86 protein-coding genes and 3 tRNA genes (2 of these 89 cut by a window edge) are annotated in these 115343 nt (G+C 72.9%); 38 read left to right on the top strand and 51 right to left on the bottom strand.

The features are described 5' to 3' along the window. From MOV08_RS27370 to MOV08_RS27355, 4 genes are all read right to left on the bottom strand, one after another. A protein-coding gene (locus MOV08_RS27370) for an Rne/Rng family ribonuclease (protein WP_275309245.1) crosses the window boundary here: on the bottom strand, positions 1-2019 show its 5' portion. 1746 nt of this gene lie to the left of the window's left edge; 2019 of the gene's 3765 nt are visible here — the first part of the coding sequence; its start codon is at positions 2017-2019; the stop codon falls past the left edge of the window. A 215-nt stretch (positions 2020-2234) separates the two neighbouring features. Further along, positions 2235-3038 carry a TIGR03936 family radical SAM-associated protein gene (locus MOV08_RS27365; RefSeq protein WP_039636438.1) on the bottom strand — a complete coding sequence of 268 codons (804 nt, stop codon included), beginning with the start codon at positions 3036-3038 and terminating at the stop codon, positions 2235-2237. A gap of 412 nt (positions 3039-3450) precedes the next feature. After that, complete coding sequence (locus MOV08_RS27360) at positions 3451-5373, bottom strand: TIGR03960 family B12-binding radical SAM protein (protein ID WP_275309243.1); 1923 nt, start codon at positions 5371-5373, stop codon at positions 3451-3453. Positions 5374-5501: 128 nt separating this feature from the next. Continuing rightward, complete coding sequence (locus MOV08_RS27355; RefSeq protein WP_275309241.1) at positions 5502-7139, bottom strand: CYTH and CHAD domain-containing protein; 1638 nt, start codon at positions 7137-7139, stop codon at positions 5502-5504. Positions 7140-7293: 154 nt separating this feature from the next. Between MOV08_RS27355 and MOV08_RS27350 the strand changes: the two genes are divergently transcribed. Next, positions 7294-7818: an ATP-binding protein gene (locus MOV08_RS27350; RefSeq protein ID WP_275309239.1), complete on the top strand. Its 525-nt coding sequence runs from the start codon at positions 7294-7296 to the stop codon at positions 7816-7818. A 21-nt stretch (positions 7819-7839) separates the two neighbouring features. Here the strand turns inward: MOV08_RS27350 and MOV08_RS27345 are convergent, their stop codons facing one another. The 9 genes from MOV08_RS27345 to MOV08_RS27305 all read right to left on the bottom strand — a co-directional run bounded on the left by MOV08_RS27345 (position 7840) and on the right by MOV08_RS27305 (position 18563). Next, positions 7840-9054 (bottom strand): FtsW/RodA/SpoVE family cell cycle protein, encoded by a 1215-nt coding sequence (locus MOV08_RS27345; RefSeq protein ID WP_039636431.1) that lies wholly within the window; start codon positions 9052-9054, stop codon positions 7840-7842. Continuing rightward, entirely contained in the window at positions 9051-11192 is a 2142-nt protein-coding gene (gene mrdA, locus MOV08_RS27340) for a penicillin-binding protein 2 (RefSeq protein WP_039636428.1), read from the bottom strand. The genes MOV08_RS27345 and mrdA overlap by 4 nt, the downstream gene beginning before the upstream one ends. Then, a complete protein-coding gene (mreD, locus tag MOV08_RS27335; RefSeq protein ID WP_039636426.1) occupies positions 11189-11929 on the bottom strand; it encodes a rod shape-determining protein MreD in 741 nt (246 codons plus the stop codon). Before mreD ends, mrdA begins: the two co-directional genes overlap by 4 nt. A 3-nt stretch (positions 11930-11932) precedes the next feature. Beyond that, positions 11933-12862, bottom strand: a complete 930-nt coding sequence (gene mreC / locus MOV08_RS27330) for a rod shape-determining protein MreC (protein WP_275309238.1) — start codon at positions 12860-12862, stop codon at positions 11933-11935. A 238-nt stretch (positions 12863-13100) separates the two neighbouring features. Then, the gene (locus MOV08_RS27325) at positions 13101-14120 is read right to left on the bottom strand and encodes a rod shape-determining protein (RefSeq protein ID WP_003985182.1); all 1020 of its coding nucleotides are present in this window, start codon (positions 14118-14120) and stop codon (positions 13101-13103) included. Between the two features lie 297 nt (positions 14121-14417). Next, positions 14418-14831 carry a nucleoside-diphosphate kinase gene (ndk, locus tag MOV08_RS27320; protein ID WP_275309237.1) on the bottom strand — a complete coding sequence of 138 codons (414 nt, stop codon included), beginning with the start codon at positions 14829-14831 and terminating at the stop codon, positions 14418-14420. 262 nt (positions 14832-15093) lie between these two features. Continuing rightward, positions 15094-15456 carry a DUF4233 domain-containing protein gene (locus tag MOV08_RS27315; RefSeq protein WP_275309235.1) on the bottom strand — a complete coding sequence of 121 codons (363 nt, stop codon included), beginning with the start codon at positions 15454-15456 and terminating at the stop codon, positions 15094-15096. A 2-nt stretch (positions 15457-15458) separates the two neighbouring features. Continuing rightward, positions 15459-17024, bottom strand: a complete 1566-nt coding sequence (gene folC / locus MOV08_RS27310) for a bifunctional tetrahydrofolate synthase/dihydrofolate synthase (RefSeq protein ID WP_275309233.1) — start codon at positions 17022-17024, stop codon at positions 15459-15461. 90 nt (positions 17025-17114) lie between these two features. Beyond that, positions 17115-18563 (bottom strand): peptidoglycan D,D-transpeptidase FtsI family protein, encoded by a 1449-nt coding sequence (locus MOV08_RS27305; RefSeq protein ID WP_039636417.1) that lies wholly within the window; start codon positions 18561-18563, stop codon positions 17115-17117. 276 nt (positions 18564-18839) lie between these two features. Here MOV08_RS27305 and MOV08_RS27300 point away from each other — a divergent pair, with 276 nt between their 5' ends. Next, entirely contained in the window at positions 18840-20051 is a 1212-nt protein-coding gene (locus MOV08_RS27300) for a hypothetical protein (protein WP_275311914.1), read from the top strand. On the opposite strand, the gene MOV08_RS27295 is transcribed toward MOV08_RS27300, so the two are convergent. Continuing rightward, positions 20017-22635: a valine--tRNA ligase gene (locus MOV08_RS27295; RefSeq protein ID WP_039636413.1), complete on the bottom strand. Its 2619-nt coding sequence runs from the start codon at positions 22633-22635 to the stop codon at positions 20017-20019. The genes MOV08_RS27300 and MOV08_RS27295 overlap by 35 nt on opposite strands. A 170-nt stretch (positions 22636-22805) precedes the next feature. Here MOV08_RS27295 and MOV08_RS27290 point away from each other — a divergent pair, with 170 nt between their 5' ends. After that, on the top strand, positions 22806-23795 hold the full coding sequence (locus MOV08_RS27290; RefSeq protein WP_275309232.1) for a hypothetical protein: 990 nt from the start codon (positions 22806-22808) through the stop codon (positions 23793-23795). Positions 23796-23937: 142 nt separating this feature from the next. Here MOV08_RS27290 and clpX read toward each other — a convergent pair whose 3' ends face one another. From clpX to MOV08_RS27265, 5 genes are all read right to left on the bottom strand, one after another. After that, a complete protein-coding gene (clpX, locus tag MOV08_RS27285) occupies positions 23938-25221 on the bottom strand; it encodes an ATP-dependent Clp protease ATP-binding subunit ClpX (RefSeq protein ID WP_016574019.1) in 1284 nt (427 codons plus the stop codon). Positions 25222-25382: 161 nt separating this feature from the next. Next, on the bottom strand, positions 25383-26057 hold the full coding sequence (locus tag MOV08_RS27280) for an ATP-dependent Clp protease proteolytic subunit (RefSeq protein WP_039636408.1): 675 nt from the start codon (positions 26055-26057) through the stop codon (positions 25383-25385). Positions 26058-26122: 65 nt separating this feature from the next. Next, positions 26123-26725 carry an ATP-dependent Clp protease proteolytic subunit gene (locus MOV08_RS27275; protein ID WP_174717975.1) on the bottom strand — a complete coding sequence of 201 codons (603 nt, stop codon included), beginning with the start codon at positions 26723-26725 and terminating at the stop codon, positions 26123-26125. Positions 26726-27024: 299 nt separating this feature from the next. Continuing rightward, on the bottom strand, positions 27025-28422 hold the full coding sequence (gene tig / locus MOV08_RS27270; RefSeq protein WP_275309230.1) for a trigger factor: 1398 nt from the start codon (positions 28420-28422) through the stop codon (positions 27025-27027). A 200-nt stretch (positions 28423-28622) separates the two neighbouring features. Further along, positions 28623-28699, bottom strand: a tRNA-Pro gene (locus MOV08_RS27265). Positions 28700-28834: 135 nt separating this feature from the next. Between MOV08_RS27265 and MOV08_RS27260 the strand changes: the two genes are divergently transcribed. Together MOV08_RS27260 and MOV08_RS27255 are read left to right on the top strand one after the other, a co-directional pair. Further along, positions 28835-28905, top strand: a tRNA-Gly gene (locus MOV08_RS27260). A 609-nt stretch (positions 28906-29514) separates the two neighbouring features. Further along, positions 29515-29895, top strand: a complete 381-nt coding sequence (locus tag MOV08_RS27255) for an arsenate reductase family protein (RefSeq protein WP_039636402.1) — start codon at positions 29515-29517, stop codon at positions 29893-29895. A gap of 77 nt (positions 29896-29972) precedes the next feature. Here MOV08_RS27255 and MOV08_RS27250 read toward each other — a convergent pair whose 3' ends face one another. Then, on the bottom strand, positions 29973-30167 hold the full coding sequence (locus tag MOV08_RS27250) for a hypothetical protein (RefSeq protein WP_039636401.1): 195 nt from the start codon (positions 30165-30167) through the stop codon (positions 29973-29975). A 383-nt stretch (positions 30168-30550) separates the two neighbouring features. On the opposite strand from MOV08_RS27250, the gene MOV08_RS27245 reads away from it, so the two are divergent. Beyond that, a complete protein-coding gene (locus MOV08_RS27245; RefSeq protein ID WP_039636399.1) occupies positions 30551-31753 on the top strand; it encodes a cation:proton antiporter in 1203 nt (400 codons plus the stop codon). On the opposite strand, the gene MOV08_RS27240 is transcribed toward MOV08_RS27245, so the two are convergent. Next, positions 31737-32882, bottom strand: coding sequence for a PP2C family protein-serine/threonine phosphatase (locus MOV08_RS27240; RefSeq protein WP_067351581.1), 1146 nt, complete (start codon positions 32880-32882; stop codon positions 31737-31739). The two genes, MOV08_RS27245 and MOV08_RS27240, sit on opposite strands and share 17 nt — an antisense overlap. A gap of 127 nt (positions 32883-33009) precedes the next feature. Here MOV08_RS27240 and MOV08_RS27235 point away from each other — a divergent pair, with 127 nt between their 5' ends. Further along, positions 33010-34239, top strand: a complete 1230-nt coding sequence (locus MOV08_RS27235; protein ID WP_275309229.1) for a GNAT family N-acetyltransferase — start codon at positions 33010-33012, stop codon at positions 34237-34239. A gap of 28 nt (positions 34240-34267) precedes the next feature. Here the strand turns inward: MOV08_RS27235 and MOV08_RS27230 are convergent, their stop codons facing one another. Both MOV08_RS27230 and MOV08_RS27225 read right to left on the bottom strand, forming a co-directional pair. Then, positions 34268-35089, bottom strand: a complete 822-nt coding sequence (locus tag MOV08_RS27230) for an Fpg/Nei family DNA glycosylase (RefSeq protein WP_275309228.1) — start codon at positions 35087-35089, stop codon at positions 34268-34270. Between the two features lie 70 nt (positions 35090-35159). Then, positions 35160-35648 (bottom strand): ribose-5-phosphate isomerase, encoded by a 489-nt coding sequence (locus MOV08_RS27225; RefSeq protein ID WP_039636392.1) that lies wholly within the window; start codon positions 35646-35648, stop codon positions 35160-35162. Between the two features lie 187 nt (positions 35649-35835). Between MOV08_RS27225 and MOV08_RS27220 the strand changes: the two genes are divergently transcribed. Next, positions 35836-37332, top strand: a complete 1497-nt coding sequence (locus MOV08_RS27220; RefSeq protein ID WP_275311913.1) for an amino acid permease — start codon at positions 35836-35838, stop codon at positions 37330-37332. 78 nt (positions 37333-37410) lie between these two features. On the opposite strand, the gene MOV08_RS27215 is transcribed toward MOV08_RS27220, so the two are convergent. Beyond that, a complete protein-coding gene (locus tag MOV08_RS27215) occupies positions 37411-38010 on the bottom strand; it encodes a biotin transporter BioY (RefSeq protein ID WP_039636388.1) in 600 nt (199 codons plus the stop codon). Between the two features lie 340 nt (positions 38011-38350). On the opposite strand from MOV08_RS27215, the gene MOV08_RS27210 reads away from it, so the two are divergent. From MOV08_RS27210 to MOV08_RS27200, 3 genes are all read left to right on the top strand, one after another. Then, positions 38351-39760 (top strand): amino acid permease, encoded by a 1410-nt coding sequence (locus MOV08_RS27210; protein WP_039636386.1) that lies wholly within the window; start codon positions 38351-38353, stop codon positions 39758-39760. A gap of 288 nt (positions 39761-40048) precedes the next feature. Beyond that, on the top strand, positions 40049-41461 hold the full coding sequence (locus MOV08_RS27205; protein WP_039636384.1) for an amino acid permease: 1413 nt from the start codon (positions 40049-40051) through the stop codon (positions 41459-41461). Positions 41462-41638: 177 nt separating this feature from the next. Continuing rightward, on the top strand, positions 41639-42280 hold the full coding sequence (locus MOV08_RS27200; RefSeq protein ID WP_039636382.1) for a superoxide dismutase: 642 nt from the start codon (positions 41639-41641) through the stop codon (positions 42278-42280). 137 nt (positions 42281-42417) lie between these two features. On the opposite strand, the gene MOV08_RS27195 is transcribed toward MOV08_RS27200, so the two are convergent. Next, positions 42418-43062 (bottom strand): DsbA family protein, encoded by a 645-nt coding sequence (locus MOV08_RS27195; RefSeq protein WP_039636380.1) that lies wholly within the window; start codon positions 43060-43062, stop codon positions 42418-42420. Positions 43063-43176: 114 nt separating this feature from the next. Between MOV08_RS27195 and pepN (MOV08_RS27190) the strand changes: the two genes are divergently transcribed. From pepN (MOV08_RS27190) to MOV08_RS27180, 3 genes are all read left to right on the top strand, one after another. Next, entirely contained in the window at positions 43177-45801 is a 2625-nt protein-coding gene (gene pepN, locus MOV08_RS27190; protein WP_039636378.1) for an aminopeptidase N, read from the top strand. A 124-nt stretch (positions 45802-45925) separates the two neighbouring features. Next, positions 45926-46951 carry a hypothetical protein gene (locus MOV08_RS27185; RefSeq protein WP_275309227.1) on the top strand — a complete coding sequence of 342 codons (1026 nt, stop codon included), beginning with the start codon at positions 45926-45928 and terminating at the stop codon, positions 46949-46951. Between the two features lie 200 nt (positions 46952-47151). Continuing rightward, positions 47152-48183, top strand: coding sequence for an aspartate-semialdehyde dehydrogenase (locus tag MOV08_RS27180; protein WP_039636374.1), 1032 nt, complete (start codon positions 47152-47154; stop codon positions 48181-48183). 87 nt (positions 48184-48270) lie between these two features. On the opposite strand, the gene MOV08_RS27175 is transcribed toward MOV08_RS27180, so the two are convergent. Further along, the gene (locus MOV08_RS27175; RefSeq protein ID WP_073442273.1) at positions 48271-48786 is read right to left on the bottom strand and encodes a DUF1203 domain-containing protein; all 516 of its coding nucleotides are present in this window, start codon (positions 48784-48786) and stop codon (positions 48271-48273) included. A gap of 122 nt (positions 48787-48908) precedes the next feature. On the opposite strand from MOV08_RS27175, the gene pepN (MOV08_RS27170) reads away from it, so the two are divergent. Further along, entirely contained in the window at positions 48909-51482 is a 2574-nt protein-coding gene (pepN, locus tag MOV08_RS27170; protein ID WP_275309226.1) for an aminopeptidase N, read from the top strand. 247 nt (positions 51483-51729) lie between these two features. Here pepN (MOV08_RS27170) and alc read toward each other — a convergent pair whose 3' ends face one another. The 7 genes from alc to MOV08_RS27135 form a co-directional block, all read right to left on the bottom strand. Then, entirely contained in the window at positions 51730-52875 is a 1146-nt protein-coding gene (gene alc, locus MOV08_RS27165) for an allantoicase (protein WP_275309224.1), read from the bottom strand. Positions 52876-52971: 96 nt separating this feature from the next. Beyond that, positions 52972-53946: a LysR family transcriptional regulator gene (locus MOV08_RS27160; protein WP_039636366.1), complete on the bottom strand. Its 975-nt coding sequence runs from the start codon at positions 53944-53946 to the stop codon at positions 52972-52974. Between the two features lie 35 nt (positions 53947-53981). Next, on the bottom strand, positions 53982-54920 hold the full coding sequence (locus MOV08_RS27155; protein ID WP_275309223.1) for a DMT family transporter: 939 nt from the start codon (positions 54918-54920) through the stop codon (positions 53982-53984). Positions 54921-55034: 114 nt separating this feature from the next. Next, a complete protein-coding gene (locus tag MOV08_RS27150) occupies positions 55035-56009 on the bottom strand; it encodes an acyl-ACP desaturase (RefSeq protein WP_039636364.1) in 975 nt (324 codons plus the stop codon). Between the two features lie 314 nt (positions 56010-56323). Continuing rightward, the gene (locus tag MOV08_RS27145; protein ID WP_039636362.1) at positions 56324-56572 is read right to left on the bottom strand and encodes a hypothetical protein; all 249 of its coding nucleotides are present in this window, start codon (positions 56570-56572) and stop codon (positions 56324-56326) included. A 261-nt stretch (positions 56573-56833) separates the two neighbouring features. Next, positions 56834-59014, bottom strand: coding sequence for a 4-alpha-glucanotransferase (gene malQ / locus MOV08_RS27140; protein ID WP_275309221.1), 2181 nt, complete (start codon positions 59012-59014; stop codon positions 56834-56836). Positions 59015-59020: 6 nt separating this feature from the next. Further along, the gene (locus MOV08_RS27135) at positions 59021-59320 is read right to left on the bottom strand and encodes a hypothetical protein (RefSeq protein WP_275309219.1); all 300 of its coding nucleotides are present in this window, start codon (positions 59318-59320) and stop codon (positions 59021-59023) included. A gap of 569 nt (positions 59321-59889) precedes the next feature. On the opposite strand from MOV08_RS27135, the gene MOV08_RS27130 reads away from it, so the two are divergent. After that, positions 59890-62850, top strand: coding sequence for a glycoside hydrolase family 84 protein (locus MOV08_RS27130; RefSeq protein ID WP_275311911.1), 2961 nt, complete (start codon positions 59890-59892; stop codon positions 62848-62850). A 127-nt stretch (positions 62851-62977) separates the two neighbouring features. Here MOV08_RS27130 and MOV08_RS27125 read toward each other — a convergent pair whose 3' ends face one another. Beyond that, entirely contained in the window at positions 62978-63514 is a 537-nt protein-coding gene (locus tag MOV08_RS27125; RefSeq protein ID WP_016575977.1) for an HNH endonuclease, read from the bottom strand. A gap of 290 nt (positions 63515-63804) precedes the next feature. On the opposite strand from MOV08_RS27125, the gene MOV08_RS27120 reads away from it, so the two are divergent. The 8 genes from MOV08_RS27120 to MOV08_RS27085 all read left to right on the top strand — a co-directional run bounded on the left by MOV08_RS27120 (position 63805) and on the right by MOV08_RS27085 (position 72494). Continuing rightward, positions 63805-64893: a mechanosensitive ion channel family protein gene (locus MOV08_RS27120; protein WP_039636354.1), complete on the top strand. Its 1089-nt coding sequence runs from the start codon at positions 63805-63807 to the stop codon at positions 64891-64893. Between the two features lie 145 nt (positions 64894-65038). Then, positions 65039-65377, top strand: a complete 339-nt coding sequence (locus tag MOV08_RS27115) for a hypothetical protein (protein WP_275309218.1) — start codon at positions 65039-65041, stop codon at positions 65375-65377. 355 nt (positions 65378-65732) lie between these two features. After that, positions 65733-66869 carry an ROK family transcriptional regulator gene (locus tag MOV08_RS27110; protein WP_275311910.1) on the top strand — a complete coding sequence of 379 codons (1137 nt, stop codon included), beginning with the start codon at positions 65733-65735 and terminating at the stop codon, positions 66867-66869. A gap of 69 nt (positions 66870-66938) precedes the next feature. After that, positions 66939-68315 carry an ABC transporter substrate-binding protein gene (locus MOV08_RS27105; RefSeq protein ID WP_275309216.1) on the top strand — a complete coding sequence of 459 codons (1377 nt, stop codon included), beginning with the start codon at positions 66939-66941 and terminating at the stop codon, positions 68313-68315. A gap of 11 nt (positions 68316-68326) precedes the next feature. Then, complete coding sequence (locus tag MOV08_RS27100; protein WP_039636349.1) at positions 68327-69283, top strand: carbohydrate ABC transporter permease; 957 nt, start codon at positions 68327-68329, stop codon at positions 69281-69283. Positions 69284-69308: 25 nt separating this feature from the next. Further along, on the top strand, positions 69309-70205 hold the full coding sequence (locus MOV08_RS27095; protein WP_039636347.1) for a carbohydrate ABC transporter permease: 897 nt from the start codon (positions 69309-69311) through the stop codon (positions 70203-70205). A gap of 7 nt (positions 70206-70212) precedes the next feature. Continuing rightward, positions 70213-71511 carry a 6-phospho-beta-glucosidase gene (locus MOV08_RS27090; protein ID WP_275309214.1) on the top strand — a complete coding sequence of 433 codons (1299 nt, stop codon included), beginning with the start codon at positions 70213-70215 and terminating at the stop codon, positions 71509-71511. Continuing rightward, positions 71502-72494, top strand: a complete 993-nt coding sequence (locus tag MOV08_RS27085) for an N-acetylglucosamine kinase (protein WP_275309213.1) — start codon at positions 71502-71504, stop codon at positions 72492-72494. Before MOV08_RS27090 ends, MOV08_RS27085 begins: the two co-directional genes overlap by 10 nt. A gap of 10 nt (positions 72495-72504) precedes the next feature. Here the strand turns inward: MOV08_RS27085 and MOV08_RS27080 are convergent, their stop codons facing one another. Together MOV08_RS27080 and MOV08_RS27075 are read right to left on the bottom strand one after the other, a co-directional pair. Further along, positions 72505-72810 carry a hypothetical protein gene (locus MOV08_RS27080; protein ID WP_275309212.1) on the bottom strand — a complete coding sequence of 102 codons (306 nt, stop codon included), beginning with the start codon at positions 72808-72810 and terminating at the stop codon, positions 72505-72507. Between the two features lie 245 nt (positions 72811-73055). Further along, positions 73056-73748 (bottom strand): FadR/GntR family transcriptional regulator, encoded by a 693-nt coding sequence (locus MOV08_RS27075; RefSeq protein ID WP_039636340.1) that lies wholly within the window; start codon positions 73746-73748, stop codon positions 73056-73058. A 458-nt stretch (positions 73749-74206) separates the two neighbouring features. Here MOV08_RS27075 and MOV08_RS27070 point away from each other — a divergent pair, with 458 nt between their 5' ends. The 12 genes from MOV08_RS27070 to MOV08_RS27020 all read left to right on the top strand — a co-directional run bounded on the left by MOV08_RS27070 (position 74207) and on the right by MOV08_RS27020 (position 92774). After that, on the top strand, positions 74207-75664 hold the full coding sequence (locus MOV08_RS27070) for a hypothetical protein (RefSeq protein WP_420834220.1): 1458 nt from the start codon (positions 74207-74209) through the stop codon (positions 75662-75664). A gap of 14 nt (positions 75665-75678) precedes the next feature. Further along, the gene (locus tag MOV08_RS27065) at positions 75679-76686 is read left to right on the top strand and encodes a glutamate ABC transporter substrate-binding protein (RefSeq protein ID WP_275309210.1); all 1008 of its coding nucleotides are present in this window, start codon (positions 75679-75681) and stop codon (positions 76684-76686) included. A gap of 148 nt (positions 76687-76834) precedes the next feature. Further along, positions 76835-78157: a coiled-coil domain-containing protein gene (locus MOV08_RS27060; protein WP_275309209.1), complete on the top strand. Its 1323-nt coding sequence runs from the start codon at positions 76835-76837 to the stop codon at positions 78155-78157. Then, complete coding sequence (locus MOV08_RS27055) at positions 78154-80736, top strand: serine/threonine-protein kinase (protein ID WP_275309208.1); 2583 nt, start codon at positions 78154-78156, stop codon at positions 80734-80736. Before MOV08_RS27060 ends, MOV08_RS27055 begins: the two co-directional genes overlap by 4 nt. A 1-nt stretch (position 80737) precedes the next feature. After that, complete coding sequence (locus MOV08_RS27050) at positions 80738-82114, top strand: protein phosphatase 2C domain-containing protein (protein ID WP_275309207.1); 1377 nt, start codon at positions 80738-80740, stop codon at positions 82112-82114. Positions 82115-82200: 86 nt separating this feature from the next. After that, complete coding sequence (locus MOV08_RS27045) at positions 82201-83055, top strand: hypothetical protein (RefSeq protein ID WP_275309205.1); 855 nt, start codon at positions 82201-82203, stop codon at positions 83053-83055. A gap of 44 nt (positions 83056-83099) precedes the next feature. Beyond that, positions 83100-84668, top strand: a complete 1569-nt coding sequence (locus MOV08_RS27040) for an FHA domain-containing protein (RefSeq protein ID WP_275309204.1) — start codon at positions 83100-83102, stop codon at positions 84666-84668. Positions 84669-84790: 122 nt separating this feature from the next. After that, positions 84791-85195 carry a globin gene (locus tag MOV08_RS27035; protein ID WP_039636329.1) on the top strand — a complete coding sequence of 135 codons (405 nt, stop codon included), beginning with the start codon at positions 84791-84793 and terminating at the stop codon, positions 85193-85195. A 197-nt stretch (positions 85196-85392) separates the two neighbouring features. Then, on the top strand, positions 85393-87702 hold the full coding sequence (locus MOV08_RS27030; RefSeq protein ID WP_338057199.1) for an FtsX-like permease family protein: 2310 nt from the start codon (positions 85393-85395) through the stop codon (positions 87700-87702). A gap of 17 nt (positions 87703-87719) precedes the next feature. After that, on the top strand, positions 87720-88808 hold the full coding sequence (locus MOV08_RS43870; protein ID WP_338057198.1) for an ABC transporter permease: 1089 nt from the start codon (positions 87720-87722) through the stop codon (positions 88806-88808). A gap of 19 nt (positions 88809-88827) precedes the next feature. After that, positions 88828-91593: an FtsX-like permease family protein gene (locus tag MOV08_RS27025; protein ID WP_275309203.1), complete on the top strand. Its 2766-nt coding sequence runs from the start codon at positions 88828-88830 to the stop codon at positions 91591-91593. A 119-nt stretch (positions 91594-91712) separates the two neighbouring features. Next, positions 91713-92774, top strand: coding sequence for an ABC transporter ATP-binding protein (locus MOV08_RS27020; protein WP_275309202.1), 1062 nt, complete (start codon positions 91713-91715; stop codon positions 92772-92774). A 40-nt stretch (positions 92775-92814) separates the two neighbouring features. On the opposite strand, the gene MOV08_RS27015 is transcribed toward MOV08_RS27020, so the two are convergent. From MOV08_RS27015 to MOV08_RS26985, 7 genes are all read right to left on the bottom strand, one after another. After that, positions 92815-93687: a DUF8010 domain-containing protein gene (locus tag MOV08_RS27015; RefSeq protein WP_275309201.1), complete on the bottom strand. Its 873-nt coding sequence runs from the start codon at positions 93685-93687 to the stop codon at positions 92815-92817. Continuing rightward, complete coding sequence (locus MOV08_RS27010; RefSeq protein WP_039636325.1) at positions 93684-94118, bottom strand: acyl-CoA thioesterase; 435 nt, start codon at positions 94116-94118, stop codon at positions 93684-93686. The genes MOV08_RS27015 and MOV08_RS27010 overlap by 4 nt, the downstream gene beginning before the upstream one ends. A gap of 5 nt (positions 94119-94123) precedes the next feature. Beyond that, a complete protein-coding gene (gene ettA, locus MOV08_RS27005; protein WP_039636323.1) occupies positions 94124-95788 on the bottom strand; it encodes an energy-dependent translational throttle protein EttA in 1665 nt (554 codons plus the stop codon). A gap of 287 nt (positions 95789-96075) precedes the next feature. Continuing rightward, positions 96076-97479, bottom strand: a complete 1404-nt coding sequence (locus MOV08_RS27000) for a Cys-Gln thioester bond-forming surface protein (protein WP_052286892.1) — start codon at positions 97477-97479, stop codon at positions 96076-96078. A 232-nt stretch (positions 97480-97711) separates the two neighbouring features. After that, complete coding sequence (locus MOV08_RS26995; RefSeq protein ID WP_275309199.1) at positions 97712-98257, bottom strand: single-stranded DNA-binding protein; 546 nt, start codon at positions 98255-98257, stop codon at positions 97712-97714. A gap of 564 nt (positions 98258-98821) precedes the next feature. Continuing rightward, positions 98822-100594 (bottom strand): YfjP family GTPase, encoded by a 1773-nt coding sequence (locus MOV08_RS26990; protein ID WP_275309196.1) that lies wholly within the window; start codon positions 100592-100594, stop codon positions 98822-98824. Positions 100595-101082: 488 nt separating this feature from the next. Further along, a complete protein-coding gene (locus tag MOV08_RS26985; RefSeq protein ID WP_239010143.1) occupies positions 101083-102864 on the bottom strand; it encodes a dynamin family protein in 1782 nt (593 codons plus the stop codon). 311 nt (positions 102865-103175) lie between these two features. On the opposite strand from MOV08_RS26985, the gene MOV08_RS26980 reads away from it, so the two are divergent. Then, a tRNA-Arg gene (locus MOV08_RS26980) sits at positions 103176-103251 on the top strand. Positions 103252-104592: 1341 nt separating this feature from the next. Beyond that, on the top strand, positions 104593-105756 hold the full coding sequence (locus MOV08_RS26975) for a sensor histidine kinase (RefSeq protein ID WP_275309195.1): 1164 nt from the start codon (positions 104593-104595) through the stop codon (positions 105754-105756). Here the strand turns inward: MOV08_RS26975 and MOV08_RS26970 are convergent. The 8 genes from MOV08_RS26970 to MOV08_RS26935 all read right to left on the bottom strand — a co-directional run. Next, positions 105711-106475 (bottom strand): class I SAM-dependent methyltransferase, encoded by a 765-nt coding sequence (locus MOV08_RS26970; protein ID WP_275309194.1) that lies wholly within the window; start codon positions 106473-106475, stop codon positions 105711-105713. The two genes, MOV08_RS26975 and MOV08_RS26970, sit on opposite strands and share 46 nt — an antisense overlap. Positions 106476-106553: 78 nt before the next feature. Then, entirely contained in the window at positions 106554-107231 is a 678-nt protein-coding gene (locus tag MOV08_RS26965) for a response regulator (protein WP_039636315.1), read from the bottom strand. A gap of 133 nt (positions 107232-107364) precedes the next feature. Continuing rightward, on the bottom strand, positions 107365-107766 hold the full coding sequence (locus MOV08_RS26960; RefSeq protein ID WP_159030889.1) for a hypothetical protein: 402 nt from the start codon (positions 107764-107766) through the stop codon (positions 107365-107367). A gap of 11 nt (positions 107767-107777) precedes the next feature. Further along, positions 107778-108812: an LLM class flavin-dependent oxidoreductase gene (locus MOV08_RS26955; protein WP_275309193.1), complete on the bottom strand. Its 1035-nt coding sequence runs from the start codon at positions 108810-108812 to the stop codon at positions 107778-107780. Positions 108813-108835: 23 nt separating this feature from the next. After that, positions 108836-110683 (bottom strand): ABC transporter ATP-binding protein, encoded by a 1848-nt coding sequence (locus MOV08_RS26950; protein ID WP_275309192.1) that lies wholly within the window; start codon positions 110681-110683, stop codon positions 108836-108838. Beyond that, positions 110676-113909 (bottom strand): lantibiotic dehydratase, encoded by a 3234-nt coding sequence (locus MOV08_RS26945; RefSeq protein WP_275309191.1) that lies wholly within the window; start codon positions 113907-113909, stop codon positions 110676-110678. Before MOV08_RS26945 ends, MOV08_RS26950 begins: the two co-directional genes overlap by 8 nt. Then, positions 113906-115159, bottom strand: coding sequence for a lanthionine synthetase LanC family protein (locus MOV08_RS26940; RefSeq protein WP_275309189.1), 1254 nt, complete (start codon positions 115157-115159; stop codon positions 113906-113908). The genes MOV08_RS26945 and MOV08_RS26940 overlap by 4 nt, the downstream gene beginning before the upstream one ends. A gap of 89 nt (positions 115160-115248) precedes the next feature. Next, positions 115249-115343: the 3' portion of a hypothetical protein gene (locus tag MOV08_RS26935; protein ID WP_159030887.1), read on the bottom strand. The gene runs 88 nt beyond the window's last position; the window shows 95 of its 183 coding nt (coding positions 89-183); the start codon falls outside the window, past its right edge — the gene reads right to left on this strand; it ends in the stop codon at positions 115249-115251.

Below are 115343 nucleotides of genomic sequence, written 5' to 3'. Positions count from 1 at the left end.
GACGGACTGGCCGGACTTCAGCGCGGTCTCGATGCGGCGCGGCCCGTTGGCCATGCCCAGCGCCTCGAAGTTGACCTCGCCGGCGTACAGCACGGCGTTGCGGCCCTTGCCGATGTCGACGAAGGCGGCCTCCATCGACGGCAGGACGTTCTGGACCTTGCCCAGGTAGACGTTGCCGACGTACGAGGTGGCCTGCTCCTTGTTGACGAAGTGCTCCACGAGCACGTTGTCCTCAAGAACGCCGATCTGGGTGCGCTCGCCGCTCTGGCGGACCACCATCACCCGCTCGACGGCCTCCCGGCGCGCCAGGAACTCCGCCTCGGTGATGATCGGCACCCGGCGGCGGCCCTGCTCGCGCCCCTCGCGGCGGCGCTGCTTCTTGGCCTCCAGGCGCGTCGAGCCCTTGATGGACTGGACCTCGTCGGCGCCGGTGCCCTCGTCCTTCTTGCGGGGCTCGCGGACCTTGACGACGGTGCGCTCCGGGTCGTCGGCGTGCGTGGTCTCGCCCTCGGCGGGCTCGCCGCTGCGCCGGCGGCGACGCCGACGACGACGGCTGCTGCTGGTGCTGGCAGCGCCCTCGGACTGCTCCTCGGCGGTCAGCTCCTCGTCCTCGGCGACCTCCTCGGCCTCCTCGGCGCCCGGCTCCTCGGCCGCGCCGCCCTCGGCGGGCTGCTCCTCCGCGCCCTCGGCCAGGTCACCGCGGCGACGACGACGGCCGCCGCGACGGCGACGGCGCGAGGGACGCTCGCCCTCCTCGGCCTCGGCGTGCTCCTCCTCGGCCGCCTCGGCCTCCTCGATCTCGGCGACCTCCTCGGCAGCGGGCGCTGCGGCGGGGCCGGCGCTCGCACCGGACGGCTCCTCGGCCGGCACGGCGGCCGTCGGCTCGGCCTCGGCGGGCTCGCCGCGACGACGGCGACGGCGACGCGCGGCACCCGCCGGCGCCTCCTCGGGCGTCTCCACGGTCGGCTCCGCCTCCTGGCGGGCGGCGGCGTGCTCGGCGGCGGCGCTCTCGGGGGTCTGGAACATCGGCTCGGCGAAGACCGGGGCCTGGAAGACGGCCGTCGGCGGCCGCTGCGCCCGGCGGCGACCGCGCGCCGGCGCCTCGGTCGAGGGCTCCTCCTCGGTACGGGCCGCGGGCGCAGCAGCGCGCGCGGCGTCAGCCGCTCCGGTGGAGCCGGCGCTTGCGACGGCAGCCTCCGCGGGCCGCTCGGCACGGCGGCGCGACCGACGGCGCGGGGCCTCGGCGGCCTCCTCGGCAGCGGGCGCCTCGGCCACCGGCTCCGGGGTGGCGGCCGGCGCCGTCGCCTTACGGGTGGCACGACGACGCGCACGCGCCGGACGCACCTCCTCCTCGACAGCGGCGGCCGGAGCCTCTTCCGCTTCCTCTTCCTCGGCGGGCAGCTCGGTGGCCGGCGCCTCGACGACCGGCTCCGGGATGGCGGCCGGCGCCGTCGCCTTACGGGTGGCACGACGACGCGCACGCGCCGGACGCACCTCCTCCTCGACAGCGGCCGCGGGAGCCTCGACGGCAGCGGCGGGCGCCTCCGCGGCGGGGCTCTCCTCGACGACCGGCTCCGGGGTGGCGGCCGGTGCCGTCGCCTTACGGGTGGCACGACGACGCGCACGCGCCGGACGCGCCTCCTCCTCGACAGCGGCGGCCGGAGCCTCCTCGACGGCAGCGGCGGGCGCCTCGACGGATTCGGGCGCGGGCCCGGCCGGAGCGGTCGCCTTGCGGGTCGCCCGGCGGCGCGGGCGGGCCGGCCGCTCCTCTTCGGCGGCGGGCTGCGCAGCGGCGGCGGGTGCGGTGTCGGGCGCTCCGGCGGGGGTCGTGCTCGACGCCGGCGGGGCGTCGGTCACGACCGCGGCCTTCTCGGCGGCGGCAGCGGCCGGCGGGCCGGCCGGCCGGGAGGCCGCGCGGCGCCGGCGGCGCGGCGGCAGCGTGTCGCTGGGCGAATTGTTGTTGTCACCCTCACGGTCCGCGGACCGCGTGGATTCGGTGGGCTCAATAGATTCGAGCATGCGGGCGGTTCTCCCGTCACGCTCCCGGGCGCCGCGCCTGGTTCCGGCCGCGGTCCGCGCGCTGGGCGCGGTTCCGCTGTCCGGGGCGCGGGCGCCGCACGGGAGCTGTCGTCTCGCTCGCCGGGCCCGTGGACCGGGCCGGCGAAAGTCTCCTGGTCAGTGCGTCCGCCGGACCGGGGTGGCACCCTGGTTGATCGGCGACGCGACGACGCGTCCTACGCAGTGCCGTCCCCGGAAGTGGCCGGGGAGGCCCCGCCCTGCACCGTCGCGGTACTCAGCTCAGCGGCCGTGGATGGAGCGGCCGTGGCAGCGTCGCGGTCGGGCGCCAGCGGGTCGGTCACCGTGCCGGTCTCCTCATCGAGCAGCCCCTGCGCCAGCCTGGTCACCGCTGCGGGGACCGGCGGCGCCAGGTCGGCCGTAACCCGGAGGCCGGACAGGACGTCGTCGGGTCGAACGGCAGGTGTCAGATGCCGAACAACCAGCCGCAGTATCGCACAGGCATTGCCGTCGGGCCTATCGCCCGGGACCGGGACGGTCTCCAGGTGCGCGACCGCACCCCGGGCGTCGAAGCTCCGCATGCCGTTCTTGGTGCGGCGCTCGACCGGCACCTCGTCGGCGGCGAGGAACGCCTCGACGGCGCGCCCGGCCTCCTCGGCGGCGACCCCGTCGAGCCGGATCTCCCACACCGACGCCTGCAGCCGATCGGCGAGACCGCTGGTGTGCGCCTCCACCGCGTCGGTCACATCGAGGCCGTCGGGCAGGGACGCGTCGAGCAGCGCGCGGACGGTCTCCGGCTCGCGGCGCTCGGTGAGCTGGATCTCCAGGTACTCGGCCTCACTGCCGGTACCGGTCGGCGCCGCGTTGGCGTACGACACCTTGGGGTGCGGGGTGAAGCCCGCCGAATAGGCCATGGGGACCTCGGCGCGGCGCAGCGCCCGCTCGAAAGCGCGCTGGAAGTCGCGGTGGCTGGTGAACCGGAGGCGGCCGCGCTTGGTGTAGCGCAGTCGGATGCGCTGCACCGCCGGTGCGGGCGGCGGGCCTTCGGGCTGTCGCTTGCCCAGTGTTACTTCTCCTTGGTGTCAGGGCGCGGCTGGTGCCGCCCCGTCCGGGCCACCCCCGCGTGGCGAGGACATGTCGTGCCCGGACGTCTTTACCTAGAGTACGTGCCACGCCCGCTGCCGGTTCCCGCCGGGGCGCCCGGCGGCCTCACCGGCGGCCCCGCCACCCGGTGAAATCCATTCGGACGGGTGGGCCGACAACGGCCCGGGACACCACCCGCACGCGGAGGTCCGATACCGAAGCTTCTCCGCTCGGCGGACGCGGAAAACCCCGCCGCGCTCCTCGATCGCCCGGCACGTACGGCTCCGGCCCGGCCCCGCACGACGGCGGGGACCGGGCCGGAGGCGCACACCGCGGCGCGCGCGGCGACGGCTACTTGACGACGGTCAGCGGCAGCAGCTTCTTGCCGGTCGGGCCGATCTGGATGTGGGTGTCCATCTGCGGGCACACGCCGCAGTCGAAGCACGGCGTCCAGCGGCAGTCCTCGACCTCGGTCTCGTCGAGGGCGTCCTGCCAGTCCTCCCAGAGCCAGTCCTTGTCGAGGCCGGAGTCGAGGTGGTCCCAGGGCAGGACCTCCTCGTAGGTGCGCTCGCGGGTGGTGTACCAGTCGACGTCCACGCCGAAGTCGGGCAGCGTCTTCTCGGCGCACTCCATCCAGCGGTCGTAGGAGAAGTGCTCGCGCCAGCCGTCGAAGCGGCCGCCGTCGTCGTACACCGCGCGGATGACCGCGCCGATCCGGCGGTCGCCGCGGGAGAGCAGGCCCTCGACGATGCCGGGCTTGCCGTCGTGGTAGCGGAAGCCGATGGAGCGGCCGTACTTCTTGTCGCCGCGGATCTTGTCGCGGAGCTTGGCCAGGCGGGCGTCGGTCTCCTCGGCGGAGAGCTGCGGGGCCCACTGGAAGGGGGTGTGCGGCTTGGGGACGAAACCGCCGATGGAGACCGTGCAGCGGATGTCGTTCTGACCGGAGACCCTGCGGCCCTCGGCGATGACGTTGACCGCCATGTCGCCGATCTGGAGCACGTCCTCGTCGGTCTCGGTGGGCAGGCCGCACATGAAGTAGAGCTTCACCTGCCGCCAGCCGTTTCCGTAGGCCGTGGAGACCGTACGGATCAGGTCCTCTTCGGAGACCATCTTGTTGATGACCTTGCGGATCCGCTCGCTGCCGCCCTCGGGGGCGAAGGTCAGACCGGAGCGGCGGCCGTTGCGGGTCAGCTCGTTGGCAAGATCGATGTTGAAGGCGTCGACCCGGGTCGACGGCAGCGACAGGCCGATCTTGTCTTCCTCGTACCGGTCGGCGAGGCCCTTGGCCACGTCGCCGATCTCGGTGTGGTCCGCGGAGGACAGCGACAGCAGGCCGACCTCCTCGAATCCCGTGGCCTTCAGGCCCTTTTCCACCATCTCGCCGATGCCGGTGATGCTTCGCTCCCGTACGGGGCGCGTGATCATGCCGGCCTGGCAGAAACGGCAGCCGCGGGTGCAGCCACGGAAGATCTCGACCGACATCCGCTCGTGGACGGTCTCGGCCAGGGGGACGAGCGGCTGCTTGGGGTAGGGCCACTCGTCGAGGTCCATGACGGTGTGCTTGGAGACCCGCCACGGGACGCCGGAGCGGTTCGGCACGACGCGCGCGATGCGGCCGTCGCCGAGGTACTCGACGTCGTAGAACTTGGGGACGTAGACGTTGCCGGTCCTGGCGAGGCGGAAGAGCAGCTCGTCGCGGCCGCCGGGGCGGCCCTCGTCCTTCCACGCCCGGATGATCCTGGTGATGTCCAGGACCGCCTGCTCGCCGTCGCCGATGACCGCGCAGTCGAGGAAGTCGGCGATCGGCTCGGGGTTGAACGCGGCGTGGCCGCCGGCCAGGACCACCGGGTGGTCCTCGGTGCGGTCCTTGGCCTCCAGCGGGATGCCGGCGAGGTCCAGGGCGGTGAGCATGTTGGTGTAGCCGAGCTCCGTGGAGAAGCTCAGGCCGAACACGTCGAAGTCGCCGACGGGCCGGTGGCTGTCCACGGTGAACTGGGGCACCTCGTGCTCGCGCATCAGCGCTTCGAGGTCCGGCCAGACGCTGTAGGTGCGCTCGGCGAGGACGCCCTCCTGCTCGTTGAGGACCTCGTAGAGGATCATGACGCCCTGGTTGGGCAGCCCGACCTCGTAGGCGTCGGGGTACATGAGTGCCCAGCGGACGTCGCACTCCGCCCATTCCTTGACGGTGGAGTTCAGCTCACCACCGACGTACTGGATGGGCTTCTGCACGTGCGGGAGCAGAGCTTCGAGCTGCGGGAAAACCGACTCGGACATCTCGAACCTTCGTGGACGGACAAGGGGGCGACTCATAAGCGTAACCCGCTCGGAGTCACCCCTCGGCACGGCGATCTTGCTGCCGGCGCTCCGGCCTGCGCCGTCGAGCGGGCGGCGCGGGCCCCTGTTCAGGCCCGCAGTGCCGCCCGGTGCCGGGGACGGGAGACCTTCGCCCACAGCTCGGGCAGCTCCCGCTCGCTGCGGGCCGCGAGGGCCTCCTCCCGGCCGTAGAGCAGGCCGAAGGTGAATCCGCTCTCGCCGGCCCGGCGGGCCTGGGTCGCCAGCTCGCGCAGCGCGGCGCGGGCGACCACGCTGTCCTGGTGGTCGCCGAGCAGCTGCTGCACCTGCTTGGTGCGCCGGACGAACGCGCGGGCCGGGCGTCCGAGCGCCGGGCTGGCCGCCTCGGCCGCGTACCGGATGCGCTTGGCGGCCTTGCGGGCGCTGTGCAGCGCCTCGTCGCGGGCCGGTCCTGCGGGGGTGTCCAGGGCGGCCTCGATGCGGTGGGCCAGCCGTCGGTAGTCCTTAAGGACGGCGCCGGCGACGACGGGGGGCGCGGGGCGGGCCGCGGGGCGACGTAGCGGCGGGGCGCCGAGCAGGGCGTGCAGGTTCTCCAGGAGGGCGAGGTAGCGCGGGCCGTCGAGGGCGGCGAGCAGCCGTTCGCGGGCCCCTGCCCGGCGCCGGGCCGACCAGCTGCGCAACCGGGCCGACACCGGCCCCAGCCGCAGCGTGCGGGGCACCTCGGCCAGGGCGGTGGTGAGCCGGTCGGCGAGCACCTCCTGATCCCGACCCGCCCCCAACTCCGTTGCCAGCCATTTGAGTTCGACGCCCAGCGGGTCGGTGGCGGCCCGGTCGAGGACCGTGGCGTACGAGCGGAAGGCGCTGCGCAGCCGGCGGGTGGCGACCCGCATCTGGTGCACCGCGTCGGGCAGGTCGCGCCGGACCGCCGGGTCCAGCTCGACGATCGCCCGCACCTGGGCGCGGACGTAGCGGAGCACGACGTCGCCGGCGGTACGGCCGGGGCGGTCGGCGTCCGCGGCGGGGGCGGGGCGCGCGGCGCCCTCTCGCGCGGTCTCGGGTGCGGTCTCGGGTGTGGTCTCCGGCGAGGTCTGCGGTGCGGTCTCCGCCAGGGCGCGGGCCAGTTTCGACGGGGCGGCGGCGGGGCGCGCGCCGGCCCCGGTCAGCACCCGCTCGACCTCGTCCAGCAGCTTCTGCCCCGCGCCGCGCCCGGTCCCGGGGGCCAGCTCGACCTCGATCTCCCGCCAGCGGGCCGTGCGCGCCGCCCCTTCCGGGTGCAGCCGACGGGCCCGTACGTCGTCCACCGCGACCTCGGCGAGCGGACGGCCGGCGGCATCTTCGAGGGCGTGGACCGTGCGCCGGGTCCGCAGCCGGACGAGGGGGACCAGCGGGGCGTCGCGGGTCCGGGAGCGGACCAGCGCGGTCAGCTCGCGGGGCGGGGCGTCGGAGAGCGGGGCGCGGATCTCGTCGCGCACCGCGCCGGTGACCTCGGGGAGCGCGAGGGGGAGTTTGAGGTGCCAGCCCGCGTCGGGGCCGCCGGTGCGCCGGCGCAGGGTGATGCCGTCCGCGGCGAGGCGCTGGTCCGCGGTGTCGTAGTAGACGGCGTCCAGGGCCAGGGTGCCGCGCTCCGCCACGGTCGCGACCCGGCCGGCGCGGGTCAGGTCGGGCAGGTGGTCGGCGTCGATCCGGGCGGCCGCGCCCGTCGCGGCTGTCTCGTATTTCCGCTCGATCTCCCGCACGGTGTCCGCCATGCATCGAATCTAGTCAGCCACCACGACCCCGACCAGCCGTCCGACGCCGGTCCGCGCCCGGGACGGGTGGCATCGCCGACACACGGTGTCTTACGGTGTGTGACAGGACGTCCACACAGCGTGGTAACCGTCTCGATCGACACCGGGAGAAACCGTGCACCCCGACACCGCAGCCCTCGCCCGGCCGCCCCTCCGCGTCGCGGCCGGCGCCCGCCCGTACCTGCTCACCGCGGCGAGCCGGCCCAGCGCCCCGAAGACCGCCCGCGACTTCGTCCGGGCGCTGCTGCGGCACGGCCCGCTCGCCGCCCTCCGGGACACCGCCGTCCTGCTCACCTCGGAGGCGGTCACCAGGGCCCATCTGCGCACCCCCGGCTCCGCGGACATCCTGCTGCGGGTGCTGACCGCGGCGCACGGCCTGCGGGTCAGCGTGCACGACGAGGGCGCGGCGGTGATCCCCGCGCCGTCCCCCGAGGTCCTCCGGCGGTCCCCCGGTCTCGGCTCCGCTCGACCGGGTGGACCCCCATGGGTCCGGGGAGGAGCCCCCTGGGTGCCCGGCGACCGGGACCCCGCGCACGGACTGCTGCTGATCAGCCGGCTCGCCGACGACTGGGGGACGACCCCGTTCGAGGGGCCGCCGCACACCACGTCCCTGTGGTTCGAACTGCGCACCGGGCGCTGAGACCGCGGCGGTGCCGCGCGGTCAGCGGGACGCGGAGACCGGGCGCTGGACGCGGATCGACTGCAGCAGACCGATGGCGATCCACACCGCGAACATCGAGGTGCCGCCGTAGGAGACGAACGGCAGCGGCAGGCCGGTGACGGGCATGATGCCCAGGGTCATCCCGATGTTCTCGAATGCCTGGAAGGCGAACCACGCGATGATGCCGGCGGCCACGATCGTGCCGTAGAGCTCGCCGGTCTCGCGGGCGATCCGGCAGGCCCGCCACAGCACCACGCCGAGCAGGAAGATGATCAGGCCCGCGCCGAGGAAGCCGAGCTCCTCGCCGGCGACGGTGAAGATGAAGTCGGTCTGCTGCTCGGGGACGAACTGGCCGGTGGTCTGGCTGCCGTGGAAGAGGCCGGAGCCGGTCAACCCGCCACCGCCGATGGCGATCCGGGCCTGGTTGGTGTTGTAGCCGACGCCGGCCGGGTCCAGGCTCGGGTTGGCGAACGCGGCGAACCGGGCGATCTGGTAGGCGTCCAGCAGCCCGAGCTGCCAGATGGCCACGCAGCCGACGACACCGGTGCCCAGCAGGCCCAGGATCCAGCGGTTGGAGCAGCCGCTGGCGAGCAGCACGCCGAGGATGATGGCGCCGAGCACCATCACCGAGCCGAGGTCGGGCATCAGGAGGATCACGCCCACCGGGACGGCGGCCAGCCCCAGGGCCTGGACGACGGTGCGGTGGTCGGGGTGCGGGCGGTCGCCGGCGTCGACCCGGGCCGCCAGGATCATGGCCATGCCCAGGGTGATGGTGATCTTGGTGAACTCGGCGGGCTGGAGCGAGAAGCCGCCCGGGATCGCGAGCCACGAACGGGAGCCGTTGATGGTGGCGCCCAGCGGCGTCAGCACCAGCACCGCCAGCACCACCGAGACGCCGAACAGCACCGGGACGGCGCCGCGCAGGGTGCGGTGGCCCAGCCAGATGGTGCCGGCGGCCAGCGCGATGCCGATGGAGGTGTTCAGCAGGTGGTGGACGAAGAAGAAGTACTCGTCGCCCCTGTTGAGTTCGGTGCGGTTGCGGGTCGCCGAGAAGACCAGGATCGAGCCCATCAGGGACAGCACCAGGCAGGACAGCAGCAGTATCCAGTCCAGTCTGCGCACCACGGAGTCACGCGCCGTCAGCCGGCCCCAGACGCCTTGGTCCGGGGCGTAGCGGCGGACGGAGAAGGTCCGGGAGAAGAGCGGCGTGGTCACTGCTGGGGGCTCCCGGAGGGGGACGGCGACGGGTCGGCCGGCGGCTTGATGGGCGGCGAGAGGATGGTGCCGTCGCTCTCGATCTTGGGCAGCTTGCTCTCCGGCCTGGGGAGCAGCGCGGCCTTGTCGTCGATCTCGCCCTTGTCGTTGACGCCGTAGAGCGCGTTGTAGATGTTGCGGACGGCCGGGCCGGAGGCGCCGGATCCGGTACCACCCTGGGAGATGGTCATCACGATCGCGTAGTCCTTGGTGTACGTCGCGAACCACGAGGTGGTCTGCTTGCCGTAGACCTCGGCGGTACCGGTCTTGGCGTGCATCGGGATCTTGTCCTGCGGCCAGCCCTGGAAGCGCCAGGCGGCGGTGCCCCGCTCGGTCACGCCCTGGAGTGCGGCGTCGATCTGCCGGAGGGTCTGCGGGGTGTCCGGCAGATGGCCGTGCGACTTCGGCCGGATCGTCTCCACCGACTTGCCGTCGGGGCTGACGACGGCCTTGCCGACGGTGGGGTTGTAGAGGGTGCCGCCGTTGGAGAGCGCCGCGTAGATCGTCGCCATCTGGATCGGGGTGACGAGGGTGTCGCCCTGGCCGATGGCGTAGTTGATCGAGTCGTAGGCGTGCAGCTTCATGCCTTCGAGGCAGTTCTCCCGGGCGAGCTTGGAGACGTAGTCATTGGCGTCCTTGGGGTGCGCGCACCAGCTGTCCTTGTTGGCCTTCCAGAAGGCGGTCTTCCACTGGCGGTCGGGGACCCGGCCCCTGACCTCGTTGGGGAGGTCGACGCCGGTCTCCTTGCCGAGGCCGAACTGGTGGGCGGTCCGGTAGAACCAGTCGCGAGGGTCCTGGACCGGCTTGTCGCCGCCGTCCTTCTTCCACTCGTCGTGCCCGATCCGGTAGAAGACGGTGTCGCAGGAGACCTCCAGCGCCTGGCCCAGGGTGATGTCGCCCTTCGACTCGCCCTCGAAGTTCCGGAAGACCTGGCCGCCGATGCTGTACGAGCTGGTGCAGGGGTAGTGGCCGTCGAAGGGGTAGCCGGCGTTGACCGCGGCCGAGGTCGAGATGACCTTGAAGATCGAGCCGGGGGCGGCCTGTCCCTGGATGGCGCGGTTGAGCAGCGGGTAGTTGGAGTCCTTGCCGGTCAGCTTGGCGTAGTCCTTGCCGGAGATCCCGCCGACCCAGGCGTTGGGGTCGTAGGTGGGGTTGGAGGCCATCGCCACCACCCGGCCGGTCTTCGCCTCCAGGACGACCACGGCACCCGAGTCGGCCTTGTAGTTGGTGCCGGTGTTCCGGTCCATCTGGGTGCGGGCGTCCTTCATGGCCTTGTCGAGCTGCTGTTCCGCTATGGCCTGGACGCGGGCGTCGATGCTGGTGACCAGGGTCGAACCGGCCTGGCCCTTGTCGCTGTTGGCCTGCCCGATGACCCGGCCGAGGTTGTCGACCTCGTAGCGGGTGACGGCGGCCTTGCCGCGCAGGAAGGTGTCGTACTGCCGCTCCAGACCGGACCGGCCGACCTGGTCCGAGCGCAGCAGCGGCGAGGGACCGTTCTTGGCCCGCTGGATCTCCTCGTCGGTGACCGGCGAGAGGTAGCCGAGGACCTGGGCGGTGTTGGACTTGCCGAGCGCCGGGTAGCGGCGGACGGCGGTGGGCTGGGCGCTGATGCCGGGGAAGTCCTCGGAGCGCTCGCGGATCTGGAGGGCCTGCTGGGTGGTGGCCTTGTCGGTGATCGGGATCGGCTGGAAGGGCGAGCCGTTCCAGCAGGGCTGCGGGGTCTTGGCGTCGCACAGCCGGACCTTGTTGCGGATCTCCTGCGCGGGCATGCCCAGCACCTTGGCCAGCCGGGCGAGCACGGCCTTGCCGTCGTCCTTCATCTTCAGCAGGTCGGTGCGGCTGGCGGAGACCACGAGCCGGGTCTGGTTGTCGGCCAGCGGCACGCCGCGGGCGTCGAGGATGGAGCCGCGGGTGGCGGGCTCGATGACCTGCTGGACGTGGTTGGACCTGGCCTTGGCCGCGTACTCCTGGCCGTTGCGGATCTGGAGATACCACAGCCGGCCGCCGAGCGTCGCCAGCAGTGAGAAGACCAGGATCTGGATGGCTACCAGCCGGATGGTGACGCGGGAGGTCCTCCCCGTCTCCGGAATGTTGCTCACAGGCGCTTGACCCCCTTGATGCCCTTGACCCCCTTGGTGCGTCCGCCACGGGCCGGCTTGGGAACCCGGCCGGTGCGGATCGCCTTCATCGCGTTGCGGCTGGCCTTGAGGCCGGTGCCGGTCGTGAGCCAGCCCCCGGCCCACGTACCGGCTCCGCCGGAGCGGCTGTCGCCGCGCCCCCAGCCGTGCCGACCGAGGCCGCCGGCGGTGCCGCCGGCGTCGGTGGCCAGCGGGTCGTGCTCCGTCCTGCGCGCCAGCGCCATCACCAGCGGAACGGTGAAGGGGGCGAGCAACAGGTCGTAGAGCGTGGCGCTGAGCAGCAGCCCGACCAGGCCGACGTGCCGGGCGGCGGTGTCGCCGACCAGGGAGCCGACCCCGGCGTACATCAGCGTCGAGCCGATGGCCGCGCCGATCACGACCACCAGCGGCAGGGTCGCCGAGCGGTGCTGGCCGTTGTCCGGCTTGGTCAGGCCCGCGACGTAGCCGATGACGCACAGGACCAGGGCGTAGCGGCCGATGGCGTGGTCGGCGGGCGGGGCGAGGTCGGCCAGCAGCCCGGCGCCGAAGCCGATGAGCGAGCCGCCGACATGGCCGTAGACCAGGGCCAGGCCGACCACGACCAGCAGCAGCAGATCCGGTACGGCGCCCGGCAGTTGGAGTCTGGCGAGGATGCTGACCTGGATGATCAGGGCGACCACCACCAGCGGGGTGGCGAGCAGGATCCGGTTGATGCGCATCGGTCAGCTCCTGGGTGAAGCGCTCTCGGAGGGGGTGGCCGTGACGGTGACCGTCGGTGTCGGCCTGGGCTTGACCGGGGGCGGTAGGACGGTGTCCCGCGGGTCCTTGCGGGGCGGCTGGACGACGACGCCGACGACGTCGAGCGACGAGAAGGAAACGAACGGCCGGACCTGGAGGGTGCGGGTCAGATCGCCGTTGAGCGGCTCGACCTTGGTGACCGTGCCGACCGGCACCCCGGGCACGAACGGCTTGTCCTTGCTGGAGCCGAAGGTGACCAGCCGGTCGCCCTTCTTGACGTCGGCCCGGCCGTTGAGCAGCTCGACGCGGAGCGAGCGGACGCCCTGGCCGTTGGCGAAGCCGATCTCGTTGGTCTTCTCCATCCGGGTGCCGACGGTGAACTCCGGGTCGGCGGCGAGCAGCACGGTGGAGCTGTGCGGGGTGACGGTGGTGATCCGACCGACCAGCCCGTCGCCGTTGAGGACGGTCATGTCGCGGGCGATGCCGTCACTGCTGCCGGCGTCGATGGTGACGGTCCAGGAGAAGCCCTGCGCGGACCCGATGGCGATGACCTCGGCGCCCTTGATCGCGTACTGGCCGGTGGCCGCGGTCTTGAGGATCTTGTCGAGTTCGGCGGCGCGGTTGCGGTTGCGGTCCGGGGAGCCGAGCTTGAGCTTCAGTGCGGCGTTCTGGTGTTCCAGCTCGCTGATGCGGTTGTGGCGGTCGCCGGAGTCGCGTACCGCGCTGACGGCGTTGCCGACCGGGTTGACGACCCGGGCCACGCCGCGCTCCACCGGGCCGAAGGCGGAGGCGGCGGCTTTCCGGGCACCGTCGAGCGGGGACTGTTCGCCGCCTCGGATATCGACCGTGATCAGCGCGAACGCGATCGCGACCAGCAGCACCAGCAGCAGCCGGCTCTCTCGTGTGTCCCTCACGTGCGGCGGCCGTGTCCTTCCTCGTAGGACCGGCCGGCTGCGGGCCCCGCCGGTCTCGTTCGGGGGTTGAGCGTTGTGCCTTGCTGTGACGGCGCGGTGGTGAAGCGTCAGTGCGCCGTGTCTGTGGGGGCGTTGCGTATGGGCCGGCGATCCGCCGGACGGAGCGGCCGTTTCTCTATGCTGCCCGGCCCGCGCGAACGTCGTGTGACGTCCGCGCGACGGGCCGGGACCGGGTGGGTCAGCGGCGCGGCTGGGAGTCCAGGACCTGCTGGAGCGCCTCGAACTCCTCGACGCACTTGCCGGAACCGAGCGCGACGGAGTCGAGCGGGTCCTCGGCGATGTGGATGGGCATGCCCGTCTCGCGGCGCAGCCGCTCGTCGAGGCCACGCAGCAGTGCACCGCCACCCGTCAGAACGATGCCGCGGTCCATCACGTCACCGGAAAGCTCCGGCGGGCACTTGTCGAGGGTCGTCTTGACCGCGTCGACGATGGAGTTGACCGGCTCTTCGATGGCCTTGCGGACCTCGGCGGCGGAGATGACGACGGTCTTCGGCAGGCCGGAGACCAGGTCGCGGCCGCGGATCTCGGTGTGCTCGTCCTGCTCCAGGTCGTACGCCGAACCGATGGTGATCTTGATGGACTCGGCGGTGCGCTCGCCCAGCAGGAGGCTGTACTCCTTCTTGATGTGCTGGATGATCGCGTTGTCCAGCTCGTCGCCGGCGACCCGGATGGACTGGGCGGTGACGATGCCGCCGAGCGAGATGACCGCGACCTCGGTGGTGCCGCCGCCGATGTCCACGACCATGTTGCCGGTGGCCTCGTGGACGGGCAGGCCCGAGCCGATCGCGGCGGCCATCGGCTCCTCGATGATGTGCACCTGGCGGGCACCGGCCTGGGTGGACGCCTCGATGACCGCGCGGCGCTCAACTCCCGTAATACCGGAGGGAACGCAGACCACGACCCGCGGGCGGGCCAGATAGCGCCGCTTGTGGATCTTGAGGATGAAGTAGCGGAGCATCCGCTCGGTGATCTCGAAGTCCGCGATCACACCGTCCTTCAGGGGCCGTACGGCGACGATGTTGCCGGGGGTCCGGCCGATCATCTTCTTCGCCTCGGCGCCGACCGCGAGGATGCCGCCGGTGTTGGTGTTGATGGCCACGACCGACGGTTCGTTGAGGACGATGCCCCGGCCCCTGACGTACACCAGCGTGTTGGCGGTCCCGAGGTCGACAGCCATGTCACGGCCGATGAACGACATGTTGTTCCCCATGAGGATACGTCTGGCCTTCCCAACTGGAGCGAATGCTTACTTTGAGGTCGGCAGGAGGTGATGCGCTGTGAGGCGCGGAAGCCCCCATCGTAGTTCGTAGTGATACCCACTCGAACACGGCGGGAGGTCGTTCCGCCATTGTCAGCCGTACACGCACCCGCCCCCCTTAATGGTGACGTCGTGTCGCGGGAACGCGTTCCCCCGCTCGCGGCGAATACACCGAGGGGCGACCGATGATTTCACCGGTCGCCCCTGGTCACAAGGGGGTTGGCCGTTGAGTTCGGATCAAGAAATCCCGGGGAAGAAAATCTTGATCTCGCGCTCGGCGGACTCTTCGGAATCCGAGGCGTGGATGAGATTTTCTCGGGTGATCGTTCCGAAGTCCCCACGAATGGACCCACTCGGCGCGGCAATCGGGTCAGTGGGACCGGCCAGCGCGCGGACGCCCTCGATGACCCGCTCGCCCTCGACGACCAGCGAGACGACCGGCCCGGAGGACATGAAGTCCACCAGCGGCTCGTAGAAGGGCTTGCCGACGTGCTCGGCGTAGTGCTGCTCCAGCACCCCGCGGTCGAGGGTGCGCAGTTCCAGCGCGGTGATCGTCCAGTTGGCCTTGCGCTCGATGCGACGGACGATCTCGCCGATCAGACCGCGCTTGACGGCGTCGGGCTTGAGGAGGACGAGGGTGCGCTGGCTCACGAAGGGACTCCCTGTATCTGAACGACGATCAGCGGTGCCAGGCTATCGCCTGGGTACGGGGTATCCCTTGCCGGCTTCCCCGCCGTAGGAGTTCGCCGCATTTGCGCCTGCGGCGCGGATCCGCTGCGCGGGGCTGGTCGGCAGCGGTGCCGGGGCTGTGGGGTGGGGTTGTCCGGACTGCTGCGCTTTACGTCCGGACAACCCCACCCCACAGCCCCGGCACCTCCCGTGAGTGGGTGGGGAAAGAAAGGGTGTGTGAGGGTCAGCCCGCGTTCGCCGGTTCGGCCGTGGCATCCGCCTGCGCCGCGAACCGTGCCTTTGCGTCGTCCACCTTGCGGCCGAAGTGGACCGAGGTCCACCACAGGGCGGCGAAGACCGCGCCGAGGAAGAACATCGTGGGCACGACCAGGCCGCTGGCGATCAGCGCGATCTGCAGCGCCCAGCCGAGCTGTACCCCGCCGGGGCGGGTCAGCATCCCGCACAGCAGCAGGCTCAGCAGCATCGCGATGCCGCTGACGATCCAGATGGTGGCCCGGGAGATGTCGGTGAGCTGCATCGCGACCAGACCGGCGAAGCCGATCACGAAGAACTCGCCTATCAGGGTGCTGGCACACAGCGTGCGCATGGTCAGTTCCTTCCCAGGAGCAGCCGGGCCTCGCCGACCGTGATCACCGAGCCGGTCACCAGCACACCGGCGCCGGAAAACTCGCCCTCCTCCTCGGCGAGGGTGATCGCCGCCTCCAGGGCGTCGTCCAGCCGCGGCTCGACCTGGACCCGCTCGGAGCCGAAAACCTCCACGGCGATGGCGGCCAGCTCGTCCGGATCCATCGCACGCTGGCTGGAATTCCGCGTCACCACGACCTCGGCGAAGATCGGCTCGAAGGCCTCCAGGAAGCCCCGGACGTCCTTGTCGTCGCTGGCGCCGACGACACCGATCAGCCGGCTGAAGCCGAACGCCTCGCTGACCGCGTCGGCCGCCGCCCGGGCGCCGCCCGGGTTGTGCGCGGCGTCCAGCACCACGGTGGGGCTGCGCCGGACGACCTCCATCCGGCCGGGCGAGCTGACCGCGGCGAACGCGGAGCGGATGGTGTCGATGTCGAGGGTGCGGGCGTGGTCGGAGCCGACGCCGAAGAACGCCTCGACGGCGGCGAGCGCGACCGCGGCGTTGTGCGCCTGGTGGGCACCGTGCAGCGGGAGGAAGACCTCCGGGTACTCGCCGCCGAGCCCGCGCAGGGTCAGCATCTGGCCGCCGACCGCCACCTCGCGGGAGAGCACCCCGAACTCCATGCCCTCGCGAGCCACCGTGGCGTCCACCTCCACCGCGCGCTTGAGCATCACCGCGGCGGCGTCCACCGGCTGCTGGGCCAGGACGACCGTCGCGTCCTTCTTGATGATCCCGGACTTCTCGCCGGCGATCTGCTCGGGCGTCTCGCCCAGCCGGTCGGTGTGGTCCAGCGAGATGGGGGTGATCACGGCGACGTCGCCGTCGATGACGTTGGTCGCGTCCCAGGTGCCGCCCATGCCGACCTCGACGACCGCGACATCCACCGGGGCGTCGGCGAACGCGGCGAACGCCATCGCGGTCAGCACCTCGAAGAAGGAGAGGCGGTACTCCTGCTGCCCGTCGATCATCTCCACGTACGGCGCGATGTCGCGGTAGGTCTCGATGAAGCGCTCGGCGGAGATGGGGCTGCCGTCCAGGCTGATCCGCTCGGTGACGGACTGGACGTGCGGGCTGGTGTAGCGGCCGGTGCGCAGCTCGAAGGCGCCGAGCAGGGCCTCGATCATGCGGGCCGTGCTGGTCTTGCCGTTGGTCCCCGTGATGTGGATGGAGGGGTAGGCGCGCTGCGGCGAGCCCAGGACGTCCAGCAGCGCGGCGATGCGCTCGATCGACGGGTCGAGTTTGGTCTCGCCCCAGCGGCCGCCCAGCTCCTCCTCGACGGCGCGCAGCGCGCGGTCGGTCTCCGGGTCGGCGGGGCGGGCCGGGACCTGCTCCCCCTGCGGCGGCCCGGCCTGCGCGCGCAGGGTCCGGCTGCCGGCCTCGATCACGGCGAGATCGGGGGTTGGGGTCTCCCCTGGCCGATCGGAGCTGAGAGCTTGGGGAAGTTGCGTCTCGGCCTCGACCGTCTCTTCGAAGGCTTCGGTCGGGTCGGGAGTCGGGTCGGGATCGTCGTTCTGGGGGCGCTCGCTCACGACGACAAGTCTACGAGGCACCACCGACAACGGGCCTGCGCCGCCCCCGCGCCGCTCACCGCCCGGCCCGCGCCCGGGTCGCCGCCCCGGTCAGGACAGCGCCGCCTGCATCATCGCCTTGGCGATCGGGGCGGCCAGACCGTTGCCGGAGACCTCGTTGCGGGCCGCGTGCCCGTCCTCGACCATCACGGCCACCGCGACCTGGTGGCCCTTGCCGTCGTCCGCGTACGAGACGAACCAGGCGTAGGGGGTGCCGCTGTTGTCGACGCCGTGCTGGGCGGTGCCGGTCTTGCCGCCGACGGTCACCCCGTCGATCTTCGCGTTGGACCCGGTGCCCTTGTCCACCACCGTCTCCATCGCCGAGCGCAGCTGGGCGGCGGTCCGGCTCGACATCGCCGTGCGGTAGGTCTTGGGGTCGTTCTGCTGGACGGTGTTGCCGCCGCCGTCGGTGAGCTTGTCGACCAGCTGCGGGGCCTTCAGATCGCCCCCGTTGGCGATCGCCGAGGCGACCATCGCCATCTGGAGCGGGGTGGCCTGGTCGTCGAACTGGCCGATGCCGGAGAGCGCGGTCTGCGCCTGGTCCATGTCCTTGGGGTAGACGCTCTTGGTGGCGCGCACCGGGACGTCCATCGTGGCGTCGTTGAAGCCGAACTTCTCGGCCTGCGCCCGCACCTTGTCCTTGCCCAGGTCGACGGCCATCTTCGCGAAGACGGTGTTGCAGGAGTACTGGAGCGCGGTGCGGATGGTGGCGTTCTCGCAGGGCGCCGAGGCGCTCTCGTTGGTCAGCTGGGTGCGGGTGTTGGGGAGGGTGTACGGGTCGGGGCTGGTGGTGGGCTGGTCGACCGAGGAGTACAGGCCGTTCTCCAGCGCGGCGGCGGCGACCACCAGCTTGAAGGTGGAGCCGGGCGGCAGCGGCTGGCGCAGCGCGCGGTTGAGGTTCGGCTGGCCGGCGTCGTTCGTCAGGGACTGCCACGCCTTCTGGTCGGCGGTGGAGGAGCCGGCGAACTTCCCCGGGTCGTACGACGGGGTGCTGACCATGCCCAGGATCCGCCCGGTCGCCGGGTCCAGCGCGATGGCCGCACCGGTCTTGTCGCCGAGCGCCTCGTAACCGGCCTTCTGCACCTTGGCGTCGATGGTGGTGGCCACGTCGCCGCCCTTGGGGCGCTCGTGCAGCAGGGTGTCGGCGGGGTTCTGGAGTCGGCTGTCGCTGCCGCCGAGCAGGTCGCCGTAGAGGCTCTCCAGCTGGGTGCTGCCGAAGATCTGCGAGGAGAAGCCGGTGACCGGGGCGTAGAGCGGGCCGTCCTTGTAGGTCCGCTTGTAGGTGAGCGAGGAGGAGGTGGCGGCGGAGCCGGTGATCGGCTGACCATCGACGAGGATGTTGCCCAGCGGCGCGGAGTACTTGGCGATGTTCACCCGGGGGTTGTGCGGGTCCTCCCGGTAGTCGCTGGCCTTGGCGCCCTGGATCCAGGTGGCCCAGACCATCAGCACCAGGACCAGCGCGAGGCAGAATGCCGAGACCCGTCGCAGGGGCTTGTTCATGGGCGCGGCTCCTCGGGGCTGGGGACGGGACCGGACATGCGTTTCCGCCGGAACTCCGGCATTCCGGTCCACGGTGCCTCGCCTTCATGAGAGCGTCATGAGAACCGCGTACCACCAGGATGTGAGCGATCGGACCGTCGGACGGGACAACCTTTCCGCCGCTGGATGCCCTCTTGCACGGCGGGGTCTGGAATGGCCATGGCCCGTGTGGCCACGGTGTACGTGAAGAGTCGGGAAAGCAGGAGCTGAAGAGGCGTGCCGGCAATCAGTCAGCGGATGCATTTGGTGTTGCTCACCGGGTGGACCGTGCTGTGGTTCTTGATCGTGGAGCCGCACGGCGGCTTCTCCTGGCACTACCTGCGCACCGGCGGCGAGCTGATATACCAGGGCAGCTCCGGCGACGGCACCGGCGGCCTCAACCTCTACGCGCACCACCCCGAGCTCCAGATGGGGCCGATCAGCTTCCTGACGGCCGGGCTGTTCAACCCGTTCCCCGAGGCCACCGGCCAGTTCCTCGCCGCGGCCCTGATGTCCGCGCTGGGCCTGGTGATCCTGGTGCTGGCCGGCCGCAGCGCCGCCCACCACTTCCTGGGCACCGGCACCAACCACCAGCGGTTGCGGCAGCGGGTGCTGATCGCCGGGCTGGCCTTCATCCCCATGTGGATCGAGGTCGCGGTCCGCTTCGGGCATCTCGACGACGTCCTGGCGCTGTTCTTCACCGCCCTCGCGGTCCGCGCCGTCACCCGCGGCAACGCCGCCCTGACCGGTGCCTTCCTGGCGCTGGCGATGGACTCCAAGCCGACCACGCTGGCCTTCGTCCCGCTGCTGCTGGCGCTCCCCCGGGACAAGTGGCTCAAGGCCGGCCTGTGGTGCGCCGGGCTGGTCGCCGTCGCCTGGTTGCCGTTCTTCCTCGGCGACGCCCAGTCCTTCGCCGCCGCCAAGTTCGCCATCCCCAACCAGCCGGCGTCCGCGCTGCGCTGGCTGGGCGCCGACGACCCCCAGACGCCCGGCTGGGTCCGTCCCGCGCAGTTCGGCCTCGGGCTGGTGCTGGGCGGGCTCGCGGTCTGGCGGGGCCGCTGGGCGGCGGTGGTGCTGCTGGGCGCCAACGCCCGGATCGTGCTGGACCCCAGCGTCTACACGTACTACACCGCCTCGGTGCTGCTCGGCACCCTGCTGTGGGACGTCATCGGGCAGCGTCGCCTGGTGCCCTGGTGGAGCTGGCTGGCGCTGCTCGTCCTCTACGGCAGCGTCTTCGCCGTCCCGGACGACTCCGCGCGGGGCCTGATCCGGCTGGCGTTCGTGGCGGTCTCCACGGCGTACGTGCTGCTGTGGCCGGTCCGGGAGCGGGGCGACCGCGGCGGGCGGCGGGGACGCCGCAGGCCCCCCGCCCATACGGACGAGGGGCCTGCGGAGGAGGCCACGGGCCCCGGCGGGTGGCCGGGGCCGGCGCCGACTACGCCGTGGGCAGGGCCGCCAGCTGCGCGGTGATCCGCTCGATGTCGGCCTCGGCGGCCGCCAGCCGACCACGGATCTTCTCCACCACCGGCTCCGGCGCCTTGGCAAGGAACGCGTCGTTGCCCAGCTTGGCGGTGGCCTGCTTCTTCTCCTTCTCGGCTGCGAGCAGATCCTTCGTCAGCCGCTTGCGCTCCGCCTCGACGTCGATCGCACCGGACAGGTCCAGGGCGACGGTGGCGCCGGCGACCGGCAGGGACGCGGTGGCGGTGAAGTCCTCGCCGGCCGGCTGCAGGCGCAGCAGCGACCGCATGGCGGCCTCGTGCGGCGCCAGCGCCGTACCGGTCAGGTCCAGCCGCGCGGGGACCTTCTGGCCCGGCTGCAGGCCCTGGTCGGAGCGGAACCGGCGGACCTCGGTGACGACCTGCTGGACGGTCTCGATCTCCCGCTCGGCCGCCGCGTCCCGGAAGCCCGAGTCTCCGGGCCACTCGGCGATGACCACCGACTCGCCGCCGGTCAGGGTCGTCCACAGCGTCTCGGTGACGAACGGCACGACCGGGTGCAGCAGCCGCAGGGTGACGTCCAGGACCTCGCCCAGCACGCGGCGGGAGGCGTCGGCGGCCGGGCCGCCGGCCATGAACGTCGTCTTGGACAGCTCCACGTACCAGTCGAAGACCTCGTCCCAGGCGAAGTGGAAGAGGGTGTCCGACAGCTTGGCGAACTGGTAGTCGTCGTAGTACGCGTCGACCTCGGCGACGACCGAGTTGAGCCGGGAGAGGATCCACCGGTCGGTCGCCGACAGCTGCTCGGCGGGCGGCAGTTCGCCCTCGACCGTCGCGCCGTTCATCAGCGCGAAGCGGGTGGCGTTCCAGATCTTGTTGGCGAAGTTACGGGAGCCCTGCACCCAGTCCTCGCCGATCGGGACGTCGACGCCGGGGTTGGCTCCGCGGGCGAGCGTGAACCGCACCGCGTCCGAGCCGTAGGTGTCCATCCAGTCCAGCGGGTTGACCGCGTTCCCGAAGGACTTGGACATCTTCTTGCCGAACTGGTCGCGGACCATGCCGTGCAGCGCGATGGTGTGGAACGGCGGGGTGCCGTCCATCGCGTACAGCCCGAACATCATCATCCGGGCGACCCAGAAGAAGAGGATGTCGTAGCCGGTGACCAGGACGGAGTTCGGGTAGAACTTCGTCACGCTCGGGGTCTGCTCGGGCCAGCCCAGCGTGGAGAACGGCCACAGACCGGACGAGAACCAGGTGTCGAGGACGTCGGTGTCCTGGTGCCACCCCTCGCCGGTGGGCGCCTCCTCGTCGGGTCCGACGCAGACGACCTCGCCGTTCGGCCCGTACCAGACCGGGATGCGGTGGCCCCACCACAGCTGCCGCGAGATGCACCAGTCGTGGAGGTTGTCGACCCAGCCGAAGTACCGGGACTCCATCTCCTTGGGGTGGATCGCGACCTTGCCGTCGCGGACCGCGTCACCGGCGGCCTTCGCCAGCGGGCCGACCTTGACCCACCACTGCATCGACAGCCGCGGCTCGATGGTGGTCTTGCAGCGCGAGCAGTGCCCGACGGAGTGGGTGTACGGGCGCTTCTCGGCGACGATCCGGCCCTCCGCGCGCAGCGCGCCGACGATCGCCGACCGGGCCTCGAAGCGGTCCAGCCCCTGGAACGGGCCGTGCGCGGTGATCACGCCACGCTCGTCGAGGACGGCCAGGTTGGCCAGGCCGTGCCGGCGGCCGATCTCGAAGTCGTTCGGGTCGTGCGCCGGCGTGACCTTGACCGCACCGGTGCCGAACTCCGGGTCGACGTGCTCGTCCGCGACGACCGGGATCCGCCGGCCCGTCAACGGCAGCTCGATCTCGGTACCCACGAGGTGGGCGTACCGCTCGTCCTCGGGGTGGACGGCCACGGCCGTGTCGCCGAGCATCGTCTCGGCGCGGGTGGTGGCGACGACGATCGAGGTGTCGCCCTCCCCGTACCGGATCGAGACCAGCTCGCCGTCGTCGTCCTGGTACTCCACCTCGATGTCGGAGATGGCGGTCAGGCAGCGCGGGCACCAGTTGATGATGCGCTCGGCGCGGTAGATCAGCTCGTCGTCGTAGAGCCGCTTGAAGATCGTCTGGACGGCCTTGGAGAGGCCCTCGTCCATGGTGAAGCGCTCACGGGACCAGGCGACGCCGTCGCCCAGCCGCCGCATCTGCCCGGAGATCTGGCCGCCGGACTCGCCCTTCCACTGCCAGACGCGCTCGACGAACGCCTCGCGCCCCAGGTCGTGCCGCGACACGCCCTCCTTGGCGAGTTCACGCTCGACCACGTTCTGGGTAGCGATACCGGCGTGGTCCATGCCCGGCTGCCAGAGCGTCTCGTATCCCTGCATCCGCTTGCGGCGGGTGAGCGCGTCGATGAGCGTGTGCTCGAAGGCGTGCCCCAGGTGCAGGGAGCCGGTGACGTTCGGCGGGGGGATGACGACGGTGTACGGCGGCTTGTCGCTCTTCTCGTCCGCCTCGAAGTAGCCCCGCTCTACCCAGCGCTCGTACAACGGCCCCTCTACATCGGCCGGCGTGTACTGAGTCGGCAGTTCGGGGACGCTGTGCTGCTGCTGAGTGTTCTCGGTCACGACCGACAGTGTACGGGCGCCCGTGTAGCAGCTTCGAATCGGTTTCGCCCCCGGGGCCACGGCTGTCGGCGGCGTCGTACAGGATGTCGGCAGCGCATAAACATCACGCCGACGCCCGGACGCCGCGCGCAGCACTCCGGCGTCACCGCAGTCACGAGGGGATCCGCTCCATGAGCTACAACCAGCCGCCTCCGGGCCCGTACGGTCAGCAGCCCCAGCAGCCCGGCCCGTACGGACAGCCGCAGCCGCCCGCCCCGCAGCCCGGCTACGGCTACCCGCAGCAGGGCGGCCAGGTGCCTCCTCAGCAGGGCTACGGATACCCGCAGCAGGCCCCCCAGCAGGCGCCCCAGCAGTTCCCCCAGCAGGCGCCCCAACAGTTCCCGCAGCAGCAGCCCCCCTACGGCCAGCCCGCGCAGCCCAACTACGGCCAGCAGGCGCCCTACGGCGGCCAGCAGACCCCCTACGGGATGATCCCCCAGGAGCCGGAGTCCGGCGGCGGCAACGGCAAGAAGATCGGCCTGATCATCGGCGCGGTCGCGGTGGTCGCGGCGATCGGCGTCGGCGCGTACTTCGTCTTCGGCTCGGGCGGCCAGGTCAAGCCGTACACGATCGCGCTGCCGGACAGCTTGCTGAGCGGACAGTTCAGCAAGGTGCAGGCGCCCGGGCAGAGCGGCGGCGGTACCGAGAACTTCTCGAACGACAAGGACGCCAAGGCGCTTGGCATCACCAACGGCAAGGGCGTCCAGGGCAGTTACAAGGACACCAGCGGGCTGATGATGCAGGTGGTCGGCATGTACGGGACCATCGGCGACCCTCAGGGCACCGTGACCCAGATGTTCGCCAAGATCGACGACAACGTGAAGAAGACCGCCGGCAGCGCCAAGATCGAGGACGTCACACCGGTCACCGAGTACTCGCCGAGCGGCTTCGACGGCGAGGTCATGAAGTGCCGGACGCAGAAGATCACTGTCTCGGCGGGCGGGATGACCGTACCGGTCACCGCCTCCACCTGCATCTGGGGCGACAACAGCGCCGTCGGCGTCGTGCAGCAGAGGGCCGTGCCCAACCCCAACGGCGGCGGCTCGGCCACCACCCCGAGCGCCGAGCAGCTCGCGGACACGACCGCCAAGGTCCGCAACGAGGTCCGCAAGGAGAAGTAAAGGGCGCCGGCCGGGCCTGGCCCACATAGCATGCCGAGTCGGCCAGGAGTGAACCCCTAGCCGCAGTCCCCAGAGTTCAGAACCGCCCGGCAGCAACTGCGCTGCCGGGCGGTTCTGTTGACGGGGGGGAGGCGCGGAGGCGCTACGCGCTCTTCTCCTGGGGTTCGCCCGAGTCGCCGCGGGTGCGGGGGACGAGGGTCGGGTTGACGTTGGAGTGGACCACGTCGGCGGTGATGACGACGCGGGCGACGTCCTTGCGGGACGGGATCTCGTACATCACCGCCTGGAGGACCTCCTCCATGATCGCGCGCAGGCCACGGGCGCCGGTGCCGCGGAGGATGGCCTGGTCGGCGATGGCCTCCAGGGCCGGGCGGTCGAAGTCCAGCTCCACGCCGTCGAGTTCGAAGAGCCGCTGGTACTGCTTGACCAGGGCGTTGCGCGGCTCGACGAGGATCTGGAGCAGCGCCTCGCGGTCGAGGTTGTGGACCGAGGTGAGGACGGGGAGGCGGCCGATGAACTCCGGGATCATCCCGAACTTCACCAGGTCCTCCGGCATCACGTCCTGGAGCTGGTCCTTGGACTCGATCTCGCGCTTGGAGCGGATCGTGGCGCCGAAGCCGATGCCCTTGGCGCCGGACCGGGCCTCGATGATCTTCTCCAGACCGGCGAAGGCACCGCCGACGATGAAGAGGACGTTGGTGGTGTCGATCTGGATGAATTCCTGGTGGGGGTGCTTGCGGCCCCCCTGGGGCGGCACGGAGGCCGTGGTGCCCTCCAGGATCTTCAGCAGGGCCTGCTGGACGCCCTCGCCGGAGACGTCCCGGGTGATCGACGGGTTTTCGCTCTTCCGGGCGACCTTGTCGATCTCGTCGATGTAGATGATGCCGGTCTCGGCCTTCTTGATGTCGAAGTCCGCGGCCTGGATCAGCTTCAGGAGGATGTTCTCGACGTCCTCACCGACGTAGCCGGCCTCGGTCAGCGCCGTGGCATCGGCAAAGGCGAAGGGGACGTTGAGCATCCGGGCGAGGGTCTGCGCGAGCAGCGTCTTGCCCGAGCCGGTGGGGCCGAGCAACAGGATGTTGGACTTGGCCAGCTCGATGCCCTCGTCGCCGCGGCCCGGGCCGTTCTCGCCCGCCTGGACGCGCTTGTAGTGGTTGTACACGGCCACCGAGAGCGCCTTCTTGGCGGGCTCCTGGCCGACGACGTAGCCGTTGAGGAACTCGTAGATCTCGCGGGGCTTGGGGAGTTCTTCCCAGCGCACCTCGGAGGTCTCGGCGAGCTCTTCCTCGATGATCTCGTTGCAGAGATCGATGCACTCGTCGCAGATGTACACACCAGGTCCCGCGATGAGCTTCTTCACCTGCTTCTGGCTCTTTCCACAGAACGAGCACTTGAGCAGGTCGCCGCCGTCACCGATGCGTGCCACGAGGTGAATCCCCTTCGCCTGGGATCCGCATTGTTCCGCGGACCCGGGAGCTTGCCTATCGACGGTACCTTGCCGGGCCCCCCGTACGGGCCCCCCTTGGACCGACTCGGTTCACTCGGTCCAAGGGGGCAACACTCCGGCGCATTTCGCGAAGATCGCGATCAGACCGAGACGGAGGTCTTCCGCGTCGAGACGATCTGGTCGACCAGACCGTACGCCAGGGACTCCTCGGCGGTCAGGATCTTGTCGCGCTCGATGTCCTCGCGGATCTTCTCGATCGGCGTGGACGAGTGCTTGGCCAGCATCTCCTCCAGCTGCGTGCGCATCCGCTGGATCTCGCGGGCGGCGATCTCCAGGTCGGAGACCTGGCCGCGGCCGGTCTCGCTGAAGGGCTGGTGGATCAGGACCCGGGCGTTGGGCAGCGCCATGCGCTTGCCCGGGGTGCCGGCCGCCAGCAGCACGGCAGCGGCGGAGGCCGCCTGGCCCATGCAGACCGTCTGGATGTCGGGCTTGACGAACTGCATGGTGTCGTAGATCGCCGTCAGCGCCGTGAACGAGCCGCCGGGGCTGTTGATGTAGACCGAGATGTCGCGGTCCGGGTCCATCGACTCCAGGCACAGCAGCTGCGCCATGACGTCGTTGGCGGAGGCGTCATCGATCTGCACCCCGAGGAAGATCACCCGCTCCTCGAAGAGCTTCGCGTACGGGTCGTACTCGCGCACGCCCTGCGAGGTGCGCTCGACGAAGCGCGGGACGATATAGCGGGACTCGGCGGTCATGCCGGAGAACTCGGCCTGAGGGCGCTCGTAGAGGCCGCTTCCGGGGAAGTTGTTCATCTGGAGGTTCACCGTCCTGGTGGCGAAATGGGGCTGGGGGTCGACTGCGGGACGTGGGCCGGGGCTCAGGCCCCGGTGCCGCCCCCGCCCGGAACGCCGGCAGCGGAGGGCATGACGTCGTCGATGAGGCCGTACGCCTTGGCCTCCTCGGCACTGAACCAGCGGTCGCGGTCGGCGTCCTTGGTCCACTGCTCCAGCGTCTGGCCGGTGTGCATGGCGGAGAGCTCGCCCAGGCGCTTCTTCGTGCGCAGCAGCTGCTCGGCGTGGATCTTGATGTCCGAGGCCGAACCCGCCAGGCCGGCGGAGGGCTGGTGGATGAGGATCTCGGCGTTCGGCAGCGCGAAGCGCTTGCCCGGGGTGCCTGCGCTCAGCAGGAACTGGCCCATCGAAGCGGCGAGGCCCATGGCGATGGTGACCACGTCGTTCTTGATGTACTGCATGGTGTCGTAGATCGCCATGCCCGCCGTGACCGAGCCGCCTGGGGAGTTGATGTAGAGGAAGATGTCCTTTTCCGGGTCAGCGGCGAGGAGCAGCAGCTGCGCCGTGATCTTGTTGGCGATGTCGTCGTCGACCGGCTGGCCGAGGAAGATGATCCGCTCGCCGAGCAGCCGGTTGTAGACCTGGTCGCCGAGGCCACCGGAGGTCGGCTCAGCGGCGGCGGAAGGCATCGGGATCGTCACGTGTCCACCTGCTCGTTGTCGGACGGCTCGCGACCGTCTCAGCGTCGTCTTCTGGGGCGCGGGGACCTGCGCCGTGTGGTGCATCCGGCGCGTTCGGAAACTTCCCTGCCCTCGTATCTACGGACCCTAACGCGCAGGTCGGACAACGCCATCCCACAGCGAGAACTGTTCGCTGTGAGCGCAGGCTCACGGACCGGGATGACGTACGGGCCCGAACACGCTCACGTGCGTGTTCGGGCCCGTACTCACAGCTCGAAGAGCCCGGGGAACCCCCGGACGGCCGGGGCTCAGCCCTCGGTCTTCGGGGCCTCCTCGGCCTTCGCCTCGGTGCCCTCGGCCTCGGCGACGACGGCCTCGGCGGCCTCCGCCTCCTCCTCGTCCTCCAGGTCGACGACCTCACCGTTGGTGTCCTTGACCGTGGCGGCCTCGACGACCACCGCGAGGGCCTTGCCGCGGGCGACCTCGCCCACCAGCATCGGCACCTGGCCACCCTCGACGACCGCCTGGGCGAACTGGTCGGGGCTCATGCCGGAGGACTGCGCACGCCGCATGAGGTGCTCGGTGAGCTCCTCCTGGCTGACGTTGAGCTTCTCCTTGTTGACCAGCTCGTCGAGGACGAACTGGGTCTTGATGCCCTTCTCGGCCTGCTCCTTGGTCTCGGCGTCGAACTCTTCCTCGGTCTTGCCCTGGATCTCCAGGTACTTCGCGAGGTCGAGGCCCATCTGGCCGAGCTGGTGGTGCTCCAGGTTGTGCTTGCGGGTGCGGATCTCGTCCTCGAGGAGCTTCTCGGGGATCGGGACCTCGATCAGGCCGAGCAGCGCCTCCAGGACCTTCTCCTGAGCCTGGGTGGCCTGGTCGAACTTCTTCATCCGCTCCAGGCGCTTGCGGCTGTCCGCCTTGAGCTCGTCGAGGGTGTCGAACTCGCTGGCCAGCTGCGCGAAGTCGTCGTCCAGCTCGGGCAGTTCGCGGGCCTTGACCTCGGTGACGTCGACCTTGACCTCGGCCTCCTTGCCCTGGGCGGAGCCGCCCTTGAGCTCGGAGGTGAAGGTGGCGCTGCCGCCGGCCTCCAGGCCCTTGACGGCCTCGTCGATGCCGTCGAGGAGCTCACCGGAGCCGATGGTGTAGCTGACGCCGTTGGCGATGCCGTCGGCCAGCACCTCGCCGTCGACCTTGGCCTCCAGGTCCACGGTCACCACGTCGCCGTCCTGGGCGGCGCGCTCGACCGGGCTGGTCGAGGCGAAGCGCTCACGCAGCTGCTCCACGGACTTCTCGACGTCCTCGTCCGACACCTCGACGGCGTCGACCTCGACCTCGATGCCGGAGTAGTCCGGGATCTCCAGCTCGGGGCGGATGTCGACCTCGGCGGTGAAGGCCAGCAGCTCGTTGTCCTTGAGCTCGGTGATGTCCACCTCGGGCTGGCCGAGGACGTTCAGCTCGGCCTCGTTGACCGCGTTGGTGTAGAACTTCGGGAGCGCGTCGTTGACGGCCTCCTCCAGCACGGCGCCACGACCGAACCGCTGGTCGATGACGCGGGCCGGGATCTTGCCCTTGCGGAAGCCCTTCACCGTGACCTGCTGGTTGATCTTCTTGTACGCCGCGTCGAGGCTGTCCTTGAGCTCCTCGAAGGGCACCTCGACAGTGAGCCGAACCCGGGTCGGGTTCAGGGTCTCCACGGCGCTCTTCACGGTTCGGTCTCCTTGGGCTGACTTGGGGTTTTGCCTGAGATCCGCCGGCGTCCGGCATGTCCCGGCCCGGCCGATCGCGCCCGGTACAGAGACATACGGGCACGCAGCTTGCATAGTAACCGCAAGGAGGAGGGCACCCACAACGCGATCTTGAACGGTCGCTTATGCCCGCTTTGCGTCATGCGGACGGGTACCTGAAATGGTCGGGGTGGCCGGATTCGAACCGACGACCTTCCGCTCCCAAAGCGGACGCGCTACCAAGCTGCGCCACACCCCGTCGGTGCGACACGTAGGGTACATGGCCCAGGACGGTGTGGCCGCCCGTTATTCAAGAGCGCGATGCAGTGTGCGCGGCACGGCCTCCACCCGCTACGATGCTCTGCGTGCCGGGGTCCCACCGACCGTGGCGCTCGCGGGCGTAGCTCAATGGTAGAGCCCCAGTCTTCCAAACTGGCTACGCGGGTTCGATTCCCGTCGCCCGCTCCGAATCGGCCCGGGGCCGGATCGCGGACTTTCCCGATCCGGCCCCGGGCCGCTTTTGTCACCAGGCCCGGCGGGGCCCGTCGCCCGCACCGCCACCTTCCCTGCCCCCCGAATTCCGGATTCTCGGCAATTCCGGCGACAGTGCGCCCCGGTGACCCTCTTTCAGGCATCGAGGGAGGAGCGTCGGGCCGGCCTTGTGCGGTCGCGCCGGTGCCGGGCGACACCCCCGCCGGTCGCCGTCGGGCCCGCGCCCATCGCCTGTGCGCACCCGGAGCGGGGCTTTGCCGTGCGTCCAGCGCCGCGGCACCGCGCTGAGCGCCGGAGGAAGCCTGGAGGCGGTCATCACCACCGTTTCCGGCGTTCCGCACGACCGGGGTTCAGCGGATATCGCACTGCCGGAGAGCGATAGGGAACGGGCCGAGCCGGATGCGGTGAAGGGAATTCGCGTGGCGCATTTCCGGGAGATCGCGCACCGGTGTGGATTCGCTTTCGAGGGCCGGCGCGGGCCACAACTGGCGGACAGCGGGCGGCGTCGGCCCGCCGGACCCCCGCTTTCCCCTGTGCCGGCAGGGCGTCTGCCCGGAGTGCACGGTTGACTAGGGTGCAGCCATGGAGATCTGGATCAACCCCGCCTGTTCCAAGTGCCGTTCCGCCGTGTCCCTCCTCGACGCGGAGGGTGCGGAGTACACCGTGCGGCGCTATCTCGAAGAGCCGCCGAGCGCCCAGGAGCTGCGGGAGGTGCTGGAGCGGCTGGCGCTGGAGCCGTGGGACATCACCCGCACCCAGGAGGCCGAGGCGAAGGAGCTCGGCCTCAAGGACTGGGGGCGTACGGCGGACGACCGCGAGCGGTGGATCGAGGCGCTGGCGGCGCACCCGCGGCTGATCCAGCGCCCGATCATCACCGCCGACGACGGATCGGCGCTGGTGGGGCGCAGCGAGGATGCCGTGCGTGACGCGCTGGCGCGGACCGGGGGTGGACGGACCCCCTGACGGTCCGGCCCGCGAAGCGTGAACCGTTCGGGGCGCGTGCCCTAGGGCCTGTCCGATGGGTCAGGGTCGGACAGGCCCTAGAACGAGATGTGGTTGATCGTGCTCGCGATGGAGTTCAGGAATCTGTTGATCGACGGCGCCATGCCGGTCGAGGCGAGGAAGAAGCCGAAGAGTATGGCGACGAACGCCGGCCCGGCCTTGATCGCCTTCTGCCTGATCAGTACGACGAGGATGATCCCCAGCATCAGGACAACTGACAGCGAAAGAGCCACAACTGATCACACCCTCGGTCGGAACGCCTCACCGGCCCTGGGGCATGCCGCGCACACCCCCGGCACCCATCGTGCCATCAACTCCCTGCCCATCGCAGGCGGGTGACGAATCATCGGCCAACGCTTTGCTCGTTCCCGATCGTTCATTCCGCGTCGCTTCCGGTCGGTCCGGCGAACCCTCGCACCCCACCGGACCGGCCCGCAAAAGCCCCGCAGCGCCGCACAACGGGCCCTTCGTTAATGATTTGGTAATCTAAGTATTGACCACTTCTTGACGCTGTCTTGACCTGGCGTGCGCTCCAGTACGTGCTTGGGCTCACATCGGCGGCGCGTTGACGACCAGGAGGAACGGGCCCATCGGACACGCAGACACCCTGATCGCCATGGGCGGCGCCTTTCTCGCCGCCGCCGTCCTCGCCCGCCTCGGCGGCCGCATCGGACTCCCCACCATCCCCCTGTTCATCCTGGCCGGAATCCTGCTCGGCCCGCACACCCCCGGCATCGTCCTGGTCGCCGACCCGCACGACCTGGAGATGCTCTCCCTGCTCGGTCTGGTGCTGCTGCTCTTCTACCTGGGCCTGGAATTCCACGTCGACGACCTCAAGGCGGGCGGCCGTCGGATGGCGCTGGCCGGCGGCGCCTATCTGACGCTGAACGTGGGCGCCGGGCTCGGCTTCGGCTTCGCGCTCGGCTGGGGCACCTCCGAGGCGCTGGTGCTCGCCGGGGTGCTCGGCATCTCCTCGTCCGCGATCGTCACCAAGGTCCTGGTCGACACCGGGCGGCTGGGCAATCCGGAGACCAAGCCGATCCTCGGCATCATCGTCGTCGAGGACATCTTCCTGGCCCTGTATCTGGCCGCGTTGCAGCCGGTGCTCTCCGGGGCCGACTCGCTGGCCGCGGCGGCGCCGGCGGCCGGGAAGGCGTTCGGCTTCCTGCTGCTGCTCGCCGCGGCGGCCCGCTGGGGCACGCGACTGGTCGGGCGGCTGATCGCCACCAAGGACAGCGAACTGCTGGTGATCTCCTTCCTGGGCGCCGCGGTGCTGGTCGCCGGGGTCTCCGAGTGGTTCGGGGTCGCGGACGCCATCGGCGCGTTCATGGTGGGGCTGATGCTCGGCGGGACGAGTTCGGGGCCGCGGATCCGCAAGCTGGTGCATCCGCTGCGGGACGCGTTCGGGGCGATCTTCTTCTTCGCGTTCGGGCTCTCCATCGACCCCGGCGACCTGCCGAGCGTCGTGTGGCCGGTGCTGATCGCGGTGGCGCTGACGCTGCTGATGAACGTGCTCGCGGGGATGACCGCGGCGCGGATCTACGGCTTCGGGCCGGGCCCGGCCGCGAACATCGCCACCGCGCTGCTGGCCCGCGGCGAGTTCGCGCTGATCCTGGCCACGATGGCGGCGGGCGCCGGACTCGACGAGCGGCTGGCCCCGTTCATCGCCGGCTATGTGCTGATCCTGGCCGTGCTGGGCCCGTTGGCGGCCGGCCGCTCCGGGCTGCTGGCCCGGGTGCTGCCCGGCGGTGGTGCGGGGCGGGGGGCGCCGCCGGGGACCGCCCCGGAGGCCGAGCCGGCGGTCAGCCGTCCCGGGTGATCAGCAGCAGCGCCCGGTCGTCGTTGACGTCCTTGGCGACGGCCTCGATCAGATGCCAGGCGGCGCCGGCGAAGCCGCTGTGCACATAGCGCTCGGCCTCGCCGGTCAGCCGGTCCATGCCCTCGGCGATGTCGCGGTCGGCGGCCTCCACCAGGCCGTCGGTGAACAGCATCAGCACGTCGCCGGGGCGCAGCGTCCCCTTGACCGGGTCGAACTGGGCGCCGTCGTAGACCCCGAGCAGCGGGCCCTCCCCCGTCTTCTCCTCCCAGCGGCCGGTGCCCGCGCTGAGTTGGAGGCCGGGGAGGTGGCCCGCGGAGAACAGCTCGTAGTCGCCGGACTCCAGGTCGAGGACGAGGTGGACGGAGGTGGCGAAGCCCTCGTCCCAGTCCTGGCGCAGCAGATAGCCGTTGGCGGCCGTGAGGAAGCCGTGCGGCGGCAGTGAGCCGAGCAGGCCGCCGAAGGCGCCGGACAGCAGCAGCGCCCGGGACGCCGCGTCCATGCCCTTGCCGGAGACGTCGGTGAGCACGACCTCCAGGATGTTGCCGCCCTGGGTGCGGGAGGCGACCACGAAGTCGCCGGAGAAGGACTGGCCGCCGGCCGGGCGGAGCGCCATCTCGTGGTGCCAGCCCTTGGGGAGCTTGGGCAGCGTGCTCTGCACCCGGATCCGTTCGCGCAGGTCGAAGAGCATGGTGCCGCCGCGCCGCCAGGGCACGCCGACCCGGCTGCGGAACTGCGCGACCAGCAGCCCGGAGAGCCCGACCGCGGCGACGACCAGGACCGTGCCCGGGGTGATCCGGTCCCGCCCCTGGTCGTACGGGCCGAACAGCGCCGCCTCGACGATCAGCGCGGCGGCGGAGGCGGCGTACAGGACCAGGAGGTTGGCCGGCCGCAGCAGCAGTCCGCCGGCGATGATCGGGAGGACCAGCGCGGTCGGCGCGATCCACTCCGGGTGCCAGAGGGTGCCGCCGGCGATGGCCGGGACGGCGACGAGGAGGGCGGCCAGCGCGACCCAGTCGGAGCCGTCGCCGCGGAAGTAGTCGACGCCGGCCTTGCGCATGCCGATGCGGGTCCGGTGCAGCCGTTTGTGCATCCGGGCCCTCAGGCTTTCCGCTCCCGCGCCGCGTGTCATTGTTCTGGGACCTTATCCACCCGTTCGGCGGCGCGTCGATTCGCCGCACGTCACCCCGGGGAATTGCCGGGAATTCGCGTTCGAAATGCGGTCGCGCGGCCGGAGGGCGGGCTGCTAGGGATGCCTCATGACGACAGAGTTGCAGCCGTTGCGGGATGCCGACTGGGATGCCTGGTACGACAAGCTGGACGTGGCGTTCGGCGGGGTCCCCGAGGGGCCGGAGAGGCGTGCGTGGTGGCGTGCCGTCACCGAGGTCGAGCGGGCTTTCGCGGTCCGGGACGGCGGCGAGATCGTCGGCACCGGCGGATCGTTCTCGTTCGGACTAACCGTGCCGGGCGGCGCGGAGCTGCCCGTGGCCGGGGTCACGCTGATCAGCGTGCAGCCCACCCACCGGCGGCGCGGGGTGCTGCGCTCGATGATGCGCCACCAGCTGACGGACGTCCACGCGCGCGGCGAGGCGCTGGCGGTGCTGACCGCCACGGAGCCGGCGATCTACGGGCGGTTCGGGTACGGCCCGGCCACCCAGGAGATGCGGATGACCGTGGACACGGTGCGGCTGGCCGCCCCGGACCTGCCGGGCGTGGCCGACGTCCGGCTGCGGCTGGTGGACCCGGCGGCCGCGGTGGCCGCGTGCGAGCGGGTCTATGCGCAACTGGTGCCGACCCGGCCGGGGATGCTGGCGCGCCGCCCCCACTGGGAGCGGCTGCCGGTGCTCGACCCGGAGAGCGAGCGGAACGGGGCCGGCCAACTCCAGTGCGTGCTGGCCGAGGTGGACGGCGAGGTGCGGGGGTACGCCCGGTACGCCGTCAAGCCCGACTGGGACCACACCGGGCCGCGCGGGGCGGTGCTGGTGCGCCACCTCGACGCGCTGGACCCGGTGGCCTACGCGGCGCTGTGGCGCTATCTGTTCGGGATCGACCTGACCGCGTCGGTGGTGGCGCGCGGCCGGCCGGTGGACGATCCGCTGCTGCACCTGGTGGCCGACCACCGGCGGTGCGACCTCGGGGTGCGCGAGGCGCTGTTCGTCCGGCCGGTGGACGTCGGGGCGGCGCTGGCGGCCCGCACGTACCGGCGGCCGGTGGACGTGGTGCTGGAGGTCGCGGACGACCTCTGCCCGTGGAACGCGGGGCGCTGGCGGCTGTCCGGCGACGAGCGGGGGGCGGTGTGCGAGCGGACCACCGACCCGGCCGAACTCGCGCTGTCCGTGAGGGAGTTGGGCTCGGCCTATCTGGGCGGGTTCACGCTGTCGGCGCTGGCCGGGGCCGGCCGGGTGCGGGAGCTGCGGCCGGGGGCGCTGGCGGCGGTGTCGCCGGCGTTCGGGTCCGACCTGGCGCCGTGGCTGCCGCACGCGTTCTGACCGGTTGCGGCCGGGCCCGCCGGCGCCCTCAGGGGCGGGCGGCGGCGGGCTGGCACACGGGGCACCAGAAGAGGTTGCGGGCGGCCAGGCCGGCGGTGCGGATCTCGCTGCCGCAGAGGTGGCAGGCGGCGCCGGTGCGGCGGTAGACGTAGACCTCGCCGCCGTGGTCGTCGACCCGGGGCTGGCGGCCCATGGCCTCCGGGGTGTGCTCGGGGCGGACGGTGTCGATCCGGTTGTTCCTCACGCCGTCCCGCATCAGGTCCACCAGGTCGGCCCAGACCGCGTCCCACTGGTCGCGGCGCAGGTCGCGGCCGGGGAGGTAGGGGTCGATGCCGTGCCGGAAGAGGACCTCGGCGCGATAGACGTTGCCGACGCCGGCGATCACCTTCTGGTCGAGCAGCAGCGCCGCGACGGTGGTGCGGCTGCGGGAGATCCGCCGCCACGCGCCGGTGCCGTCGTCGTCCGGCCGCAGCGGGTCGGGGCCCAGCCGGTCGTGTATCGCCTGCTTCTCGGCGTCGGTGATCAGCGCGCAGGCGGTGGGGCCGCGCAGGTCGGCGTGGTGGTCGGCGCCGACCAGTCGCAGCCGGACGGTGTCGGTGGGCGGCGGGGGCGGGGTGGCGCCGAAGCCGAGCTTGCCGAAGAGGCCGAGGTGGATGTGGACCCAGCGGTCCACACCGAAGCCGAGGAAGAGGTGTTTGCCGTGCGCCTCGGCGCTCTCCATGACCTGGCCGTCGATGAGCGCCGCGCCCTCGGCGAACTTGCCCTGCGGGCTGCTCGCCCGGACCGGGGCGCCCTCGAAGCGGTCCCGGTGGTCCAGCGCGAGGCGGTGGATGGTGTGCCCCTCGGGCATCGGGCGTCCTCCAGTGGGCGCGCCCGCTCCCCCTGGGCACAGGGCAGCGGGCAGCGCGGCGTCAGCGGGGTCAGTCCTGCTGCGGGTGGTGGGCCGGGATCGGGGGGAGCTCGCCGGTGGTCTCGTAGCGGGAGAGCATCTCGATGCGGCGGGTGTGCCGTTCCTCACCCGAGTACGGGGTGGCGAGGAAGACCTCGACGAAGCGGGTGGCCTCGTCCACGGTGTGCATCCGGCCGCCGACGGAGATGACGTTGGCGTCGTTGTGCTCGCGGCCGAGCTTGGCGGTCTCCTCGCTCCACGCCAGCGCGGCGCGGACGCCCTTGACCTTGTTGGCGGCGATCTGCTCGCCGTTGCCGGAGCCGCCGATCACGATGCCCAGGCTGTCCGGGTCGGCGGCGGTCCGCTCCGCGGCGCGCAGGCAGAACGGCGGGTAGTCGTCCTGGGCGTCGTAGATGTGGGGGCCGCAGTCGACGGGCTCGTGGCCATGGGCCTTGAGCCAGTCCACGAGGTGGTTCTTGAGGTCGAAGCCGGCATGATCGGAGCCGATGTACACGCGCATGGCATGAGTGTGGCATGCCGTTCTCGGGGTAGAGGCCACCGGGGCGCGGCCCGTCCTGTCGCCGTGGCGCGGCACTTCAGGCAACTCGCCAGTAACGACAACGATCCGGATTCGGCTCTTCCAAACGGTCGTTAACAACGTTCTAATGCCTGGGTTCGACACCGAGAACCACCGAAGGACGGTGCACATGGGCGCGCACCCGCCCCCAAGCTCTCAAGGAGCAGGGGGGACCCCCGTCTCCCCCGCGGTCCCCGCTGCCGGTGAACCCGGCAACGGCTCCGCGAACCGGCCGCCCGAAGGGCTCCAGGCCGGCCTCAAGAACCGCCATCTGTCCATGATCGCCATTGGCGGGGTCATCGGCGCCGGCCTGTTCGTCGGATCCGGAGCCGGCATCAACGCCGCCGGCCCGGGGATCCTCCTCTCGTACGCGCTGACCGGTCTGCTGGTCGTGCTGGTGATGCGGATGCTGGGCGAGATGGCCGCGGCCTCCCCCACCTCCGGTTCGTTCTCCGCGTACGCGGACCGGGCGCTGGGCCGCTGGGCGGGCTTCACCATCGGCTGGCTGTACTGGTTCTTCTGGTCGGTGGTGCTGGCGGTCGAGGCGACCGCCGCGGCGTCGATCCTGACCGGCTGGATACCGGCGGTGCCCCAGTGGGCCTGGGCGCTGCTGGTGATGATCGTGCTGACCGGCACCAACCTGGTGTCGGTGGGCTCGTTCGGCGAGTTCGAGTTCTGGTTCGCCGGGATCAAGGTCGTGGCGATCGTGATCTTCATCGTGGTCGGCGCGCTGGCGATCTTCGGGCTGCCCCCGGGTCACGACGCGGTGGGCACCGCGAACCTGGTCGGACACGGCGGCTTCCTGCCGAAGGGACCGGGCGCGATCCTCTCCGGGATGCTGCTGGTGGTCTTCTCCTTCATGGGCAGCGAGATCGTCACGCTGGCGGCGAGCGAGTCGCCGAACCCGGTGGTCGCCGTCCGCAAGGCCGTCAACAGCGTGATCTGGCGGATCGCGCTGTTCTACATCGGGTCGATCGCGGTGATCGTGACGCTGCTGCCGTGGGACTCCCCGGAGGTGGCCAAGAGCCCGTACGTGGCGGTGCTGAAGTCGCTGCACATCCCGTACGTGGACGTGGTGATGGACGTGGTCGTGCTGACCGCGGTGCTGTCCTGTCTGAACTCCGGGCTCTACACGGCGTCCCGGATGGCGTTCTCGCTCGGTGAGCGCGGCGACGCGCCGAAGTCGTTCGCGACGGTCAACAAGGGCGGCGTCCCGGCGGTGGCGATCTGGGCGTCGGTGGCCTTCGGGTTCATCGCGACGATCTTCAGCTACACCTCGAAGGACACCATCTTCCAGTTCCTGCTGAACTCCTCGGGCGCGGTGGCGCTCTTCGTCTGGCTGGTGATCTGCGTCTCGCAGCTGCGGATGCGCCGGACCATCGAGCGGGAGACGCCGGAGCGGCTGACGGTGCGGATGTGGCTGTACCCGTGGCTGACCTACGCCACCATCGCGCTGATCGTCTTCGTCGTGGGCTACATGTTCTACGACAAGAACGGCCGGGAGCAGATGGTGCTGTCGGTGGTGGCGGCCGTGGTGGTGCTGGTGGCCGGGCTGGTGCTGCAGAAGCGGCGGCCCCGTGAGGTAACGGAGCCGGCGGCGGCCGCGAAGGCGCCGGAGAACGCGTAGCCGTCCCGGGCGCACGACGCGCACGACGGGGCCCGCACCCTCGGTGGGTGCGGGCCCCGTCGGCGTTCTCCCGGGTGCTCAGCCGCGGCGACCGGCCAGCTTCCAGGCGGTGGGCAGCGCGCCCATGGCCAGGGCGATCTTGAGGGCGTCGCCGATCAGGAACGGCACCATGCCGACGGCGACGGCCCGGTCGAGGGGCATCCCCATGCTGAACGCGAGGTAGGGGACGCCGATCGCGTAGATCACGGCGTTGCCGGCGAGCATCGTGGCGGCGGTGCGGAGCATCCCGCGGTCGCCGCCGCGGCGGGCCAGCGCGCCCACGGCGGTGGCGGCGAGCAGCATGCCGAGGACGTAGCCGAAGGTGGCCCCGCCGGCGCCGGCGGCGCCGCCGGCGAACCACGGCACGCCGGCGATGCCCGCCAGGGCGTAGAGCGCCAGCGACAGCAGCCCGCGGCGGGCGCCGAGCGAGGCGCCCACGAGGAGGGCGGCGAAGGTCTGGCCGGTGACCGGGACCGGGGAGCCGGGGACCGGGAGCGCGATCTGGGCCGCGATGCCGGTGATCACGGCGCCGCCGGCGACCAGCGCGGCGTCGCGGACGCGGGCGCGGGTGGCGGTGGCGGCCGGCAGCAGGTCGGCGAGGACCGCTCCAGGACGGAGGGTGGGGGCGACTGTGCTCATCAGGGGACTCCGCTGGTGTGTGGCGGATCCGGGGGTGGATCCGGCGGGACGTGATGACGTTAGTTCAGGGGGGCGGCGGCGATCATCATGTGGCGGTGACAAAGCCGTGCCGGCCCGCTTGGGGAGTTCCGGACAACCGCCACCCTGCCGGAGCCCGCCGGGCCGTGGGGTGTCTTCGCAGGTCACGTGATGCTCGTCACGGAGCGGACGGCCGTATGGGGCCGGTTTTGTGCTAGTCGGGGCCGGCCGGGGACACTGGGACGGCTCCGTGGTGACCTGTGGAGTTCCCCCAAACCGGGCGGCGATCCCGCCCTTGCGCCCCTTGCGAGAGTACGAGCCCATGCACGACGCACTGCCGCCCCTGGCCGAGAAGGTCGAGAAAGAGCCGTTGTCCGGGGGGCTCAAGCAGCGCCATCTGACGATGCTGGGGCTGGGCGGGGTGATCGGTGCGGGGCTGTTCGTCGGCTCCGGGGCGGGCATCGCGGTGGCCGGGCCGGGGATCGTGCTGTCCTATCTGATCGCCGGTGCGCTGGCGATGCTGGTCATGCGGATGCTCGGGGAGATGTCGGCGGCGATGCCGGCCTCCGGGGCGTTCTCGGTGCACGCCGAGCGGGCGCTGGGGCGCTGGGCCGGCTTCAGCGTGGGGTGGCTGTACTGGTTCCTGCTCGTGGTGGTGCTGGCGGTGGAGGCCACCGGGGCGGCGCAGATCGCACACGGCTGGGCGCCGGCGGTGCCGCAGTGGGGCTGGGTGCTGATCTTCATGGTCGTCTTCACCGTCGCGAATCTGGCCGCGGTGAAGAACTTCGGCGAGTTCGAGTTCTGGTTCGCCGCCCTGAAGGTCACCGCGATCGTGCTGTTCCTGGCGCTGACGCTGCTGGCGGTCTTCGGGGTGCTGCCCGCCGCATCGACCTACTCGGGCCAGCCGGTCGGGCTGACCAACCTCACCGGGCACGGCGGGTTCCTGCCGCACGGCTGGTCCGGGGTGGTCTCGGGGGTGCTGGCCGTGGTGTTCGCGTTCGGCGGGCTGGAGGTGGTCACCATCGCGGCGGCCGAGTCGGACGACCCGGCGCGGGCGGTGGGCCGGGCGGTGCGCAGCGCGGTGTGGCGGATCCTCTTCTTCTACGTGGGCTCGATGCTGGTCATCGTCACCGTGCTGCCCTGGTCGTCGATGCAGCCGGGCAAGAGCCCGTATGTGATGGTGCTGGACCACATCGGGGTGCCGGGCGCCGGGCAGATCATGAACATCGTGGTGTTCGTGGCGCTGCTGTCGGCGCTGAACGCCAATCTCTACGGTTCGTCGCGGATGGTGTTCTCGCTGGCCGAGCGCGGCGAGGCGCCGCGCGGGCTGCTGAAGGTGTCGGGTGGAGGGGTGCCGCGCCGGGCGGTGCTGGCCTCGGTGGCGTTCGGCTTCGTCTCGGTGCTGCTCAATCTCAAGTGGCCGGATTCGGTCTTCCTCTACTTGCTCAACGCGGTCGGTGCGGTGCTGCTGTTCGTCTGGGGGTTGATCGCCGTCTCCCAGCTGCGGCTGCGGCCCCGGATCGAACGGGAGGCGCCGGAGCGGCTGATCCTGCGGATGTGGGCGTTCCCCTATCTGACATGGCTGGCGCTGGCGGCGATGGGCGCGGTGATCGTGCTGATGCTGACCGATGCCACGGCCCGGCCGCAGCTGCTGTGGTCGGCCGGCGCGACCGCGTTGGTGCTGGTGGTGGCCGGTGCGCGGGAGCTGAGGGCGCGTCGGGCGCGGGCCTGAGGAGCGCCGTCGCGCAGCGGTGCGGCCGGGGCCGCCGGGGCAACTCCCGGGCCCACCGGCCATATTGAGACGTACCTCACATCTCGTCGCATTCGACGATCTATCAGGCACGCTCGGTCACGATCGCGTCTGAATACCGAACAATCGCTGCACGACTGTTGCCCTGAGCGGACAGCGACGCTCAGACTGAGCCAGCTTTGCCGAGGACACCGGAGTTGAGCCGTCCTGCGGCCCCGGGAGACCGCAGTATCGCCCCGCCCGCATCTCACCCACTGGGACAGGTACGACATGAATCGGACACCCCCGTCCGCCGGTGCGCAGACCGCCGCGGCCCCGGGTACTGGCCAGGACGGCGGCGCGCTGTCACACGGCCTCAAGCAACGCCACCTCTCGATGATCGCCCTCGGCGGGGTGATCGGCGCGGGGCTGTTCGTCGGTTCCCGCGAGGGCATCGCGGCGGCCGGCCCGTCGATCGTGCTGGCCTATGCCGTCTCCGGTGCGCTGGTCATGCTGATCATGCGGATGCTCGGCGAGATGTCCGCGGCCCGGCCGTCCTCCGGCTCCTTCTCGGTGCACGCCGAGCGGTCCATCGGCTCCTGGGCCGGCTTCACCGTGGGCTGGATGTTCACCGCGCTGCTGTGCGTGGCGGTGGCGGCCGAGGCGCTGGGCGCCGCGGACGTGCTGCACCAGTGGTTCCCCTCCACCGAGCCGTGGATGTGGGTACTGCTGATCATGATCGTCTTCACCGCGACCAACCTGACCGCGGTCGGCAACTTCGGTGAGTTCGAGTTCTGGTTCGCCGCCCTGAAGGTCGCCGCGATCGCCCTGTTCCTGATCCTGGGTGTGCTGGCCATCTTCGGCCTGCTGCCCGGCACCTCGGCGCCCGGCACCGCGCACCTGACCGGCGACGGCGGCTTCCTGCCCAAGGGCGTGGACGGCCTGATGGTCGGTCTGCTGGCGTCGGTGTTCGCGTACGGCGGTCTGGAGACGGTGACCATCGCGGCGGCCGAGTCCAAGGACCCGGCCCGCGGCGTGGCCCGCGCGGTGCGCACCGCGATGTGGCGGATCGCGCTGTTCTACGTCGGCTCGATGGCGATCATCGTCACCGTCATCCCCTGGAGCGCGCCGTCGATCGCCAAGAGCGGCCCGTACGTGGCGGTGCTGGACTACCTCAAGATCCCGGCGGCCGGCCAGATCATGAACGTGGTCATCCTGGTCGCCCTGCTCTCCGCGGTGAACGCCAACATCTACGGCTCCTCGCGGATGGCCTACTCGCTGATCGCCCGCGGCCAGGGCCCGGCCGTCCTGGGCAAGGTGAGCGGCGGGGTACCGCGCCGGACGGTGCTGCTGTGCGCCGCGTTCGGGTTCCTCGCGGTGCTCTTCAGCTTCTGGTGGCCGACCACCGTCTTCCAGTGGCTGCTGAACATGGTCGGCGCCGCGGTCCTGGTGGTCTGGGGCTTCATCGCCGTCGCCCAGCTGCGCACCCGGCGGCAGTTGGAGCGCGAGGCGCCCGAGAAGCTGATCGTGAAGATGTGGGCCTTCCCGTACCTCACGTGGGTGGCGCTGGCCGGGATCGCCGCGGTGCTGGTGCTGATGCTGCGCGACGACAACCAGCGGATCCAGCTGCTGTTCACCGGCGGCTTCGGCGTGGTGCTGACGATCGTCGCGCTCATCCGGCAGCGGTCGCTGAGCAACCGGTAGTCCTCCTCACGGACCCCTTTCAGGCGGGGCGGGACCTCCTTCCGAGGTCCCGCCCCGCCTCCTTCTTTGGGACCAGGAACCCCCGCCGGTACGGGTCCGTGATCACTGCTGCTGATAGCGTGCTCTTGCACATTGATTGCAACTACGGCGATTACGCAGCTTGGAGGCGGGGTCGGCATGGCGACCTACACACTTCCGGAACTCCCCTACGACTACTCGGCGCTGGCGCCGGTCATCAGCCCCGAGATCATCGAGCTGCACCACGACAAGCACCACGCGGCCTACGTCAAGGGCGCCAACGACACCCTTGAGCAGCTCGCCGAGGCCCGCGACAAGGACCAGTGGGGCAGCATCAACGGCCTCCAGAAGAACCTCGCGTTCCACCTCTCCGGCCACATCCTGCACAGCATCTACTGGCACAACATGACCGGCGACGGCGGCGGCGAGCCGCTGGAGGCGGACGGCGTGGGCGAGCTGGCCGACGCCCTCGCCGAGAGCTTCGGCTCGTTCGCCAAGTTCAAGGCGCAGCTGACCAAGGCGTCGGCCACCACCCAGGGCTCCGGCTGGGGCGTCCTGGCCTACGAGCCGGTGACCGGCCGCCTCATCGTCGAGCAGGTCTACGACCACCAGGGCAACGTCGGCCAGGGCTCGGTCCCGATCCTGGTCTTCGACGCCTGGGAGCACGCCTTCTACCTCCAGTACAAGAACCAGAAGGTCGACTTCATCGAGGCCATGTGGCAGGTCGTCAACTGGCAGGACGTCGCCAAGCGCTACGCCGCCGCCAAGGAGCGCGCCGACAGCCTGCTGCTGGCGCCGTGACCCGGTAGCCGCCCGGTGCGTCCTGCCTCGTGATCGTCTTCTCACCTTTCACTTGGCAGGCGGAAGAGAGCGAAGCCCCCACGAGGACCTGACTCGTGGGGGCTTCGTGGGTACCGGCCGGGGCGGCGGGCCGACGGTCAGTCGAACTGCGGGGCCTGCGTCCTGGTCCGCTTGATCTCGAAGAACCCGGGGATGGACGCGACCATCAGCGTGCCGTCCCACAGCTTGGCGGCCTGCTCGCCCTTGGGCGCCGGGGTGACGACCGGGCCGAAGAAGGCGATCTGGTCACCGTCCGGCCCGGGAACCGCGATCACCGGGGTGCCGACCTCCTGGCCGACCAGGTCGATGCCCTCCTTGTGGGAGGCGCGCAGCTCGGCGTCGTAGGTGTCCTTGTCGGCGTAGTCGATCAGGTCGGCGGGGAGGCCGGCGTCGGCCAGGGCGGCCGCGATGGCCTCCCGGGTGACGCCCTCACCGGCGTTGTGGAAGCGGGTGCCGAGCGCGGTGTAGAGCTTGCCGACGACCTCGTCGCCGTGCAGCTGCTGGGCGGCGATCACCACCCGGACCGGGCCCCACGCCTTGCCGCCCGGGCGCATGTTCTCCGCGTACTGCGCGGGCAGTTCGTCGAGTTTGTTCTCGTTCAGCACGGCCAGGCTCATCACGTGCCAGCGCACCTGGACCGGGCGGACCTTCTCCACCTCCAGCATCCAGCGGGAGGTCAGCCACGCCCAGGGGCACAGCGGGTCGAACCAGAAGTCGGCTGGGGTCTTCACGGGCTCGGACACGGGGTCTCCTCTTGAGAGCTTCGACGACGTCGTTCCGTGCACGCTTCAACCGACGGCATGCGTGCCATGATTCCCCGTGTTCGATATCCGAGACGAGGGCGAGGGAGGCACACGGTGCCAGGTGAGAATCTGTCCCGGGAAGAGGCACGTGAGCGGGGCCGGCTGCTGACGGTCGACGGTTACGACGTGGCGCTGGACGTCCGCTCAGCGGTCGCCGGGGGCGCGGACGCGGCCACCTTCCGCTCCCGGACGACGATCCGCTTCCGGTGCGCCGAACCCGGCGCGACGAGCTTCGCGGACCTCCTGGCCCCCTCGGTCGGCGCGGTCACCCTCAACGGCCGCGCGCTGGACCCGGCCGAGGTCTTCGACGGCACCCGGATCGCGCTGGCCGACCTGGCCGCCGAGAACACCCTCGTCGTCGACGCGCAGTGCGCCTACAGCCGCACCGGCGAGGGCCTGCACCGCTTCGTCGACCCCGAGGACGGCGAGGTCTACCTCTACACCCAGTACGAGCCCGCCGACTCCCGCCGGGTCTTCGCCAACTTCGAACAGCCCGACCTGAAGGCCCCGTTCACCTTCGAGGTCACCGCGCCCGAGGGCTGGCTGGTGCTCAGCAACGGCGCCCAGGAGGGCCCCGCCGAGGCAGGCCGGCACCGCTTCGCCACCACCCAGCCGATCTCCACGTACATCACCGCCGTGGTCGCCGGGCCGTACCACTACGTCACCGACACCTACCGCCGCGCCTTCGATGGGGGTACCTCCCCATCGAGCGCAGCCGAGAGTGGGGGAGGCAGCGAGCTGGAGATCCCGCTCGGCGCGCTGTGCCGCAAGGGGCTGGCCCGGCACTTCGACGCGGACGACATCTTCACCGTCACCAAGCAGGGCCTGGACTTCTTCCACGACCACTTCGACTTCCCCTACCCGTTCGGGAAGTACGACCAGGCGTTCGTGCCGGAGTACAACCTCGGCGCGATGGAGAACCCCGGCTGCGTCACCTTCCGCGAGGAGTTCATCTTCCGCGGCAAGGTCACCGAGGCGTCCTACGAGCGCCGGGCCAACGTCATCCTGCACGAGATGGCGCACATGTGGTTCGGCGACCTGGTCACCATGCACTGGTGGGACGACCTGTGGCTCAAGGAGTCCTACGCCGACTTCATGGGCAGCTTCGCGCAGGTCGGCGCGACCCGCTTCACGGACGGCTGGATCACCTTCGCCAACCGCCGCAAGTCCTGGGCGTACCGGGCCGACCAACTTCCCTCCACCCACCCGATCACCGCCGACATCCGCGACCTGGAGGACGCCAAGCTCAACTTCGACGGCATCACCTACGCCAAGGGCGCCAGCGTCCTCAAGCAGCTGGTGGCGTACGTCGGCCAGGACGCGTTCCTGGAGGGCGCCCGGCGCTACTTCAAGCGGCACGCCTACGGCAACACCCGGCTCGCGGACCTGCTGGCGGTGCTGGAGGAGACCTCCGGGCGGGACCTGGCGGCCTGGTCGCGCGCCTGGCTGGAGACGGCCGGCGTCAACTCCCTCACCCCGCAGGTCACTTACGACGCCCAGGACCGGATCACCGAGCTGAGCATCCTCCAGGAGGCGTCGCCCGAACAGCCCGAGCTGCGCCCGCACCGGGTCGCGGTGGGCCTGTACCGCCGCCTCGACGCGGACTCCGCGCTGGTCCGCTACGCCCGCGCCGAGGTGGACGTGGCCGGGCCGCGGACGGCGGTGCCGGAGCTGGCCGGTGTCGAGCGGCCGGAGTTGGTCCTGGTCAACGACGAGGATCTGACGTACTGCAAGACCCGCTTCGACGAGGGCTCGCTGGCCACCCTGCGGGCCCGGCTCGGCGATCTGACCGACCCCCTGGCGCGGGCGCTGTGCTGGGCCGCGGTGTGGGGGCTGACCCGGGACGGGCTGATGCCGGCCCGGGACTTCCTGGCGCTGGTGCGGCAGTTCGCCGGCGCGGAGACCGTGGTCGGGGTGCTCCAGTCGGTGCTCGGCCAGGCGGAGGCGGCGCTGGAGCACTACGTGGCGCCGGAGTACCGCGAGCGGGCCGCCCGCGAGCTGGCCGAGGGCGCGCTGCGCGAGCTGCGGCTGGCCGAGCCGGGCAGCGGCCACCAGCTGAGCTGGGCCCGGCACTTCGCCGCGGTGGCCACCACCGCGGCCGACCTCCAGCTGCTCCAGGGGCTGCTGAACGGCACCGCGAAGATCGACGGACTGGCCGTGGACCAGGAGCTGCGCTGGGCGTTCCTGGTGCCGCTGGCCACCCACGGGGTCGCCGACGAGGCGGCGATCGGCGCCGAACTGGCCCGCGACGACACCGCGTCCGGCAAGCGGCACCAGGTCCGCTGCCTGGCCGCCCGCCCCGCCGCCGAGGTCAAGGCGGCGGCCTGGGCCGACGTGGTGGAGTCCGACGCGCTCTCCAACGCCCTGGTGGAGGCGACCCTCAGCGGCTTCGCGCAGCCCTCGCAGCGGGAGCTGCTGGCGCCGTACACGCCGCGCTACTTCACCGTGATCGAGCGGATCTGGCGGGAGCGCTCCATCGAGATCGGGATGTCGGTGGTGCGCGGGCTGTTCCCGTCCTGGCAGGTGGACCGGGCCACGCTGGACGCCGCGGACGCCTGGCTGGCGGAGCGCCCCGAGGCGGCGCCCGCGCTGCGCCGCCTGGTGCTGGAGAAGCGGGACGACCTGGGGCGGGCGCTGCGCGCACAGGCTTGTGACGAGGCGGCCGGCCCCAGGCCGTAACCCGGGTCTCGACCAGCTTTAATCGGCCGTCGAACGCCCGTACTTGAGGGCGGGATTGTCCCGCTTGTGACACAGGCGGGTAACAGCGGTTAGGGGGCGGAGCGGGGCCGGGAATCTGCCGGGCATGAACCACGACACCCCGCTCTCCCCGCTCCCCCTCCACCACCTCGCCGACGGCCGCTGCCCGGTGCTGACGACCCAGCAGCTCCGGGAGCACGGCGTGCCGCCGGCCGAGATCGCCGAGCGCTGCCGGCCGGGCGGCCCCTGGCAGCAGCTGCTGCCCGGCGTCCACCTGCTGCACCAGGGGCCGCCCACCAGCGAGGAGCGGCTGCACGCCGCGCTGCTCTACGCCCGGCACCGCGGCCCGTCCGTGCCCGCCCAGCCCCGGTCCGCCGAGGCCGCCCGGGAACCGATGATCACCGGGCTGGCCGCACTCGCCCTGCACGGCTTCGCCGCCGCTCCCCCGCTGCTCTCCCTGGACCGCATCGAGGTCCTGGTGGCGCGCACCCGGCGGCTGCGCTCGGCCGGTTTCGCGGGGATCGTCCGGGGCGCGGACCTGCCGACCCCGCAGGAGGTCACCGGCGTGCCCACCGCCCCCGTCCCGCGGGCGCTGGCGGACGCGGTGGCCGGGCTCACCGACGGTGTCACGGTCCGCCGGCTGCTGACCGAGGCGGTGCGCGGCGGGCACTGCGAGGCCGCCTCGGTGGTCCGCGAGCTGAGCCGGGCCCGGCTGCTGACCCGGCCGCACGTGGTGGACGCGGTGGACGCCCTGATGGCCGAGGGCCGGGCGCTGGCGGAGCAGCGGCTCTACGAGACGTTGCGCACCCACGGGCTGCCCGACCCGCTGTGGAACGTCGATCTGCGCCTGCCGGGCGGCCCGTACCTGGGCGGGGTGGACGCGTACTGGCCCGAGTACGGGGTGGCCGTGGCGATCGAGACCCGCAGCCCGCGCCCGTCCGACTGCAACCGCGCCGACGCGCCCCGCGACGAGCTCCGGGAGCGCCTGGAGCGGCTCGGCATCACCCTCGTCCGCTGCCGGCCGCGCACCCTGCGGGAGGCACCCGAGCAGCAGGCGACGGTGGTCCGGACGGCGCTGATGGCGGCGGTGGACCGGGAGCCCACCGCGTACGTCGTCGTGCTCCCGCACTGACCGCGGCCGCCGCCCGGAGAGTGACCGACAGCGAGCGTCGGACACGTTCCGTGGGCAACCTCGCGGCCCGCTCCTCCATCTATTGGAATGGATTGGACAAGGCGACGGGTCTCACACACATGATGGGAGCGCCACTGAGCAGGTGTTCCAGCAGACACCCGGAGCCGGCCCAGCGGGCCTGGTCAGAAAGAAGGAGTCCCATGAGGATCGGAATCGTCGGAGCGACCGGACAGGTCGGCGGCGTGATGCGGCGCATTCTCGCCGAGCGCAACTTCCCGGTCGAGCAGCTGCGGCTGTTCGCTTCGGCCCGGTCCGCCGGACGGACGCTGCCCTGGCAGGACACCGAGATCACCGTCGAGGACGCCGCCACCGCGGACTACTCCGGCCTGGACATCGTGCTCTTCTCGGCCGGCGGCGCCACCTCCAGGGCGCTGGCGGAGAAGGTCGCCGACGCCGGCCCGGTCGTGATCGACAACTCCTCGGCCTGGCGCCGCGACCCGCAGGTCCCGCTGGTCGTCGCCGAGGTCAACCCGCAGGCCATCGCCGACCGGCCCAAGGGCATCATCGCCAACCCGAACTGCACCACCATGGCCGCCATGCCGGTGCTGCGCCCGCTGCACGAGGAGGCCGAGCTGGTCTCCCTGGTCGTCGCCACCTACCAGGCGGTGTCCGGCAGCGGTCTGGCCGGCGTCGCCGAGCTGGACGGGCAGACCCGCAAGGTCATCGAGCAGGACGCCACCAAGCTGACGCACGACGGCGCGGCGGTGGAGTTCCCCGCCCCCGAGAACTACGTCCGCCCCATCGCCTTCAACGTCCTGCCGATGGCCGGCTCGCTCGTCGACGACGGGCTGAACGAGACCGACGAGGAGCAGAAGCTCCGCCACGAGAGCCGCAAGATCCTGGACATCCCGGAGCTGAAGGTGTCCGGCACCTGCGTCCGCGTCCCGGTCTTCACCGGCCACTCCCTCCAGGTCAACGCCCGCTTCGCGCGCCCCCTGTCCCCCGAGCGCGCCCAGGAGCTGCTGGCCGCCGCCCCCGGCGTGGCGCTCTCCGACGTCCCCACCCCGCTCCAGGCCGCCGGCCAGGACGCCTCCTTCGTGGGCCGGATCCGCCGCGACGAGACCGCCGACAACGGCCTCGCGCTGTTCGTCTCCAACGACAACCTCCGCAAGGGCGCGGCGCTCAACGCCGTCCAGATCGCCGAGCTGGTCGCCGCCGAGCTGCGCGGCTGACCCGCCCCGCACCCGACGCACCGCGGCCGGTGCCGGTACGGACCCCCGTACCGGCACCGGCCGTCGGCGTACTCGCCCCCACCCCCGTCAGGGGCGACGCACCTCGTAGAGGAAACAGCCGTACTCCAGCGCCCGGACGTGCACCAGGGCCACCGCCGGATCGGCGAACGCCTCATCGAACGCCGCCTCGAAGCCGCCCGCGACGTCCTCGGGGATCTCGAAGTACCGCCCGCCGACGATCCGGCCCCGGTCGTCGTAGCGCCGCAGTGTCCGCAACGCCCCGGCGCGGGCGGCCGGATGGCCGCCGGCCACCGGCCCCGGACAGTCCCCGGCGTGGATGAAGACCGGCCCCTGCTCGTCGTAGGCCCCCGGCGCGGCCCCGGTCTCCGCCGCCCACCGGCGCAGCGGCGCATAGGACACCAGGGCCACCTCCTCGCCCTCCTCGGCGTCCCGCAGACAGCAGCGCAGCAGGCTGCCGACACAGTTCACCGGTATCCCGTCCGCCCGGGCGGTGAACGGCTCCATGGGACGTCCGGCGTCGTCGGTGCCGCGCAGCTCCTTCAGAGCGGCGGCCGGAATCGCATGTGTGGGGTACTTGTTCATGCGACCAGCCTCGGCGAACCGCGGCCGGGGCGCTGGCGGTATCCGGACGTCGTCCTGCGCGCGGCGGTGCCGTGGAAGGATGGCCGGACGAGGCGATGACGACTTGTGAAGGAGAGGGACGGGTGCCTGGTACGAATCTGACCCGGGAAGAGGCCCAGGAGCGGGCACGTCTGCTGACCGTGGACGCGTACGACATCGAGCTGGACCTGAGCGGGGCGCAGGATGGGGGCACGTTCCGTTCGGTGACGACGGTGCGGTTCGACGCCGTCGAGGACGGCGCGGCATCGTTCATCGACCTGGTGGCGCCGACCGTGCACGAGGTGCTGCTCAACGGCACGGCGCTCGACGCGGCGGCGGTGTTCCAGGACTCGCGGATCGCGCTGTCCGGGCTGCGGGCGGGCCGCAACGAGCTGACGGTCGTCGCCGACTGCGCGTACACCAACAGCGGTGAGGGGCTGCACCGGTTCGTCGACCCGGTGGACCAGCAGGCGTACCTCTACACGCAGTTCGAGGTGCCGGACGCCCGGCGGGTGTTCGCCAGCTTCGAGCAGCCGGACCTGAAGGCCACGTTCCGGTTCACCGTGACGGCGCCGCAGGGCTGGACGGTGATCTCGAACTCGCCGACGCCGGAGCCGACCGACAACGTCTGGCGGTTCGCGCCCACGCCGCGGATCTCCACCTACGTCACCGCGCTGATCGCCGGCCCGTACCACAGCGTGCACAGCACCTGGGAGGGCGCCGACGGGCGGTCGGTGCCGCTGGGGATCTACTGCCGGCCGTCGCTGGCCGAGCACCTGGACGCGGAGGAGATCTTCGCGGTCACCCGGCAGGGCTTCGACTGGTTCGAGGAGAAGTTCGACTACCCGTACCCGTTCGCCAAGTACGACCAGCTCTTCGTGCCGGAGTTCAACGCCGGCGCGATGGAGAACGCCGGCGCGGTCACCATCCGCGACCAGTACGTCTTCCGCTCGAAGGTGACGGACGCGGCCTACGAGGTGCGCGCCGAGACGATCCTGCACGAGCTGGCGCACATGTGGTTCGGCGACCTGGTCACCATGGAGTGGTGGAACGACCTGTGGCTGAACGAGTCGTTCGCCACCTACACCTCCATCGCCTGCCAGGCGTACGCGCCGGGCAGCAAGTGGCCGCACTCCTGGACCACGTTCGCCAACTCCATGAAGACCTGGGCCTACCGGCAGGACCAACTGCCGTCCACCCACCCGATCATGGCGGAGATCCGGGACCTCGACGACGTCCTGGTCAACTTCGACGGCATCACCTACGCCAAGGGCGCCAGCGTCCTCAAGCAGCTGGTGGCCTACGTCGGCATGGACGAGTTCTTCCAGGGCGTCCAGGCGTACTTCAAGGCGCACGCCTACGGCAACACCCGGCTGACCGACCTGCTCGGGGCGCTGGAGAAGACCAGCGGCCGGGACCTGAAGACCTGGTCGAAGAAGTGGCTGGAGACGGCCGGCATCAACGTCCTGCGGCCGGAGATCGAGGTGGCCGCCGACGGCACCGTCACCGCCTTCGCGGTGCGGCAGGAGGCGCCGGCGCTGCCGGCCGGGGCGACCGGCGAGCCGGTGCTGCGCCCGCACCGGATCGCGATCGGCTACTACGACCTCCAGGACGGCAAGCTGGTCCGCACCGGCGGGGTCGAGCTGGACGTGGACGGCGAGCGCACCGAGGTGCCGTTCCCCGAGGGCTTCCGCCGGCCGGACGTGATCCTGCTCAACGACGGCGACCTGTCGTACGCCAAGGTGCGGCTGGACGAGCAGTCGCTGAAGGTCGTCACCGAGCACCTCGGGGACTTCACCGAGTCGCTGCCGCGGGCCCTGTCGTGGGCCTCGTCCTGGGACATGACCCGGGACGCCGAACTCCCCACCCGCGACTACCTGTCGCTGGCGCTCTCCGGCATCGGCAAGGAGTCCGACATCGGCGTCGTCCAGTCGCTGCACCGCCAGGTGAAGCTGGCGCAGGACCTGTACGCGGCACCGGAGCGGCGCGCGGCGGGCCTGGCCGCCTGGACCGAGGCGGCGCTGGCCCACCTGCGGGCCGCCGAGCCGGGCAGCGACCACCAGCTGGCATGGGCCCGGGCGTTCGCCGCTTCGGCCCGCACCGACGAGCAGCTGGACCTGCTCCAGGGCCTGCTGGACGGCACGCAGGAGGTCCCCGGCCTGGCCGTGGACACCGAGCTGCGCTGGGCGCTGCTGGAGCGGCTGGCGGCCACCGGCCGGGCCGACGAGCCGGAGATCGCCGCGGAGTTGAAGCGGGACGCGACCTCGGCGGGCGAGCGGCACGCGGTGACGGCGCGCGCCGCCCGGCCCACCGCGGCGGCCAAGGCGGAGGCATGGGCCTCGATCGTGGAGTCCGACGCCCTCCCCAACGCCGTGCAGGAGGCCGTCATCGGCGGCTTCGTCCAGCCCGACCAGCAGGAGCTGCTGGCGCCCTACACCGCGAAGTACTTCGAGGCGATCAAGGACGTCTGGGACAACCGCAGCCACGAGATGGCCCAGCAGATCGTGGTGGGCCTGTACCCGGCCCTCCAGATCTCCCAGGAGACCCTGGACGCCACCGACGCCTGGCTGGCGCAGGCCGACCCGAGCCCGGCCCTGCGCCGCCTGGTGACGGAGTCCCGGGCCGGCGTCGAGCGGGCGCTGAAGGCCCGGGCGGCGGACGCAGCCGCCGGGGCCTGACCGGCCGGCGGCAACACCAAGGGCGTGCCCCGGAACCCGCTCGGTTCCGGGGCACGCCCCTTTTCCGCTGCCGCGGGCTGCCGGATCGCAGGGGGCCGGCACCCGTGGTGGAGTCGCCCGGCGGACGGGCGTCAGGAGCGTGGCCGTCCGCCGGGCGGGTCGGGGGTCCCCGCTCGTCGACCTCGTGACGTGTGCGGGGGTCGCCGGGCCCCGTCCCCCTCTCACGGGGCCCGGCGGGACGCGCGGCTCAGCCGCTCAGCTCGTCGAAGCGGCGGACCAGTTCGGCCCGGCCGGCGTCGGTGAGGTCGCCGTGCACCCGCATCCGGGCCAGGCCGCCGTCGGGGTAGACGTCCAGGCGGACGTGGGTGGCGGTCACCCGGCGGGGCAGCACGAAGCGGTGCGGGGTGTCGGGCTGGAGCTTGGTCCTGGGCAGGATCTCGAACCACGCGGACGCGTCGTCCGGGTTCCCGTCGCAGCCCGAAAGCCGGGCCCAGCCGGCCGAGTTGCCCTTGAGGTAGGCGGTGTCGATCTCGACGGCGCGGATCTCGCCCTGCGCGGCGAGCCTGAACCGCACCCAGTCGTTGGTGCCCCGGACCCGGCGGCGGCGGTTCTCCCAGCCGTCGTCCATCTTGCGCGAGAGGTCGGGCTGGATGATCTGGGTGGGCGAGGAGTAGAAGCGGTCGGAGGCGTCCTCGACGGCGCCGCCGTGCATCACCGAGGCCAGGTCCAGGGTGCCCAGCACGTCCAGCCACTCCGGGTCGGGGACCACTTCGCCGTGGACCCGGAGGCGGGCTATGCCACCGTCGGGGTGCTGCTTGAGGCGGAGGTGGGTGAAGCGGCGCTCGGCGGTGACCTCGAAGCCGTTGGCGGCGTGGCCGCGTACGGGCGTGCGGGGGACGAGCTCCTCCCACTTCACGTCGTCGGCGAGCAGGTCCTCGGGGCCGGGGCTGCCGGGCAGCGCGGTGGCCTCGACGGTGACCTGCTGCGGGTAGTTGCCGCGGAAGTGGGCGGTGTCGACGATGACGCCGCGGATCACGCCGGGCGCGGCGAGGCGGATCAGCGCCCAGTCGTGCTCGTCCTCGGTGGGGAAGGGGTGGTCGCCGTCGGCGCCGCGTCGGCGCCGGGTCTCCCAGCCGTCCATGATCTTGCCCTTGTGGCCGAAGTGCTCGGGGTCGAAGACCGCCGGGGTCGGCTTCAGCAGGTTCTCCCGCTCGGCGAAGAACTCGTCGTTGGCGGCGATCACACCGGCACCGAAGCGGCGGTCGGCCAGGTCGACGAGCGAGGTGAAGGCGAAGTCACCGCCGCGGTAGTCGGCGTACGGGTCGCCGCCGGAGTACGGCTGGGCGTCGTTGGCGTGCGGATCGGTGGAATCGGCGGCCGGGGTGGCGGACATGCGTTTCCCTTCTGCTCCTGCGGACGGTGCTGGGGACCGATCCACCGTCGCAGCGCACCACCCGACAGGTCCATCGAAAGTTCGTGAGGAATATCTTCAGTCGGACTGAAAGGTCGCCGGGCCGCCGTCGCCGCCGGACCGGCCCACGGTGGCCTGGCGGGCGGCGGCCTGGCGGAGCGCGGCCAGCACCCGGGCCAGGCCCGGCGCGCCCTCGGAGCCGCGCCGGGCGGCGGCGACCACATGGCGGCGCGGCTGGTCGGCGTGGAGCACCCGCAGTGCGACCCCGCTGCCGTGCCCGGGGGCCCGCAGACCGCCCGCCATCGCCATCCGCGGCACCAGCGCCACCCCCATCCCGGCCGCGACCATCGCCCAGATCGCGCTCCAGTCGGCGGCCGCGTGCGCCTGCTCGGGGACGAACCCGGCGTTCTCGCACGCGGTGGTGGTGATCTGCGACCACGGGCCGCTGCTGCCGAAGATCCACGGTTCGCCGGCCAGGTCGGCCAGCCGCAACCCCGGCTCGGCGGCGAGCGGATGGCCGGCCGGCAGCGCCACGTCCAACGGGTCGGCGAGCAGCGAGACCCGGCTGAACTTCGGGTCGCGCGGGGTGGGCGCGTGCGCCGCCAGCGACAGCGCCAGATCGACGCTGCCCTCGGCCAGCAGCTCGTAGGCCGCCTCCGCCTCGGCCTCCCGCACGGCCACGGCCAGGCTCGGGTGGGTGCGGCGCAGCTCCTGGACGGCGGGGACCACCAGTGCCGGGATGGCGGTGGAGAAGGCGCCGACCCGGACCGTGCCGGCCTCGCCCTGGAGATAGCCCAGGAGGTCCGCGTCGGCCCGCTCCAGCTGCGCGAAGACCGCCTCGGCATGCCGCAGCACCAGGTGGGCGGCGCCGGTCAGCCGGACCCGCCGGCCGTGCGCCTCCAGCAGCGTCACCCCGAGGGACTTGGCGAGCCCCGTCAGCTGCTGCGAAACCGCCGAGGGCGTCATGTGCAGCGCCTCGGCGGTCGCGGTGACCGTGCCCAGATCCCGGAGGGTGCGCAGGATCCGCAGCTTCTTGATGTCCCAGTCGGCCATGCGGGCAGCGTACGCACCCGGCTCGGCCGGTCCGCTCACCGTGGGGTGCCCGCCGCCCCCAGGGCCACCCCGGCGACGATCAGCGCCATGCAGAGCACCTGCACCGCGCCGATCCCCTCGCCCAGCACGGCCAGCGAGAGCAGCGCCACGCACACCGGCTGGAGGTAGTAGACGACCCCGGCGCGGGCGGCGCCCACCAGGGCGATCGCCTTGTTCCAGGTGAAGTAGGCGACGGCGGAGGAGCACACCCCGATGTAGAGCAGCGGTCCGACCGTCCCCGCGGTGAGCGGGAAACCGCCCTCCGCGGCGAGGCTGACGGCGTAGGCGGGCACCAGCATCGCGGCGCCCAACGCGAACGTCATGAACAGGAACGAGCGTCCGCCGATCCCCTCGGGGCGGCGGCGCAGCAGCGCGCTGTACCCGGCGAAGGTGGCGGTGGCCGCCAGCATCCACAGGTCGCCGACGGCGAAGTCCAGGTGCAGCACCGCGGTCGGCGAGCCCTTGCCGACCAGGGTGAGCACGCCCAGCAGCGCGATCACCATGCCCGCGACGCGGCGGGCGCCCAGCGGCTCGCGCCCGCCGCGTCGGGCGCCGACCAGGTCGAACAGGGCGATCATCATCGGCGAAGCCGCCGCGATCATCGCCATGTTGGTGGCCGAGGTGGTCTTCCCGGCCGTGTAGATCAGGGTGTTGAAGAGGGTGACGCCCAACAGGGCCGCCAGCGCCAGGAATCCGAGGTGCCGGCGGATCACCGGCCACTCCCCGCGGACCTGCCCCCAGGCGAACGGGGCGACCGCCAGCAGCGCGACGATCCAGCGCCAGAACGCGGTCTGGACGGGCGGCACGGCCCCGTGCAGGGCGCGGGCGATGACGAAGTTGCCGGACCAGACGACGGTCGCCGTCAGGGCCAGGGCCAGCCCCACGGCCTGAGTGGACGGTGTGCGATAGCTGCGGACCCGCTCCAGGACTGCCACGGTTTCCTCTCCCTCGATGGTGGATACGGATCCACCGTGGCAGCCCCTCATCCATCAGGTCCATCGAATACTTCGGACACATTCTTTCAGCGGAACTGAAAGATTGGCGGTGTCTCAGCCCCGGGCCGCCCGCCGGGCGAGGATCGCGGCCTGCCGCTCGTCGAAGCGGCGCGCCTGCCCGTCCAGGCCCTCCAGGTACGCCCCCAGCTCGTCCTGGGCGGCGAGCCCCTCCGGGCCCAGCCCGCCGCGCTCCAGCACCTTCAGGTAGCGCAGCACCGGCTGGAGCACCTCGTCGTGGTGGATCCGCAGGTTGTAGATGCCGCCGAGGGCCATCTGGACGGCGGCCCGCTCGAAGCCGGGCATGCCGTGGCCGGGCATCCGGAAGCCGGTGACCACGTCCCGCACGGCGCACATCGTGCGGTCGGGGGCCAGCTCGAAGGCCGCGCCGAGGAGGTTGCGGTAGAAGACCATGTGGAGGTTCTCGTCGGTGGCGATCCGGGCCAGCATCTGGTCGCACACCGGGTCGCCGGAGTGCCGGCCGGTGTTGCGGTGCGAGATCCGGGTGGCCAGCTCCTGGAAGGCGACGTACGCCACCGAGTGCAGCATGCTGTGCGCGTTGTCGGACTCGAAGCCGGCGGACATGTGGGCCATCCGGAACCGCTCCAGCTCGACCGGGTCCACGGCGCGGCTGGTGAGCAGGTAGTCGCGCATCACGATGCCGTGCCGGCCCTCCTCCGCGGTCCAGCGGTGCACCCAGGTGCCCCAGGCGCCGTCCCGGCCGAAGAGGCTGGCGATCTCGTGGTGGTAGCTGGGGAGGTTGTCCTCGGTGAGGAGGTTGACCACCAGCGCCGTCCGACCGATGGAGGTGACCTTGGACTGGTCGGGCGCCCAGGGCTCGCCGTCCAGCACCCCGTCGAAGTTCCGCCCGTCGCTCCACGGCACGTACTCGTGCGGCATCCACTCCTTGGCGACCTTCAGGTGCCGGTTGAGCTCGTTCTCGACGACCTCCTCCAGGGCGTACAGCAGTCGGGTGTCGGTCCAGGCGGCCTGGCCGCGCGCTCCGTCGAGGCGGTCGGGGGCGATGGTCACGGGGGCACTCCTGGGGACGACGGACCTACGGATCCGTAGGTTTGACTTACGGCCCCGTAGGTTACGCCATCGTAGGTACGCGTCGGTTAAGCACCTTCCCAAGGGCACCCCCAGGCGCACCCAAGGAAGATCCACAGGGAAAACCCTTGGGGGAATTGCCCGGAAAGATGCGTAACTACCGCTCTGTAGCTGTTTTTCGGCTGCGCGTTCGCGCCTACGCAAAAGGGGCGCCCCTCGGTCCGGGAAGAACCGAGGGGCGCCCCTTGTGAAGGCGTCATGGGCGCGGGCGGGCGGCCCGCGCAGGGCTGTGCGGGTCAGCCCTTGGACTTGGCCTGCTTGCGGGACTTGTCGGTCGCCATGACCAGTCCGGCGATGACCAGGAAGAGCACGATGGGCGCGACGACGTAGAGGCCGAGCGTCTGGATCACGCTCAGGCCCGGACCCGGGTCGTCACCGTCGTCGCGGGTGAGCGCAAACGCGGGGGACGACATCAGCAGCATCAGCGCGGTGCCGGCGGTGATGGTTCCGGCGCGCAGGGCGGTGTTCTTGACCTTGTTGCTCACCCGTTCAACGTAGCGGACGGCGGTCCGCCCCGCGCGTCCGGGGTGGGGCAAGCGGCATACCGGCAGGCCGGACGGCCCGGCGGTGGGCATCGGGGGCGGGGCGGCGCGGTCACCGGCGGCGCCCCTGGGGGCCTCCCCCGGACGGTCGCGCCCCGACCGCCCTGGCCGGGTGCGCCGCAGGCACCGGAGGGGCCCGCCCCGTGGCGGTCGGCCGGCGCGGGCCGCCGAGCGCGGTCGACGGGGGCGCGCCGCGGGGCCCGGTCAGCGGTCGAGGAGCGCCAACTCCCGCATCAGCGCGTGGAGTCGGGGCGAGGCGGCGAGCTCTTCGAGGGTGTGCGGGCGGCCGTCGGGGCCGGCGATGGGCAGGCGCCAGTTGGGGTACTCGTCCCAGGTGCCGGGGAGGTTCTGCGGCCGGCGGTCGCCCACCGCGTCGGGGAGCCAGACGCCGATCATCCGCGCCGGGGTGCGCAGCAGGAAGCGGTGCACGGCCTTGACCACCGCCTCCTCGTCGCCGGCGCCCTCGGGCAGCAGGCCGTGGTGGGACAACGCGCCGAGCCATGCCCGCAGTTCGTGGCCGGCCCGGGAGCGCTCGCGCTCCGGCGGCCCGGCGAGCAGGCCGAGGCGCGCCCGCAGCGCGACGTCCGCGCCGGTGAGCCGGGCGGCGGTGGGCGGCAGGTCGTGGGTGGTGACGGTGGCCAGGCAGCCGGCGCGCCACTCGTCGGGGGCGAGGATGCGGGCCTCGGCGGCGGTGCCCTCCGGGGCCCGGGCGTCCCCGTCGGCCTGGGTGTCCCCGTCGCCGCCGTCGGCCCCGGCGTCCCCGTCGGCCGCGGCGCCGTTGCCGTAGTCCCGTTCGAACCACAGGACGGAGGTGCCCAGGACGCCGCGGTCGGCCAGGGCCTCCCGCACGCCCGGTTCGACCGTGCCGAGGTCCTCGCCGATCACGGCGGCGCCGGCGCGACGGGCCTCCAGGGCCAGCACCGAGAGCATCGCCTCGCCGTCGTAGCGGACGTAGGCGCCCTCGGTCGGCGGTCGACCTTGGGGGACCCACCACAGCCGGAACAGGCCCATCACGTGGTCGATGCGCAGTGCGCCGGCGTGCCGGAGCAGACCGCGCAGCAGGGCGCGGTAGGGGGCGTAACCGGCGGCGGCCAGGGCGTCCGGGCGCCAGGGCGGCAGGCCCCAGTCCTGGCCGCGGGAGTTGAAGGCGTCCGGCGGCGCCCCGATGGACATCCCGGCGGCGAAGGCGTCCTGCTGGGCCCAGGTGTCGGCGCCGGAGGGGTGGACGCCGACGGCGAGGTCGTGGACGAGCCCGATGGCCATGCCGGCGTCGCGGGCGGCCCGCTGGGCGGCGGCCAGCTGCTCGTCGGTGAACCAGGCGAGCCGGGAGTGGAAGTCGACGCGGTCCAGCAGCCCGTGGCGGATCCGGGCGGTCTCCGGTGAGCGGGGGTCGCGCAGACCGGCCGGCCAGCCGCGCCAGTCGGGGCCGTGCCGTTCGGCGAGCGCGCACCAGGTGGCGTGGTCGTCCAGGGCCTGGCCCTGTGCGGCGAGGAAGTCGCAGTACGCGGCGCGCCGTCCGGGGCCAAGCGGGACGGCGCACAGGAGTTCCAGGGCCTGGCGCTTGAGGGCCCAGACCGCGTCCCGGTCGATGAGTCCGCCGCGTTCGAGGACGTCGTCGCGCAGCGCGCCGGCGCGGGCGGCCAGTTCGTCGGCCCGCCGGCGGTCGGGGCCGGTCAGGTGGGCGTACTCGGGGATCTGCTCGATCCGCAGGTGGACGGGGTCGGGGAAGCGGCGCGAGGAGGGGCGGTAGGGGGAGGGGTCGGTGGGCGGGCCGGGCACCGCCGCGTGCAGGGGGTTGAGCTGGACGAAGCCGGTGCCCAGGGTGCGTCCGGACCAGGCGGCGAGGTCGGCGAGGTCGCCGAGGTCGCCCATGCCCCAGGAGTGGCGGGAGAGCAGGGAGTAGAGCTGGACGAGGAAGCCGTGGTTGCGGCCGGGCGGGGCGGGCACGGTGTCGGGGGCGACGACCAGGTGGGCGCGGGCGGTGCGGCCGTCGGGGGCGTCGGCGCGGAGGTCGTGGACGCCCAGCGGGAGCGCGGCGAGCGCCGCGGGGTCCTGGGTGCCGGTGCGCGCGGTGCCGTCCCGTACTTCCGCGCCGATGAGCGCGCCGTCCTCGGTGCGGACGCTCAGGACGGTGTCCTCGGGGAGGTCCGGCAGGCGCGGCGGGCGGCCGGCGCGGGCGGTGACGGTGGGCGGCAGGAGGGCCCGGCCCATGGTCTCGTCGTGGGCGGCCAGGGCGGCGCGGACGGCCTGCGGGGTGGAGGCGTCGACGCCCAGTGCGGCGAGCACGGCGACGACGGTGTCGTCGGTGAGGTGGAGCGTGCGGCCCGGTGCGGGTTCGTAGGACGTGGCGATGCCGTGGAGCCGGGCGAGTCGGGCGCGGCTCATGGCTGCTCAGACCTCCATCGACTCCGTGCCCAGACCGGTGGCGGTCGGTTCGCTGGTCAGCGGGAGTTCGGCGGCGATGGGGACCTCGCTGGTGAGCGGGGCGCTGTCGGCGAGCGGGGGCTCGCTGGTGAGCGGCGGCTCGGTGAAGCTGTACGAGCCGGAGCCCTCCAGGCCGGAGTCGGGGCCGGACACCCCGTCGAAGAGCCCGGGCTCGCCGCCGGGTGATGGGGGTCCCTCCTGCTCGAACGGAGTTGAGAGCTTGGGGGCCGACAGGGCGTCGAGGAGCAACTGAGCGGATGCGGCCACGAGGGCCTCCCGTTCGTCGGTAGTGGGACACGTCTGCCCTACCCAGTCGACACGACGGCAGACGTCTTCACCCAGCAAACGTGACTCACGTCACAGTACGACGCCGACCGGCGATTTCGCGGCGGGGAGCGCCGTGCGGCGCACAGAACGCCGGACGGCGGCGCCCGGGAACGCAATTCCTGCGGAACGAGACGTGTCATGGCCTGGTCGCACATGGGAAGAAAGCGGGCGATCCGGTGGCCGCCCGGGAACCACCCCGAGGCCCGGTTGACACCCTCACCGCGACAATGGTGGGCTCACCGCCGAAGGTCTGTCCGAACAGGACCGAAGGGTGGCGACACCCCCGGTCCCGCGCCCCGCGCACCACGACCACCAGGCCCGCACCGCGGCACCCGTCCGCAGGTCGGGCCCCTGGCGCGCGAGCGGTGCCGCGACGGCCGGACGGCGGGACACAGGGGGAACCGGCGGAAGCCGGTGAGCACGAGATACGGGGACGAGGAGCGACCGTGCGAGTCCGAGGCGTATGGGGCGGCAGAGCCGGTACGGGCAGGGGCAGCAGCCGGGCGCGGGTGGCGGGGACCACCGCGCTGGCCGCCGCCGTCATAGGGGGGCTGCTCGGCGGCGTCCCGGCGGCCCAGGCGGCGCCTGTCGGGCCCGCCGCCGGCACCCCCGACCAGCCCGGCCGGCCCACCGACGCCGGCACCCTGCCGGCGGTCTGGCCGCGCCCCCAGTCGATGCGGCAGCTCGGCGCGGCGGTCCCGCTCGGCCCGACGGCGACGCTGGTGGCCCCGCCGGGCACCGACCCGTACGCCCTCGACGTGCTGCGCGGCCTGCTGCGGGACGCCGGGGTGCGCACCGTGCGGCAGGCCGCGCCCGGCGACCGGCTGCCCGCTGACGGGCCGGTGCTGCTGGTCGGCGGGGCGCCCGCCGACGACGCCCTGCGGACCCTGCGGGTGCCGGCCCGCGGCGACCTGCCGTCCGGGGGCTACCGCCTCGCCGTGGGCCAGGTCGCCGGCCGGGACACCGTCGCGCTGGACGGCGTCGGCCCGGACGGTCTCTTCCACGCCGCGCAGACCCTGCGCCAGCTGGTCGCCGACGGCCCCGACGGGACGCGACAGCTGGCCTCGGTGACCGTCCGGGACTGGCCGGCCACCGGTGTCCGCGGCACCACCGAGGGCTTCTACGGGCAGCCGTGGAGCCGGGCGCAGCGGCTGGCCCAGCTGGACTTCATGGGCCGCACCAAGCAGAACCAGTACCTCTACGCCCCCGGGGACGACCCCTACCGGCAGGCGCGGTGGCGCGACCCGTACCCGGCCGAGCAGCGCGCCGACTTCCGGGCGCTGGCCGAGCGGGCCCGCGCCAACCACGTCACCCTCGGCTGGGCGGTGGCGCCCGGAGCGGCGATGTGCCTGTCCTCGGAGGACGACCTGCGGGCGCTGCGCCGCAAGGTGGACGCGATGTGGGCGCTGGGGGTGCGCTCCTTCCAGCTCCAGTTCCAGGACGTCAGCTACAGCGAGTGGCACTGCGCCGCCGACGAGGAGACGTTCGGGACCGGGCCGCAGGCCGCCGCCAAGGCCCAGGCCGGGGTCGCCAACGCGCTGGCCCGGCACCTCGCCGAGCGGCACCCCGGCGCGGCCCCGCTGTCCTTGATGCCGACCGAGTACTACCAGGACGGCGCGACCGCCTACCGCGGCGCGCTGGCGTCGGCGCTCAACGACCGCGTGGAGGTGGCCTGGACGGGCGTCGGGGTGGTCCCGCGGACCATCACCGGCGGCGAACTGTCCGCCGCCCGCGAGGCGTTCGGCCACCCCCTGGTCACCATGGACAACTACCCGGTCAACGACTACGCCCAGGACCGGATCTTCCTCGGCCCCTACACCGGTCGCGAACCGGCCGTCGCCACCGGCTCGGCGGCACTGCTCGCCAACGCCATGGAGCAGCCGCTGGCGTCCCGGATCCCGCTGTTCACCGCCGCCGACTACGCCTGGAACCCGCGCGACTACCGGCCCGCGCAGTCCTGGGAGGCGGCCATCGACGACCTGGCCGGCGGCGACCCCAAGGCCCGCACGGCGCTCCGCGCGCTGGCCGGGAACGCCGCTTCGTCCCTGCTCGACCGCGAGGAGTCGGGCTACCTCCAGCCGCTCATCGACCGGTTCTGGAAGGCCCGTGCGGCGGCCGTCGACACCGGCCGGCCCGGGGACGACCCGGGCTTCGCCAAGGCCGCGACGGCGCTGCGGGCCGCCTTCCGCACCATGAGCGGCACGCCCCGGGACCTGGCCTCCGACCTGCGGACCGAAGTCGCGCCGTGGGCCGAGCAGTTGGGCCGCTTCGGGGACGCCGGGGCGCAGGCCGTGGACACCCTGGTGGCGCAGGCCCGGGACGACGGCGACGCCGCCTGGGCGGCGCAGCGCACGGTGCTGCGGCTGCGGACGGAGATCGGCCGGAGTCCGGCGACGGTCGGCAAGGGCGTCCTGGCGCCGTTCCTGGAGCGGGCGATGACCGAGGCGGACGCCTGGACGGGGGCCCGCGGCGGCGCCCCGGCACCGGACCGCGGCGACGGCCGCACCGCGCTGACCGTCCCCTTCCCCCGCGTACGGCCGCTGGCCGCGGTGAGCGCGCTCACCGAGCCGGGGCCGGCCGCCGGCGCGGTCTCCCTGGAGGCGCACGTGCCGGGGGCCGGCTGGCAGCGCCTGGGGCCGCTGTCCGCGACCGGCTGGACGGAGGCCCGCACGGCCGGGTTGCGCGCCGACGCGGTCCGGTTGACCTGGGGCGGCGACACCCCGGCACCGAACGTGCACGCGCTCACCCCGTGGTTCGACGACACCCCGCGGGCCGGACTCGAACTCTCCCGCACCGAGGGCGACGCCCAGACCGGCGGCCCGTTCACGGTGCAGGCCCGGGTCTCCTCCCGCCGCCCCGGCGACGTGCGCGGCCCGCTGACGGTCACCGCGCCCAAGGGCTTCACCGTCCACGCGCCGCGGGAGCTGACCGCGCCGCGGGGCGGCACCGCGCTGGTCCCGCTCACCGTGGACATCCCCAAGGACGCCGCGTCCGGGACGTACCAGGTCACCGTCGCCTTCGCCGGGCAGGAGCAGCGGCTGACCCTCCGGGTCTACCCGGCCACCGGCGGGCCCGATCTGGCGCGCGGCGCGCAGACCACCTCCTCCGGCGACGAGACGGACGACTTCCCGGCGTCCGCGGCCACCGACGGCGATCCGAGGACCCGCTGGTCCTCCCCCGCCGAGGACGACTCCTGGCTCCAGTTCGCCCTGCCCGCCCCGACCCGGCTGGGTCTGGTCGTCCTGCACTGGCAGGACGCCTACGCCGCCGCGTACCGCATCCAGGTCTCCGCCGACGGCCGCACCTGGCGCACCGCGGCCACCGTCCGCGACGGCAAGGGCGGCCGGGAGGCGGTGCGGATGGACGCCAAGGACGCCCGCTACGTCCGCATCCAGGGCGACAAGCGGGCGACGCGGTTCGGGTACTCGCTGTGGGGCGTCGAGGCGTACGCGGTGACGGACGCTCCCTAGGGCGCTTCTGACGGATCTCCGCGGCGTCGCGGAGATCCGTCAGAAGCGCCCTAGCCCGGCGGGGCGGGGGCCGCGAAGAGCCCCCGCCCCGCCGGAACCGCCGGCTCACCGACGCAAAAACCCGGATCTACGCCGATACGGCATCGATCCGGGCCAAGGCGTCATCCGCGCCGTACGGCTGCAAGTAGGGCAGCCAGCGCGGGTCCCTATGCCCCGTGCCGATGATGCGCCAGGCCAGTCCTGACGGCGGGGCGGGCTGATGGCGCAGCCGCCAGCCGATCTCGGCGACATGACGGTCGGCCTTGACGTGGTTGCAGCGCCGGCACGCGGCGACGACGTTCTCCCAGGTGTGCTGGCCGCCACGGCTGCGCGGGATGACGTGGTCGACGCTGGTTGCGACGCCACCGCAATACATACAACGCCCGCCGTCCCGGGCGAACAGCGCCCGTCGGGTCAGCGGGACGGGGCCCCGAAAGGGCACTCTCACAAACCGCTTCAAGCGGACCACGCTCGGAGCCGGTATGACATGGGTCGCGCTGTGCATCAGGGCGCCGGATTCCTCAAGGCTGACGGCCTTCTCATTGAGGACGAGGACGAGCGCGCGGCGGAGCGGTACGACGCCGAGCGGCTCGTACGACGCATTGAGGACCAGGACATGCGGCACGGGTGCCTCCTTGTACGCCGGCGGCGCGTGGCTCGCGCCGGGACGATCTCCCCACAGTGTCCCCCGGTGCCTGGTCGGCGCGCCACCATGACCAGGTAACGGGCCGGAGGTGTTTTCCACCACAGCGCCGCGGATCCGTCCAGATCCGGCTCATTCCGGCCTTCCCGGACCCTCCATGATCGAACACAGGGGCGGTCCGCCCGCGTTGCCCCGTTAGTGTGGTAGGTCTGCCCGGCTTTCTCGGGTCCCTGAGCGGGCCGGGCCTGCTGTCCCTCACGGAAGGTTCCGCTGTGTACTGGTCCGCCCCGCCGGCCGCCGCCGCGCCGCTGCGCACCGCCGCGTCCGGTTCAACCGGTCCTACCTCCCTCGACGAGGCCACCCAGAAGGCCACCAACGCCGCCGACTGGATACAGGCGAACTGGGGGACGTGGCTCACGTCCGCCCTCCAGATCATCCTGATCATCGTGATCGCGGTGGTCCTGCGGCATGTGATACGCCGCACCATCACCAAGCTCATCGAGCGGATGAACCGCACCGCGGCCGCGGCCCAGCACACCGCGCTGGGCGGGCTGCTGGTCAACGCCGAGCGTCGGCGGCAGCGCTCGGAGGCGATCGGCTCGGTGCTGCGCAGCGTCGCCTCGTTCGTGATCATGGGTACGGCCGCGCTGACCGTGCTCTCGGTACTCCAGATCAACCTGGCGCCGCTGCTGGCCAGCGCGGGTGTGGCCGGTGTCGCGATCGGTTTCGGCGCGCGCAACCTCGTCACCGACTTCCTCTCCGGCGTCTTCATGATCCTGGAGGACCAGTACGGCGTCGGCGACGAGATCGACGCGGGCGTGGCCACCGGTACGGTCGTCGAGGTCGGTCTGCGGGTCACCAAGCTGCGCGGCGCCAACGGTGCGATCTGGTACATCCGCAACGGCGAGGTCAAGCGGATCGGCAACCTCAGCCAGGGCTGGTCGACCGCGAGCGTCGACGTCCTGGTCGCCGCGAACCAGGACCTGGAGCGGGCCCGCACGGTGATCACCGACGCCGGCGAGGCGATGTCCAAGACCGAGCCGTGGAACGAGCAACTGTGGGAGCCGGTGGAGGTGCTGGGCCTGAGCGAGGTCTCGGTGGACACCGTCACGGTCAGCGTCTCGGCCAAGACCATGCCGGGCAAGGCGGCGGGCGTCGAGCGCGAGTTGCGCTGGCGCATCAAGCATGCGCTGGACGCGGCCGGCATCCACCTGGCCCCGCGCCCGGTCGCCGAGGAGGAAGAGGCGGCGACGGCCGACCCGTCCACCGTGGTCGCCGCCCCGTCGGCGTTCAACAACCCGACGTCGCCGCAGTCCCAGGCGACGACGCCGATCGCGCCGCCGCAGCTGGGCAAGCAGTAGTCCCCGCGCCCGACGGGCGGGGACACCGGGACAGAGGGGCATGTGACCTAGATCACACGCCCCTCTGTCATACGTACCGCGGTCCCGCTTCGTGTCCGGGGTGTCGACACCGACCGACACCAACGACGGAGAAGGAGACTTCACCATGAAGATCCGCAATCGCGTGGCCACGGGGGCCGTCGCTTCGGTCCTGATGCTCGGCAGCGCGGTGGCCCTGACCGCCGCGGCCCCCGCCTCCGCCGCGGCGCGGCCGCAGATCAAGAACGACCTCACCTGCACCACCACCACCGACGGCCGCCGGGGCACCGCGGACTGCACCAACAACACCAACCGCACCATCGGCTTCCGGGTCACCGTGGTCTGCGGCTGGTGGCCCGACCAGACCGGCCCGTGGCGGACCCTCAACCCGGGCGCCCGGGACCACTCCGAGGCCACCTGCGACGGCGGCACCGGCGTCGGCAGCGTCAACTGGGAAGAGGGCTGAGGTCGCGATGACCGGGGCCTGAGGCCCTGGCCCGACGGGCCGGACCTATGGGGGATACGGGGGATACGGGGGCACGGGGGACACGGGGGACACGGGGGATCACGAGGGGCGCGCCGGCCGACCGCCGGGCGCCCCTCTCTCCGTGCCGCACCGCACCCACCCCACCCACGACACGGCGAAACCCTCGTCCGCACCATTGACGCGCGCCCGGCACGCGGCCTAACTTCCTTGCCAGCAATTGGAAGGTTTCCTAACAGATGCCTTCGGGACAGCTTCCGCACGGAATACGGGGTGGGCAGCAACCATGGCCGCAGCAGGACAGGGAACGCCGGGCACACCGAGGGTGCTGCGGGCCATGAACGACCGGGCCGCGCTGGACCTGCTGGTGTCCCAAGGCCCCCTGACGCGCACCCAGATCGGCGAACTGACGGGGCTGTCGAAGCCCACCGCCTCCCAGCTGCTGGCCCGGCTGACCGCGGCGGGACTGGTCCGCACGACCGGCAACGTCACCGGCCGCCCAGGACCCAGCGCCCAGCTCTACGAGATCGACCCGGCCGCCGCGCACGTCGCCGCGCTGGCCGTGGACCAACTGGGCATCACCGCCGCCGTCGCCGACATCACCGGACAGGTGCTCGGCCAGGCCCGGGTGGACACCGACGCGGTCCCCGACGACACCACCGACCTCACGGCCCGGCTGGTGGCGAAGGCCGTGGACGGGGCACTGGCCGAGGCCGGGCTGGAGCGCGGGCAGCTGCACCGCGCGGTGATCGGCACCCCCGGCGCGCTGGACCCGCAGACCGGCCTGCTGCGCTACGCGCCCCACCTGCCCGGCTGGCAGTCGCGGGCGCTGCGCGAGGAACTCGCCGAGGTCCTCGGCGTCCCCCTCGTCATCGAGAACGACGTGAACCTGGCCGCGGTGGCCGAGCAACACGACGGCGCCGCCCAGGACTTCGACGACTTCGTCCTGGTATGGGTCGACGAGGGCGTGGGTGCCGCGATCGTGCTGGACGGCCGGCTGCTGCGCGGAGCCACCGGCGGCGCGGGCGAGATCGGCTACATGCCGCTGCCCGGCGCCCCGCTGGCCCGGGGCGGCGAGCGCAGCGCCGCCCGGCCGGACGCGGGCGGCGGCTTCCAGCGGCTGGTCGGCTCCCCCAGCATCGTCGCACTCGCCCACGAATGCGGCGCGCCGGAGGTCCGCACCGTCGCCGAGGCGCTGGCCCTGGACGACGTACGGGCCGAGGTGGCGCGGCGGCTGGCGACCGGCCTGGCCGCGGTGGTCGCGGTGGTCGACCCCCGTCTTGTGGTGCTCTCCGGCGAGGTGCCGCAGGCCGGCGGGCAGGCGCTGCGGGCCCTGGTCGAGGAGGAGTTCACCGGGCTCGCGCTGCCCCGCCCGGAAATCCGCATCAGCGACATCGAGGGCAACCCCATCCTCACCGGCGCGCTGCGCACGGCGCTCGCCGAGGCCCGGGACGCGGTCTTCGACACCGCGTGAGCCCTCCGCCGGCACGGCCGGGGAGCCTCGTCCGGGCTCCCCGGGAACCCCCGACGTAAGGAAGTCCGCATGCCGCTCCCGCGCCCGGGTGTCCGACCGCGTCCCCGCCCCCGCCGCCGTGCGCGGCTCGGCCTGCCGCTGGCCCTGGCCGTCGCCGGACTCTGCGCCGCGGGCTGCGCCAACCCCGGCGTCGGCAGCGACCGCGACGACCCCACACGACCGGTCACCCTCACCTTCTGGCACGGCTGGTCCGACCCCGGCGAGGTCAAGGCCATCGACGACAGCATCGCGCGCTTCGAGAAGCGCCACCCCAACATCACGGTGAAGACGGTCGGCAACGTCACCGACACCACCATGAACCAGGCACTGCGGGCCGGCGGCGGCGACGCCCCCGACGTGGTGTCGTCCTTCACCACCAACAACGTGGGGCAGTACTGCTCGTCCGGCATGTGGGCGGACCTCGACCCCTTCCTGAAGAAGAGCGGCGTGGCGAAGGAAGAGGTCTTCCCGAAAACCCTGCTCTCCTACACGCAGTACCGCGGCCGGCAGTGCGCACTGCCGCTGCTCGCCGACACCTACGGGCTGTACTACAACAAGGACGCCTTCGAGCAGGCCGGCATCACCCGGCCACCGCGCACCATGTCGGAGGTGAAACGGGACGCCGCCAAACTGACCCGGCGCACCAAGGACGGCGGATATCGGCAGGTCGGCTTCATGCCCAACTTCCGCCTCTACCAGAACAGTCCGGACCGGCTCTTCGCCCAGTGGGGACCCGCCTACTTCGACCGGAACGGAAAATCCCGGCTGGCCAAGGACCCGTCCACCCGGGATTTCCTCACCACCCAGCGGGAAATCATCGACGCCCAGGGCGGATACGGCCCGCTGGAGAAGTTCCGCACCACCTTCGGCGACGAGATGTCCGCACAGAACGCCTTTCTGCGGCAGAAGGTGGCCATGCACATGGACGGGGAATGGCGCGGCCTGATGCTCAAGGAGGCGAAGGCGCCGTTCGCCTGGGGCGTCGCGCCGATGCCGGTCCCCGACGACCAGGCCGACAGCTACGGCCGGGGCTACCTCACCGGCACCATCGCCGGAATCGCCCACAGCAGCCGGCACCAGAACGCGGCCTGGGAACTGGTGAAGTTCCTGACCGTGGACACCGACCAGGTCGTCGCCTTCGCCAACGCCATCCACAACGTCCCGTCCACGAAAGCCGCACTCACCTCCCCTGAACTGGACGCCGATCCGAACTTCCGCACCTTCCTCGGCATCGCCGCGAATCCGCACAGCACCGCACTGCCCCCGTCCAACAACGGTGACATGTACGTCACTTCGCTCCAGGACTTCTCCTATCTGGCAGAGGCCGGAAAGGTGCCCGACCTCGACGCGGGGCTGCGCGACCTCGACGCACGGATAGACGCCGACACCCTCCAGTCCGAGAACTGACGGAGCCCGCCATGGCAGCCCCCTCCTCCCCCGCCCCGGCGCTGCGGCGCAAACACCTCCGCGAACGCCTGCGCATCCTGGGATTCCTCTCCCCCTGGCTCGTCGGATTCTCGGTCTTCTTCGGCTACCCGCTGATCGCCACCGGCTATTTCTCCTTCATGCACTACAACCAGATCGAGCAACCCGCTTTCGTGGGACTGCGGAACTGGAAATACGTACTGACCCAGATGCCGCTGTTCGGGCCGGCGCTGTGGAACACGCTCTGGCTGGTCGTGGTGATGGTGGCGCTGCGGGTGGTCTTCGGACTGGGCATCGGCCTGCTCGTCACCAAGGTCAAATCCGGGGCCGGCTTCTTCCGCACCGCGTTCTACCTGCCGTACCTGGCCCCGCCGGTGGCCGCCACCGTCGCCTTCGTCTTCCTGCTCAACCCGGCCACCGGCCCGGTCAACGAGATCCTCGGGGCGCTCGGCATCCCGGGCCCGGAGTGGTTCAACGACCCGTCCTGGGCCAAGCCGTCGCTGGTCCTGTTGTCCCTGTGGGGCATCGGCGACCTGATGGTGATCTTCATGGCGGCGCTGCTGGACGTCCCGAAGGAGCAGTACGAGGCCGCCGAGCTGGACGGCGCCGGCGCCTGGGGGAGGTTCCGCTATGTGACCTGGCCGTCGATCACCCCGATCGTGCTGTTCGCGGTGGTCACCGGCGTCGTGCAGACCATGCAGTACTACACCCAGGCGCTGGTCGCCGGGAAACTCGCCTCCGGCGTCTCCGTCGGCCCCGGCAGCGTCATCCAGCCCGGCTACCCGGACCACTCCACCCTGACCGTGCCGCAGCTCATCTACTCGCTGGGCTTCCAGAACTTCAACACCGGCGCGGCCTGCGCCCTGTCCCTGGTGCTGTTCGCCATCGCCATGGCCGTCACCACCCTGCTGATGCGCAAGCGCGCCGGCCTGCTCCCGGCGGAGGACTGACCGCATGACGGAGGACTGATCCGACGTGACCACCACGACGCTCACCCGGCGCCCGACCCGGGCCCGCACCCCCGGCACCCCGGCCGCCCGCGCCCGCCGCACGCGACTGCTGCACTGGATCGCCGTGCACGCGGTGGCGGTCGCCGCCGCCCTCTTCTTCCTCCTCCCCTTCGTCTTCGTCTTCCTGACCTCCGTCATGACCGACGACCAGGCGATGAGCGGCGAACTGTGGCCGCACGCATGGAACTGGTCCAACTACGCCGCCGTGTTCACCACCCCCGGCTTCCTCGACTGGTGGCGGAACTCCCTGCTCTACGCGGGCCTGGGCACCCTCTTCACGGTCTGCTCGGCGATCCCGGTCGCCTACGCGCTGGCCCGCTTCCGCTTCCGCGGTCGCCGCACGGCGATGCTCCTCGTGATCTCCACGATGATGCTGCCGCCCCAGGTCGTCGTCATCCCGATGTACCTGGTGTGGGCGCAGCAACTGCACCTGACCGGTTCGATCTGGCCGCTGGTCGTCCCGATGGCGTTCGGCGACGCCTACTCCATCTTCCTGCTCCGGCAGTTCCTCCTGACGATCCCGCAGGAATACGTGGAGTCCGCGAAGGTGGACGGCTGCGGCGAACTGCGCACCCTGCTGCGGATCGTCGTGCCGATGGCCCGTCCCGGCATCGCCGCCATCGCCCTCTTCCAGTTCTTCTTCTGCTGGAACGACTACTTCGGGCCGCAGATCTACACCGCGCAGAACCCGGCCGCCTGGACGCTCTCCTACGGCCTGGAGTCCTTCAAGAGCGCGCACAGCGTCAACTGGAACCTCACCATGGCCGCAACGATGCTGGTCATGGCCCCCGTCATCGTCGTCTTCTTCTTCGCGCAGAAAGCCTTCGTCGAAGGCGTCACACTCACCGGAGTGAAGGGCTGAAACGGACATGCTGCCAACTTCCGGGGAACGCTCCCCGCACCCCCGCGTCAAGATCGCAGTGGTCGGCGGCGGCTCGACCTACACCCCCGAACTCATCGACGGCTTCGCGCGGTTGCGGGACGCCCTGCCGGTCGCCGAGCTCGTCCTGATCGACCCGGCCGCCGAACGGCTGGAGCTGATCGGCGCGCTGGCCCGCCGGATCTTCGCCCGGCAGGGCCACCCGGGCCGGATCACCTGGACCGCCGATCTCGACGCCGGACTCGACGGCGCCGACGCCGTCCTCCTACAGCTCCGGGTCGGCGGACAGGCCGCCCGCAACCAGGACGAGACCTGGCCGCTGGAGTGCGGCTGCGTCGGCCAGGAGACCACCGGCGCGGGCGGCCTGGCCAAGGCGCTGCGCACCGTCCCGGTCGTCCTGGACATCGCCGAACGGGTCCGCCGCCGCTGCCCGGACGCCTGGATCGTGGACTTCACCAACCCGGTCGGCATCGTCACCCGGGCCCTGCTCTCCCACGGGCACAAGGCCGTCGGGCTGTGCAACGTGGCCATCGGCTTCCAGCGGAAGTTCGCCAAGCTGCTCGGGGTGGCCCCCGAACGCGTCGAGCTGGAGCACATCGGCCTCAACCACCTCACCTGGGAGCGCGCCGTCCGCGTCGACGGCACGGACGTCCTGCCCACACTCCTGGCCCGGCACGGCGACGCGCTCGCCGACGACGTCCGTATGCCCCGCCCGCTCCTCGACCACCTGGGCGTCGTGCCCTCCTACTACCTGCGCTACTACTACCAACACGACGCGGTGGTGAAGGAGCTGCGCACCAAGCCCTCCCGCGCCGCGGAGGTCGCCGCCATCGAACGCCAGCTCCTCGACCTCTACGCCGACCCCGACCTGGCCGAGAAGCCCGAACTCCTCTCCCGCCGCGGCGGCGCCTACTACTCCGAGGCGGCGGTGGCCCTGACCTCGTCGCTGCTGGGCGGCGGGACGGCCGGCGACGTCCAGATCGTCAACACCCTCAACCACGGCACGCTGCCGTTCCTGCCGGACGACGCGGTGATCGAGGTACCGGCGGCGGTGGACTCCCGGGGGGCCTCCCCCCTCCCCCTCCGCCCCCTCGCCCCCCTGTTCGCCGGGCTCGTCGCCAACGTCACGGCCTACGAGCACCTGGCCCTGGAAGCCGCCCTCAAGGGCGGCCGTGACCGGGTCTTCTCCGCGCTCCTCGCGCACCCCCTCATCGGCCAGATCGACTACGCGGACCGGCTCGCCGACGAGCTGATCGCACACAACCGGGAGCACCTCACGTGGGCCTGACCGGCACCGCGCTCGCCATCGACGCGGGCAACAGCAAGACCGACGTGGCCCTGGTGGCCACGGACGGCAGGGTCCTCGGCCGGGCCCGCGGCGGCGGCTTCCAGCCGCACGTGGTGGGCACCGCCCGCGCCGTGGACGTGCTGGCGCCCCTGATCGCCGCGGCCCGGGCCCAGGCCGGACCGGGCGACGACGGCCCGGTCGGCCATCTCTCCGCCTTCCTCGCCAACGCCGACCTCCCCGTCGAAGTGACCCGCCTGACCGCCGAGATCGCCGCCCGCGGCTGGGCGGAGACCGTCTCCGTCCACAACGACACCTTCGCCCTGCTCCGCGCCGGACTCCCGGACCGCGGCGAGCAGTTGGGCGTCGCCGTGGTCTGCGGCGCCGGTATCAACTGCGTCGGCCTCGGCCACGACGGGGCCACCGCCCGCTTCCCGTCCCTCGGCCGGGTCTCCGGCGACTGGGGCGGCGGCTCCTTCCTCGCCGACGAGGCCCTGTGGCACGCGGCCCGTGCCGAGGACGGCCGGGGCGCCCCGACCGCACTCGCCCGCGCGCTACCGGCCCACTTCGGCCTGACCACCATGCTGGAGCTCATCGAGGCCCTCCACCTGCACCGGATCCCCGACGCCCGCCGACACGAACTGGCCCCGCTGCTCTTCGACGTCGCGGCGGACGGCGACGCCGTGGCCCGCTCCGTCGTGGCCCGCCAGGCGGAGGAGATCGCCCTGATGGCGTCGGTGGCCCTGCAACGCCTCGACCTGCGCTCCGAACCGACCCCGGTGATCCTCGGCGGCAGCGTCCTCGCCGCCCGGCACCCCCTCCTCCACGATCACGTCGTCCGCCTCCTCGCCGAACGCTCCCCCAAGGCCGTCCCCCACGTCATCACCGCACCCCCCGTCCTCGGCGCGGCCCTTGCCGCCCTGGACCGGACGACGCCGGCACCGCACCGACGCGCCTACGAACGCCTGCGGGAGGAGTGGGCCTAGGCCGCGCCGGTCACCCCACCTGCACGCAGTCGCCCCGGCGGGTCTCGGTGCGTTCGCCGGGGGCCAGGATGAGGTCGGCCGGGGGCGGGGAGTGATCGCTTTCCGTGATGATGGTGAGGGGGTGGTCGGTGTCGTTGATGATGGGTGTGGGGGTGCCGTCGGCGGCGTGGAAGAGCGGATAGGTGCCGGTCGGGTTGATGTAGGTCGTGCTGCCGATGGTGAGGAATCCGCTGGCCGTGGCGGGCTGGGTGGGGGTGGCCGAGGTCCGGGTGGCGGCCTTGGCGAGGGGGGTCAGGAGTCGGTTGATGCGACGCATGGGGTGCCTCCGTTGGTTCGGAGGTTGGCGGGAGGGCCAACCCTTCGTCACTCAGCGTAGTTGGCGGAGGGTGGGGTCGTCAGCGGCGCGCGGGAGTGAAACGGGGGGCGCCAGGGGCGAGTTGCACGCCCCTCGGCGGTGGCGCGGTCGGCGGCCCGCCGTCCGACCGCGCGTGCGGCAGCAGGTCCCCGCCTCGCCGCTCCCCGCCGCCGACCGACCGACGACCGCCGACCGACGACCGCCGATCAATCGTCGAGCGGCAGTGCCAGGTCGCGGACGTGACCCGCGAGGAGGAGCACCGCGGCGTCGACGGCGCCCTGCGGGTCCTGGGCGCGGATGGCGTCGGTGAGGCGGGAGTGCGGGTCGGTGGGGGCGGCGTCGGCGGTGTCCAGGCAGGCGGCGCGGCGGAGTTCCTCGCGCAGGGCGGCGCTGAGCGAGCGGTAGATGTCGGCCAGCACGGGGTTGGCGCTGGCCTCGGCGACGAGGATGTGGAACTCGGCGTCGGCCGCGGTGAACGCCTCGCTGTCGTGGGCCGCCAGGGCGGCCTTGCGGCGGCCCAGGGCGGCCTCGATGCCGGCGAGCTGCGCGTCGGTGCGGTACTTGGCGGCCTGGCGGGCGGCGACCACGTCCAGTCCCTGGCGGACCTGGGTGACGTGGCTCAGCTCGGCGCGTTCCAGGCGGCGGCGGAGGGCGACCGCGCTGTCGTCGTCGGAGATCACGAACGTGCCGTCGCCCTGCCGGGGTTCGAGGAGGCCGGAGTGGACGAGCGAGCGGACGGCCTCGCGGACCGAGGCGCGGCTGACGCCGAGGGTCTCGGACAGGGCGCTCTCGGGTGGGATGCGGCTGCCCACGGGCCAGATGCCGTTGACGATCTGGCCGCGGATCTCGTCGGTCGCGGACTCCACGAGCGACACCCGGCCCTTGCGGACGGTCTGCACTCGATCACTCCCTTGTCTCGGCGGGACGGACGTCCTGGGCCCGTCGTGGGCCGTCGCGGGAGGCGGACGGGTCCGGGGCGGGCGTCGCCGGGCGGCATGCGGTGCGGGTCCCATGGGGCGGGACCGCCGGACGCGAGTCACCCGGGGCGGCGGTCGGCGGCGGAGCGTCCGATCCCGGTCGCCTGATGTCCGGCGACTGCTCGTAAGGGTAATGCGGGGCGGCCGCCCTCCGCCCGGCCCGGAGGGTCGATGCCGGGCGGGCGGGGAATCAGGGCGGCGGGCGGCTCCCAACGGGGGCCGTGGGCGCCCCGCGAGATGTTTGGCGTTCCGAACAAGATCGGGTCAAGTCCGGTGTGCTGGTCGGGCGGCACGGACATACTGACGCCCGTGCGCCCCGTGCCGGTGGGCGCCGGGCGCGGAGCAGGCCCGCAGTCAGCGACCCAGGGGGTGGTTCGTCGGTGTCATCGCTATCGTCCGCATCGTCCGCGACGTCGGTTTCCCCGGAGCCGTCCGCCCGGCCCGGGTCGGCCGGCGGCCCCGCCGCGCCCGCCGCACGCCGGCGCACCGCGTGGGCCGAGGGCCTGGACCGGCTGCGGGCCGCCGCCACCACCGAGCCGGGGCGGCTGCGCGCGATCGGGGCGGTGCTGGCGCTGCTGGTCGTGGTGTTCGGGGCGACCGCGGTCTGGCAGGTGACGGACCGGTCGCGGGCCGCCGACGACGTGGTGCTGCGCAGCCAGCCGCTGACCGCGGACGCGGCGAGCGTCTACCGGTCGCTGGCGGACGCCGACACCACCGCCGCCGGCGGGTTCCTGGCGGGCGGCACGGAGTCCGCGGCGACCCGTGAGCGGTACGAGGCGGATCTCGCGATGGCGTCCCGCCTGCTGGTCAGGGCGGCGGCGAACGCGCAGGTGCCGGGCGCGGAGGGCGGTGCGGCGGATCGGGCCGGGACCCAGATCGCCCGGCTGAACGCCCTGCTGCCGCGGTACACGGGCCTGGTCGAGACGGCCCGGACGAACAACCGGCAGGGGCTGCCGCTGGGCGGCGCCTATCTGCGGTACGCCAACGGGCAGATGCGGACGGAACTCCTCCCGGCGGCCCAGGCGTTGTACGACGCGGAGCGGCAGCGGCTGACCGCGGACCACGAGCGAGCCACGGCGTGGCCGTGGTTCGCGCTGGCCGCCGGGGTGCTCGCGATCGGGGCGCTGGGGTGGGCGCAGCGCCGGCACTACCGGCGCACCCACCGGGTGTTCAACCGCGGTCTGCTGGCGGCGACGGTGGCGTCGGTGGCGGCGCTGCTGTGGCTGGTGGCGGCGCACACGGTGGCGCGGGCCGGGCTGTCCGATGCGTATGCGCACGGGGCCCGGTCGTTGCAGGTGCTCAATACGGCGCGGATCGACGCGCTGCGGGCGCGTGCCGACGAGAATCTGACGCTGGTGGCGCGCGGAGCGGTGCTGACGGCGGACCAGAAGGACTTCTACGAGGTCGATTTCCAGGCGAAGATGGGGCATCTGGCCGGCCCGGGCGGCCGGGGATCGGCGGAGGTGTCCGGGGAGTTGGGGAAGGCGCTGGCACTGGCGGGCGACGAGGCGGGGCGCCGACCGGTGCGGGACGCGCTGGCGGCCGTCGGGCAGTGGCGGGCGCGGCATGCCGACGCGCGGTCGGCGGACGACAAGGGGGACTACGACCGGGCGCTGGCGAAGGTGATCGGCGGGGACGGTTCGACGGGCGCGTCGTTCGACCGGGTCGACACCGGGCTGGGGCGGGCGCTGGTCCACGAGCAGGCGCGGTTCCGGTCGGCCGCGGACGGCGGGCGGGCGGCGTTCGGCCTGCTGGCGGTGGGCGCGGCGGTGTTGGCGGCGCTGGCCGCCACGGCGGCGGTGCTGGGCATCGGGCGCAGGCTGTCGGAGTATCGGTGAGGGGGTCAGGGGAGATGGGGACGCGCGGGCGGGGGCTGCGGAATCTGCGGGCGGTCCTGGCGCCGGTGGCGGCGGGCATGGTCGTGATGGCGGCGACCGCGACGGTGCTGGTGCCCGCGCTGGGCCACGGCGTGCGCCCGGCGGCCCCGGGTCCGGTGGCGACGCACCGGGCGTACGGGCCGGGCACGGCGCCCGCGTCGCCGGCCGCGGCGCGGTGCACGCCGGCCGGCGCGGCGGAGAGCCTGCGGCCGTCGCCGGCCGACGGGCCCGCGGTGGAGCGGATCAAGAAGAAGGGCCAACTGGTCGTCGGGGTGGACCAGAACACCTATCGGTGGGGGTACCGCGACCGGGACACCGGCCGGTTGGAGGGCTTCGACATCGATCTGGCGCGGGCGATCGCCAAGGACATCCTGGGGCCGGACGCCAAGGTCGTCTTCCAGGCGGTGCCGACCAATCAGCGGATCCCCGCGGTCCGGCAGCGGACGGTGGACATGGTGGTGCGGACGATGACGATCAACTGCGCGCGCAAGGAGCAGGTGGCGTTCTCCACGGCGTACTTCCAGGCGGGGCAGCAGGTGCTGGCCCCGAAGCGGTCGACGATCACGGCGTTCGACGACTCGTTGCGGGGCAAGCGGGTGTGCACCGCGGCCGGTTCGACGGGCGAGACGGAGCTGGCGCGGCGCAGCCACGGCGCGCGGGTGCTGACCGCGCCGAATCAGCTGGACTGTCTGGTGCGGCTCCAGTTGGGCGAGGCGGACGCGGTGGTCACCGACAGTGCGCTGGCGGCGGCGCAGGCGGCGCAGGACCCGACGGTGGAGTTGAAGGGCGCGCCGTTCACCGACGAGTCGTACGGCGTGGCGATGAACAAGGACGATCCGGATCTGGTGCGCCGGGTCAACAAGGTCCTGGACGACTACCGCAGCGGCGGGGAGGACAGCCCCTGGATGCGGGCGTACCGGAAGTGGTTGCAGGCCGATCTGCCCGGTATATCGGGGCCGCCGGAGCCGCAGTACGGCGACTGAGGGTGGTCCGGCGGCGCTCGGGGCCCCACCGGGCGCCGGATGGGGTCACTATGGAGGGGCTGGAGCGGGGGTAGCGAGCCGGAGCGGCGGCGAGCGAGGCCACGAGCACCAACCGCGGTGCACGGTACGCGTATTGGAGAGGTGATCGATGGGGGTCCCTGGACCCTTCCCCGGCTCGGCGGGGAGGCCCGATGCCCCGGTGCTGGACCGGGAGGAGGTGGACCGCGCGCTGGCGCGGCTCGGCGCCGAGTACGAGGCGATCGAGACGTCGCTGCTCGCGTTGCAGGACCACGCCGGCCGTCGGCTCCTGGAGGGCGCCGAGCTGTCGGGCGTCACCAAGGAGCGCTGGGCCGAGACGGAGCGGTCCCTTGCCGTGCTGTGGGCGTTGTTCGACGCCTATACGGAGGTGCTGACGGCCGCGCGGGAGCTGCGGGGGCGGCGGCGCTGGCCGTCCGCGGAGGAGCTGGCGGAGCTGTCGGCGCTGTTGCGGGACGGTGCGGTGACGGTGCCGGCCGCGGCGGGCGACGGGCCGGGCACGGGGGAGGAGTTGAGAGCCGGCGGAAGGATCGGCCTGGAGGAGCTGGTCGGCCGGTTGAACGGGTTGTACGCGCGGTCGCTGGACGTCATCGTGGCGGCGGACGCGGTGTGGTCGGCGCTGCCGGCCCGGATAGACCTGCTGGCGGAGGAGTTGCAGCGGACGCGGTCGTTGGCGCATTCGGTGGGGGTGCGTCCGGGGGAGCATCCGGCGGGTGACGATCTGGAGCGGATCACCGAGGAGTTGACGCGGTTGCGGGCGCGGGTGATCGCGGATCCGCTGGCGTTCTGGGTGTCGTCGGGGGCGGGGAGCGCGGCGCCGGGCGGGGGCCGTCCGGACACCGCCCGTTATGACCGGGCGGCGCGTGCGTTGGAGGACATCCGGCGTGAGGTGGCGGCGGTGCTGGACGTCCGGCAGGACGCGGAGCGGCGGTTGATGCTGCTGCGTGACGTGCTGTCGCGGGCGGACCGTACGTTGACCGAGGCGCGGCAGGCGCGCGGGGAGGTGCTGGCGAAGATCGCCGCGTCGGAGGTGCCGGCGGTCAGTGGCCCGTCGACGGTGCTGCACGAGCAGTTGGCGGCGGCCGCCGAGTACCGCCGGCGGGCGCAGTGGCACCGGTTGTCGCCGCTGCTGGACAGCCTGGAGGAGCGGGCGGAGGACGAACTCCAGCGGGCCCGGGAGTCGTTGACGGCGGTGACCGCGCCGCTGGCGGTGCGGGCCGAGCTGCGCGGCCGGTTGGACGCGTACCGGGCGCGGTTGGCGCGGCACGGTCTGGCGGGGGATCCGCTGCTGATGGAGCGGTACGACGTCGCGCGGCGGATGCTGTGGAGCGCGCCGTGCGATCTGCGGGCGGCGGAGCAGGCGGTGTGGCGCTATCAGGAGGCGGCGGCGGAGGCCGTGGTTCCGGAGCCGCGGGACGGCAGGGGGGAGCCGTGACGGAGCGCGACGGGGGGCGGTGTCAGCGTCCGGAGTGCGCCGGGCGCTACGAGGACGTCGGCGACGGGGAGCTGTACTGCGACGTGTGCGGGCTGGCGCCGGTGGTGTCCGCCGAGGGGCTGCTGTCGGCGACCGCGACGGTGTTGACGCAGCGGGTGGAGGCCGGTGGGGCGACGGTCGCCGCGCCGCCGCCGAGCGGTGCCCGCGGGCGGCGGACGGTCGGGACGCATGTCCCCGCGCAGCGGCCGGGCGGCCGGGCCGGGAGCGGGTCGGCCGCCCGGACGCCGGTGGTGGTGCGCGGCAGTGGGCGGGGCAGTGGCCGCCCGGCCTCGGGGTCGGGCGCTGGTTCCGGGGCGTCGCGGGGGCGGTTGGGCGCCGGGCTGGTGGCGGTGGAGCAGGTGCCGCGGCGCGATCCGCGGGCGGCGGTGCTGGCGCATCCGGAGGTGCCGGAGCGCAAGCGGTTCTGCAGCCGGGGCGAGTGCGGGGCGCCGGTGGGGCGGGGCCGGGACGGCCGGCCGGGCACGGCGGAGGGCTTCTGCACCAAGTGCGGCCATCCGTACAGCTTCGTACCGAAGTTGCGGTCCGGGGAGCTGGTGCACGGCCAGTACGAGGTCGTGGGGTGTCTGGCACACGGCGGGCTGGGCTGGATCTATCTGGCGCGGGACCGCGCGGTCGACGACCGGTGGGTGGTGCTCAAGGGCCTGCTGGACACCGGTGACGAGGAGGCGCTGGCGGCGGCGGTGTCCGAGCGGCGGTTCCTCGCCGCGATCGAGCACCCCAACATCGTGCGGATCTACAACTTCGTGGAGCATCTGGACCGTACGACGGGCAGCCGGGACGGCTACATCGTCATGGAGTACGTGGACGGCATCTCCCTGAAGGACCTCGCCAACGAGCGGCGCACCTCGAAGGGGCGCCGCGATCCGATGCCGGTGGAGCAGGCGTGCGCGTACGGCATCGAGGCGCTGGAGGCGCTGGGCCATCTGCACAGCCGGCAGTTGCTCTACTGCGACTTCAAGGTCGACAACGCCCTCCAGCAGCACGACCGGCTCAAGCTGATCGACCTGGGCGCGGTGCGGCGGGCGGACGACCACGAGAGCCCCATCTACGGCACGATCGGCTATCAGGCGCCCGAGGTCGGCGAGGTGGGCCCGTCGGTCGCCTCCGACCTGTACACCGTCGCCCGCACCCTCGCCGTCCTCACCTTCGACTTCCAGGGCTACACCAATGTCTTCGCGGACTCCCTGCCGGACCCGGACCACATCGAGGTGTTGCGCGCGCACGAGTCCTTCTACCGGCTGCTGGTGCGGGCCACCGATCCGGATCCGGGCCGGCGTTTCGGTTCCGCGGAGGAGATGGCCGAGCAGCTGACGGGGGTGCTGCGGGAGGTGGTGGCGCTGCGGACGGGCGAGCCGCGGCCGGCGCTGTCCACCTTGTTCGGGCCGGAGCTGCGGGTGGTGGGCACCGAGCCGGTGCCGCCGCCGGCCGGCGACAGTTCGCTGCTGGGCGGTCGGCGGCGCGCCGGACGGGTCGCGCGGGAGCCGGCGCGGGTGGGCGGCGGCCCGGAGCTGCGGCCCCTGGACGTGGCCGGGGCGGCGCTGGCGCTGCCGGTGCCGCGGGCGGATCCGGACGACCCCCATGCCGGTTTCCTGGCCGGTCTGCACGCCGCGACCCCGGCGGAGCTGCTGGCCGCGCTGCGGGCGGCGCCCACCGACTCGCCGGAGGTTCGGCTGCGGACCCTGCGCGCCCAACTGGAGCTGGGCGGGGACGCGGTGGCCTTCGAGGGCGACCGGCCGGGTTCCCCGGCGCGGTGGGACGAGGACCCGTGGGGCGCCGACGGGCAACCGGACGCGTACGGGTCCGGGGACTGGCGGGTGGTGTGGCACCGGGGGCTGGCGGCACTGGCGACCGGCGACCGGGAGGGCGCCGCGCTGGCCTTCGACGCGGTCTACGACGCCTTCCCGGGCGAGCCGGCGCCGAAGCTGGCGCTGGGCATCAGCGCCGAGTTGCTGGGGCAGTCGGACAACGCGGCGGAGTACTACCGCCTCGTATGGGCGACAGACCGGAGCTATGTGAGTGCCGCGTTCGGGCTGGCCCGGGTGCGGCTGGCGGCCGGTGACCGGGCGGGTGCGGTGGCGGCCCTGGAGTCCGTCCCGGAGGCGTCCATCCACTACACGGCGGCGCGGATCGCGGCGGTCCGGGCCCGGCTGCGGCAGCGCTCGCCCCGGGAGCCGCTGCTGCCGGATCTGCGGGCCGCGGCCCAACAGGTCGAGGCGCTGGCCGACTTCGGTCTGGATGACCGGCGCCGGGAGGTCCTCGCCACCGAAGTACTGGGCAGTGCCCTGGACTGGGTACTCTCCGGGAGCCACGGCGACGGGCCCGGGGCCGGTGCCCCGGGTGACGGGGCGCCGGACGGTGCCGCCGGGCCGGCGCTCCTCGGCAGTCCGCTGGACGAGCGCGGGCTGCGGTTCGGGCTGGAGCGGTCGTACCGTCTGTTGGCGCGGCTGGCGCAGCGTGGCGAGGAAAGGATCGAGCTGGTGGAGCGGGCCAACCGCTTCCGCCCCAGGACATGGGTGTGACATGGGTGTGACTGGGCCGTCCCGCTGCCGGAGCTGCGGTGAGCCGCTCGACGCGGGGGACAACTACTGCGGGCGGTGCGGCGCCGATCCCCTGACGTCGGGCGGTTTCGGCATGCCGGCGGGATACGGGGCACCGCCGGCGGCGGCGTTCGCGGCGGGGCCGGCGGCGCAGGTGGGTCCGCCGCCGCCCGACCCCACGACCCGCCTCCCGATCGGGGACGCGACGGCGCCGACCGCGCCCGCTGCCGGCGGCCGGCCCGCCGACCCGCGGGTGGTCGGCTACGAGGCGGTCGCCGACGCCGCCGCCGACGCCGGGCCGCGGGCCGAAGCGGAGGTTGTGGCGACGGCCCGGGAAGAGGCCCCGGCGGGAGCCGAAGCGGAGCCGGCGGCGGACACCGCGACGGACGCCGGGACGGCGGACGCGCCGGCGCCCGGGGAGGCCGCCGAGCCATCAAGCGGAACGGCCGAGGGCGGGGCCGCGGAGCCGGGTCCGGCGATCGCCGCGGGGGGAACCGGAACCGCCCCTGAGGACCCGCCCGAGTGCCAACGCGACCACCTGGAGCGGGAGTTGCCGGGCGTCGCGGCGGTCAGCGACCGCGGCCACCGGCACCACCGCAACGAGGACTTCTTCGCGCTGGGCGACACCGTGCTGGCGGACGGCGCGCCCGCGGTGATCGCGATGGTCTGCGACGGGGTCTCCTCGGCGACCCGCCCGGACGACGCCTCCAAGGCCGCCGCCGAACGTGCCACCGGGGCGCTGCGGATGGCGCTGCCGCGCGGCACGCACCCGCAGCAGGCCATGCACGACGCGGTGCTGGCGGCCTCGGCGGCGGTCGACGCGCTGGCCGTCGACCCCTCGATAGCGCACGACGAGTTCCGCCAGCAGAACGCCCCGGCCTGCACGATCGTCGGCGCGCTGGTCGGCGGCGGGCTGCTGACCATCGGCTGGGTCGGCGACAGCCGGGCGTACTGGATCCCCGACGACCGCACCGCACCGCCGGTCCGGCTCACCGAGGACGACTCCTGGGCCGCCCAGATGGTCGCCAACAACCTCATGACCCAGGCCGAGGCCAACGCCGACGAGCGGGCGCACGCCATCACCGGCTGGCTCGGCGCCGACGCGTACGAGGTCGAACCGCACGTCGCGGCGTTCCGGCCGGACGGGCCGGGGACGGTCGTGGTGTGCACCGACGGGCTGTGGAACTACGCCGAGACGGCCGGGTCGATGGCCGCGGTGCTGCCCCTGGACGCGCCGGTCCGGCCGTTGAACGCCGCGCGGGTGCTGGTCGACCACGCCCTGGACGGCGGCGGGCACGACAACGTAACGGTCGCGGTGGTGCGGTTCCCCACGCCCGCGGAAGGGGCAGGATCGGCCTAGGGCCTGTCCATGCAGTCCCGTCGTTCGCCCGGGGGGGGCGGGCCCGGCCGGCGGCCGGCGGCAGCCGCAAGGAGCGGACGTAACCCATGGCCAACTTCGCCAAGTCGCGGGTGCCGCGCTTCACCGCCGAGGTGCACCACAACCCCTGCCTGCCCGAGGGCGGGCAGGCGTTGCACGCCGTCGTCACGGTCACCGCGACCGGCGGCGGTTCGACCGGTGGGCGCCCGGTGCCGCGACCGGATGCGGTGGTCTCCGGGGCGGCCGGGCCGGAGCACGGGCCGGCCGACGCCCTCGGGCCGGACGCCGGGGTAGTACTGCGGGTGCGGACCCCGCTGGGCGCCGAGGTGGGGTTCCTGCGGCAAGTGGCGCCCGCCCCCGAGGACCTGACCGGCCGGCGCAGAGCGTCGGGGCCGCGCTCGGGCGACTACCCGACCGGCCCCTGGGGCGACGAGTCCCGCGACTACCACCTCTTCCTGCGTGTCCCGGACCCCGGGCTCGGCCGGGAGATGCTGGCCGCCCGGCTCTCCGTGCTGCTGTCCGCACCGGACGGCGCCGCGCCGCGGGTCGTGGCGCAGGGGCTGGTCCGGGCCGTGTGGACGGACGATCCGGCCGCCGCGGTACGGATCGATCCACAGGTGGCGCACCACACAGGTCGGTCCGAACTGGCGCAAGTCATCCAGCGGGGACTGGATGCGGCCAAGTGGGGAGATGCCGCCCGCGCCGTGCGCGAACTGCGCCGTGCGGCGCGGCTGGCCGGCGGTCCCGGGAGCGAGGACACTGCGAAACTCCTTGCGAAGGTGGTGGGCGACGTCGATACCGCGACCGGTACTGTGCGACAGGCGGCGAAGGCGCCCGAGGTCGAACGGGAGAGCTCCCGGACGGCGCCGGACACCCACTCGCCGCCCGTAGAAACCGCAATGAACGAGCACGATCACCACTGATCAGTACCACCCGGAAGAAACGGTACGGAGGGGGAAGAACCGACATGCCGACCTGCCCGAGCGGCCACCAGTCGGCGGCCGAAGACTGGTGCGAGGTGTGCGGCCAGCGCATGGCGGGTGCCGTTCCCCCGCCACCCTCTCTGCCCGCCGGATTCCTCAACGCGCCGCCGCCCGCCGAGCCGACCGGTCCCGCGGGTCCGCCGCCCGGCATGCCCGGTCCGCCGCCGGCGGGCCAGCCCGGCCCGCCCCCCGGCATGCCCGCCCCCGGCCAGCCCGCCCCGCCGCCCGGCTTCGGCGGCCCCGTCGCGCCCGCGCCCGGCCCCGGCATGCAGGGCGGCCAGGAGGGCTACGGCTTCCCGCCGCCCGCGCCCGGCCCCGGTGGTCCCGGTGCGCCCGCGCCCGGCCCGGCCGGCCAACCGCCGCAGGGCGGCTACGGCTTCCCCCCGCCGGCACCCGGCCCCGGCGCCCCCATGCCCGGCCCTGGCACCCCGCCGCAGGGCACCCCGCCGCCCGTCGCCCCGGCGCCCGGCCCCGAGCAGTCCACGGAGTTCTGCCCGCAGTGCCGCACGCCGCGCGCGGGCATGGCGCCGTTCTGCGCGGAGTGCCAGTACAACTTCCTCACCCACTCGCCGGCGTCGTTCGCCCCGCCGCCCGGTGCGCCCGCGCCCGGCCCCGGCGGCCAGCCGCCGCAGGGCGGCTACGGCTTCCCCCCGCCGGCACCCGGCCCCGGCGCCCCCATGCCCGGCCCCGGTCTCCAGGGCGGCCAGGGCGGTTACGGCTTCCCGCCACCGCAGGCCCCGCCGCCCGGGGCGTCCGCCCCCGGTGGCTTCCCGGGCCAGCCCGGCCCGCCCCCCGGCATGCCCGGCCCCGGCCCGGCCGGCCAGCCCGGTCCGCCGCCGCCCCCGCAACAGGGCGCCGACGACTGGACGTTGACCCCGCCGAACCAGCCGCACGCGGCGCACGCCGCCCCGCCGATGGCGCCCCCGCAGCCCGGACCCGGCCCGCAGGCCCCGTTCGAGCAGCCCGCGCCGTTCGAGCAGCAGCCGCCCGTGCCGTACGAGCAGCAGCAGCCCGCGCCGTACGAACAGCAGCAGCCGCCGGCCCCGTTCCCGCCGCAGCAGCCCCAGCCGGGACCCGACGGCCAGTGGGGCGGCGCCCCCGGCCCGGCTCCGATGGCGCCGCCGCAGGGCCCGCCGCCGGTGATCGGCGACGGCTGGGTGGTGGCCGTCGCGCCGGACCGCGAGTACTTCATGGCGATGATGAGCCGCAGCGGCCCGGAGGCGGCGGGGCTCAACCTGCCCTCGTACTCCCCCGAGCAGGTGCTGCCGCTCGCAGGCGGCCAGGTCTCGGTGGGCCGCCGTCGGAACAGCACCGGTGAGTCCCCGGACGTCGACCTGGGCCGGACCCCGGAGGACCCGGGCGTCTCGCACCAGCACGCCCTGCTCGTCCAGCAGCAGGACGGCAGCTGGGCGGTGGTGGACCAGAACTCCACCAACGGCACGACGGTCAACCTCGCCGAGGAGCCGATCCAGCCGTACGTCCCGGTGCCGCTCCACGAGGGCGACCGGGTGCACGTCGGCGCCTGGACGACGCTGACCGTCCGCCGCGGCTGACCGCACGACGCCGACCCGTCAACTCCGGGGCGTGATCGACCGATCGCGCCCCGGAGTCGCGTCCGGGTGCCGGGCGTCCTAAGTCCCCGGTCCTCGGTCGGGGCGTCTGCCACCATGGACCGGTGAACAACATTCCGCACGGCACGCTTCAGGAGCAGACCTTCTACGAGCAGGTCGGTGGCGAGGACACCTTCCGCCGCCTGGTGCGCCGCTTCTACGAGGGGGTCGCCGAGGACCCGCTGCTGCGGCCGATGTACCCGGAGGAGGATCTGGGGCCGGCCGAGGAGCGCCTCGTCCTGTTCCTCATGCAGTACTGGGGCGGCCCCCGCACCTACAGCGAGAACCGCGGCCACCCCCGGCTGCGGATGCGGCACGCCCCGTTCACCGTCGACCGGGCCGCGCACGACGCCTGGCTGCGGCACATGCGGGACGCCGTGGACTCCGTCGGGCTGGCCGAGGACCACCGGACGCAGCTGTGGAACTACCTCACGTACGCGGCAGCGTCGATGATCAACACCGCCGGGTGAGAGAACGGTCACACCGACCGGAATCCCCGCGTCCCCGTCACGATCCGGTCAAGACCACCCGCGAACCGCCCACCCGGCACACCGCCCTCTGAAACCATCCACGACATCCGATCACCCATTCGGATACGTCGCGTTTTCGGGCGTCGAGAGCCGCCGGTGCACCCCGGCCGGGGGCCCGAGCCGCTCCGGGGGGATCCGTGTCCGGCTTCATCGTGCTGCGGGTACGCGCACACCGCGCGCTGCTGGCCGCTGCCCTGCTCTCGGTGCTGCTGACCGCCACCGTGCTGGCCACCCTCTCCGCCTTCTCCGACGCGGTCGGCGACGCCGGGCTGCGACAAGCCCTGCGGGGAGTTCCCCAAGCTCTCAACTCCGTTCGCGCAGGGGAGACCCCCATCGCGCCCGCCGCCGCCCTTCAGGTCAAGGCCCAACTGCCGGCCTCCGGGCGGCAGTCCGCCGACCGGGCGGTCGAGCGGGGCGCCCGGCGGGCCTTCGACGGACTGCCGTTCACCGTCCGCACCCTGACCCGCTCCGGCCCGTACGCGCTGCCCCGCACCCACCGGCCGACGGGCACCGCCGAGCGGACGGCGGACGCGACGGGCGGCGACGAGCCCGACCTCACCCACCTCGCGCTCCTCCACCGCGACCGGATCGAGCTCACCGCCGGCCGCTGGCCCGGTGCGGCGGCGCACGGCCGGGTCCCGGTGGCGCTGCCGGAGGCCGCCGCCACCGGGCTCGGTCTCCGCCCCGGCCGCCGCCTCACCCTCGACAACCGGTTGTCCGGCCCCGCCCACCTCACCATCGAGGTCACCGGCGTCTACCGCCCCAAGGACCGCGCCGACCCGTACTGGAAGCTCGACGAGCTCGGCGGGCGCGGGGTGCGCACCCTCGGCTTCACCACGTACGGGCCGCTGCTCGCCGGGCCGGGGGCGTTCGGGGCCGGCGGGCCGCTGACGCAGGACTCGGTGGCCTGGCTGGCCACCGCCGACTTCCGCACCCTGACCGCGGACCGGCTGCCCGCACTGGCCGCCGCAGCGGGCCCCGCCGCCCGGGCGCTGACGGCCGACCCGGCGTTCCACGGCCGGGCCACCGCCGGCACCGAACTCCCGGACACACTGGGGACGTTACGGCGGTCGCTGCTGGTGAACCGGTCCACCGTGCTGCTCGTCGCGCTCCAGCTCCTGCTGCTGGCCGGGTACGCGCTGCTGCTGGTGGGACAGCTGCTGAGCACCGAGCGGACCGACGAGCGGATCGTGCTGCGCGCCCGCGGCGCCTCCCGGCGGCGGCTCGCCGGACTGGCCCTGGCCGAGGCGCTGTTGCTGGCGCTGCCGGCCGCGGTCGCCGCCCCGCTGCTGGCCGGCCCGCTGCTGCGGCTGCTGGCGGGCGGCGGCGGTTGGGGTCTGCCCCTGGAAGCCGCCCGCACCGGCGCCACCTGGCTGACCGGGGCGCTGGTGGCGTTGGGCTGCGCCGTCGCGGTGGCCGCGCCGGCCGTGCTGCGCTCCGGCGCGGACGACCCGGCCGTACGGGAGCGGACCCGGCCCCGCGCGCTCCGGGCCGGCGCCGACCTGGGGCTCCTGGTGGTCGCCGGGGTGGCGTACTGGCAGCTGTGGCGGCGGACCGGCGACGGCGGCGGGGTGCTGACCGAGGACGGCGACGGCACGCTGGGCATCGACCCGGTGCTGGTGGCCGCGCCGGCGCTGGCCCTGCTCGCCGGCACGGTGCTGACGCTGCGTCTGCTGCCGCCGGCCGCCGGGCTCGCCGAACGGGCCGCGGCCCGCGGCCGGGGACTGGCCGCGGCACTGGCCGGCTGGCAGATCAGCCGCCGCCAACTGCGCGGCACCGGGCCGGTGCTGCTGCTGGTGCTGGCCACCGCGCTGGGCATGCTGGCGATCGGGCAGCGCGCCTCGTGGGACCGCTCGCAGGACGACCAGGCGGACTTCCGGGCGGCCGGCCCGGTGCGCGTACTGGACGGTCGGACACCGAAGTCGGGGCAGGGCGACGACTATGCGGCCGTCCCCGGGGTGGCCGCGGCGCTGCCCGTCGGGTACTCCGCCCTGGACCTGCCGGACGGCCATGCCGGCTCGCTGCTGGCCCTGGACACCCGCCGGGCGGTGGGGGCGCTGCGGCTCCGCGGCGACCTGCTGGGCGGCCCCGCCGACGGGCCGGCCGCCCGCCGCGCCACGGCGGACCTGCTGCGGGCGGCGGCACCCCCGGCCGGCACCCCGCCGGGCATCGGCATCCCCGCGGACACCGCACAGTTGCACCTCACCCTCACCCTGACCTCGCTGCGGACCCTGCCCGCGCCCCGCGCCTGGCGTCCGACGGCAGCGGCCCCCGCCCCGCCGGACCGGACACCGGCCCCGTCCCCGCCACCGTCTCCGCCCTCGTCACCGACGCGCACGGCAGCCCGCACACCCTGCCGCTCGGCGCCTTCCCCGCCGACGGCCACCCGCACACCGGCACCGCCCGCCTCGCCGCGGCGGGCCTGCCGACCGGACCGCTGCGGCTGACCGGCCTCCTCCTCGTCGTGGACCAGCCGCCGGTCCCGCACCGCCAACGGCTCACCGTGGACGCCGCGCGGGCGGTCACCGCCGACGGCGCCGCGCACCGCCTCACCGCGCCGCGGGGCCTGGCCTGGACGGGCCGGATCACCGACCGGAGCGCCTCCGCCGGCACCCCCGGCGGCCCCCGGGCCGGCCGCGCCGAGGTGCCCGACGGCGGGCTGCTGGCGCAGACCTACGACAGCGGCGCCCGCCAGGACGCGTGGACCGCCGCGGTCACCACGGTGCGGATCACCGCCGCGCACCCCGCGCGCCTGCCGCTGGCGGCCGTCGCCACCGACGCGTTCCTGCGCGCCAGCGGCTCCCGGGTCGGCGCGGTCGTCGACCTCACCGTCAACGGGCAGGCGCTGAAGGCCAGGATCGTCCGGGCGGTGCGCGCGCTGCCGGGCCCGGCGGACGGGCCGGTCGGCTCCGGCGGGCTGCTGGTCGACTTCGGCGCGGTCAACGAGGCGCTGTCCGATCTGGGTGCCGGCCCGCTGGACGCCGCCGAGTGGTGGCTGCGCCCCCGGCCCGGCGCCACCGCGACGGTGGTCGCGGCGCTGCGGGCCCGCCCCGACCTCGAACCCGGCCAGGTGCTGGTCCGCGACGAGATCGCCCGGGAGCTGCACGACGACCCGCTGGGCCGCGGCCCGCAGACCGCGCTGGTCGCCGCGGCGGCGGTCGCGGTGGCGCTGGCGGCGACCGGTTTCGCGGTCGGCGCGGCCGGCTCGGTCCGCGAACGGGCCCGGGAGTTCGCCGTCCTGCGGGCCCTGGGCGCGCCCCGCCCGCAACTGGCCCGGATGATCGCCGCCGAGCAGGGCGTCCTGATCGTGCTGGCGCTGGCCGTCGGCACGGCCCTGGGGACGGTGCTGACGCGGGTGGTGGTCCCGCTGGTGGTGCTGACCCAGCAGGCGGGCCGCCCGGTGCCGCCGGTGCTGGTGGAGCTGCCGGCCGGTCAGGTCGTCGGGCTGCTCGCGGCGGTGGCGGCGGTCCCGCTGCTGGTCGTCGCGGCCGTCGGGCTGCGCCGCGGCGACCCGGTACGGGCCCTGCGCGGCCGGGGGGGAGCGCTGAGATGACCGAGCAGGCGGGGGTGCGATGACGACACCGAAGGCACGCACGGCGCCCGGCGGGCTGCCGGCCCGGCTGCGCGCCGCCCTCCCCCCGGCTCCCCGTCTGCTGCGGGCGGGGCAGTCGCCGACGGCCGTGTGGGCGCTGGGCGCGCTGATACTGGTCACCGCGTTCCTCGCGGCGGCCTTCCCGCGCGGCGTGGACGCCTACGAGACCCGGGGCGTCCGGGCGGCACTGGGCGACGTCCGCCCCGACCAGCGGATGGTGGAGATCACCGCGAGCCGCCACGACACCGCCCCCGCCCACTACGCCCCGGACACGCTGACGCATCAGGACGCGGCGATGCGGGGCCAGTTGACCGCCGCCGCCCCCTTGCGGCTCTCCCCCGCCGACGCGGTCCGCGGCGTCCGCACCACCACCCCGCTGGCCTCCGCCGACCCCGGCCTGCCCCGCCCCGACGGCGTCGCTCCCGCCCTCTCCCTGTACGCGGTCACCGACCTGGCCCGGCACGCCACCGTCATCCGGGGCCGCCTCCCGCGCCCCGCACCGGTCGACCCGTCCGCCCGGGAAGCGGCGGTCACCGTCGCCACCGCCCGCGCCCTCCACCTGCACCCGGGGGGCCGACTCCGCCTCGGCGGGCTGACGTTGCGGATCTCCGGGCTCCTCGCCCCGCGCGCGCCCGAGGGGCCGTACTGGGCGCTCGACCCGCTCCTGGCGAACGCCGCCCTGAGCACCGGCGGCACCCCGCCGACGAAGCGGTGGCGCGCCGCGCTGCTGCTCGCCCCGGAGGACGGGCCGGCGCTGCTGTCCACCCCGGGGGAGCCGGAACGGTTCTGGCGCTACCCCGTGGACACCAGCACGCTGACCGCCGGTCAGGCCCCCCTGCTCCAGGACCGGGTGCGGTCCCTCCAACACGGCCCCGGGCTGGTCCGCCTGCGCGCGGTGGTGGGCTCCGGCGGGCTGGCGGACAGCGCGCTGGACGGCCTGTTGGACGGTTTCGGGCGGTCCCGGGACGCGGTCGCGCCGGTCGTCGCGGTGGCCGCCTGCGGCATCGGCACCGTCGCGGGCGTCGTCGTCCTCATGACCGGCGCCCTGGCAGCAGCCCGCCGCCACCGCGAACTGGCGCTGCTGCGGGCCCGGGGCGCCTCGCTGCCCGGACTGGTCGGCCGGCTGACGGCCCAGACCGCCGCGGTGGCGCTGCCCGGCGCCGCCGTCGGCTGCGCCCTCGCCGTCCTCCTCGTCCCCGGCGAACGCCTCCTGCCGTCCCTGCTCGCCGCGGCCGGCGTCGGGCTGCTCGGCACCCTCGCGCTGCCCCTGCGGGCCGCCGCCGCACACCGCACGACCCGCCCCGCGGTCCGCGCGGACCTGGTCGGCGCCCGGCCCTCCCGACGCCGCACGATCGCCGAACTCACCGTGCTGGCCCTGTCGGTGGCCGCGGTGCTGGCCCTGCGCCGCCGCGGCACCGGCTCCGGCGGCGTGGACGTCCTGGTCAGCGCGGCCCCCGTGCTGGTCGCGGTGATCGCGGCGCTGCTGCTGATGCGGCTGTACCCGCTGCCGCTGCGGCTGGCGGCCCGGCCCGCCGCCCGCGCCCGGGGGCTGTCCGGCTTCCTGGCCCTGGCCCGGGCCGGCCGCGCGCCCGCCGCCGGACTGCCGCTGCTCGCCCTCCTCGTGGCGCTGACCACCGCGTCGTTCGGCGGCTCGGTGCTCGCCGGGGTCGCCGACGCCCGCGACCGCGCGGCGCTGACCGCGGTCGGCGCGGACGCCCGTCTCACCGCCGCCGCGCCGCTCCCCGCGCGCCTGTTGTCGTCCCTGGCCACCGTCCCGGGCGTCCGCGACGCCGTCCCGCTGCGCCTGAGCACCCAACCCGCCGACGACAACGGCCCGCCCCTCTACCTCGTCATCGCCGACGCCGACGCCTACGCCCGGCTCGCCCGCGCCACCGGCCTGGGCGCCTTCGACGCCACCGCGCTGGCCGACCCCGGCGGCGACGAGCCCCTCCCGGCCCTCGTCTCCCCCGGTGTCCGCACCCGTTTCGGCAACGCCCCGATGGTGCTGCAACCGGAGTTCGGCCAACTCGTCGTCCGCCCGGCCGTGGTGCGCCGGGACACGCCCGCCCAGCCCGGTGGCGACTTCGTCGTGGTCGACGCCCGCAGCGTGGCCCGGCTCCACCCCGACACCTACGCCGACCCCGCCACCGCCCCCTCCCTCGTCCTCCTCGCCGGCCCCTCCCTCGATGTCACCGCCCTCCGCGCCACCCTCCGGGCCCACACCCCCGCCTCCCTCCCCACCCGCCTCACCCTGCGCACCACCACCCGTGCGCTGCTCGCCGACTCCCCCCTCCAGCAAGGCGCGGAACGCCTCTACACCGCGACCGTCGCCGCCGGCGCCGGCTTCGCGCTGCTGGCCCTGTTCCTGTCCCTCCTCCAGACCGCCCCGGAACGCGCCCGCCTGCTCACCGGCCTCCGCGCCCTCGGCCTCCCCCCGTCCCAGGGCCGCCGGCTGCTCGTCCTCGAAGCCCTCCCCCAGGCCCTGCTCGCCGCCCTCGGCGGCACCCTCACCGGCGCCGCCGCCCTCCGCCTGCTCGGCCCCGGCACCGACCTCACCCCGCTCGCCCTCCCCCTCGCCTCCGGTCCCACCCCCAGCACCCCCGTCCACCTCCAGCCCGACCCGGCCTCCCTCCTGCTCCCCTCGGCCGCCCTCGTCGTCCTGGCGCTCGCCGCGTCCCTCCTCCAGGCCCACGCCGGCCGACGCCGCGCCACGACGGCCGAGGCGAGGACGGGAGAGGCGGGGTGAGGCTGGGTGAGGCGGCACCGGGCGGGTCGGCGCGCGAGAGATCGGCCGCCACGAGGACACGCCCCCGCACGCCCTCACCCACGCCCGCGCCCACACCCACGCCCCGGAGACCCCACCCCATGACACCCCGCCCCGACGCCACACCACCGCCGACGCCCGCACGCCCCTCGCCCCCGCCCCCGGCCGCTCCGCCCTCCCTCACCGACCTGGAGCGCCGCGCCGCCACCCGCCACGCCCGTCCCGTCTACGGGCACGACGCGCTGATCGCCTGCGACCGCCTGGTCCGTGTCTTCACCACCGACGGCGTGGAGGTCCAGGCCCTCCAGGGGCTCGATCTCCTGGTATCCGAGGGCGAGTTGATGGCGTTGGTGGGCGCTTCCGGAAGCGGCAAGTCCACTCTGATGAACATCCTGGCCGGGCTCGACGTCCCGACCGCCGGCGCGGCCCGCGTCGCCGGCCGCGACCTGCTCGCGATGGACGCCCGCACCCGCCTGGACTACCGCCGCAACATCGTCGGCTTCGTCTGGCAGCAGACCGCCCGCAATCTGCTCCCCTACCTCACGGCCCTGCAGAACATCGCCCTGCCGATGCAGCTGCGCGGCGGCCGCCGCCGGTCCGAACGCACCCGGGCGGCCGAGGAGTTGCTGTCGCTCCTCTCCCTCACCCACTGCCGCGACCGGCGCCCGCACCAGCTCTCCGGCGGCGAGGCCCAACGCACCGCGATCGCCGTCGCGTTGGCCAACACCCCGGCCGTCCTGCTCGCCGACGAGCCGACCGGCGAACTGGACTCGCACACCGCGGAGCAGGTCTTCGCCGCGTTCCGCACCGCCAACGAGGAACTGGGCACCACTATCGTGATCGTCACCCACGACCAGAAGGTGGCCGACGAGGTCCGCCGCACGGTGGCCATCCGCGACGGACGCACCTCCACCGAGGTCCTGCGCCGCACGGAAATCGATGCCGCGACCGGCCGGGAATCCGTCGTGGCGCGCGAATACGCCACCCTCGACCGCGCCGGCCGCCTCCAGCTCCCCGCCGACTACACCGCCCCGTTGGGCATGCGGGACCGCGTCCTCCTCCAACGGGAACCCGACCACATCGCCGTCTGGCCCGACGCCCCCGCCGACACCCCGGCCGAACCCCCCGACGAGGACCCCACCGAGGACCCCACCGAGGCATAGCGGGCACGCAGCGCAGCGGCCCGCGCCGGCCCGGTCGCGATCAGACCGGCGTGACCGTCAGCCCCGACAGCCCGGTCGCCCCCGCCGGCCCGGCCACCCGTACGGCGATCGACCCGTACGGTGTGCTCAGCCGCAGCCAGCCACCGGCGGCCAGCAGCGCCAGGGCCGTCCCCGGCGCCTCCGCACCGGCCGCCCCGGAAGCCGTCCCGGCCGTCCCGGGAGCCGCGCCGACACCGGCCCCGGCACCCGCGCCGGAAGTCACCCCCGCACTCGCGGAGGCCGCCATCGCCCCGGCCCGCGCCCCGCGCAGGAACCCGAGCGCCTGGGCGGCATGCACCGCCCGCAGCGGCAGTTCCGTGTCGCCCAGCGTCCGCGACCAGATCTCCCGACCGATCCGGTCCCGCTCGGGACGGGTGCGCCGCTGCGGCGGCAACTCCTCGTCCCGGGCGCGAAATTCGGCGACCGCGGCGGACACCGCGCGCGTCAACGCCTCCGAGGAGGGCAGCCCGGGGACCCGCGTCCAGCCGCCCCGCGGCGGCAGCACCCCGGCCCATGGCGGGCCGGTGACCGCGCCGGGCACGGTGACACTGCCCGCCGCCTCCTGAACACCTTCGAGGAGCTCCCCGGCGGAGACGGTCACGTCCAGGCCGGAACCGCCCGTGCGGCCCGGCCCCGACGCCCCGGCACCGGGCTCGTCGCCGGCGTCGGTGGCGTCGCCGGCCTCGGGGCCGGCCGCCAACCGCGCGGTCCGGATCGCCAGCACCTCGAAGGACGGCGGGCGGCCGAAGACGGCCAGCACCCCGCCGCCCGTCTGGAGCCGCACCGCGGCCCCGCGGTCGTAGTGGATCAGCCGGGCGAGGAAGGCGGCGAGATCCGCTGCCTCCCCGGCGTCGGCCAGCCGCAGCACCGTCATGCGCCGACGGCCCCTTCCTGATGCGCGGCGTCGTCCAGGTACTCCTTGAGGATCGCCTTCTCCTCCGCCGTGAGGCGGCGCGGCCGCCCCGCGGCGAAGTCGAACGGCACGACCACGGTCGAGGCCCGCAGGTAGACCGTGTCCTCGTCCTTGACCTCGTACCCCACCGTCATCGACGCGGCACTGATCTTCCGCACCCACAGCTCGACGGTCACCGGCTCGGGCCGGTGCACCAGCTGCCGCAGGTAGTCGATCTCGTGCCGGGCGACGACCGAGCCGCCCTTGAACGACGGACTGCCGTCCCCCGGCGCCAGCCGGCGCATGAAGTCGATCCGCGCCTCTTCGAGGTAGCGGACGAACACCGCGTTGTTGACGTGGCCGAACGCGTCCATGTCCGACCAGCGCAGGGGGCAGGGGTAGAGGTGTCGCACGACGGTCAGCCCCGGGTCAGCTTCTTGTACGTCGCACGGTGCGGACGGGCCGCGTCGGCGCCGAGCCGCTCGACCTTGTTCTTCTCGTACGACTCGAAGTTGCCCTCGAACCAGAACCACTTGGAGTTGCCCTCGTACGCCAGGATGTGCGTGGCGACGCGGTCCAGGAACCAGCGGTCGTGGGAGACGACCACGGCGCAGCCGGGGAACTCCAGCAGCGCGTTCTCCAGCGAGGACAGCGTCTCGACGTCGAGGTCGTTGGTCGGCTCGTCGAGGAGCAGCAGGTTGCCGCCCTGCTTGAGGGTGAGCGCCAGGTTGAGGCGGTTGCGCTCACCACCGGAGAGCACCCCGGCCGGCTTCTGCTGGTCCGGGCCCTTGAAGCCGAACGCGGAGACGTAGGCCCGCGAGGGCATCTCGACGTGACCGACGTTGATGTAGTCGAGCTCGTCGGAGACCACGGCCCACAGGGTCTTCTTGGGGTCGATGTTCTCGCGGCTCTGGTCGACGTAGGAGATCTTGACGGTCTCGCCGACCTTGATGTCGCCGGTGTCCGGGGTCTCCAGGCCCTGGATCATCTTGAACAGCGTGGTCTTGCCGGCGCCGTTCGGGCCGATGATGCCGACGATGCCGTTGCGCGGCAGGGTGAAGCTGAGGTCGTCGATGAGGACCTTCTCGCCGAACGCCTTGTTGAGGTTGTTGACCTCGACGACGACGTTGCCCAGACGCGGGCCCGGCGGGATCTGGATCTCCTCGAAGTCCAGCTTCCGCATCCGGTCGGCCTCGGCGGCCATCTCCTCGTAACGCGCCAGACGGGCCTTGGACTTGGCCTGCCGCCCCTTGGCGTTGGAGCGGACCCACTCCAGCTCTTCCTTCAGGCGCTTGGCGCGCTTGGCGTCCTTCTGGCCCTCGACCTTCAGACGGGTCTGCTTGGTCTCCAGGTACTTGGAGTAGTTGCCCTCGTAGCCGTGGAGGCGGCCGCGGTCGACCTCGCAGATCCAGCCGGCGACGTTGTCGAGGAAGTACCGGTCGTGGGTGACGGCGACGACGGTGCCGGGGTACTTCGCCAGGTGCTGCTCCAGCCACTGCACCGACTCGGCGTCGAGGTGGTTGGTGGGCTCGTCGAGGAGCAGCAGGTCGGGGGCCTCCAGCAGCAGCTTGCACAGCGCGACGCGGCGGCGCTCACCACCGGAGAGGTTGGTGACCGGCCAGTCGCCGGGCGGGCAGCCCAGGGCGTCCATGGCCTGCTCCAGCTGGGTGTCGAGGTCCCAGGCGTTCGCGTGGTCCAGGTCCTCCTGGAGCTTGCCCATCTCCTCCATCAGCGCGTCGGAGTAGTCGGTCGCCATCAGCTCGGCGACCTCGTTGAAGCGCTTGAGCTTGTCCATGACCTCGCGGGCGCCGTCCTGGACGTTCTCCAGGACCGTCTTGGACTCGTCCAGCGGCGGCTCCTGAAGGAGCATGCCGACCGTGTAGCCCGGCGAGAGGAAGGCGTCACCGTTCGACGGCTGCTCAAGACCGGCCATGATCTTCAGCACCGTGGACTTACCGGCGCCGTTGGGACCCACGACACCGATCTTCGCGCCCGGCAGGAAGCTCAGCGTCACGTCATCGAGGATGACCTTGTCGCCGTGCGCCTTACGCGCCTTGCGCATCGTGTAGATGTACTCAGCCAAGAGAAACCGTCCGGCAGTTTGGATCTATCAGGTGGTCTGTGCGGCTCCGCCGCCTGGGCCATGGTGCGGCGTGGCCGCGCGAGGGCAGATACACCCCATCTTGCCGTACGTCCATCCCCGGACGGAAACGGGTTCCGGAGGACGGACGGCGAAGGCCCCGGAGCGAGGTGTCCGCTCCGGGGCCTTCGGCTTGCGCGTCTGGTGACCATCCGCTCACGGTGCGCCGACGGCCCGCTCACCGGTGGTCATGAGGACTGCGCTGCGAGTGTGACGGCTGGCCGTCCCGCTTACGCGGCCTGTCCGGTCTTCTTCTTACGCAGGAAGAACACCGCCGCGCCGCCGATCACGACGAGGCCGAGCGCGACGCCCGCGATCACCGGGGTGGCGCTGCTGGAACCGGTCTCGGCGAGGTCGGTGCCGTGCCCGCCGGTGGTGCTGCCGCCGGTGGTGCCACCGGTCGAGGGCGAGCTGGGGTGCGGCGAGGGCTGGCCACCGTTACCCGCGGTCTTGCAGTCCAGGACGCCGGAGAAGGTCTTCTTGAAGCCGCCCGCACCGGTGATCGTGATCTGGTACGGGTGGTCCTCGGCGACCGGAACGGTCACGGTCTTGGACGCGCCCGGCGCGACCTCGTAGTCCTTGCCGGACAGCTGGAAGCGGAACGCCTCATCGCCCTTGTTGCTCGCGGTGACGTCCACGCCGCCCTTGGAGCAGTTCTTCTCCGCGGTGATCGCCGGGATCGCGCCCTGCTTCTTCCAGGAGACGGTGGCGGCCGCGGAGACCGTGGACTCGCTGGAGCCGGCCAGGATCTGGGTCTGGCTCTTGGCGTGCTCGCCGATGCCGGTGAAGGCCCGACCGACCGGGACCTTGGTCGCGGCCTGCGCGGTCAGCGAGGTGTTGCCGTCCGCGGCCCCCTTGGGGACGTCGAAGAACAGCTGGGTGCCGTCGGCGGCGCTGGTGACCGGCTTGCCGTCCTTGCCCACGATCTTCACGCCGGCCGGCACGTCCGCCGCCGGGGAGATGGTGACGCTGTCGGCGTTGGTGTGCACGGTGACCGGGCCGATCTTGCTGCCGGACTTGCCGGAGACCGCGGGCGGGTCCAGGGTCAGCGACGCCTTGGGCTCCGCGACGCTCTGCGCGCTCTTCTCCAGGTAGTCGGCGAGCTTCTCGGCGGCCGGGTCGACCGCGTCCACCTTGGCGTGGTCGGAGAAGCGCCAGATCGCGACCTGGGTGCCGGCCGCGGCGGTCTTCTCGGACAGCTGCCCGGCGCCGGCCTTGGCGGAGAGCGCGGCCAGGTCGTTCACCTGCGGGTAGGAGTTCTGCAGGATCCAGCGGATCTTGCCGGCGTCCGGGTTGTCGTGCAACGACGAGGCGCTCCAGGGCACTTCCTGGTAGCGGGCCTGCTGCTGCGTCGGGTTGTGGATGTCGATGCAGTACGTCTGCAGCGTGCCACCGTTGTCCACCGACATCTCGAAGAGGCCGGCGCCGACGCGCTGGTCCCCTCCGTTGCCGTGCACCACGGCCTGGTCGAAGGTCTTCAGACCGCCGAGGGTGGCGGTGGCACCCCCGTGCGACGCGGCCGGGTCATCCGCCACGGCGGTCCCCGCGGTGGCTATCGTGCCCGCCGCGATCAGGCCCGAGGCCACGACCGCGGCGGCAAGGCGGGCTGCGCCCCGCCCCTTCATCGAAAGCATGATTTCCCCTCTGGGCGAAGCGGTCGGCTGGAGAGGTCGCCTCGCCGGAAAGATCCCAAGAACTCAACGGCCGAACTGGTCAGCCTGGTCAGCCCCCGTGAGTACTCGTCGGATCCTATGGAGCGGACGCATCAGGGTCCCCGGTAATGACGTTCCACAAGCGATCCGAATCGCAATCGTTACCGAATACACTCACCCCCAGCTAACATTATCGACAAATCGCTGGCCGTTTTCAGGGCACAGATGCCTTCTGGGGCGAATTGCCGTCCGGACTCGTCCGCCCCGCCGGAACGACCGTCCGCCGTTCCGCCGCCGCCCCCATTACCACAGTCGTACTCGTTTCAACTTCCCCCAACGTCCCCCCTTCCGCGTCCGGTTGAGTTCCCTCTCCCGCTTTCCTCGTCCCCCTTGCCGTCCGACGGAATGCGGACGTCCCGCGGGCGAGATCGTGCCCGATCGCGAGGGCGTCGACCTCCGCCGCGAACCACCGCTGTCCGCCCTTCTCCGGCGGCTGCTCCCCTTCCCGCAGCCGCAATCTCCCCTGGACGACAAGGGGTTCGCCGACCGCCACCGAAGCGGCGACATTGTCCGCGAGCGCCCGCCAGGTCCGAACGGTGTAGAAACTCGTCTCCCCGTCGGTCCAACACTCCCGGGCCTTGTCCCACCGCCGCGAGGTCGCCGCCATCCGGAACCGCGCCACCGACACCCCCGCCGCGGTCTCCCGGTGCTCCACCGCCGTGGCCACGTTCCCCACCAGCGTCACCATCGTGTCGCTCATGAATGCCTCCCCCGTCCCCTCTTTATGACGTCACTTCAGTACGTCACCTCAGTACGCCGCTTCAGTACGACGCGTTAGTAGGTCACTTCAGTACGTAACTCCGGAACGCCGCTTCGACACGTCGCTTCGACCCGTCACTTCGACCCGTCACTTCGACCCGTCACTTCGGCCTGTCCTGTTTGCTGCGTCTTGTTTGCCGCTTCTTGTTTGTCGTGCCCTGTTTGCCGTGCCTTGTTCGGTGCGCGCTCGTCGGCAGGTGTTCCTCGACACGTGTTCCTCGGCAGGTGCTCTTTGCCATGCCTTCCGTGCCTTCCATGCCTTCCGTGCCTCCCTCTCCTTCCTTGTGTTCCTTGCGTATTACCGTCGGCCCGTGACGCTTTGCTCGGCATTGCGCCGCGGGCCGTTCCGCGCCGCGCTTCGCTGAACCCATGCTGCACGGACGCGGCGCCGGCCGCGGAAGGCTGTGGACGGCCGGCCGCCTGTGGACAACTCCGTCACCCACGAGGGGACGGGCGGCGCCCCGTCCGCCGCCCGGCCCCGCCCCTCACCTCGCCCGCCGGACCGTCAGACGCCCGAAGCCACCGCGTAGCGCTCGCGCACCTCGCGGTACCGCAGCAGTTCGGCGGCGACCGGCTCCAGCACCCGCGCCCGCCCGCACCCGGCCGCGGCCCCGCGCAGCCGGCGCTCGGCCTCCTGCCCGTACCGCCGGGCCGGGCCGCGGGCCACCATCCCGCTCAGCCAGGTCAGCGCCGGGCCGCCCACCGAACCCACGACCACGGGCAGCAGCCCGGACAGCCACTCCGTCGGGTCCACCACGCCTGTCACGGCGCCCACCAGCCACAGCACGCCGACCACCTGCAACACGAACAGCAATCCCTGCAACGCGGCCGCCACCGTCCACCACCGCGGCTTGGTGCCCGGCCCGAGCCGCAGCGTCTCCTCGGCCTCGGCGGCCACCGCGTCCAGCGCCTCCGGCAGCCCCTCGGCGCCCCGCCCCGCCGCCTCCCGCACCGCCTGCGCCCACGGCGTCGGCAGCCCCTGTGCGGCCTCGCCCGCCACGGTCCGGACCGCCTGCTCCACCACCGGCCGCGCCGCCGCCCGCCTGTCCTCGCCCCGCACGGAGCCCACGGACGCGGAGCGCGCGGACAGGGGCGCGGGCGCCGGGCCGGCGGACGGCCCCCCGGAACCGGCACCGCCGGAACCGGTACCACCGGAAGCAGCACGTCCGGTTCCCGTGCGGGGCGCGCCGATCCGGACCGCGCCCGTGCCGTGGCCGCTCCCGTCCGCCGTCCGCACCGCGCCGCGTCGCCGCGCCCTTCGGTCCTTCCGCCGGCACCGCAGCCGCGACCACGGGGAACCGCACGCCCGCTCCGCATGCCGCAGCCAATCGCGCTCCGCCGCCCGTCCGGTGGCCACCGCCCCCACCGCCTCGGCGAGCCGGTCGTCGAACTCCTCCCGGGCCCGTTCGGTCAGCCCCACCCGGCTGTCCGCGACGTACGCCGAGCGCAGGCGGTCCGCCGCGGTGTCCACGTCCGCCGTCAACCTGCGGTCCGCCGCGCCCCGTTCCGCGACGAACTGCCCCAGTGCCTCCCGCAGTTCCGCCACGCCCTCGCCGGTCGCCGCGGAGAGCGCCAGGACCGCCGCGCCTGGTTCCCCGTGCTCGCCCAGCGCCAGCCCGTCCTCGTCCAGCAGCCGGCGCAGGTCGTCCACCACCTGGTCGGCGGCGTCGCCGGGGAGCCGGTCCACCTGGTTGAGCACCACGAACGTGACCTCGGCGTAGCCCGCCAACGGCCTCAGATACCGCTCGTGGAGCACCGCGTCCGCGTATTTCTCCGGGTCCACCACCCAGATGACCGCGTCCACCAACCCCAGGAGCCGGTCGACCTGTTCGCGGTTCCTGGTGGCCGCGGAGTCATGGTCGGGGAGGTCGAGCAGGACCAGCCCGGCCAGTTCGGGGCTGCCCTGCGCGGGGGTGTACCGGCGGTGCACCGGCACCCCGAGGCGGCGCAGCAGCCCCTCCGCGCCCGGTCGGCCGCCCGACCAGACGCAGGCCACCGGCTCACCGGTCGTCGGTCGGCGCGCCCCGACCTCCGAACGCGACGCCCCCGCCAGGGCGTTGAACAGCGAGGACTTCCCGCTCCCGGTCGCGCCCGCGAGGGCGACGACGGTGTGTTCACCGGACAGCCGGTACCGCTCGTCGGCGGACTCCAGCACCCGTCCCGCCTCGTCCAGCGCCATCTCGTCCAGCCGGCTGCGGGACAGCGCGATCAGCTCCCGCAGTGCCTCCAACCGGGGCCGCAGCCCCTCCTCGGCGGCCCGCCGCGCCCCACCGGGCACCCACTTGTACCCGGGCCCGCAGTCCGCGAGCCCGTCTTCAAGACCCCCCTCGTCACCGCCTCCGGTGCCGTGTCCGACCCCGCCGTCCACACCTTCCCCGCCGACCGCCGCCCGTTCTCCCCTCCCCTGGGCCGCACGCCCACGGGCCGACGCCCCACCCATGCCCCGTGCTCCACGCACCCCAGCAGCCCCGACAGGCACACCGCCCCCACCGTCAACGACCACCTCCGCAAGCGCACCCGCACCCGCCCGCACATCCACATCCACATCCACATCCACCGCGTACAACGGCAGACCGTCCGGACCAGTGTCGGCGCCCGAGGCCCGCGCGCCACTGCGCTGCTCCGCACCCCGCACCCTCCGCGCGATCACCCCGTCATCCCAGGCGCCCTCGGTCCCCGCACCCTCGATCCCGGCACCGTCGTCCCGCACCACCCCCTCCCCGCCCTCGTCGATCCCCGTCCCGGCCCGTCGCTCCCCGGACTCCGTCACCCCGTCACCGCCTCTCTCCCGCACCGGTCCGCCGTCGCGCGCCCGCGCTCCCGTTCGGTCCGCCGCTCCGTCTCCCACGCCTCCACCGGCCGCCTCCGACGCTGCTCGCGCTGCACCACCGACAGCGCGGCGATCAGTTCGGCCTGCTGGTCCGGCGGCACCGTCAGCCGGTCCAACGGGGCCAGCCGGCGCTCCCGTTCACCGTCGAGGGCGTGCTCCAGATACCTGGTCAGCAGCCTGGCGCCCTGGTCGCACAGCCGCAGCGCGCTCTGCGCCCCCAAGAGGTCGGCGAGGTTCTCGCCCGCCGTACGGGCCCGGCGCCCGCCCAGCAGTGCGGTGGCCAGCAACGCCGTCGGTTGCTCCCCGTCCACCGGGTCGTTCCGTTCGCCGGCCGCCCCGCCGCGCGTCTCCCGGGTCTCCTCTTCCGCAAGTTCCTCCAGGCAGCGCCGCCAGCGCCGGACGATCACGCCGATCCGGCCGGCGGCGCCCGCGGCACCGTCCGCCGCGGCCGGCGCCATCTCGGCCGCCGCGGGATCCCGCCGCCAGGCGCCCGCGGCCCGCTCGTCGGCCTCCTCGACGGCGCAGACCAGCAACGCGGTGAGCCCTCGGGTCAGCGCGTCCAGCAGTTCGTCGGCGCGCCCGCCGGGCCCGTGCGCCTGCCAGTGGGCGCGGGCGTCGCCGGCCAGGACCTCACCGGCCGCGACCTCGCGCCGCACCCGCTCGGCGGCCTCCTCGTACGCCTCCTCGACCCGGCCGGCCAGCCGCAGCGCCGCGGCGTGCTGCGCGGCGGCGGCCCCGGCCAGCGCGGGCATCCGGCTGCGCAGCGAGGCGATCGCGCCGGTGGCGGTCCGGTCCGCGGCGGCACTACGGGCGGCGGGGTCCAGGGCGTGGCGTTCGAGCCAGTCGCGCAGGCCGGCGACCGCCGTGGCGGGCAGCAGTCCGCGGCCCCCGCCCGCGGACTCGGGCAGCTCGGGAATGGTGAAGCGGGGTACGTGGCCGAGCCCGGCGCGCTGCAGGAGCTCCGCGTACCGCGCGGAGATCTCGGCGGCGATCTGGTGCGGCACCCGGTCCAGGACGGTGACCAGCGTGACGTCGTACTCCTTCGCGGTGCGCAGCAGGTGCCAGGGCACCGCGTCGGCGTACCGGGCGGCCGTGGTGACCAGCACCCAGACGTCGGCCGCACAGATCAACTCGGCGGCCAGTTCGCGGTTGCCGGCCACCAGCGAGTCGATGTCCGGGGCGTCCAGCAGCGCCAGGCCGCTGGGCAGCGCGGGGTCCGTCTCGATCCGCACGGTCGGCGTCCCCGGCTCCCCCGTCGCCCGTCCACGCCCCCCGCCGAGGCCCTTCTCGCCCCCCTCCCCTCGTCCCCCTCCGTCGTCCCGCTCGCCACCCTCGCCACCGTCCTGCTCGGGCACCCACACCCGGGTGAGCCCCGGCAGCACCCGCTGCCCGGCGAACCAGCGGTGGTCGTCGGGGTGGCAGACCAGCACCGGCGTACGCGTCGTGGGCCGCAGCACCCCGGCCTCCGAGACCCGCCGCCCCACCAGCGAATTGACCAGGGTGGACTTGCCCGCCCCCGTGGAGCCTCCGACGACCGCGAGAAGAGGGGCCTTAGGGGCGCACAGGCGGGGCATCACATAGTCATCCAGCTGGGAGAGCAGCTCCGCCCGGTCGCGCCGGGCGCGAGCGGCGCCCCCGAGCGGCAGGGGGAATCGTGCGGCGTCGACACGGTCACGCAGAACGGACAGTGCGTCGATCAGCCGGGGTCCTACGTCCAAGGTCGCCACATGTGAAGAATGCCCAATTTCGTTAGCTTTTTGAAGCGTATAGACCCTTGAGTGCGCCGCGAGGGTCCCTAAGGAACGAGATAGGTGCCAAATGGGATTTTCGTAACATCCAAGACGCAGGCATAACGAGTGCACAACACCCGCCGCGCGAGACGTCAAAAGCCGTGCAGGATTCGTACCTGCCTGCGATTATCGGGATCGCTTCACCGAACCTCCACAACGTGCCACGGAGGTGAAGCAACCGGGACGAGGCACCCGGGCCTCTATCCTGGTCCGCGGTCGTGATCCACGCCGACCACCCGGCCCCCGTAGCTCAGTGGATAGAGCAGGTGCCTTCTAAGCACTTGGCCGCAGGTTCGAGTCCTGCCGGGGGCGCCAGGCCAGACCCTCCTTCGGGAGGGTCTTTTTGCTGGTCAGCGCGGTGCGGTGTGGTGCGCCGAGGTCTCCGGGGTGCGTGGGGGTTGCGGCCCCAGGGGGCTGCTCCTGCCGCGTACGCTCCGCGCTCGCGAGAGTCGTTAGGTCCGGGCGTACAGGAGGCTGTCGTATCGGGGCTGCCGGCTTGCCGCAGGTTCGAGTCCTGCGTGGGGCGCACCGCAGAGTGGAACGGTTCAGTTCGTTTCCACAGGTCATCTGGCCTACGGGGCGGTGGAAAGGCCCGGGTGGCGTGTGCGGGCATGGACCCGAGGGGACCTACGGCATGGGAACTTCGGCCAGCCGCCGGCTACTTGGAGGCGGAGGGCTTCGTCGCCTTCCTCGCGTCCGGTCTGCGGTTCGGGCGTCCGCATATTCGATGTACCCGTACTTGGGGAAGGGGCGGGTATCCGGCGGGCTCGTGACGCGGTCATGGGTCATGGGGGATGGCGATATCCGGGTCCGGCGGTTGCTGCGCGCAGTTGCAGGAGTCGACGCAACGCGCGGTCGCCGGCGAGTTGTTCCCGTACCGGCGCGAGCAGTTCATCGCGGGTCAGTGATTCCGGCAGGGCTGGAGGGGCCTGGATGCCGGCGGTGATCCGTTCGGCCCGGGCCTCCAGGCTGGAATGTCACGCCGCTCATCCAAACGGAAGCGGCAAGGGCGTCGGCCCCAGTCGGCCGATGGGGTGGCCAGTCAACTGCCAGGCCCAGAAATGAATTACTGGATATGGATAACCGCGACGTCGGGTCGGCCGAGTCGAGCCGGTTCGCCGCGCCGTCCTCGGCCCCGACCGCCTCTCTTCCGCGAAGCCCGCTGCCTCGGCGCCCTCCAGGGCGTGGGGATGGCCACCAGCCGGGAAGTGGTCCGGGCAGGGATCCGGTCCGGGCAAGTACCGGCGGTCTTCCCTGTTGTGTGCAACCGTTCGGTTGCGGATCGGGGCGGGTAAGGCCGGAATCTGGGGGATTTTCGCAATCTTCTAGAATGCGGGGTGGAAGATTCTCGGGGTTTCCCGGGACCGTCCCGGCTCTTCAGTCGGCCGCGGGCATGGGCATGGGCAGGGGCATCGCAACCGAGAATCCGTGGATCCGGATGCCTTTGGCCCGTGAAAACGGGGAGCACCAATGAGCACTGGCGGGCGCAGGTCGTTCTTGCGTGGCAGAGCCTTCTTCCGGGGAAGATCTTGGTTCCGGGGCAGAGACTGGTTCCGGGGTGGAGCCTTCTTTCGGGGTGGAGCCGGCTTTCGTTTTCGTGGTGAGGGGGTGTGGGGGGATGGGGGTTCCCGTCGGGCCGCGCTCGTTGTCGACGGGGTGGTCATCGCGGCGGCCGCCGCGGAGTTGCTGACTCTCTACGATGCGCTCGACGCCCTCTCGGCGCTCGTGTGCCCGCCGTCGCTGTTCGCGCTGGTGCTGCGCCGCCGCTTCCCGGTGGCCGTGTTGTTCGCCACCTTGCCGTCCATGGCCACCGGCCACCTGTGGCTGGCTCCCATGATCGCCATGTTCACGGTGGCGTCCAGGACCGCCCGCCGTGCCGTCGTCGGCGTCGCGACGGCCGCGCTGTTCGCGGCGACCATGTGGTCCGGGTACGACCTCGACGGCGGGGCGGTGGACTGGAGCCACCATCTGTTCGTGGTCGAGGTGGCTCTCATGTTCAGCGTCGGCCCCGCCGGGCTCGGGCTGCTCTTTCGCACCCGCTCCGAGCTGCGGGCCAGGCTCGCGGACCTGATCGCCTCCCAGGCGCACGGCCGCCGCCTGGAAGCCGAGCGGGCCGTGGCGGAGGAGCGCACCCGTATGGCCCGCGAGATGCACGACAGCGTTTCGTACCACCTGGGCATCATCGCCGCGCAGTCCGGCGCCCTGTGGGCGACCGCCCCCGACGACACCGTCCGGCGGGATGCCGAGACCATACGCCGCCACAGCGCCGACGCCATGGCGGAGCTGCGGGAGATCGTCGGCGTTCTGCGGCACGGGCCGAGCCGGGCGGACGGGACGGACGCCCGGCTCCGCAACGTGCCGACCCTGGTGGAGGAAGCCCGCCTGGACGCGACGCTCGACTGTGGTGCTCTGGAGGCCCACACCATCGCCCCCTCCGTGGAACGAGCCGCCTACCGAACGGTTCAGGAGGCGCTCACCAACGTCCGCAAGCACGCTCCCGGTGCCCCGGTCGCCGCCTCCGTACGCCCCTCGGCCCGGGGCGACGCGCTCGTCGTCGAGGTCCGTAACCAGCCGGCGCCCCGGACACCTCCGTCGGTCGCCCCCGTGCTCGACGTGCCCGCGAGCGGCTACGGCCTCGCGGGGTTGAGGGAACGCGTCACTCTCGTCGGCGGCGCGTTCCGGGCGGAGGCCACTGCGGACGGCGGGTTCGTGGTGCGTGCCGAGTTGCCGCTCGGGCCTGCCGCTCCCCTCGCGTCGGGGCCGGCGCCGGGTCATCAGCCCGCGACCGCCGCCCAGGGCGAGTCGGGGTCCCGCTCGTAGACCGACACGTGCCGCAGGCTGGCGGAGGTGTACGGGGTGCCGCACCAGTCCTCCGTGCGTTCGACGAGCCGTAGCCCGGACAGCTCGGCCAGCAGATCGATCTCGAAGGGGAAGGCGTAGCGCAGTACGTGCTCACGGGTGGCCGGGGCTCCGCCGTCGATGAGGGTGTGCGTCGAGAGCATGAGCTGTTGTGAGCGGTCCACGGCGAGCGTGTCCAGCATGACGGTCTGCTCGTCGAGGTGGCGCATCGAGAAGTCCGGCTTCTCCAGGTGGTGGTACGGCGCCGGGTCGAACGCCTCCAGGACGAACCGGCCCCTGGGCGCGAGCTGTTCGCGGACCAGTCGCAGAGTGCCGAGCTGCTGTTCCTTCGTGATCGCGACGAAGAAGGTGTTCAGCAGCAGGGTCACGGTGTCGAAGACGCCGCCGGTGCCCTCTTCGGTGAAGTCGCCGAACTGGGTGGTCACCGCGGTCTGCGGGTTCTGTCTGTGCAGCTCGTCCAGCATGGCCTCGGAGCCGTCGACGCCGTGCACCCGGAAGCCGCGCTCGGCGAGCGGGACCGCGATCCGGCCGGTGCCGACGCCCAGTTCCAGGATGCGCCCGTCGGGCGGCGTGCGGCCGGCGACGAACTCGACCGCCTGGGCGGTGTCGTGGTCGATCGGATACATGCGGTCGTAGACGCTCGCCAGCTTCTGGTCGTAGAGCGCGTTGCCGAGGGCCATGGTGGTTCAACTCCAAACGGCGGGGTGGACGGGCGGGGGGGAAAGAGTTCGGAAGCCGGCCCGCCGCCGTTCGGGCGTTCAGCGGGTCTCGGCCAGGGCCGACGGGCGCAGGTGGCCTTCCGCGGCGGCGCGGTGTGCCACCACGGCGGCCTGGACGCGATTGGCCAGCCCCAGTTTCGTCAGGATCGAGCTGACGTGCTCCTTTGCCGTCGACGCGCTCAGCAGCAGCCGGCGCCCGATGTCCGCGTTGGTCAGGCCCTCCCCCAGCAGTTCGAGCACCTGCTGCTCCCGCTCGGTGAGCGTGTCCAGGCGCGGGTCCCGCTCGCCGTGGCGCGGACCGGCGCCGAGGTAGCCGTCGACGACGATGCGTGCTGCGGCCGGGGAGAGCACGGTGCCGCCCGCGGCCAACACCCGGACCGCGTCGGCGAGTTCCTGCGGTGTCGCGTCCTTCAGCAGGAAGCCTGCCGCACCTGAGCGCAGCGCGGCCGCGATGTCCTCGTCCCGCAGGAACGTCGTGAGGACGGCGACCGCGGGCGGGTCCTGGTGGGCCCGAATCCATTCGAGGGCGGTGAGTCCGTCGACCTCCGGCATGCGCAGGTCGAGCAGGACCACGTCGGGCCGGTGGGCCGCCACGGCTTCGCGGACCTCCCGCCCGTCGCAGGCGACCGGCACTTCGATGTCCGCTTCGCTCTCCAGAATGCGCTGCATGCACGACCGCAGCAGAATTTCATCGTCGACGATCATCACCCGGATCATCCACGCCCCCCGTCAGAGCAGCCCTAATCGGTCAAACCTCGTTCAAGGTACCAACAGACAAGGGATTCGAGAGCGCGGGGGCCGGAAAGGGAGCGCGAGGGAAATCGTTGTCGACGTGATTGCGCGAAGCGGATCAGACGGGCTCGGAGAGGTGCTCCGTGATGAGCTCCACCAGCTTCGCGTCCCACGTGGAGACGAGCAGTTCGATCTTCTTCGCGGAGCCGTCCTCGGCCGTTACGGTGCAGTCCAGGGCCGTTCCGAAACGCCCGCCGCCGGTCGCCGCGGCGGCCGGACCGGAAAGCGCCAGTGCTCTCGGGCCGGGCCCGTCCAGGACCACCCCGGACGCACTCACCACGATTCTCCCGCGATGCATGGCGGGACCTTGTGCCCGAATGCGGAACCGGCAGCGCAGCGTGATCCTTTCGCCGCGCCGAAAGGCGGCAATGCGACGCGCTGAACGTGCCCTGTCAAGACTCTTGCCGCCTATCCAGAACACCGTGTCCATCAGAGAAAACAGGACGAATTCCAGAAGCATGTGATTGCCCCTCAACTCAACTCGGGATGGCTGCTCGTACAAAACCCGGGGCCCTCATCGGCCCGGCGCACGGCGCGGTCCTGCATCGCCCCCACGATGGCCCGCACGTCGGCCAGCGCGGCGTCGAGCCCTTCGGTCAGCAGGACCCCCGCACAGCTCAGCGCGATCTCCGTGGCCCCCGCCTCACGGTAGCCGGTGAGCTGGTCCGCCAGCTCGTCCAGGGTGCCGTAGGCGAAGACCCCGCCCTCGACCAGTACGCCGGCCCCGGCCCACGGGTCGGCCGCATCCACGTCGAGGCCCGCCGAGCGGAGCATCGCCGCGTAGTGCTCACCGCCCAGGTGCAGCTCGTGCGCCGCGAACGCGAGCCGGCGCGGGTCCCGGCCGGGCCTGCGCACCGCGCACGGCACGATCGACGTCACCCCGGGGACCGCCCTGTCCCGGGAGGCGGCGCCGCGCGCGAGCGCAGGCACGATCCGGTCCCTGAGGTGGGTGGCCGGCGTCAGCAGGGTGATCGCCACGTCGGCGACCTGGCCCGCCGTGTACGCCATGCGCGGCCGCAGCACGCCGACACCGAGCGAGACGGGAGGGTGGGGGACCTGGGGGAGCCCCTCGTCCACGCGCACGTAGCGACCCTGGAAGTCCACCGACTCGCCGTCCAGGAGCCGTCGCACGACGGTCAGGTACTCGGCGACGGCGGTGCGCGGACTGTCGTACGGTGCGCCGCGCAGCGCCGTCACGAACGCCGGGTCGCCGGTGCTGTAGCCGGCGACGACGTCGGCGCCGGTCAGCAGGGCCAGCGACCTGACCTGTATCGCCGCGTCCAGCGGGTGGCGCAGAGCCGTCAGGGCCACGCTGGTGCCGACCGGCACGCGGATGCCGCGCCCGGCGAGGTGCGCGAAGGCATGGTGGGTGTCGACCAGCACCGACTGCCCCATGTAGAGCCGCTCCAGGGACAGCTCCCGGACGACTTCGCCGAAGGCGGTGAGGTGGTCCAGGTCGTACGCCATGAGCGGGTACATGAGGGACAGCGGGGGTGTTCGGGTCATGGGTGCTTCCTGTGCGGCGGCGGTCATGCGGAGGCTCCCGGCAGGTAGGCGTCGGCCTGGAGCCGGAAGAGGTGGGCGTACGTCCCGCCGCGTGCGAGCAGTTCCTCGTGGGTCCCCTCTTCGATGAGCGAACCGCCCTCCACGACCAGGATCTTGTCGGCGATGCGGACGGTGGAGAACCGGTGGGAGATCACCAGGGACGTCGCCCGGGAGCAGATCGTGCGCAGCCGGCCGAAGATGTCGGCCTCGGCCTCGGCGTCGATCGCGGCGGTCGGCTCGTCGAGGATCGCGATCGGCGCGTCCCGCAGGAAGGCCCGCGCCAGGGCGATCTTCTGCCACTGGCCGCCGGACAGCTGATGGCCGCCCTCGAAGTGCCGTCCCAGTGTGGTGTCGTAGGTGTCCGCGAGACGGTCGATGAACTCGGCGGCGCCGCTGGACCCGGCCGCTGCGCGAAGGCGGGCGTCGTCGTCGAGGTGTTCGAGGCGGCCGAAGCCGATGTTGTGCCGGACGGGCATCTCGTAGCGGATGAAGTCCTGGAAGACGACCCCGATGTTCCGCTGGAGGTCGTCGGTGTCGTACTCCTCCAGGGGCACGCCGTCGACGAGGATGCGGCCGCTGGTCGGCTCGTAGAGGCGGGAGAGCAGTTTGACGATGGTGCTCTTGCCCGCGCCGTTCGCGCCGACGATCGCGCAGCAGGTGTCGGCGGGGATGAAGCAACTGAACCGGTCGAGGGCGGTGGTCGTGGTGCCGGGGTAGCGGAAGGTGACGTCCTGGAACTCGATGCCGTGCGTCAGGCGCCGCGGGAAGGGCCTGGTGCCGCCCGTGATGCGCCCGTCGGGCAGCGTCAGATAGTCGAAGAGGTTCCCCGTGAACAGCGTGTTCTGGTACAGGGTGGCCACGCCGAGAAGCAGCCCGGTGGCCGCCGCGTGCACCGCGCCCAGCGCCTGTAGGTACCCGGCGAGCTCGCCGATCCGGCCGTTGTCCGCGGTGGATCTGAGGGCGAAGACCAGCGCGCCCGCCGAGCAGCCCACGCTGAGCAGGCCGAGCGTCGCCGACCAGCCGTGCCGGCGGCGTGCCAGCGCCCGGTCGACGCGGAAGAACTCCTGCACGAGGGACCGGTAGCGGCCCACGAGGTGGGGGCCGAGCTGGTACAGCTTCACCTCCTTGTAGGAGGAGTCCGTCGTCGTCAGGTCCTGGTAGTAGAAGGCGCGGCGCCGGTCCTGTGCGCGGTGGTACTCGATCGCGTAGCCCTGCTTGCTGAACACCACGTGCGCGGCGAGCGCGGGCAACGGCGCCAGCAGGATGGCCAGGGCGATCCAGACGTTCCAGGAGAACAGCACCCAGCTGACCATCACCAGTGATGCCAGCGCGGTGAGCGTGCGCATCATCTCCTCGAACACCTCGAAGGCGGTGCCGCTGCCGCTCTCCCGCAGCGCGCGCTGCAGCCGGTCGTACGCCTCGGGGTCCTCGTAGGCGCTGAGGTCCATGCGGGTGCCCTTGACCATGACCCGCTCACCGATCTTGGCCGTGAACTCCAACTGGAGCAGGGAGTTCAGGTACTGCGAGAGCGACGTCAGGATGTGCTCCGCCACCGCGACCGCGACGAGACCGACCGCGGCGCAGGTGAGCCGGTCCATGGCGTCCGGCACCCGCGTGAGGGCGTCGACGACGGCCTGCACGGCCCTGGCGGTCAGCCAGATTCCGGCGGCCGGCACGGCGGCGGTGAGTGCCGTGGCCACGGCGAGCACGGAGACCCTCAGGGGGCTGAGTCCCCAGAACGTGCGCAGGACGAGCCACCAGTAGCGCAGGTCCCGGGAGAGGCGCCGGTGCTCCTCGGGCACGGCCTGGCCCCTGGCTTCCTGATCAGTCACGGGGCCTCCCCCGCAGGCAGTTCAGGACGTGCCCCCAGACCAGGTAGCAGCGGTCCTCGGCGGGGCGGTCCATGGGCAGCAGCCGGTTCACCTGCATGTGCGCGAGGCTGGCCAGGACGGCGTCCCGGGTGCCCCACAGCGTTCCGGCCGCCTCCGCGTCCGCGACGGCCCGCGAGGCCCGGCGGACGGCGTCGGCCTGGCCGGCGAGAACCGGGGCGAGGCGCTCGTGGTGGGCGCGGCCCCGCAGGTGCGGGCGGCGGTCCCAGGGGGCGAGCAGCTCGCACAGATAGTCGCGGTCCTTCTTGTACCGCTCGCGGGCCCCCTTGTCCTCGGCGGGCCGGGGCATGGCGGCGAGACGCTCGCGGACGTCGAGACCCCACTGGGCGTACAGCGCGTCGACGGCGGCCAGGGTGACCGCTTCGGCGGTGAGTCCGGGCTCCTTGTCCCAGAGGAGACCGAGCAGTCGGGCGGAGACGGCGCTGTTCGCCGCGAAGAACTCCTCGATGTGGTCGTACACGGCGGGACCGCCGTACCGGCTCACCTCGGGGTGGTACGTGGCGACCTCCAGGCGCTCGGCGATCCCCCGCCGGACGAGGGAGCGCCCCCAGTCCAGGAGCGGTTCCAGGGCGGACGTGCCGCCGGCCGGTGTCCGGGTCCTGATGCGCAGGTGCGCGTCGGGGTCGGCGTACCGGATGTAGAACCACCGGTCGACGTCGGCGCCCGCGGCCCGTATCTCCCGGACGAGTCCGGCCAGTTCGACCGCGGCGATCTCGTCGTGCAGGTCACGGGCGGCGTACAGCTTGAGGTACGACCACGCGGAGCCGGGCAGATGGCTGGGGCGGGCGGTGGGACGGGCCTTGCGTCGTATCTCCTCCGCCGCGGCCTCGCGGGCCGGAGCCGTATCCGGTGGCGGCGCGGCCTCGGTGCCGGCGGGCGCCGCCAGGAGCGGAATGACGACCTCGGCGAGGTGCCCGCGTCCGGCGCTGTCGCGCAGCCAGGTCCCGTCGGGATCCGGCAGCGCCTCCTGGAGCGTGACCCGCTCGTCGGCCGCCCGCAGATCGGTCAACAGCTCGTCCGCGCAGGCCGGGTGGTCGAGGTCCAGGAGCAGCCGGTTGTCGTCGTCGGCCAGGTAGACGTGGCGGGGAACGCCCCAGGTGCGGCGCCACTCCGTCAACTCCGCGGCGGTGCGCGGTACGGGGACGGGCGCGGTGTCCAACGGGGCCCGCGCGCCGGCCGGGTACAGGTTCCACTCGGCGGCCCGTACGACGACCCGGCCCCGCACGACGCGCGGCAGGTACGGGGCGCCCTCGACCGGGCCCCAGGTGAAGCCGGTGGGGATCGCGTACCTGGCGCGCGAAACCTCCAGCAGGAACCGGCACACGTTGGGCGCGCCGAGCGGGCTGAGCATGTGGTTCTGGACGACCACCAGTTCGCGCCCGAGCCGTGCCGAGTAGAGCCGCAGGCCGTCGTCGGTCGCGCCGACATGGATGTCGGAGAGGTCGATGATCCGGTCCGGGGCGGCGGAGGGTGCGACGTTGACGGGGATCTCGTAGCCGTGGACGGCGGGCCGGATCGCCACGTTGGCGCCGCGCCCGTTGCCGGGCAGGTAGGCCAGCTCGGCGACCACGACGTCGGGCTCCAGGGCTTCCCGGGCACGGGCGTAGGAGCGGAGGCGTTCGGCGGCGGAGGGCCCGAGGAGGTGGAAGAACCGCCCGAAGGTGCGTCCGCCCTCGCCGAGACCGTCGCTGTTGAGCACGGCACGCCAGTCGCCGTCGTCAATCGCACGGGCACTGGACGCGGCGATCTGGACGTACGCGTCGACGCCGGGGCACCAGCGCCGGGTATCGCCCTCGTCAGCGGGGACGAGCCTGCGCAGCGCCTCGTCGCTCAGCTCGACCTCGTCGGCTCCGCTCCGCCACGCCTGGGAGGCCAGGGCGACCAGGGCCCGCGCGGTGCGCGGGTCTCCTTCGCCGCCGGTCTGGTGCATGACCATGGCGCGGGGCGGATCGAGGTAGCTGTTGGGGGCGTCGAGGCCGCGCTCGGCGCTGAGGAGTTCGAGGACGGGGACGAGCGCGTCGCTTCCGTACCGCTCCATGAACGCCTCGTGATACGGCGCGAGGTGGTCGTATCCGCCGGGCGCCGCCCGGCCCAGCCGGGCCAGGCAGCCGACGGCCTCGGCGACCTCGTCGGCGACCTGGCGGTTGATGGCCGTACCGACGAGGCCGAGAGCGGAGTCGACCTGGAAGGGCTGGTGCCGGTATGCGGGGACGAGGGTGCGTTGGGCCAGGCGCAGCCTGTCGAGCGCGCCGGTGTCGTCGTGGACGGCGGTCCGGGTCATGTCGACGACCTCGCGCAGTCCGGCCACGGCGGGGTGCTCCACCCCGGCGGCAGTGAGCCGGGCCAGGACGTACGCCTCCGGACAGGGATCCGTGACGGGCGGCCGCAGGTCGGTGACGAGCAGCCCGAGGCCGACCAGTTCGGCGACGAACGCCGAGATCCGCTCGGGCCCGACGGCCGGGAACCGGTCGGTCAGTTCGGCGACCACCTCGGCGTACGGGACGGGCGCGGCGGCCGGGGCGAGGCGCCGGATGTGGCCGAGCGGACCGGTGTGCCGTACCCGCACCGATCGCCGATCGGCGTTGCCGTGCACATCCGAGGAAGGCAGGACGAGCCGGTCACCCACCCGGTGCGCCATGGCGTTCATGGACACGCTGAGCCGCCCGAGCACCTCCGGCGCGCCCTCCAGGTCCTTCACCAGAGCGAGCAGCCATCCCATGTCGGCCCGCACCCGGGCGGACGCGAGGGGGGTCTCGCCGAGCCGGGCGGTGGTGGTCTCGCCGAAGGAGCCGAGTGCGACGCCGGAGAAGGCCCCGAAGGGGGTGGGGCGGGTGCTCATGCGGGTGAGGTAGCGCAGGGCCCGGGAGTGGACGCGCCGCATCTCCTTGCCGCTGGCGCGTCCCTGTGCGGCCTCGACCTTGGCCAGCCCGTCGAGCAGTCCGCTGCCTGCGGCGACGAGCCCGTGGCGTACGCGGGGGTTGTCGGCCATGGCGCGCAACCGGGCGCGGGTGCGGGCGGGGTCGCGGTCGGCGAGCGTCTCCCGCCAGACCTCGACCGGCAGGGCAGGCGCCCGCAGGAGAGGGAAGTCGAGGGCTTCGTACCGCGGCATGGGGCGGGTCAGGTCCTTGTCGATTGCGTCGATTGCGTCGATTGCGTCGATTGCTTTCATCGGAGAAAGAGCACCCGCCACCAACTGGGCCTCCGGCCGGTGGCTACGGCACGGAGGGTGAGGGCGACACCGGCCGCGCCGGTGAGGAGCCCGGGATTGTCGACGACGTGCCCGGTGGTCTCGCGGTCGCGGTACACCAGGGCCCGCTCGGGCTCGGCGGCATCGAGCAGCTCCGCCACGAGCCGGGCGAGTCCACGCGCGGCCCCCTCGCTGCCCCGCGCGGCGAACTCGTGGGCGAGCGCGACGCATCCGGCGAGGCCGTGGCACACGGTGGGCGAGCGCGGCACGTCCCCGGCGGCGACCCGGTCGAGCAGCCCGTCCAGCGCGGCGAACGCCCGTGCTTCCAGGGCCCGGTCGCCGGTCGCGTCGGCGACGGTGAGCAGCCCGGCGGCCACTCCCCCGGTCCCGTGGCACCAGGCGGGCACGGCTTCGTCCCCGTCGTCGGGGTGCGGGTCCACGGGGACGGACCGCGGCCACTGGAGCTGCCGGCCTCCGCGGCTGCCGACCTCCAGCAGCCACGCCACCAGCCGGTCGAGGACGAGGCGTTGCCCGGGCAGTCGGTGACCGTGCCGCCAGGCGGTGGCCAGGGCGGCGGCGATACCCGCTGCGCCGTGGGACATCCCGGTGTCGAGCCGTCCCTCGACGGCCCAGCGCTGATCGGCACCGACCCACAACAGGTACCGCAGGCACCGCTGAAGCGCCTGCTCGACGAGCGGGGTCGCGGGGCGGACGTGGCACAGGTGGGCGAGGACGCCCGCGCACCCGTAGACGAGGTCGTAGTGGTGAGCGGCGACGGCACCGGGCCGGCGGGGCAGCTCCATGGCCAGGACCTGCCGGGACAGCTGTTCGTCCAGTGCGGCGAGGCTGGGCAGAAAACGGGGCTCGTCGGCCGCGACCTCGCGCAGCGCGAAGGCGAGGCCGGCCGTGCCGTCGAAGAGCCCCGGGTGCGTGAGGGCGTCCTCTCGCGTGGCGGCGAAGGCAGCGCGCACGAAGGAGAAGGCCCGGTCGCGCGACCGCTCCCCTTCCGCGCCGCGCTCCGCGGTACGGGCTGCGTGGAGGTGGAGGAGCGCCAGCCCGGCATGCCCCTCGCTGAGGGAAGCGCCGTTCCAGAAGGACACCTCGCTCTGCCCGGCGGCGCGTGCGGCGTGCGCATCGGCGCCGGCGGGGCTGTCGAGTCGTTCCCGGATCACGCTCGCGACGGCGTTCGCGCGGGCCGCAAGTCCGGTCGGCAGGAGGGGGCTGGGGTGCATGTGTGGGGCTCTACAGGCTCTTCGGAGGGGGTCCTCCGCTTCCTTCCGGAGGACCCCGCCGTGGTGATCGGACTCGATCGGCAGCGCGGTCAGCACTTGCCGTTCGTGCGGACGGCGGCGCAGGCGGCCGTCATCTTGATCGTCTTCTTGATGGTCTGCTTGACGGCCCACTTGCTGGCGACGC

This window comes from Streptomyces yunnanensis (genome assembly GCF_029011865.1).
Classification (GTDB): domain Bacteria; phylum Actinomycetota; class Actinomycetes; order Streptomycetales; family Streptomycetaceae; genus Streptomyces; species Streptomyces yunnanensis.
This window is presented reverse-complemented; position numbering and strand designations above follow the sequence as displayed.

Coding starts and splice junctions, on each gene's coding strand:
- MOV08_RS27360 (WP_275309243.1), bottom strand. CDS start 5,373: ATGTCCGAGTCGGTTTTCCCGCAGCTCGAAGCTCTGCTCCCGCACGTG.
- MOV08_RS27355 (WP_275309241.1), bottom strand. CDS start 7,139: ATGGCGGACACCGTGCGGGAGATCGAGCGGAAATACGAGACAGCCGCG.
- mreD (WP_039636426.1), bottom strand. CDS start 11,929: ATGCGCATCAACCGGATCCTGCTCGCCACCCCGCTGGTGGTGGTCGCC.
- MOV08_RS27325 (WP_003985182.1), bottom strand. CDS start 14,120: ATGTCGTTCATCGGCCGTGACATGGCTGTCGACCTCGGGACCGCCAAC.
- MOV08_RS27315 (WP_275309235.1), bottom strand. CDS start 15,456: ATGCGCACGCTGTGTGCCAGCACCCTGATAGGCGAGTTCTTCGTGATC.
- MOV08_RS27305 (WP_039636417.1), bottom strand. CDS start 18,563: ATGAACAAGCCCCTGCGACGGGTCTCGGCATTCTGCCTCGCGCTGGTC.
- MOV08_RS27300 (WP_275311914.1), top strand. CDS start 18,840: ATGCATTTGGTGTTGCTCACCGGGTGGACCGTGCTGTGGTTCTTGATC.
- MOV08_RS27290 (WP_275309232.1), top strand. CDS start 22,806: ATGAGCTACAACCAGCCGCCTCCGGGCCCGTACGGTCAGCAGCCCCAG.
- MOV08_RS27280 (WP_039636408.1), bottom strand. CDS start 26,057: ATGAACAACTTCCCCGGAAGCGGCCTCTACGAGCGCCCTCAGGCCGAG.
- MOV08_RS27275 (WP_174717975.1), bottom strand. CDS start 26,725: ATGCCTTCCGCCGCCGCTGAGCCGACCTCCGGTGGCCTCGGCGACCAG.
- MOV08_RS27255 (WP_039636402.1), top strand. CDS start 29,515: ATGGAGATCTGGATCAACCCCGCCTGTTCCAAGTGCCGTTCCGCCGTG.
- MOV08_RS27245 (WP_039636399.1), top strand. CDS start 30,551: ATGGGCGGCGCCTTTCTCGCCGCCGCCGTCCTCGCCCGCCTCGGCGGC.
- MOV08_RS27240 (WP_067351581.1), bottom strand. CDS start 32,882: ATGACACGCGGCGCGGGAGCGGAAAGCCTGAGGGCCCGGATGCACAAA.
- MOV08_RS27235 (WP_275309229.1), top strand. CDS start 33,010: ATGACGACAGAGTTGCAGCCGTTGCGGGATGCCGACTGGGATGCCTGG.
- MOV08_RS27230 (WP_275309228.1), bottom strand. CDS start 35,089: ATGCCCGAGGGGCACACCATCCACCGCCTCGCGCTGGACCACCGGGAC.
- MOV08_RS27225 (WP_039636392.1), bottom strand. CDS start 35,648: ATGCGCGTGTACATCGGCTCCGATCATGCCGGCTTCGACCTCAAGAAC.
- MOV08_RS27220 (WP_275311913.1), top strand. CDS start 35,836: ATGGGCGCGCACCCGCCCCCAAGCTCTCAAGGAGCAGGGGGGACCCCC.
- MOV08_RS27215 (WP_039636388.1), bottom strand. CDS start 38,010: ATGAGCACAGTCGCCCCCACCCTCCGTCCTGGAGCGGTCCTCGCCGAC.
- MOV08_RS27210 (WP_039636386.1), top strand. CDS start 38,351: ATGCACGACGCACTGCCGCCCCTGGCCGAGAAGGTCGAGAAAGAGCCG.
- MOV08_RS27205 (WP_039636384.1), top strand. CDS start 40,049: ATGAATCGGACACCCCCGTCCGCCGGTGCGCAGACCGCCGCGGCCCCG.
- MOV08_RS27200 (WP_039636382.1), top strand. CDS start 41,639: ATGGCGACCTACACACTTCCGGAACTCCCCTACGACTACTCGGCGCTG.
- MOV08_RS27185 (WP_275309227.1), top strand. CDS start 45,926: ATGAACCACGACACCCCGCTCTCCCCGCTCCCCCTCCACCACCTCGCC.
- MOV08_RS27180 (WP_039636374.1), top strand. CDS start 47,152: ATGAGGATCGGAATCGTCGGAGCGACCGGACAGGTCGGCGGCGTGATG.
- MOV08_RS27175 (WP_073442273.1), bottom strand. CDS start 48,786: ATGAACAAGTACCCCACACATGCGATTCCGGCCGCCGCTCTGAAGGAG.
- alc (WP_275309224.1), bottom strand. CDS start 52,875: ATGTCCGCCACCCCGGCCGCCGATTCCACCGATCCGCACGCCAACGAC.
- MOV08_RS27160 (WP_039636366.1), bottom strand. CDS start 53,946: ATGGCCGACTGGGACATCAAGAAGCTGCGGATCCTGCGCACCCTCCGG.
- malQ (WP_275309221.1), bottom strand. CDS start 59,014: ATGAGCCGCGCCCGACTCGCCCGGCTCCACGGCATCGCCACGTCCTAC.
- MOV08_RS27115 (WP_275309218.1), top strand. CDS start 65,039: ATGAAGATCCGCAATCGCGTGGCCACGGGGGCCGTCGCTTCGGTCCTG.
- MOV08_RS27110 (WP_275311910.1), top strand. CDS start 65,733: ATGAACGACCGGGCCGCGCTGGACCTGCTGGTGTCCCAAGGCCCCCTG.
- MOV08_RS27105 (WP_275309216.1), top strand. CDS start 66,939: ATGCCGCTCCCGCGCCCGGGTGTCCGACCGCGTCCCCGCCCCCGCCGC.
- MOV08_RS27100 (WP_039636349.1), top strand. CDS start 68,327: ATGGCAGCCCCCTCCTCCCCCGCCCCGGCGCTGCGGCGCAAACACCTC.
- MOV08_RS27090 (WP_275309214.1), top strand. CDS start 70,213: ATGCTGCCAACTTCCGGGGAACGCTCCCCGCACCCCCGCGTCAAGATC.
- MOV08_RS27080 (WP_275309212.1), bottom strand. CDS start 72,810: ATGCGTCGCATCAACCGACTCCTGACCCCCCTCGCCAAGGCCGCCACC.
- MOV08_RS27065 (WP_275309210.1), top strand. CDS start 75,679: ATGGGGACGCGCGGGCGGGGGCTGCGGAATCTGCGGGCGGTCCTGGCG.
- MOV08_RS27060 (WP_275309209.1), top strand. CDS start 76,835: ATGGGGGTCCCTGGACCCTTCCCCGGCTCGGCGGGGAGGCCCGATGCC.
- MOV08_RS27050 (WP_275309207.1), top strand. CDS start 80,738: ATGGGTGTGACTGGGCCGTCCCGCTGCCGGAGCTGCGGTGAGCCGCTC.
- MOV08_RS27045 (WP_275309205.1), top strand. CDS start 82,201: ATGGCCAACTTCGCCAAGTCGCGGGTGCCGCGCTTCACCGCCGAGGTG.
- MOV08_RS27040 (WP_275309204.1), top strand. CDS start 83,100: ATGCCGACCTGCCCGAGCGGCCACCAGTCGGCGGCCGAAGACTGGTGC.
- MOV08_RS27025 (WP_275309203.1), top strand. CDS start 88,828: ATGACGACACCGAAGGCACGCACGGCGCCCGGCGGGCTGCCGGCCCGG.
- MOV08_RS27020 (WP_275309202.1), top strand. CDS start 91,713: ATGACACCCCGCCCCGACGCCACACCACCGCCGACGCCCGCACGCCCC.
- MOV08_RS27015 (WP_275309201.1), bottom strand. CDS start 93,687: ATGACGGTGCTGCGGCTGGCCGACGCCGGGGAGGCAGCGGATCTCGCC.
- MOV08_RS27000 (WP_052286892.1), bottom strand. CDS start 97,479: ATGCTTTCGATGAAGGGGCGGGGCGCAGCCCGCCTTGCCGCCGCGGTC.
- MOV08_RS26995 (WP_275309199.1), bottom strand. CDS start 98,257: ATGAGCGACACGATGGTGACGCTGGTGGGGAACGTGGCCACGGCGGTG.
- MOV08_RS26970 (WP_275309194.1), bottom strand. CDS start 106,475: ATGGCCCTCGGCAACGCGCTCTACGACCAGAAGCTGGCGAGCGTCTAC.
- MOV08_RS26965 (WP_039636315.1), bottom strand. CDS start 107,231: ATGATCCGGGTGATGATCGTCGACGATGAAATTCTGCTGCGGTCGTGC.
- MOV08_RS26960 (WP_159030889.1), bottom strand. CDS start 107,766: ATGCTTCTGGAATTCGTCCTGTTTTCTCTGATGGACACGGTGTTCTGG.
- MOV08_RS26955 (WP_275309193.1), bottom strand. CDS start 108,812: ATGACCCGAACACCCCCGCTGTCCCTCATGTACCCGCTCATGGCGTAC.
- MOV08_RS26945 (WP_275309191.1), bottom strand. CDS start 113,909: ATGAAAGCAATCGACGCAATCGACGCAATCGACGCAATCGACAAGGAC.
- MOV08_RS26940 (WP_275309189.1), bottom strand. CDS start 115,159: ATGCACCCCAGCCCCCTCCTGCCGACCGGACTTGCGGCCCGCGCGAAC.